Origin of the sequence: Loktanella sp. PT4BL (genome assembly GCF_003201935.1) — a bacterium.
Classification (GTDB): domain Bacteria; phylum Pseudomonadota; class Alphaproteobacteria; order Rhodobacterales; family Rhodobacteraceae; genus Yoonia.
Genome location: NZ_QJJL01000001.1, coordinates 913,088 through 1,014,271, shown reverse-complemented (window position 1 = coordinate 1,014,271; position 101,184 = coordinate 913,088). Strand labels below are relative to the sequence as shown.

At 58.2% G+C, this 101,184-nt stretch carries 107 protein-coding genes (1 of these 107 running past the window's edge); 51 read left to right on the top strand and 56 right to left on the bottom strand.

Annotated elements, in window-relative coordinates; genetic code table 11:
- Positions 1–355 precede the first annotated feature (355 nt).
- From C7964_RS04890 to C7964_RS04860, 8 genes are all read right to left on the bottom strand, one after another.
- Positions 356–1,687 (bottom strand): sigma-54-dependent transcriptional regulator, encoded by a 1,332-nt coding sequence (locus C7964_RS04890; RefSeq protein ID WP_110278484.1) that lies wholly within the window; start codon positions 1,685–1,687, stop codon positions 356–358.
- A complete protein-coding gene (locus C7964_RS04885; protein WP_110278483.1) occupies positions 1,684–3,423 on the bottom strand; it encodes a sensor histidine kinase in 1,740 nt (579 codons plus the stop codon). The genes C7964_RS04890 and C7964_RS04885 overlap by 4 nt, the downstream gene beginning before the upstream one ends.
- A 4-nt stretch (positions 3,424–3,427) precedes the next feature.
- The gene (locus tag C7964_RS04880; RefSeq protein WP_110278482.1) at positions 3,428–5,437 is read right to left on the bottom strand and encodes a TRAP transporter permease; all 2,010 of its coding nucleotides are present in this window, start codon (positions 5,435–5,437) and stop codon (positions 3,428–3,430) included.
- Positions 5,434–5,919: a DUF1850 domain-containing protein gene (locus C7964_RS04875; protein WP_110278481.1), complete on the bottom strand. Its 486-nt coding sequence runs from the start codon at positions 5,917–5,919 to the stop codon at positions 5,434–5,436. Before C7964_RS04875 ends, C7964_RS04880 begins: the two co-directional genes overlap by 4 nt.
- Entirely contained in the window at positions 5,916–6,899 is a 984-nt protein-coding gene (locus tag C7964_RS04870; protein ID WP_110278480.1) for a TAXI family TRAP transporter solute-binding subunit, read from the bottom strand. The genes C7964_RS04875 and C7964_RS04870 overlap by 4 nt, the downstream gene beginning before the upstream one ends.
- Before the next feature lie 342 nt (positions 6,900–7,241).
- Complete coding sequence (locus tag C7964_RS04865; protein WP_110278479.1) at positions 7,242–8,417, bottom strand: M20 aminoacylase family protein; 1,176 nt, start codon at positions 8,415–8,417, stop codon at positions 7,242–7,244.
- A gap of 44 nt (positions 8,418–8,461) precedes the next feature.
- The gene (locus tag C7964_RS19880; RefSeq protein ID WP_181417105.1) at positions 8,462–8,632 is read right to left on the bottom strand and encodes a hypothetical protein; all 171 of its coding nucleotides are present in this window, start codon (positions 8,630–8,632) and stop codon (positions 8,462–8,464) included.
- Between the two features lie 115 nt (positions 8,633–8,747).
- Positions 8,748–9,911: a mandelate racemase/muconate lactonizing enzyme family protein gene (locus tag C7964_RS04860; protein WP_110278478.1), complete on the bottom strand. Its 1,164-nt coding sequence runs from the start codon at positions 9,909–9,911 to the stop codon at positions 8,748–8,750.
- Positions 9,912–10,095: 184 nt separating this feature from the next.
- Between C7964_RS04860 and C7964_RS04855 the strand changes: the two genes are divergently transcribed.
- The 3 genes from C7964_RS04855 to C7964_RS04845 all read left to right on the top strand — a co-directional run bounded on the left by C7964_RS04855 (position 10,096) and on the right by C7964_RS04845 (position 13,550).
- Positions 10,096–11,598: a malonate--CoA ligase gene (locus tag C7964_RS04855; protein WP_110278477.1), complete on the top strand. Its 1,503-nt coding sequence runs from the start codon at positions 10,096–10,098 to the stop codon at positions 11,596–11,598.
- A gap of 87 nt (positions 11,599–11,685) precedes the next feature.
- Complete coding sequence (locus C7964_RS04850; RefSeq protein WP_110278476.1) at positions 11,686–12,606, top strand: MBL fold metallo-hydrolase; 921 nt, start codon at positions 11,686–11,688, stop codon at positions 12,604–12,606.
- Entirely contained in the window at positions 12,603–13,550 is a 948-nt protein-coding gene (locus C7964_RS04845; protein ID WP_181417104.1) for an MBL fold metallo-hydrolase, read from the top strand. The genes C7964_RS04850 and C7964_RS04845 overlap by 4 nt, the downstream gene beginning before the upstream one ends.
- 1 nt (position 13,551) lies before the next feature.
- On the opposite strand, the gene C7964_RS04840 is transcribed toward C7964_RS04845, so the two are convergent.
- The 14 genes from C7964_RS04840 to C7964_RS04775 form a co-directional block, all read right to left on the bottom strand.
- Entirely contained in the window at positions 13,552–14,610 is a 1,059-nt protein-coding gene (locus C7964_RS04840; RefSeq protein WP_110278475.1) for a YeeE/YedE family protein, read from the bottom strand.
- Between the two features lie 69 nt (positions 14,611–14,679).
- A complete protein-coding gene (hemA, locus tag C7964_RS04835) occupies positions 14,680–15,900 on the bottom strand; it encodes a 5-aminolevulinate synthase (protein WP_110278474.1) in 1,221 nt (406 codons plus the stop codon).
- An 8-nt stretch (positions 15,901–15,908) separates the two neighbouring features.
- On the bottom strand, positions 15,909–16,340 hold the full coding sequence (locus tag C7964_RS04830; RefSeq protein WP_502693552.1) for a DUF302 domain-containing protein: 432 nt from the start codon (positions 16,338–16,340) through the stop codon (positions 15,909–15,911).
- A 75-nt stretch (positions 16,341–16,415) separates the two neighbouring features.
- Complete coding sequence (locus C7964_RS04825; RefSeq protein ID WP_110278472.1) at positions 16,416–17,678, bottom strand: NAD(P)/FAD-dependent oxidoreductase; 1,263 nt, start codon at positions 17,676–17,678, stop codon at positions 16,416–16,418.
- A gap of 25 nt (positions 17,679–17,703) precedes the next feature.
- The gene (locus tag C7964_RS04820; RefSeq protein ID WP_110278471.1) at positions 17,704–18,399 is read right to left on the bottom strand and encodes a c-type cytochrome; all 696 of its coding nucleotides are present in this window, start codon (positions 18,397–18,399) and stop codon (positions 17,704–17,706) included.
- A complete protein-coding gene (locus C7964_RS04815; RefSeq protein ID WP_110278470.1) occupies positions 18,399–19,637 on the bottom strand; it encodes a c-type cytochrome in 1,239 nt (412 codons plus the stop codon). Before C7964_RS04815 ends, C7964_RS04820 begins: the two co-directional genes overlap by 1 nt.
- Positions 19,621–20,895, bottom strand: a complete 1,275-nt coding sequence (gene soxC / locus C7964_RS04810) for a sulfite dehydrogenase (protein ID WP_076661149.1) — start codon at positions 20,893–20,895, stop codon at positions 19,621–19,623. Before soxC ends, C7964_RS04815 begins: the two co-directional genes overlap by 17 nt.
- Before the next feature lie 13 nt (positions 20,896–20,908).
- On the bottom strand, positions 20,909–22,612 hold the full coding sequence (soxB, locus tag C7964_RS04805) for a thiosulfohydrolase SoxB (RefSeq protein WP_110278469.1): 1,704 nt from the start codon (positions 22,610–22,612) through the stop codon (positions 20,909–20,911).
- 102 nt (positions 22,613–22,714) lie between these two features.
- A complete protein-coding gene (gene soxA / locus C7964_RS04800) occupies positions 22,715–23,560 on the bottom strand; it encodes a sulfur oxidation c-type cytochrome SoxA (protein WP_110278468.1) in 846 nt (281 codons plus the stop codon).
- A gap of 33 nt (positions 23,561–23,593) precedes the next feature.
- Positions 23,594–23,923, bottom strand: coding sequence for a thiosulfate oxidation carrier complex protein SoxZ (soxZ, locus tag C7964_RS04795; RefSeq protein WP_055295993.1), 330 nt, complete (start codon positions 23,921–23,923; stop codon positions 23,594–23,596).
- Between the two features lie 16 nt (positions 23,924–23,939).
- Positions 23,940–24,356 carry a thiosulfate oxidation carrier protein SoxY gene (gene soxY, locus C7964_RS04790; RefSeq protein WP_055295994.1) on the bottom strand — a complete coding sequence of 139 codons (417 nt, stop codon included), beginning with the start codon at positions 24,354–24,356 and terminating at the stop codon, positions 23,940–23,942.
- Between the two features lie 30 nt (positions 24,357–24,386).
- Entirely contained in the window at positions 24,387–24,860 is a 474-nt protein-coding gene (soxX, locus tag C7964_RS04785) for a sulfur oxidation c-type cytochrome SoxX (protein WP_110278467.1), read from the bottom strand.
- A 107-nt stretch (positions 24,861–24,967) separates the two neighbouring features.
- On the bottom strand, positions 24,968–25,537 hold the full coding sequence (locus tag C7964_RS04780) for a thioredoxin family protein (protein ID WP_110278466.1): 570 nt from the start codon (positions 25,535–25,537) through the stop codon (positions 24,968–24,970).
- A gap of 11 nt (positions 25,538–25,548) precedes the next feature.
- A complete protein-coding gene (locus tag C7964_RS04775; RefSeq protein ID WP_110278465.1) occupies positions 25,549–26,286 on the bottom strand; it encodes a cytochrome c biogenesis CcdA family protein in 738 nt (245 codons plus the stop codon).
- A gap of 56 nt (positions 26,287–26,342) precedes the next feature.
- Here C7964_RS04775 and C7964_RS04770 point away from each other — a divergent pair, with 56 nt between their 5' ends.
- The 3 genes from C7964_RS04770 (at position 26,343) to C7964_RS04760 (ending at position 28,290) form a co-directional block, all read left to right on the top strand.
- Positions 26,343–26,732: a hypothetical protein gene (locus tag C7964_RS04770; RefSeq protein ID WP_286163769.1), complete on the top strand. Its 390-nt coding sequence runs from the start codon at positions 26,343–26,345 to the stop codon at positions 26,730–26,732.
- A gap of 115 nt (positions 26,733–26,847) precedes the next feature.
- Positions 26,848–27,183, top strand: coding sequence for an ArsR/SmtB family transcription factor (locus tag C7964_RS04765; RefSeq protein WP_110278464.1), 336 nt, complete (start codon positions 26,848–26,850; stop codon positions 27,181–27,183).
- Between the two features lie 51 nt (positions 27,184–27,234).
- The gene (locus C7964_RS04760) at positions 27,235–28,290 is read left to right on the top strand and encodes a YeeE/YedE family protein (RefSeq protein WP_110278463.1); all 1,056 of its coding nucleotides are present in this window, start codon (positions 27,235–27,237) and stop codon (positions 28,288–28,290) included.
- Positions 28,291–28,307: 17 nt separating this feature from the next.
- On the opposite strand, the gene C7964_RS04755 is transcribed toward C7964_RS04760, so the two are convergent.
- The 4 genes from C7964_RS04755 to C7964_RS04740 all read right to left on the bottom strand — a co-directional run bounded on the left by C7964_RS04755 (position 28,308) and on the right by C7964_RS04740 (position 33,355).
- On the bottom strand, positions 28,308–29,489 hold the full coding sequence (locus C7964_RS04755) for an acyl-CoA dehydrogenase family protein (protein WP_110278462.1): 1,182 nt from the start codon (positions 29,487–29,489) through the stop codon (positions 28,308–28,310).
- Positions 29,490–29,674: 185 nt separating this feature from the next.
- Positions 29,675–30,694, bottom strand: coding sequence for an AraC family transcriptional regulator (locus C7964_RS04750; RefSeq protein ID WP_110278461.1), 1,020 nt, complete (start codon positions 30,692–30,694; stop codon positions 29,675–29,677).
- An 85-nt stretch (positions 30,695–30,779) separates the two neighbouring features.
- A complete protein-coding gene (locus C7964_RS04745) occupies positions 30,780–31,694 on the bottom strand; it encodes an AEC family transporter (protein WP_110278460.1) in 915 nt (304 codons plus the stop codon).
- Between the two features lie 131 nt (positions 31,695–31,825).
- The gene (locus tag C7964_RS04740) at positions 31,826–33,355 is read right to left on the bottom strand and encodes a fused MFS/spermidine synthase (RefSeq protein WP_286163768.1); all 1,530 of its coding nucleotides are present in this window, start codon (positions 33,353–33,355) and stop codon (positions 31,826–31,828) included.
- A 196-nt stretch (positions 33,356–33,551) separates the two neighbouring features.
- On the opposite strand from C7964_RS04740, the gene C7964_RS04735 reads away from it, so the two are divergent.
- Together C7964_RS04735 and C7964_RS04730 are read left to right on the top strand one after the other, a co-directional pair.
- The gene (locus C7964_RS04735) at positions 33,552–33,911 is read left to right on the top strand and encodes a hypothetical protein (RefSeq protein ID WP_110278459.1); all 360 of its coding nucleotides are present in this window, start codon (positions 33,552–33,554) and stop codon (positions 33,909–33,911) included.
- A 1-nt stretch (position 33,912) separates the two neighbouring features.
- Positions 33,913–34,869, top strand: a complete 957-nt coding sequence (locus tag C7964_RS04730; protein ID WP_110278458.1) for a 1-phosphofructokinase family hexose kinase — start codon at positions 33,913–33,915, stop codon at positions 34,867–34,869.
- Here C7964_RS04730 and ppsA read toward each other — a convergent pair.
- The 3 genes from ppsA to C7964_RS04715 all read right to left on the bottom strand — a co-directional run bounded on the left by ppsA (position 34,866) and on the right by C7964_RS04715 (position 38,264).
- Positions 34,866–37,244, bottom strand: a complete 2,379-nt coding sequence (gene ppsA / locus C7964_RS04725; protein ID WP_110278585.1) for a phosphoenolpyruvate synthase — start codon at positions 37,242–37,244, stop codon at positions 34,866–34,868. The two genes, C7964_RS04730 and ppsA, sit on opposite strands and share 4 nt — an antisense overlap.
- Positions 37,245–37,386: 142 nt before the next feature.
- On the bottom strand, positions 37,387–37,773 hold the full coding sequence (locus tag C7964_RS04720) for a hypothetical protein (protein ID WP_110278457.1): 387 nt from the start codon (positions 37,771–37,773) through the stop codon (positions 37,387–37,389).
- A 236-nt stretch (positions 37,774–38,009) separates the two neighbouring features.
- Positions 38,010–38,264 carry a GlsB/YeaQ/YmgE family stress response membrane protein gene (locus C7964_RS04715; RefSeq protein ID WP_110278456.1) on the bottom strand — a complete coding sequence of 85 codons (255 nt, stop codon included), beginning with the start codon at positions 38,262–38,264 and terminating at the stop codon, positions 38,010–38,012.
- Between the two features lie 372 nt (positions 38,265–38,636).
- Between C7964_RS04715 and C7964_RS04710 the strand changes: the two genes are divergently transcribed.
- From C7964_RS04710 to C7964_RS04700, 3 genes are all read left to right on the top strand, one after another.
- Positions 38,637–38,867, top strand: coding sequence for a hypothetical protein (locus tag C7964_RS04710; protein ID WP_110278455.1), 231 nt, complete (start codon positions 38,637–38,639; stop codon positions 38,865–38,867).
- Between the two features lie 130 nt (positions 38,868–38,997).
- Positions 38,998–40,398, top strand: coding sequence for a sensor histidine kinase (locus C7964_RS04705; protein WP_110278454.1), 1,401 nt, complete (start codon positions 38,998–39,000; stop codon positions 40,396–40,398).
- Positions 40,395–41,039: a response regulator gene (locus C7964_RS04700; protein WP_110278453.1), complete on the top strand. Its 645-nt coding sequence runs from the start codon at positions 40,395–40,397 to the stop codon at positions 41,037–41,039. Before C7964_RS04705 ends, C7964_RS04700 begins: the two co-directional genes overlap by 4 nt.
- A 10-nt stretch (positions 41,040–41,049) precedes the next feature.
- Here the strand turns inward: C7964_RS04700 and C7964_RS19875 are convergent, their stop codons facing one another.
- The 5 genes from C7964_RS19875 to C7964_RS04675 all read right to left on the bottom strand — a co-directional run bounded on the left by C7964_RS19875 (position 41,050) and on the right by C7964_RS04675 (position 44,663).
- Positions 41,050–41,574 (bottom strand): hypothetical protein, encoded by a 525-nt coding sequence (locus C7964_RS19875; protein ID WP_110278452.1) that lies wholly within the window; start codon positions 41,572–41,574, stop codon positions 41,050–41,052.
- A 79-nt stretch (positions 41,575–41,653) separates the two neighbouring features.
- Complete coding sequence (locus tag C7964_RS04690; protein WP_110278451.1) at positions 41,654–42,259, bottom strand: hypothetical protein; 606 nt, start codon at positions 42,257–42,259, stop codon at positions 41,654–41,656.
- A 26-nt stretch (positions 42,260–42,285) separates the two neighbouring features.
- Positions 42,286–43,140, bottom strand: a complete 855-nt coding sequence (locus tag C7964_RS04685) for a polyphosphate polymerase domain-containing protein (RefSeq protein ID WP_110278450.1) — start codon at positions 43,138–43,140, stop codon at positions 42,286–42,288.
- Positions 43,140–43,724: a DUF4956 domain-containing protein gene (locus C7964_RS04680; RefSeq protein ID WP_220000158.1), complete on the bottom strand. Its 585-nt coding sequence runs from the start codon at positions 43,722–43,724 to the stop codon at positions 43,140–43,142. Before C7964_RS04680 ends, C7964_RS04685 begins: the two co-directional genes overlap by 1 nt.
- A gap of 672 nt (positions 43,725–44,396) precedes the next feature.
- Positions 44,397–44,663: a hypothetical protein gene (locus C7964_RS04675; RefSeq protein WP_110278449.1), complete on the bottom strand. Its 267-nt coding sequence runs from the start codon at positions 44,661–44,663 to the stop codon at positions 44,397–44,399.
- A gap of 362 nt (positions 44,664–45,025) precedes the next feature.
- Here C7964_RS04675 and C7964_RS04670 point away from each other — a divergent pair, with 362 nt between their 5' ends.
- The 3 genes from C7964_RS04670 to C7964_RS04660 all read left to right on the top strand — a co-directional run bounded on the left by C7964_RS04670 (position 45,026) and on the right by C7964_RS04660 (position 49,677).
- Positions 45,026–45,925: a LysR family transcriptional regulator gene (locus C7964_RS04670; protein ID WP_286163777.1), complete on the top strand. Its 900-nt coding sequence runs from the start codon at positions 45,026–45,028 to the stop codon at positions 45,923–45,925.
- 84 nt (positions 45,926–46,009) lie between these two features.
- Positions 46,010–46,768, top strand: a complete 759-nt coding sequence (locus C7964_RS04665; RefSeq protein ID WP_110278447.1) for a hypothetical protein — start codon at positions 46,010–46,012, stop codon at positions 46,766–46,768.
- A gap of 680 nt (positions 46,769–47,448) precedes the next feature.
- Positions 47,449–49,677 carry a hypothetical protein gene (locus tag C7964_RS04660; protein ID WP_110278446.1) on the top strand — a complete coding sequence of 743 codons (2,229 nt, stop codon included), beginning with the start codon at positions 47,449–47,451 and terminating at the stop codon, positions 49,675–49,677.
- 56 nt (positions 49,678–49,733) lie between these two features.
- Here C7964_RS04660 and cynS read toward each other — a convergent pair whose 3' ends face one another.
- The 4 genes from cynS to C7964_RS04640 are packed head-to-tail and all read right to left on the bottom strand — an operon-like array spanning position 49,734 to position 53,349.
- Complete coding sequence (cynS, locus tag C7964_RS04655) at positions 49,734–50,201, bottom strand: cyanase (protein WP_286163766.1); 468 nt, start codon at positions 50,199–50,201, stop codon at positions 49,734–49,736.
- A gap of 17 nt (positions 50,202–50,218) precedes the next feature.
- Complete coding sequence (locus tag C7964_RS04650) at positions 50,219–51,118, bottom strand: ABC transporter ATP-binding protein (RefSeq protein WP_110278445.1); 900 nt, start codon at positions 51,116–51,118, stop codon at positions 50,219–50,221.
- 9 nt (positions 51,119–51,127) lie between these two features.
- Positions 51,128–51,961, bottom strand: coding sequence for a nitrate ABC transporter permease (ntrB, locus tag C7964_RS04645; RefSeq protein ID WP_110278444.1), 834 nt, complete (start codon positions 51,959–51,961; stop codon positions 51,128–51,130).
- A gap of 5 nt (positions 51,962–51,966) precedes the next feature.
- Positions 51,967–53,349 (bottom strand): CmpA/NrtA family ABC transporter substrate-binding protein, encoded by a 1,383-nt coding sequence (locus C7964_RS04640; protein WP_110278443.1) that lies wholly within the window; start codon positions 53,347–53,349, stop codon positions 51,967–51,969.
- A gap of 203 nt (positions 53,350–53,552) precedes the next feature.
- On the opposite strand from C7964_RS04640, the gene C7964_RS04635 reads away from it, so the two are divergent.
- The 3 genes from C7964_RS04635 to C7964_RS04625 all read left to right on the top strand — a co-directional run bounded on the left by C7964_RS04635 (position 53,553) and on the right by C7964_RS04625 (position 56,550).
- On the top strand, positions 53,553–55,400 hold the full coding sequence (locus tag C7964_RS04635; RefSeq protein ID WP_110278442.1) for a sigma-54 interaction domain-containing protein: 1,848 nt from the start codon (positions 53,553–53,555) through the stop codon (positions 55,398–55,400).
- A 66-nt stretch (positions 55,401–55,466) separates the two neighbouring features.
- Entirely contained in the window at positions 55,467–56,069 is a 603-nt protein-coding gene (locus C7964_RS04630) for a hypothetical protein (protein ID WP_286163765.1), read from the top strand.
- A 157-nt stretch (positions 56,070–56,226) separates the two neighbouring features.
- Complete coding sequence (locus C7964_RS04625) at positions 56,227–56,550, top strand: arginine transporter (protein ID WP_181417102.1); 324 nt, start codon at positions 56,227–56,229, stop codon at positions 56,548–56,550.
- Here C7964_RS04625 and C7964_RS04620 read toward each other — a convergent pair.
- Complete coding sequence (locus C7964_RS04620) at positions 56,507–56,935, bottom strand: low molecular weight protein-tyrosine-phosphatase (RefSeq protein WP_110278441.1); 429 nt, start codon at positions 56,933–56,935, stop codon at positions 56,507–56,509. The two genes, C7964_RS04625 and C7964_RS04620, sit on opposite strands and share 44 nt — an antisense overlap.
- Positions 56,936–57,041: 106 nt before the next feature.
- Between C7964_RS04620 and C7964_RS04615 the strand changes: the two genes are divergently transcribed.
- The 3 genes from C7964_RS04615 (at position 57,042) to rpmB (ending at position 59,216) form a co-directional block, all read left to right on the top strand.
- Entirely contained in the window at positions 57,042–57,713 is a 672-nt protein-coding gene (locus C7964_RS04615) for an NAD-dependent deacylase (protein ID WP_110278440.1), read from the top strand.
- Positions 57,714–57,752: 39 nt separating this feature from the next.
- Positions 57,753–58,778 (top strand): methylmalonyl Co-A mutase-associated GTPase MeaB, encoded by a 1,026-nt coding sequence (meaB, locus tag C7964_RS04610; protein ID WP_110278439.1) that lies wholly within the window; start codon positions 57,753–57,755, stop codon positions 58,776–58,778.
- A gap of 153 nt (positions 58,779–58,931) precedes the next feature.
- On the top strand, positions 58,932–59,216 hold the full coding sequence (gene rpmB / locus C7964_RS04605; protein ID WP_110278438.1) for a 50S ribosomal protein L28: 285 nt from the start codon (positions 58,932–58,934) through the stop codon (positions 59,214–59,216).
- Between the two features lie 77 nt (positions 59,217–59,293).
- On the opposite strand, the gene C7964_RS04600 is transcribed toward rpmB, so the two are convergent.
- Positions 59,294–59,863, bottom strand: coding sequence for a Crp/Fnr family transcriptional regulator (locus C7964_RS04600; protein ID WP_110278437.1), 570 nt, complete (start codon positions 59,861–59,863; stop codon positions 59,294–59,296).
- 80 nt (positions 59,864–59,943) lie between these two features.
- Between C7964_RS04600 and C7964_RS04595 the strand changes: the two genes are divergently transcribed.
- The 3 genes from C7964_RS04595 to C7964_RS04585 all read left to right on the top strand — a co-directional run bounded on the left by C7964_RS04595 (position 59,944) and on the right by C7964_RS04585 (position 63,466).
- Complete coding sequence (locus C7964_RS04595; RefSeq protein WP_110278436.1) at positions 59,944–60,483, top strand: hypothetical protein; 540 nt, start codon at positions 59,944–59,946, stop codon at positions 60,481–60,483.
- Between the two features lie 51 nt (positions 60,484–60,534).
- The gene (gene hrpB, locus C7964_RS04590; protein WP_110278435.1) at positions 60,535–62,940 is read left to right on the top strand and encodes an ATP-dependent helicase HrpB; all 2,406 of its coding nucleotides are present in this window, start codon (positions 60,535–60,537) and stop codon (positions 62,938–62,940) included.
- Between the two features lie 67 nt (positions 62,941–63,007).
- A complete protein-coding gene (locus C7964_RS04585) occupies positions 63,008–63,466 on the top strand; it encodes an NUDIX hydrolase (RefSeq protein WP_110278434.1) in 459 nt (152 codons plus the stop codon).
- Between the two features lie 154 nt (positions 63,467–63,620).
- On the opposite strand, the gene C7964_RS04580 is transcribed toward C7964_RS04585, so the two are convergent.
- The gene (locus tag C7964_RS04580; RefSeq protein WP_110278433.1) at positions 63,621–64,226 is read right to left on the bottom strand and encodes a GcrA family cell cycle regulator; all 606 of its coding nucleotides are present in this window, start codon (positions 64,224–64,226) and stop codon (positions 63,621–63,623) included.
- A 211-nt stretch (positions 64,227–64,437) separates the two neighbouring features.
- On the opposite strand from C7964_RS04580, the gene C7964_RS04575 reads away from it, so the two are divergent.
- Positions 64,438–65,232: an ABC transporter permease gene (locus C7964_RS04575; protein WP_110278580.1), complete on the top strand. Its 795-nt coding sequence runs from the start codon at positions 64,438–64,440 to the stop codon at positions 65,230–65,232.
- Here the strand turns inward: C7964_RS04575 and C7964_RS04570 are convergent.
- Together C7964_RS04570 and C7964_RS04565 are read right to left on the bottom strand one after the other, a co-directional pair.
- Positions 65,229–65,642: a hypothetical protein gene (locus C7964_RS04570; RefSeq protein ID WP_110278432.1), complete on the bottom strand. Its 414-nt coding sequence runs from the start codon at positions 65,640–65,642 to the stop codon at positions 65,229–65,231. The genes C7964_RS04575 and C7964_RS04570 overlap by 4 nt on opposite strands.
- A 61-nt stretch (positions 65,643–65,703) precedes the next feature.
- Positions 65,704–66,588 (bottom strand): DMT family transporter, encoded by an 885-nt coding sequence (locus tag C7964_RS04565; RefSeq protein WP_110278431.1) that lies wholly within the window; start codon positions 66,586–66,588, stop codon positions 65,704–65,706.
- A gap of 255 nt (positions 66,589–66,843) precedes the next feature.
- Here C7964_RS04565 and C7964_RS04560 point away from each other — a divergent pair, with 255 nt between their 5' ends.
- The 9 genes from C7964_RS04560 (at position 66,844) to C7964_RS04520 (ending at position 75,891) form a co-directional block, all read left to right on the top strand.
- Positions 66,844–68,025, top strand: a complete 1,182-nt coding sequence (locus C7964_RS04560; protein ID WP_110278430.1) for an aspartate aminotransferase family protein — start codon at positions 66,844–66,846, stop codon at positions 68,023–68,025.
- Complete coding sequence (locus C7964_RS04555; RefSeq protein ID WP_110278429.1) at positions 68,018–68,500, top strand: GNAT family N-acetyltransferase; 483 nt, start codon at positions 68,018–68,020, stop codon at positions 68,498–68,500. Before C7964_RS04560 ends, C7964_RS04555 begins: the two co-directional genes overlap by 8 nt.
- Positions 68,501–68,538: 38 nt before the next feature.
- Positions 68,539–69,444, top strand: a complete 906-nt coding sequence (argF, locus tag C7964_RS04550; RefSeq protein ID WP_110278428.1) for an ornithine carbamoyltransferase — start codon at positions 68,539–68,541, stop codon at positions 69,442–69,444.
- Positions 69,445–69,675: 231 nt separating this feature from the next.
- A complete protein-coding gene (locus C7964_RS04545; RefSeq protein WP_286163762.1) occupies positions 69,676–72,390 on the top strand; it encodes a cation-translocating P-type ATPase in 2,715 nt (904 codons plus the stop codon).
- A gap of 84 nt (positions 72,391–72,474) precedes the next feature.
- Positions 72,475–73,473, top strand: coding sequence for an AraC family transcriptional regulator (locus tag C7964_RS04540; protein ID WP_110278426.1), 999 nt, complete (start codon positions 72,475–72,477; stop codon positions 73,471–73,473).
- A 117-nt stretch (positions 73,474–73,590) separates the two neighbouring features.
- Positions 73,591–73,878, top strand: a complete 288-nt coding sequence (locus C7964_RS04535) for a DUF1330 domain-containing protein (RefSeq protein WP_181417101.1) — start codon at positions 73,591–73,593, stop codon at positions 73,876–73,878.
- Positions 73,879–74,065: 187 nt separating this feature from the next.
- Entirely contained in the window at positions 74,066–74,893 is an 828-nt protein-coding gene (locus tag C7964_RS04530; RefSeq protein WP_110278424.1) for an NAD(P)H-binding protein, read from the top strand.
- Between the two features lie 67 nt (positions 74,894–74,960).
- Positions 74,961–75,470, top strand: a complete 510-nt coding sequence (locus C7964_RS04525) for an anthrone oxygenase family protein (protein ID WP_110278423.1) — start codon at positions 74,961–74,963, stop codon at positions 75,468–75,470.
- Between the two features lie 64 nt (positions 75,471–75,534).
- Positions 75,535–75,891 (top strand): hypothetical protein, encoded by a 357-nt coding sequence (locus C7964_RS04520; protein ID WP_286163761.1) that lies wholly within the window; start codon positions 75,535–75,537, stop codon positions 75,889–75,891.
- A gap of 12 nt (positions 75,892–75,903) precedes the next feature.
- Here C7964_RS04520 and C7964_RS04515 read toward each other — a convergent pair whose 3' ends face one another.
- Positions 75,904–76,788 (bottom strand): LysR family transcriptional regulator, encoded by an 885-nt coding sequence (locus C7964_RS04515; protein WP_110278421.1) that lies wholly within the window; start codon positions 76,786–76,788, stop codon positions 75,904–75,906.
- Positions 76,789–76,885: 97 nt separating this feature from the next.
- Between C7964_RS04515 and C7964_RS04510 the strand changes: the two genes are divergently transcribed.
- Together C7964_RS04510 and C7964_RS04505 are read left to right on the top strand one after the other, a co-directional pair.
- The gene (locus C7964_RS04510) at positions 76,886–77,866 is read left to right on the top strand and encodes an NAD(P)-dependent alcohol dehydrogenase (RefSeq protein WP_110278420.1); all 981 of its coding nucleotides are present in this window, start codon (positions 76,886–76,888) and stop codon (positions 77,864–77,866) included.
- An 11-nt stretch (positions 77,867–77,877) separates the two neighbouring features.
- Positions 77,878–78,540 carry a DUF4386 domain-containing protein gene (locus C7964_RS04505; RefSeq protein WP_110278419.1) on the top strand — a complete coding sequence of 221 codons (663 nt, stop codon included), beginning with the start codon at positions 77,878–77,880 and terminating at the stop codon, positions 78,538–78,540.
- Between the two features lie 119 nt (positions 78,541–78,659).
- Here C7964_RS04505 and C7964_RS04500 read toward each other — a convergent pair whose 3' ends face one another.
- Positions 78,660–79,625: an alpha/beta fold hydrolase gene (locus C7964_RS04500; protein WP_110278418.1), complete on the bottom strand. Its 966-nt coding sequence runs from the start codon at positions 79,623–79,625 to the stop codon at positions 78,660–78,662.
- 86 nt (positions 79,626–79,711) lie between these two features.
- On the opposite strand from C7964_RS04500, the gene C7964_RS04495 reads away from it, so the two are divergent.
- The 8 genes from C7964_RS04495 to rimO all read left to right on the top strand — a co-directional run bounded on the left by C7964_RS04495 (position 79,712) and on the right by rimO (position 87,464).
- A complete protein-coding gene (locus tag C7964_RS04495; protein WP_110278417.1) occupies positions 79,712–80,425 on the top strand; it encodes a helix-turn-helix transcriptional regulator in 714 nt (237 codons plus the stop codon).
- Positions 80,426–80,584: 159 nt separating this feature from the next.
- A complete protein-coding gene (locus C7964_RS04490; RefSeq protein WP_110278579.1) occupies positions 80,585–81,610 on the top strand; it encodes an AraC family transcriptional regulator in 1,026 nt (341 codons plus the stop codon).
- A 105-nt stretch (positions 81,611–81,715) separates the two neighbouring features.
- A complete protein-coding gene (locus C7964_RS04485; protein ID WP_110278416.1) occupies positions 81,716–82,078 on the top strand; it encodes a glycine zipper family protein in 363 nt (120 codons plus the stop codon).
- 221 nt (positions 82,079–82,299) lie between these two features.
- Positions 82,300–83,193 carry an SDR family oxidoreductase gene (locus tag C7964_RS04480; protein ID WP_110278415.1) on the top strand — a complete coding sequence of 298 codons (894 nt, stop codon included), beginning with the start codon at positions 82,300–82,302 and terminating at the stop codon, positions 83,191–83,193.
- Positions 83,190–83,873, top strand: coding sequence for a DUF4386 family protein (locus C7964_RS04475; RefSeq protein WP_110278414.1), 684 nt, complete (start codon positions 83,190–83,192; stop codon positions 83,871–83,873). The genes C7964_RS04480 and C7964_RS04475 overlap by 4 nt, the downstream gene beginning before the upstream one ends.
- Before the next feature lie 26 nt (positions 83,874–83,899).
- Positions 83,900–84,934, top strand: a complete 1,035-nt coding sequence (locus tag C7964_RS04470; protein ID WP_110278413.1) for a serine hydrolase domain-containing protein — start codon at positions 83,900–83,902, stop codon at positions 84,932–84,934.
- Positions 84,931–85,914, top strand: a complete 984-nt coding sequence (locus tag C7964_RS04465; RefSeq protein WP_110278412.1) for an alpha/beta fold hydrolase — start codon at positions 84,931–84,933, stop codon at positions 85,912–85,914. The genes C7964_RS04470 and C7964_RS04465 overlap by 4 nt, the downstream gene beginning before the upstream one ends.
- Before the next feature lie 155 nt (positions 85,915–86,069).
- A complete protein-coding gene (gene rimO, locus C7964_RS04460; RefSeq protein ID WP_110278578.1) occupies positions 86,070–87,464 on the top strand; it encodes a 30S ribosomal protein S12 methylthiotransferase RimO in 1,395 nt (464 codons plus the stop codon).
- 1 nt (position 87,465) lies between these two features.
- Here the strand turns inward: rimO and C7964_RS04455 are convergent, their stop codons facing one another.
- The 3 genes from C7964_RS04455 to C7964_RS04445 all read right to left on the bottom strand — a co-directional run bounded on the left by C7964_RS04455 (position 87,466) and on the right by C7964_RS04445 (position 89,676).
- Entirely contained in the window at positions 87,466–88,824 is a 1,359-nt protein-coding gene (locus tag C7964_RS04455; protein ID WP_110278411.1) for a hypothetical protein, read from the bottom strand.
- Positions 88,825–89,082: 258 nt separating this feature from the next.
- Positions 89,083–89,418, bottom strand: a complete 336-nt coding sequence (locus tag C7964_RS04450) for a YigZ family protein (RefSeq protein ID WP_502693551.1) — start codon at positions 89,416–89,418, stop codon at positions 89,083–89,085.
- 36 nt (positions 89,419–89,454) lie between these two features.
- Entirely contained in the window at positions 89,455–89,676 is a 222-nt protein-coding gene (locus C7964_RS04445; protein WP_110278409.1) for a hypothetical protein, read from the bottom strand.
- Positions 89,677–89,821: 145 nt separating this feature from the next.
- Here C7964_RS04445 and ppk2 point away from each other — a divergent pair, with 145 nt between their 5' ends.
- A complete protein-coding gene (gene ppk2, locus C7964_RS04440; protein WP_286163759.1) occupies positions 89,822–90,688 on the top strand; it encodes a polyphosphate kinase 2 in 867 nt (288 codons plus the stop codon).
- A 127-nt stretch (positions 90,689–90,815) separates the two neighbouring features.
- On the opposite strand, the gene C7964_RS04435 is transcribed toward ppk2, so the two are convergent.
- The 3 genes from C7964_RS04435 to C7964_RS04425 form a co-directional block, all read right to left on the bottom strand.
- On the bottom strand, positions 90,816–91,070 hold the full coding sequence (locus tag C7964_RS04435) for a DUF6455 family protein (RefSeq protein WP_110278408.1): 255 nt from the start codon (positions 91,068–91,070) through the stop codon (positions 90,816–90,818).
- Between the two features lie 71 nt (positions 91,071–91,141).
- Positions 91,142–91,672: a hypothetical protein gene (locus C7964_RS04430; RefSeq protein ID WP_110278576.1), complete on the bottom strand. Its 531-nt coding sequence runs from the start codon at positions 91,670–91,672 to the stop codon at positions 91,142–91,144.
- Positions 91,673–91,754: 82 nt separating this feature from the next.
- Positions 91,755–92,114, bottom strand: coding sequence for a diacylglycerol kinase (locus C7964_RS04425; protein WP_110278407.1), 360 nt, complete (start codon positions 92,112–92,114; stop codon positions 91,755–91,757).
- Positions 92,115–92,250: 136 nt separating this feature from the next.
- Here C7964_RS04425 and trhA point away from each other — a divergent pair, with 136 nt between their 5' ends.
- Positions 92,251–92,889: a PAQR family membrane homeostasis protein TrhA gene (trhA, locus tag C7964_RS04420; RefSeq protein ID WP_110278406.1), complete on the top strand. Its 639-nt coding sequence runs from the start codon at positions 92,251–92,253 to the stop codon at positions 92,887–92,889.
- Here trhA and C7964_RS04415 read toward each other — a convergent pair.
- Together C7964_RS04415 and C7964_RS04410 are read right to left on the bottom strand one after the other, a co-directional pair.
- Positions 92,886–93,239 (bottom strand): GFA family protein, encoded by a 354-nt coding sequence (locus C7964_RS04415; RefSeq protein ID WP_110278405.1) that lies wholly within the window; start codon positions 93,237–93,239, stop codon positions 92,886–92,888. The two genes, trhA and C7964_RS04415, sit on opposite strands and share 4 nt — an antisense overlap.
- A gap of 34 nt (positions 93,240–93,273) precedes the next feature.
- Positions 93,274–93,981 (bottom strand): M48 family metallopeptidase, encoded by a 708-nt coding sequence (locus C7964_RS04410; RefSeq protein WP_110278404.1) that lies wholly within the window; start codon positions 93,979–93,981, stop codon positions 93,274–93,276.
- 147 nt (positions 93,982–94,128) lie between these two features.
- Here C7964_RS04410 and C7964_RS04405 point away from each other — a divergent pair, with 147 nt between their 5' ends.
- From C7964_RS04405 to C7964_RS04385, 5 genes are all read left to right on the top strand, one after another.
- Complete coding sequence (locus tag C7964_RS04405; protein WP_110278403.1) at positions 94,129–94,362, top strand: DUF8831 family protein; 234 nt, start codon at positions 94,129–94,131, stop codon at positions 94,360–94,362.
- Between the two features lie 6 nt (positions 94,363–94,368).
- Positions 94,369–95,466, top strand: a complete 1,098-nt coding sequence (locus tag C7964_RS04400) for a histone deacetylase-like amidohydrolase (RefSeq protein WP_110278402.1) — start codon at positions 94,369–94,371, stop codon at positions 95,464–95,466.
- Between the two features lie 328 nt (positions 95,467–95,794).
- Entirely contained in the window at positions 95,795–96,193 is a 399-nt protein-coding gene (locus C7964_RS04395; protein ID WP_181417100.1) for a c-type cytochrome, read from the top strand.
- A gap of 431 nt (positions 96,194–96,624) precedes the next feature.
- Entirely contained in the window at positions 96,625–97,203 is a 579-nt protein-coding gene (locus C7964_RS04390; protein WP_110278401.1) for a nitroreductase family protein, read from the top strand.
- Positions 97,200–97,889, top strand: coding sequence for an EI24 domain-containing protein (locus C7964_RS04385; RefSeq protein ID WP_110278400.1), 690 nt, complete (start codon positions 97,200–97,202; stop codon positions 97,887–97,889). Before C7964_RS04390 ends, C7964_RS04385 begins: the two co-directional genes overlap by 4 nt.
- On the opposite strand, the gene C7964_RS04380 is transcribed toward C7964_RS04385, so the two are convergent.
- Both C7964_RS04380 and mce read right to left on the bottom strand, forming a co-directional pair.
- The gene (locus C7964_RS04380; RefSeq protein WP_110278399.1) at positions 97,876–98,163 is read right to left on the bottom strand and encodes a DUF1467 family protein; all 288 of its coding nucleotides are present in this window, start codon (positions 98,161–98,163) and stop codon (positions 97,876–97,878) included. The two genes, C7964_RS04385 and C7964_RS04380, sit on opposite strands and share 14 nt — an antisense overlap.
- A gap of 64 nt (positions 98,164–98,227) precedes the next feature.
- Positions 98,228–98,632 (bottom strand): methylmalonyl-CoA epimerase, encoded by a 405-nt coding sequence (gene mce, locus C7964_RS04375; protein ID WP_110278398.1) that lies wholly within the window; start codon positions 98,630–98,632, stop codon positions 98,228–98,230.
- A 125-nt stretch (positions 98,633–98,757) separates the two neighbouring features.
- On the opposite strand from mce, the gene C7964_RS04370 reads away from it, so the two are divergent.
- On the top strand, positions 98,758–99,471 hold the full coding sequence (locus tag C7964_RS04370) for a response regulator (protein WP_110278397.1): 714 nt from the start codon (positions 98,758–98,760) through the stop codon (positions 99,469–99,471).
- Between the two features lie 10 nt (positions 99,472–99,481).
- Here C7964_RS04370 and aspS read toward each other — a convergent pair whose 3' ends face one another.
- Positions 99,482–101,184: the 3' portion of an aspartate--tRNA ligase gene (gene aspS / locus C7964_RS04365; protein WP_110278396.1), read on the bottom strand. The gene runs 151 nt beyond the window's last position; only the last 1,703 of its 1,854 coding nucleotides appear in the window; its start codon lies beyond the right edge, outside the window; it ends in the stop codon at positions 99,482–99,484.

Below are 101,184 nucleotides of genomic sequence, written 5' to 3'. Positions count from 1 at the left end.
CCCGTAAGCCCGTCTGGCGCCCCGCCGCCGCATCTCTGCGCCGCCGGTGAAGGGGGTTCTACGGTTACTCGAAGATACCCGCAACCCCTTTTTTCAAAAAAATGAAAACATCTGTTCTGTCATCAAAAACTGCCCTGATCGGAGCGGTTTTTTTGAGAAAATCTGCCGTTTCCCGCCCATTGGCCCTGTGTTGCGTGCTGGAATCAGCTTGGACACCCGCAGGATGCCACCTCAAACCGGCGTTGTTTCCACAATCTTGATTCCCCGCTTACGGTAGAAAGGTGGTCTCTTCCGGCTCGGGCTTGCGATTTGCCAGAATCGATCAAGCAGAGTTTTCAGAGAAAGATGCAGAACCTTAACCACCGTCCTCGGACTTGCGTTCTTGATCAGAGGAAATTCCGTAGCGCCGCATTTTGTCGTTCAGGGTACGGCGCGGAAGGCCCAGTGTCTCCGCCGCACGCAATGTGTTTCCTGCATGTGCTTCCAGCACCGCCGCTATCTCGCGGGCTTCGAACTCCGAGACACGATCGGCCAAGGTCATGGGGCCGGAGGTCGGGGTGCCTGCCCCTTCAACCTCATAAAGCCCCAGCGCAAAAGCCTCGGCGCTTGTTTTCAGTTCGCGGACATTCCCGCTCCAGGCCTGCCGCTTGAGCTTTTGTGACAGCACCCAAGGGACCTCCGGGTCAGCCCGCCCGTAACGCCGCGCGGCGAGCTGGGCGTAATGTGCAAAGATCAGGGGAATATCCTCGCCTGCCTCGTGCAGGGTTGGCGTGGACAACTCGGCACCGGCCAGACGGAAAAAGAAATCTGGGCGGAATGTATCCAGCAATCGCAGATTGGTCTTGGTCGTGGCAATCACCCTGACATCAAGGTGCCGCGCATCTGTCTCGCCCATCCTCTCGAAGCTGCGTTCCTGTAATACGCGCAGCAGCTTGGCCTGAATGGCCATTGGCATTGTCTCGACCTCATCCAGCATCAGCGTGCCGCCATGGGCTGCCTCCAGTTTGCCTGCCCGCCCCGCACTGTCATGTGCAAAAACGCCCTCGCCATGCCCGAACAGGATCGTCTCGGCCATGGCTTCGGGAAGAACGGCACAATTGAGTGCAACAAAGGGGCCGTCCGCACGGGTGCTTGCCGCATGGATTGCCCGCGCGGCAAGCTCTTTGCCCGTCCCTGTCTCACCGGTAATGACGACATCAAGATCGACAGAGGCCAGTGCGGCAATGCGCTTGCGAAAGTCCCGCATGGCGCGTGATTTCCCCAGGATGCTGACATCGGCGCGTTCCGCCAGCACCGTTTGCAGCCGCACTACCTCACGGCGGGCAGATTGCGCCTCAAGGGTCCGGCGCATGACCGCAAGAAGATGGGCGGATTCGTAAGGCTTCTCGAGAAAGTCTTCGGCGCCCGCGCGCATCGCCTCGACCGCATGACCGACATCGCCGTGGCCGGTCAAAAGCACGACGGGCACGCCCTGCTCTTGTGCCCGCAATGCTTTGACAAAGGCGATCCCGTCCATGCCCGGCATCCGCAGGTCGCTGATCACAAGATCCGGTTGCGCGGCCATCGCCTCAAGCGCTGCGGTCGCAGAAGCGAACGCCTGCACCGCATAGCCAGAAGTTTCGACCAGATCAGCCAGTGCTGACAAATGGTCGGCATCGTCATCGACAATGAAGATCGTGGCACTCATGCCGCCTCGGCGCTTTTCTGGACGGCCAAAGGCAAGGTCACGGTCACCCGCGTGCCTTGGTCCTGATGTGAGCGGATATCAAGCGTGCCGTTGAAGTCGGAGAGGATTGCTTTGCAAATCGCCAGACCAAGACCCAAGCCCGCACCGGTCAGCTTTGTCGAAAAGAAGGGTTCGCCCACTTTTGCCAAATCCGCGTCGGCGATGCCTTTTCCATTGTCCTGAACGCAGAGTTCGGCCTGACCGGCATGAGCCGTCACGGTCACGGTAATCTGCGCATCCGGCATATCCGCGACCGCATCAAGCGCGTTGAGCAAGAGATTTGCGACGACCTGTTCAATCCGGATCGCGCCGGCCATCACGTCGACCCTGCACTCTGGCGCGTGAAACACAGGCACAACACCAATTGCCCGTGCGCGCGGCGCAACAAGATCGAGCGCCGAAGCCACCGGCGCACAAAGGTCGATCAGCATCAGTTGCGGCACCTCTTTGCGGGCAAAGCTCTTGAGATGTTTTGTCGTGCGCTGCATCCGGCGGATCAGGCCACGGGCTTTGTCCAAACGCCTGGCCGTTGCTGTATCCTGCTGGTCTAGCCCGAGTTCAGCCGCCGACAGCGTTGCCTCCATGGCCGCGAGCGGCTGACTGATTTCATGGACGATCGCCGTAGACATCCGCCCGAGAGCGGCCATCTTTTCGGTGTGCACCAGCGCTTCCTGCGTGGCACGCAGGTCAATCTCGGCCTGCACCCGCGCATCCACCTCGCGCGCCAGATCGCTGGTACGCGCAATCACCATGGCTTCCAGTTTTTCGGATTGTGACAGGCGGAGCGCAATAATCTGCCTGCGCTGTTCCCATGCCTTGAAAGCCGCAGCAATCGCGAGCGTTGCAAGGGCCGCCAAGGCCGCCGCCGCCAATGACAAGAGCTGCATTCCCGCTGTGGCGCGCGCAGCGATCACCTGCCAGCCGGTGGATGGCATCGGGGTCAGGCGTGCGATCCAGCCATCCCCCACGGCGTCACTGCCTTCAATCGCCGTGCGGACAAGTGGCGCAGAGGTCGCGAAAGACACGCCCTCATAGGCGCGGGTGGCGGCGATCTGGTCCATGGCCTCCTGACTGAGCGTGGATAATGCGCGGTATTGCCAGTCCGGCCGCGCCGAAAGAAACACCACGCCATTGGCATCGGCAAGGGCCACATCTGCATTGGCGCTGCGCCAGATATTCTCAAGCGGCCGCAGGTCCAGCTTGACGACCAGAACACCGCTGCTGTCGCCGGCGTCAATCCGCGTCGACAGAAAGTACCCCGGCACACCGGTCGTGACACCGATAGCATAGAATTGCCCTTGGCCTGTCGCCATTGCCTCCTGAAAATAGGGGCGAAACCCGTAGTTCTCGCCCACAAAACTGCCCGCGCGGTTCCAGTTCGAGGCCGCAATGGTTTCGCCCTCAGCGTCGATCAGGAACAGCTCGCCCGCCTGCGCATGCACCGCCACCGTTTCCAGATAGCTGTTGGCCGCCTGTAACGACCCGGTGCCAGCCAGCGCATCGCGCACGCGCACATCCTCGGCAGCGACGGCAGGCAAGGAGCGCAACCGCTCGACTTCGGCCTCGACGGCACGTTTGGTCAAGAGCAGCGTCTGGTCAAGTTCGGTTCGCGCGGCGCCAAGAACAAGGTTCTGCGCGACCATCCAGACCAGCACAGCGGCAAGCCCCGCAAGCAGAAGCGGACGGACCAGTGCCATGGTGCTAGCCGTCCGTGGCGCTTTGCGTGACTGCCGTATTGTCTGAACGGGCTTTGTCACGGCGCGCCTCGGACCAGTTCATGCCGAGCAACAGAACAATCAGCACCGCCGCTGCAATCTCGACCGTCAAGGACGGCCAGAACAGACCCACCACACCCGGCAGCAGCAGAACCCGCATCCAGACCGGCATCGGGCGCCACAGGAACCCCTCCAAGAGTGCCGCAAAGGCCGTCAGGCCAAGGATCGCGATAGCGCCGCTCCAGAGCACAAGCGGCAGCGGCCCGCCAAGGATGATTTCCTCGTTGAACACCATGAACAGCGGGATCAGGTAAAGGCCCTTGGCGTATTTCCATGCCTGTATGCTCGTCTCCATCGGCTTTGACCCCGCAATCGCGGCACCGGCAAATCCGGCCAATGCCACGGGCGGCGTCACATTACTGTCTTGCGAATACCAGAAAACCACAAGATGCGCGATCAGGAGCGGGATGCCGAATTGTTCGGTCAGCGCCGGACCCACAAGGATGATCAGCACGATATAGGCCGCCGTCACCGGCAGCCCCATGCCCAGCACGAGGCTTGCCAGCAGGACAAGGATCAGCGCCAGCACGATATTGCCGCCCGAGAAGGCGATCATCATGGCAGAGAACTTGAGCCCCAGACCAGTGAGGCCCACAACACCCACGATAATACCGGCCACAGCACAAGCGACGGACACAGCCACCGCATTGCGCGCGCCCAGATCAAGCGCATCAAGTGTCAGCTTCAAACCGCGCGTACACAGCCCTAAAAAGCCCTGCATTGTCGGACCGGACCGCGCAAACTCCCAAAGCGCCCGCGCCGAAGCCGCCGCCATGATCGACAGGATCGCATAGAAACCGACGCGCATCGGCGAATACCCTGCCACAAGCAACATCACCAAAGCGACAAGCGGCAACAGAAAGTGCCAGCCTTCGGCCAGAACCTTGCGCACGCTTGGCAGTTCTTCTGCTGTCAGGCCGGTCATGCCCTGTTTGACAGCGGCAATATGCACCAGCAGGTAGACCGTGCCGAAATAGAGGACCGCGGGGAAAATCGAGACCAGCACGATATCCACGTAAGGCACGCGGGTAAATTCGCTCATCAGGAAGGCGCCTGCGCCCATCAGCGGCGGCATGATCTGCCCGCCGGTAGAGGCCGCGGCCTCGATTCCGCCAGCCTGTGCGGGGCGGTAGCCCAGCTTCTTCATCAGCGGGATCGTGAAGGCACCTGTTGTCACCACGTTTGCAATGGCCGAGCCCGAGATCGAGCCCATGCCGGCACTCGCAATCACGGCGGCTTTGGCGGGGCCGCCACGCTGTTTGCCCGCGGCAGCATAGGCCAGATCAATAAAGAATTTCCCTGCGCCTGTGACTTCAAGAAAGGCCCCGAAAAGGACGAAGATGAACACGAACGTCGCCGCAACGCCCAAGGGAATACCGAAAATCCCCTCGGCCCCGAGTGTCATCTGGCTGGCGACACGGTCCAGCGAATAGCCGCGGTGGTTCAGGATGCCAGGCATCCAGTCGGCAAGGAACGGCAGTTCGCCACGACTGCCAGCAAAGGCATAAGCAATAAAGAAGACACCGATCAGCGTCATGCCAAGGCCCACAGCGCGGCGGGCGGCTTCCAGCACAACGATAATCGTGACAACACCCATCCACACGTCGATGTCGCGCGGGAAAATCTGGTTGGCGATAATGTCGATATTCATGGGCACCCAAGCACCCGCAGCAATGCTGAGCACGATCAGCGTGCCATCAATGGCCCATCCCAATGGACCACGCGCCTTGGCGCGACCAAAGGCGGGATAGATCAGGAAACACAAGACAAGCACGAACCCGAGGTGGATCGGACGTTGGAAGAACAATCCCAATGGCTGCACGCCTGCGGTATAAAGCTGGAACAGCGAGAGCGTGATCCCGATCACGGTGATCGCACGGATCACAAACCATGGCTGCGGCGCGTGGATCGGGCTGTCTTCAGTTGTCGTCGTCATTGTTCAATACTTCCCAAAAGAGCGATCCGCACACGTTCGCGCGGGGCGACGGCAGAGAGTGACACAACGGCCTCTCCGACCTGCAAGCGATGATCGACCGAGCCTTCCCCGGGACGCAGCACATAGGCGTTCCCCGGTACAGGTTCGTTGATATCGAGAATAAAATACCCGCCCTGCCCGTCCGTGACCTGCCGCCCGCGCCCCGGAATGTGATCCAGCCCTGCGGCGAAATCAGGCAGATGCGCATGCATCAACACCATCCGGCCAGCCCGATTTACATAGCAATCGGACACGGGAAATCCTTTGACCGAGTGGTTCCAGAGTACGCACCATTCCGTGCCTTGCGGCACATCAAAACGGGCGATCTCTGTGCCATCTTCACGGGTCGCAACAAGCACTTCGGCCCCGGCCGAAACCGGCAGCAGCAGTAGAATGAGAAGGGGGAGGACTTTGCCTCCCCCTTCCCAAATCGGTCTAATCATGGACGCAGGCCATCCGGAATGGTCACACCGACTTCTTCATAGTAGCGGATCGCACCGGGATGCAGCGGCACTGGTGTCGCAGCAATTGTGAAATCAATTGTGGTCTCATTCGCAGCAGGGTGTACGGCCTGCAATTCAGCGATGTTTTCAAACATTGCCTTGGTGATGCTGTAGGCAAGGTCGTCGGACATCTCGGACGATACGGTCAGCACGTTCGGAATACCCAGCACGCTGATATCTGCGTCAACGCCGTTGTAGCTGCCACCTGCAAGCGTTGTCATTGCAAAGGTCGCGTTTGCGTCCATCGCCGCGGCCATCTCGGCCTCGGTCAGCTCAATGATCACGATGTCCTGTGTTGTGGCAAGGTTGAGGATCGAGGATGTCGGCGCACCCACAGACCAGAAACCAGCGTCGATATCGCCGTTGCTTAGCGCATCAGCGGTTTCGTTGAAGTTCAAACGCTGCTCGTCAATGTCGTCATAGCTGATGCCATTGGCCTCAAGGATCGCATTTGTGTTGACTTCGGTACCAGAGCCCGGTGCACCGATCGACACGCGCTTGCCGCGCAAGTCTTCCAGTGACGTAATGCCCGAACCTTCCAGTGCCACGATCTGCACCATGTTGGCATAGAGCGATGCAAGGCCGCGGATCATCGGCAATTGCTGGCCCTCAAAGCGGCCTGTCCCTGTGTAGGCTTGGGACACCGTATCAGCCAGACCAATGGCCAGATCCGCGTCGCCTGTCGCGATCAGACCCATATTCTCGACCGATGCGCCTGTGACTTCAGCCGCAGCAGCATAGCCGTCGATGTGGTTGTTGATGATCTCGGCAAGTCCGCCACCCATCGGGTAATAGACGCCACCGGTGCCACCGGTCGCGATTGAAAGCTGCTCCTGCGCCACCGCAGGTGCACCAAAGCTCAATGCAACAACAGCTGCGCCAAGCAGGCCAACAGGCCTGCGCAATACTTCTTTAAACATGTAATCCTCCCAGATCGGGCTTCACGCCCATAAGTTTGGCCCGGATGGTTTCGGGTCCGCTCAAGGGTGGCGCAATTGCGCGGGAAATGGGACTCCTTTTTCTGCAAACCGCAAATTTTTGTGGCAAGAGATTGCCAGCGCTCTCGCAAATTCTCGCCAGACCGCGCGCAAGTTGTCCAAGGATCAATCCTGCAACGGAGCCGTCTGAGTTTCAGAACCTTCGGCGCGTCATCTTGCAGGGCAACGGTATGCGCAATCCTGACACCCGATGCGCGACGCCCTACTCTCGACTATCGCGGCGGGTCCAATGTCTGCGTCGAAAAACGCCAGTATTCCTCGTTGTCAGGCACCTTGCGCAGGCAACCTTTGCTCGGCAAGCGTCACCCAATAAGAGGCACCGATCGGAATGATTTCGTCGTTGAAGTCATATTCGGGGTGGTGCAGCCCCTTGCTCGGACCATTGCCGATCTGGATATAGGCGCCGGGGCAAGCTTGCAGCATATAGGCAAAGTCCTCGCCGCCTGTCGTCCGCGGGGCCTGTGTGTCACACGCACCGGCGACCGCTTGCGCCGCCATTGCCGCGAAACCTGTCTCTTTCTCATGGTTCGCCATGACCGGGTAGGAAACCTCCGGCCAATCAAGCGCTGCCGTCGCGCCATAGGTCTGTGCCGTCAAGGTGGCCACGGATCCAATACGTGCCAAAATATCGCCGCGCACTTTCTCGTCAAAACTACGGACTGTTCCACGCAGCGTCACTGTTTCGGGGATCACGTTGAAAGCCTCGCTTTCGGTCCGGAAAGATGTAACCGAGACCACGGCCGCCTGCTGCGGGTCCGTGTTGCGCGACACGATGGACTGTAGGTTCATCACCAGCGCCGAAGCCGCGAGCGTGGTGTCCACAACGTTGTTGGGGCGCGCCGCATGGCCACCTTTCCCCGTGACGATGATTTCAAACGTATCCACAGCCGCATAAAATGGCCCCGACCTGATCGCAAATTCCCCTTCCGGCAAGAGGGGCGAATTATGCATTCCGTAGATTTCGGAAATGCCAAAGCGGTCAATCATGCCGTCTTCAACCATGGCAAGCGCACCTGCCCCACCCTCTTCTGCCGGTTGGAAAATAACCGCGACCGTGCCGTCGAACTGCCGTGTCTCTGCAAGATATTGGGCGGCACCCAACAGCATGGCCGTATGCCCGTCATGACCGCAGGCATGCATCTTGCCGTGGACGGTTGAGGCATATTCAGCGCCGGTTGCCTCTATAATCGGCAAGGCGTCCATGTCGGCCCGAAGGCCGATGGTACGTCCTGATGCCGTCGTTCTGCCATGGATCAGGCCGACAACACCCGTCTGTCCAATGCCCGTGACGACCTCGTCACATCCAAAGGCCCGCAGTTTGTCTGCCACAATTCCTGCCGTGCGTGCGGTGTCATAAAGCAGCTCGGGGTGCATATGGAAATCGCGGCGCCATGCGGTGATTTGCGGATGCATTTCGGCAAGTCTGTTACGAATGGGCATGTTGTATCCTCGTGTCGGCGATGAATTTCATTTCGGTTTTCTCACTATCGTCCATCGGTACAGGCTTGCATCAAGCGCGGCATCGCAGTGACCCGCAGAAGACCGTCAGCATCACGGCTCGCCACCTTCAAACTGCCGACATTTGAGCCCATCCAGCGGGACGAAGTGGCAACCCCGAACATGCCAAGGGTTTCAGGCAGCAATGTAAACTGCAAGAGCATATCCGTTCGCCCAAAACGTGACGAATAAACGTAACGCATCTGTCGCGTGACATCTAGGCGTTACGGAAAGTTGAGGTTCAATCCAGTGCGAACGCATGGAGCGATCCCTCTATTCGGCCAGTTCGCGCATAACCTTGATCAAGTCGGATTTCCCTTCAAAACCGATACCCGGTAGTTCGGGCATGATGATATGGCCGTCTTCAACGCTGACGGAATCCGGAAACCCGCCATAGGGCTGGAACAGGTCGGGGTAGCTTTCGTTGCCACCCAGCCCGAGACCCGCCGCGATGTTGAGTGACATCTGGTGCCCTCCGTGCGGAATACAACGTGACGGCGACCACCCTGCCGTTTCCAGCACATCAAGCGTCCGCAGGTATTCCACCAACCCGTATGACAGCGCGCAATCGAACTGCAGCCAATCGCGGTCAGGGCGCATTCCACCATAGCGGATCAGATTTCGCGCGTCCTGATGCGAGAACAGGTTTTCACCCGTCGCCATCGGACCGGGGTAGAACTCGGCCATCGCGGCCTGAAGCTGATAATCCAGGGGATCGCCGATCTCCTCGTACCAGAACAGCGGATAGTTGCGCAGCATCTTGGCGTAGGCGATGGCAGTCTCGAGATCGAAGCGGCCATTTGCGTCGACGGCCAGTTGCGCTTCCGAGCCGATTTCGGCCAACACAGCCTCAATGCGCCGCTGGTCTTCGTCAATCGTGGCGCCACCGATCTTCATCTTGACCACGTTATAGCCGCGATCCAGATAGCCCCGCATCTCTTGGCGCAGTGCCGTGTCGTCTTTGCCCGGATAGTAATACCCACCTGCCGCATAAACAAAGACGCGGCGGTTTGCTGCGACGCTCTTGCCCTCGGCGAGCAGTTGGTAAAGCGGCTTTTCCGCGATCTTCGCAATGGCATCCCAGACAGCCATATCAATCGTACCGACTGCAACCGAACGCTCGCCATGTCCGCCCGGTTTCTCGTTCTGCATCATCGCAGCCCAGATTTTATGTCCATCCAGATTGTCACCCGCCTCATTGATCAGCGATGCTGGGTCCGCTTCAAGGATACGGTCCCTGAAACGTTCACGGATCAGACCGCCCTGACCATAGCGACCATTGGAATTGAAGCCGTAACCGACAACGCGGCGGCCGTCCCTGACGACATCGGTGACCACGGCCACCAGACTCGCTGTCATTTTGCTGAAATCAATATATGCGTTCCGGATCGGAGACGCGATCGGCTTGGTCACTTCGCAGATATCGACGATGCGCATTGGCTTTTCCTTTTCAACAATTTGTCGCCCTGTGGCCGTCAACGCGTATCTTGGCGGATCACACCTGACAATATCCAACACCAGAACAGGTACAACAAGGCGCGGGCAGCAATATATCTTGCACAGACGCCCTGCAGCGCCCAACAAGGACCCGTGACAAAAACGACAAGACGGGAACCTGATCGTGACCAATACGCTCTATGATGCGCTCTTCGCACGCCATGCAGAAAACGACGCCACATTTCTGACGCTGGATGACGGGACAAAGGTCAGTTACCGCAGCTTTGTGCGACGCGTCGGACAGTTGGCGCAGGTGCTGGCGGATGCAGGCGTAAACCCGGGTGACCGGATTGTTGTACAGGCCCCCAAGATCATGGACACGATCGCCCTTTACGGTGCCGCTGTCCAAACAGGGGCGGTCTATTTGCCGCTCAACACAGCATATACGCAAAGCGAGGTCGCGTATTTCATCACCGATGCGGCCCCGCGCATGGTCATGTGCGATGCAGAAAACGCAGCCGCGGTTTCCACAGTCTGCAGCGGTGACACGCAGGTGCTGACCTTCGCTACAGACGGCACAGGATCGCTTTCCACTGAGGCCAATACCTGCGTGGGAACCTTTGCAGCGGTGCCGCGCGGCCCCGACGATCTGGCCGCACTCCTTTACACATCGGGCACCACAGGCCGGTCAAAGGGTGCGATGATGTCGCACAAAAACCTGCTATCGAACGCCCAAACCCTGACCGAGCTTTGGCGGATTACCAGTGAGGACCGGTTGATCCATGCGCTGCCGATCTTTCACACCCACGGGCTTTTTGTGGCGCTGAACACCGCGTTATTGGCCGGCGCGCAGGTCCGGTTCATGGCCGGCTTTGATATCGACGCAATCATTGGCGAACTGCCCGCATCCACGCTTCTGATGGGTGTGCCTACCTTTTACACCCGCCTGCTGGCGGACACACGGCTGACCCGCGATCTGGTCGCGAATATGCGGCTTTTCATATCAGGGTCTGCGCCGCTGCTGGCAGAAACCCATACCGCGTTTGAAAGCAGAACCGGCCACCGTATTCTTGAACGCTACGGGATGACCGAAACCAACATGATTACCTCCAACCCCTATGATGGCGCGCGGCTGGCAGGCACAGTCGGCTACGCCCTGCCCGGGACAGAAGTTGAAATCACCAGTGACGGTCAGCCGGTTGGACCGGATGAAATCGGGATGATCGAGGTGCGCGGCGACAATGTGTTTCAGGGCTATTGGAACATGCCCGAAAAAACCGCCGAAGAGCTGCGCAAGAACGGTTTTTTCATAACAGGCGATCTGGGTGTGAAATCGGAAGACGGGCGCATCACGATCGTTGGACGGCAGAAGGATCTGATCATCTCAGGGGGCTACAACATCTATCCCAAAGAAATCGAAGACGTGCTCAATGATATTGACGGCGTTGTCGAAAGCGCTGTTTTCGGCGTGGCCCATCCCGACTTTGGGGAAACCGTGCTGGCAGCAATCGTGTTGGACAATCACACCCTGACGACTGATGACATCGCCGCAGCGGCCACGCCGCAACTTGCACGTTTCAAGCACCCGAAGCGATACATCATCACCGACGCCCTGCCCCGCAACACGATGGGCAAAGTCCAGAAAAACATCCTGCGCGAGATGTACCGCGATCTTGGGACGGCATGATATTGTAGTCACGCCACGCGCAAGAAAAATATTTCAATCACGTCCCTCATGCCCTACCATTCAAATATACGAATATGTAGGTGAGCCATGAAACTGACACGCAGAAAAGTCATCCAAGGCGGGGCAAGTGCAACCTTGTCGGCTGCTTTGACACAGCCCGTTTGGGCACAAACAACATTGCAGGCGGATGACCGCACGCTGAACACGCTCAGCGACGGCAATCTTGTTTTGCCCAAGAGCTTTGCTTTCGGGGGTACACCGCCAGAAGGTGCCGATGAGCTGCTCGCGCGCTACGGCATCACAGGCGACAGCATGACACCTGATTGCAACGTCACACTCTTGCGCAGCGGTGACCGCACGATCCTGTTTGATGTGGGTGCTGGGCAGGAATTCATGCCCAGCGCCGGTAAGTTGCTGGATGCCTTCGATACCTTGGGCGTTGATATTTTCGATGTCACCGATGTGGTCTTTACCCATGCCCACCCCGACCATCTTTGGGGCGTGCGCGATGATTTCGGCGATCTGATGTTCCCTGATGCGACCTATCACATGGGCCGCGCCGAATGGGATTACTGGACCGATCCCGACACTGTCTCAACCATCGACGAGGGCCGTGTTACCTTTGCTGTAGGGGCCCAAAGCCGCCTTGAGCTGCTGGCCGAGCAGATCAACCTCTTTGAGGATGATCAGGAAATCCTGCCCGGCGTTCTGTCGCGCATGACCCCGGGCCACACCCCCGGTCATATGGCGTTCGAGGTGCAGATGGGCAGTGAAAGCATCATGATCCTTGGCGATAGCATCGTGAACCATCATATCGCCTTCGAGAAACCGGCGTGGCTTTCGGGGTCGGATCAGGATCCTGAACTGGGCGTCCAGACGCGCCTTGGCTTGCTTGACCAGCTCAGCACATCGCAAATGCGCCTGATCGGCTTCCACCTGCCGGGTGGCGGTTTGGGCCGAGCGGAACGGCGCGGCGACGGCTTTGTCTTTGTCGGTGAAGAGACATGATCCGTTACGTTCTTCCAGTAATGGCCGTTCTTGCGACAACCGTGCAGGCCAACGAAAACATTGCGGACCAGTATCCCGGTTCCGCTCTCTACAGCGCACCGGTTGAATTTATCCCCGGTGTCTTCAGCGCCATCGGGGCCACCGCACCGCCAACATACGAAAACAGCGGCCACAACAACAACCTCAGCTTTATTGTCACAGGCGAAGGTGTCGTCGTGATCAACGGCGGCGGCGCCTATGTGCTGGCTGCGGCCTTGCATGACGAAATCAAGGCGCGCACAGATGAGCCTGTGGTTCTGGTGGTCAATGAAAACGGCCAGGGCCATGCGATGCTGGGCAATTCCTATTGGGCCGAACAGGGCGTGCCGATCATTGCCCATGAGGACGCCGCTGCCGAATTCGAAGACCGCGGCTTTCAGATTCTCGAAGCCATGCAAGCCCTGAACAAGGACAAGGCCGAAGGCACTTATCTGCAAGGTCCGACCGAAACCTTCAGCGATGAATATATCGTCGAACTTGGCGATTTCCGCATGGAAGTGCGCTATCTTGGGCCTTCACACAGCGCAGGGGATGTTGTCGTCTGGCTCCCGAACCAAGAGCTTGTGATCGCAGGCGACATCGCCTTCCACGAACGGATGCTGCCGCTCTTTGACGACACAAATACGCTGGACTGGCTGGACACATGGGACACCGCGTTCGAGCCCCTGAATGCGACCTATGTGATCCCCGGGCACGGGCATCCGACCAACATGGATCAGGTGCGCCTTTATACCAAAGGCTATCTGGAATATCTGCGCGGCAAGATTGCCGAACATCTTGAGGCTGGTGGCGGGCTTGCCGAGGCTTACTATGTCGATCAATCGCCCTATGCCCATCTGGACACATTCGAGGAACTGGCGACCAAGAATGCCGGACGCGTCTATGAGCAGATGGAATTCGAGTAGATCAGGCGATCACCAGTGAGGGGCGGTGCAGCACGCGCTGTGTGACCATCGCCCCCACCCACATGGCCCCCACCGCAACCCAGGCTGTCAGCGCGAAAATGGCCCCGCCAGACATGCCTGCACCAACAGCACAGCCGCCCGCCAGCATACTGCCAAACCCCATCAGGGCGGCGCCGACCAGATAGACCTCCATCGGGCTATCAGGACCAAAGCGCTGGATACGTGCCTCTTTCGTGGCCAAAGCCATGGCCCCCGCGCCGACAAAAACACCCGGCACAAGCCCGATACCAAAGCCAAGCGGCAGTTCGGTACTGTTTACCAATCCCATAAGTGTATCTGTCGAGGGCCCCGTAAACGTGACCGAGGAGATGGCCACCACCTCGAATGAATTCATCGCAACCGCATAGGTGCCAAGCCACCCCAGTGCCACCGCAAGCCCGACGCCGACAGCGGCTACTGCATGACTGGTTTTCACATTCTGGCGGTGGCTGAGCACCAGCGCCGCACCCAAAGCCGCCGCAGCGATCAATGCTGCCAGTGATGACGTCAAACCTGTCTGCCAAAGCAGACTGCGCGTCGCCCCGCCCGGCACCACCCAAAGCGATGCAAGCTGTTCCCGCGCGGGTGCCAGCGCGCCGCGCAGCGCGGATTGCGCCACCAGCGTCAGCACCAGTCCGGTCACAATGGCCCGCAGGTTTCCCGTGGCCGACAACACCAGCAACCGGCTGGCGCAGCCGCGCGCTAGGATCATGCCGACGCCAAACATCAGCCCGCCGATGATGGCACCTGACATGCTGCCTGTCGTGGCCAGTTGACGGCTTTGCGACACATCAAGCCAGCCAAGTACAATCAGGGTCTGGACCACCAAAACTCCGGCAGAAAACGCAATCAGCCAGATGGAAAGCCGCGGGCCCAGTTTGCCTTCGGCCACTTCAACCGTGGCCGCGCGCAGGCAAAACCGCGAATGCTGTGCTGTGGCACCAAACAGCACCCCCACCAAGCCGCCCAAGGCCATCAGGATGGCCCCTTCACCGTAAGTTTCGATCAGATTTTCAAGCATACCTTGGCCCCGTCCATATATCTTGGCTGTACCAACGCAGGGCGCGGGGCGCTTTGATGCAAGTCAAACCTACTGCGCGGCCATTGGCAGGCGTGCAAGCTGGCATTGGGTCCAAAGGGTTTCCAATGCACCGACGAGGTGGTCAATATCAGCGTCCGAATGCACCGGTGACGGGGTGATCCGCAAACGCTCGGTCCCTTTGGGCACGGTCGGATAATTGATCGGCTGGATGTAGATGCCATAATCGCGCATCAGAATATCGGACAGGTATTTGCATTTCACCGGATCGCCTACCATCACCGGAATGATGTGGCTGGGGTTGTCGATATGCGGAATGCCAATCGCATCGAGCCGCGCGCGGACTTCGGCGACTTTCTCCTTTTGGGCCGCACGTTCCGCAGCACTGGATTTCAGATGCCGGATCGAGGCTGCGGCACCCGCGGCAACAGCAGGCGGAAGGGCTGTGGTAAAGATGAACCCGCTGGCAAAAGAGCGGACAAAGTCGCACAGATCAGCCGAGGCCGCGATGTAGCCGCCCATCACACCAAAGGCTTTGCCCAGCGTTCCCTCAATGACCGTGATACGGTCCATCAGACCCTCACGTTCGGCGATCCCGCCACCGCGCGGGCCATAGAGGCCCACGGCATGGACCTCATCAAGATAGGTCATTGCGTTGTATTTCTCGGCCAGATCACAAATCTCGGCGATGGGTGCGATATCGCCATCCATCGAATAGACGCTTTCAAAGGCGATCAGTTTCGCCCGCTCAAGCGGCTGGGCGGCGAGCAATTGCTCAAGGTGCTCCAGATCATTGTGCCGCCAAATCTGGCGCTCTGCCTTCGAGTGACGGATACCTTCAATCATGCTGGCATGGTTGAGCGCATCCGACAGCACCAGACAATCGGGAATTTTCGCAGCCAGCGTGCCAAGTGCCGCCCAGTTGGACACATATCCGCTGGTAAAGAGCAGGGCTGCTTCCTTGTTGTGCAGATCGGCCAGTTCGGCCTCCAGCAATACATGGTTATGTGTCGTGCCTGAGATATTCCGCGTCCCGCCTGCCCCTGCACCAACCGTATCCAACGCCTCATGCATGGCGGACAGCACATCAGGGTGCTGCCCCATGCCCAGATAGTCATTCGAGCACCAGATCGTCACATCGCGGGTCTGCGCACCGTGGTTGGTTGCCTGCGGAAATTTCCCGCAATGGCGTTCAAGATCCGCAAAAACACGGTAGTTGCCCTCATCTTGCAGTTGCGCAAGTGCGGTCGCGAAATATCCGTCGTAATTCATCTTTATCCTTATCCGCCTACCGCTTCCTGTACGATCTCATCCAAGAGCACCTGCACCTTTTGCATTTCACCTTCAGGGTAGGTGCGATGCCCCACGAGGACTTCGCCCTCCAGTGCCGCGACAAAGATGCCATAGGGGCAATGCGCGATATTCATCGGGTCCGCTTCCATCACCTCGCGCGAGAGTTGGGCAGAGCAGAACAAGAAGATATCCGCCCCCTCAAAGAGCATCTTGTCACTGCCGACATCCTCGGCTGTCCGTGCCAGCATTTCGCCGGTGTGACTGACGTAATCAATCACAAGGCCTTTGCCGATGATGGCGTTCTCGACTGCAAAAGTCGCATCATCAAAGCTTCCATTGAAAGGGTAAGTGACCGCGTCCTGTGCGGCAACTTGTGTCGCGGCAAGGATCAAAAATGCGCCGATAAGTCTATTTTTCATCATACGTCCTCCATGTCCCCAGCCTAGCAGTGTCGTTTTGGCGGGCCCTGACATACATCAAGGCCCGACAGGTGATTATCCGAACATGTCGGCGACGATCCCGTCGTACCAGCCGATCGATTCCTGATAGGTGGCCGCACGCAGTTCATCGCTTTCGCCGGTTGCGCTGACAAAGCCGTCGACCTTCGCGATCTTTTCGTCGGTTGCTTCATATGTCGCACCAACCTTCACGCCGTCATTGGTATCAATCAAAGACCAGCAGGTGTTTGCAAAACGGGCCGGAAACACGGTTGATCCGGTCAAAGCGCCGCGCACCGCATTGGCGCAGACCTTGGCCTGGCTGTTGGCCGAGAAGCCGGATTTCGGCATATCGCCCTGTGCGGCAGCATCACCCAAGACATGAATGTTCGGGTCCATCTTAGAAGACATATCGGCAGCATTGACCGGTGCCCAGTTGCCATCGGTGATACCTGCGATTTCGGCAATCCGGCCCGCTTTCATCGCGGGGATCACGTTGCAGACATCAACGTCATTGACGTCACCATCAATCGTCAGGGTCATCGCCTGCGGATCAACCGACACATTCGCCCCGCCAAAGTCCGGCCCGATCCGCTCGACCATGCCGGCATAGTGCCGGTTCCAGCCTTCCTCGAACAAGCCTTGTTTGGAGAAACTCTCTTTCGGGTCGGCAATCAGGATTTTGGCCGTCGGGTTTACTTCTTTGAGCGCGTGCGCCACCATCGAGATCCGCTCATAGGGGCCGGGCGGGCAGCGGTAAGGGTTTGGCGGTGCGACCATTGCAAAGGTACCGCCCTGCGGCATTGCCATGATCTGCGCCTTGAGCAGTTCGGTTTGCGAACCACCCTTATAGGCATGTGGCATCGCGTTTTGCGCAGACACATCCCAGCCCTCGACGGCACCGTCCACGAAATCAATGCCGGGTGACAGGATCAGACGGTCGTACGGCAGACTGCTACCACCAGCGAGGGTGACAGTCTTGGCGTCACGGTCCACTCCGACGGCCCAGTCGTGAATGACGTTGATGCCGTAATCAGAGGCCAGCGTGCCATAGCTATGGCCAAGCGAGCCCATGTCGCGGAAACCACCCAAGTAGAGGTTGGAAAAGAAACAGGTGTAATAGGTGCGTGTCGGTTCGACCAGTGTGACGTCAAGCGCGCCCTGACTGTCCTTGGCCAGATAGCGTGCCGCGGTCGCACCGCCCGCACCGCCGCCAATCACGACAACGCGGGGTTTACCCTGTGCGCGCACCATCGGTGCGGCCAGCAATCCCGTTGTCGCAGCCGCTGATCCAATAAACGTCCTTCTATCAAATTTCATTGTCTTTCCTCCCAATGATGCATCCTTACCGGATGCTTTCGAAATAGGCCGCAAGGGCCGCAATCTCTTCGTTAGATAACCGGCCCGCCATCATCTGCATGACAGGATGGGCGCGCACGCCTTCCTTGTAGGCATGCATCGCGACAACAAAGTCCTCGGTCGGCCAGTTTGTAATGGATGGAATACCGGTCGCCGCACCGCTCGCCTGATGGCAGGCCGTGCATTCGCCGGACAGGTATTCGCCATATGCCGGATCTCCGACAATCGCGAGAACCTCGGGGGCAACCGCGTGATCCACTGCGGCCGCTGTCGGTGCGGCCTCTGGAATGTTTGCGGGGCTGGATGAGAACAACCGCAGATAGGCCAACAGATCATCACGGTCCTGCTGTTCAGCGATACCGCGAAAGCTCATCCGTGTGTTGGACACCAGCACCCGGGGGTTCTCGATGAAACTATCGAGCGTATCATAGGTCCAGACCAGCCCGCCTGCGGCGGCACGTTCAAATCCCGCCGAATACCGGAAGCCCTCGGCCTCGCCCGCGGCACGGTCAAAGATATGGTTCAGTTGGGGACCAATCCGGTCAACAGCCCCCTGCCCGACCTGATGGCAACTGCTGCATTGGCGAAAGAGTTCTTCGCCCCGTTCGGGATCACCGCCAACTTCGGCAAAGCCGTGGCTGGCGGCGCCCATAAAGGCAAGTAGCAGAAGGTGGCGACGCATTAGTCCGCAAAGCTCTGCAAATAGGCGATCAGTGCCGCAACCTCGGCTTCGTCCCCGACGCCGCGGAACGCCATCTTTGTGCCGGCCATTGTACCGCGTGGATCCGTGAGGAACGCGGCAAGGCTTTCCGCAGTCCACACCTCTCCGGCGGCATTTGCCTGTTCGAAGACACCCGAGTAGCGGAACCCGTCAACGGACCCGATTGTCTGCCCGATCATGCCATTCAAGACAGGACCCGTGCGGTTGCGCGCGCCGTCGCCAACCTGATGGCAGGTCTGGCACTGGCGGAATGCACCTTCACCGGCGGCGATCAGGGCCGGATCAATCCCGCCCGCATCTTCGGCAACAGCAACCGCCGGAGTGGCCTCAGGTGCGGGCGCGCTGACTGCGGCTTCCACTTCTTCGTCCGGGGTAACATCAAGGAACGTCGCTCGCATCGTGATCTCGACGCTCTCCTTGCAGTTTTCCATGCAAGGTTCCGTGCGCCATTCGGCATACTCAAGCTCAGGCCGGTCATCGACGACAAAGCCGTCGGCGTTGTACATCTCGACTTCCGTGAAGTTCTCATGGCTCAGCTCGAAATCGTCATCAACCATGTTGTTGGAATACAAAAGATACGCCACGATCGCGTAGGTCTCATCCGGCGTCAGCGTACCCGCTTCACCAAAAGGCATTGACCGGTTGATGTAGTCCCATGCGGTCGAAAGATAGGGCCAGTAGGACCCCACAGTCTTCACCGGATCCCGATTTGCCAATGTGTCAAAACCACCGGCAAGCACAGGCCAGTTGCCAACACCTTCCGCAAAATCACCGTGACAAGAGGCACATTTGTCAACAAAGACCTCTTCTCCGGTAAAGACATCACCACGGCCTTCCGGCAGGCCCCGCCCGTCTGGCAGGACATCGACATCCCATGCGGCAATTTCTTCATCAAAGGCCACACGGCCCAAACCGTAGGTGCCTTCGATCACGGGCGCCGGTGCGGTCAGGCTTGCGCCGCTGACAGCGGCCAGAGCCGCAAGTTCTTCACGCTCTTGCAGCAGGCGCGCCGCTTCCGCGGCTGCAGCCTGCGCTTCGGCGGTTGCTTGTGCGGCGTTTGCCTCGATCTGCTGCACCCGTGCTTCGAGCGAGTCGATCGTCGCAGCCCCGTATTCACGCGAGGAAATGCCATAGGCAAGCCCCAGCAACAGCGCGGTGCCACCAATCGCGGGGACGAAAAGATTAAGAGACTTCGACATTCTCGGCGACCCCTTCTTCGTTAACAAACCAGGTTTGAATACAGTTGTTGTGATAGACCGCGTTCTCGCCACGCTTTTCGCGCAACTGGTCTTTTGTCGGCTGGACATAGCCGGTCTCGTCGATGGCACGCGATTGCAAGAGCATCGGGCTGCCGTCCCAGTCGGTGTCCAGATAGAAACGGGTCAAGGCTTTGGTATCGCCCTGCTTGCCAAGCCGTGCTGTTTCCCACGTGATGCCACCGTCCTTGGAGACATCAACACGGGTGATCTGCCCATGGCCGGACCACGCCAGACCAGAGATCACAAGCGGGCCCTGCCCGTGCGTGATCGGCATTTGCGGGCTGGGTGAGGTGATGACGGATTTCGCATCCATGACCCACGTCCATTTGCGGGCGATGCCGTTCTCGTAGACATCGGTATATTTGGATGTTTCCTCGCGGCTGCCGACGGCCATGTCCGTCACCTGCACGCGGCGCAGCCATTTGACCCACATATTGCCTTCCCAACCGGGAACGACCAAGCGCACAGGATAACCATGCTCCATGCGCAGTGCTTCGCCATTGGCCTTGAACGCTACCAGCACGTCATCCAGCGCCTTTTCCATCGGGATCGAACGGCCATTGGATGAGGCATCAGCGCCTTCAACATAGACCCATTTATCTGCCAGATCACCAGCCGCATCGAGGCCCGCTTCACGCAGCAAGGTCCGCAGCGGCACGCCGGTGTATTCCATGTTATGGATCATACCGTGGGTGAACTGGGCACCGTTCAACTGCGCGCCCGCCCATTCCATACCGGTGTTCGCGGCACATTCGCAGAAATAGACGTGGTTTTCACGCGGCAGACGCTCAAGATCGGCGTAGGTGAAAATCAGGGGTCGGTCGACCAGACCGTTGATCATCAGGCGGTAGTCGTCCTTGGACAGCTCGATCGCGCCCGAGTGGTGGCGCTCGAACGCGCAACCTTGCGGCGTGATTGTCCCGTCCAATGCATGGATCGGCGTAAAGTTGATCGAGGAAATCGGTGACGCGGTCAGCCACTCTACATTCCGCCGCACCACATCGCTTTCAAAGCTGATCGGCAGGCCGTAGGGCGTTTCGTCAACGCCGACACCTGTATAGGACGCCCAGTCCTGCAATTCCGTGATTTTAGGGTCGGGGCCATCCTGAGCCACTGCCTGACCTGCGACAGTCCCAGCCGCAATCGCAGCACTTCCACGCAAAAATGTGCGTCTGGACGGTTTGAAGATCTCATCCATTTCCTGTTTCTCCTTATGCGCCAGAGACTTTGACGCTTGTGTTCGGTTTCACCTGCACGGTGCCCAAATTGCGAATATGGTTTTCAACGACATCCCAGATCGGTGGTCCTTCGGTGCCTTCATTGACCGAGGCCCAGCCTGCGACCACATAGGTTTTAGCGGGATCAATCGCCTCACCGGTTTTCAACAGTGTCATGTCCGTAACGCGCTGTCCGATGGGTTTGCTGACATCAATGCTGTAGCCCATGCCGCCCACGCGGACCATGTCACCGCCTTGCTGATAGTAAGGGTCGGTGTTGAACAGGTTGTCGGCCACGTCCTCCATGATGGTATGAATAAATTCACCCGTCATTTCCGTGCGATAGGCGTTCGGATAGGTCATCGAGGTGACGTTCCAGATATCCTCGCGGGTAATGTCCTGTCCGGGCATGATTGAAGGACCCCAGCGCACGCCGGGTGACATCGAGATATCGGCGTCACGCTCCTGGATCAGCGCGTCGCAGATCAGATCATCCCACGAGCCATTGAAGTTACCGCGACGGTAGAGCAGCGTGTCATCCGCTGTCTTGCCGATAACTTCGGTCAGTTCATTCAGGAAAGGCGCGCGTTCCGCATCAATGGCGGCGGCAACCTCTGCATCCGGCTCAATCACATCCGCGAAGATCGGGATCAGCTTGTGGCGGAAGCCCATCATCCGGCCATCGCGCACATCAAGATCAACGCGGCTGACGAACTTCCCGTTGGAGCCGGAGGCCACAACAATCGTTTCGCCAACCAAAACAGGTTCCGGCAGCGCGTCATGGGTGTGTCCGGCGAGGATCACATCAATTCCTGTGACGCGCTCTGCCATCTTCTTGTCCACGTCAAAACCGTTGTGGGACAGGCAGACAACCAGTTCGGCACCCTGCCCGCGGACCTCATCGACCATTTCCTGCATGCGCTGGTCGCGGATGCCGAACGAATACTCGGGGAACATCCAACCGGGGTTAGCGATCGGCATATAGGGGAAAGCTTGCCCGATCACCGCAATTTTCACACCGCCACGTTCAAAGAACTGGTAAGGCTGGAAATCCTCTGCGGGTTCGTCCCACTCGGCGTCAAAAATGTTCTGTCCCAGCGCGGCAAAGGGCAGATCGCCTACAATATCGCGCACACGGTCAGACCCCAGCGTGAATTCCCAGTGGAAGGTCATCGCATCGGGTTTCAGCAGGTTCATGATGTTCACGACATCCTGCCCTTCGGTTTTGTAGCAGGTGTACGAGCCGTGCCATGTATCGCCGCCATCCAGCAACAACGCATCGGGACGGTCCGCGCGGATGCTGTTCACGACAGTCGCGACACGGTCCATCCCGCCCATCTTGCCATAGGCCTGACCAAGCGCAGTAAAATCGTCATAGCTGAGCGCGTAATGCGACGCGCTGCCATCTTCGATACCATAAAGCTTGCGGAAGTCTGCGCCCGTGATGTGTGGCACTGCCCCCTTGTTGGATCCAACGCCAAGATTGATTTCAGGCTCGCGGAACCAGATCGGTTTCAGCTGGGCGTGAATATCGGTGATATGGATAAGGGAAACATTCCCGAAGGTGTCAAACTGAAGCAGATCGCTTTGGCTCAACGCTTGCTGCGCTGCCAGCCTGCCCCAATTGCCAAAGCCCGACGCTCCGACAATCGCCGAAGCCGCCATGCTGGCCTGCAGAAAATCGCGACGTGAGATCATGTGAGTTATCGAGCCTCTTGTGCTATCATATTCTAATTTGTGAATATATTGAGGTTGAAAATGCCCGCCTCAAACTGGTTGAAGCGGGCAGTTCAGGGAGGATTAGTTTCTGACGGACGGGCCTTCGACCGAGAGGCCGTTGCCGCGTGAGGCGACATAAAGCTCGAGCGCGATGAATTCCTCGGAACCGACGGCAAATGTTTCCGCACGGGTGTCACGAATACACCCACGGAAGCGTCCCTGCACACCGTTCAGCTTGGCGTTCTTCAGGCGATAGGTCGGAAACGCGTTGATCTGGCCTTGGCTCAGGTGATCGGCGCGGATGTTATTGCCATAGTTGTCTTCGTGGCAATTGGCGCAAGACAGATCAAGCTGGCCGAACCGTGTATAGTACAGCTCACGGCCCTTTTCCCACATGGCCTGAACGGGGCCGTCGATGGCCACATTCACAGGGATGCCGCGTGACACGGACGCCAAGAGCGCTTCCATATTCAGCATCTCGTTGCCATCGTACTTCCACTCGTCGGCACCCATCTGTTCTGTCCGGCAACCGTTGACCTGCATCGCGATTGTACGCACTTCTTCGGCTTCGTCGTTCCATTTGGGGTAAACAGCACGCACACCGGCCATTTCTTCCGGCGCACCGTGACAGGCCGCACAGGATTGACCCTCTGTGCCCTCAACTGTGTTCCATGCTGCGATCGCATCGTCGACAAAGATCATGCCGGGGTTTTCGAAATCATCCATCTGCAAGGCTTGTGTTTCCGTCGAACGAAACACCCAACCCGAGTAGATCGTGCTCAGGTTTTCAACATGCGCTGGCGCATCGGTCCGGACTGTGATCTCGATCTCTTCGTTGATGACGAGATCTGCCTCTTCGTCCGCGTTTGCCGCAAAAGCGGAAAGAATTGCTACGGCGGCAATACCGCCCTTAAACAGTGATTTCATAGACATCGGCCCTCCCTGGCGTGTGTTCCGCGGTTACCCGACGGTAATATCTTTGCTGTCGGTGTAGACGGCGCCGTCATCATCATACCAAGTGAATTCGAACGTCCCGCTCTCTGGCACGATGGCCTGGAACTCGAAATACGGGTTCGTTGAAATCGCCGGCTCCAGCGTGACGTCAATGACTGTCTCGCCGTTAAACGTGCATGTGAAACGGTTGATGATCGAGCGCGGGATCACATTGCCGTCGCCATCTTTGCGCTGACCGGACTCCATCGGGTGGCTGATCAGTGTCTTGATGGTGATTTCTTCGCCGGCGGTGGCATCACGGGGGACGCGAACGCGGGGTGTTACATTATCTGCCATTTGTTTTCTTCCTCACTCAGCCGCCGCAGCCGCCAATGGTCACTTTTACTTCCTGACTGGCCTGCACAAAGCTGCCGTCAGGCATGCGGGCGATCGCGACGACATCCTGCGTGCCTGCAAGACGGATACGTGTCGCCGCAGATTGGGATGCGGCCATCGGACCGAAATTGAATGTCGCAACCGATGGTGTCGGATTGCCTGCTGCAAAGACGATAATCGCCTCGGCACCCGGCGCATTCACTTCGATCGGCACAGTGTTGCCGTTCTCCGCGATTTCAGGGGCAATCAATGTAATGCCCTCACTTCCGACAGCGGCACCACCGGTAAACGCTGCAATATTATCCTCGACTGCAGCGAATGCACGAAACGGCATAACAGCTGCGAGCGCGGAGCCGAACGCCATCATAAGCGTATGTCTACGTGTAAGTTTCATAGGGTCTCCTATAAGTCTGCCAGTTGCAGATCAGTCTTTGAGTGTTTGAAGATATGCGACCACATCTTCGATTTCCTGAGCGGTCAGCAGCGGGGACAGTTCGCCCTCTGCGGCTTTTCCGGTGAAAGCGTTCCCCGGGCGGTTGAACCCGCTTGCGCGGTAGAACGCCGGCATGATTGTCCCCTCATAGGTCATCTTCGCATTTGCTATGATGCCACGAAGCTCGGCTGCGGTACGGTATTCACCCACACCGTCAAGCGATGGGCCAACTTCGCCGTGAAACGGATACTCTTCCAGAGCGGTCACCTGATGACAGGCAATGCAATTGCCCTTGCCACGTGAAACCATGATTTCAAGGCCTGCCGCCGCATCGCCCGGTTGGCCGGACAGGGACGCCTCGACTTCACCATACTCGCTGTAAACGACATCATCAGGCATCATGCCTTCAGCAAAGCCAACGGTCGCTATGGCGATCGCGACACCTGCGCTAAGAATCTGCTTCATGGTCCCTCCCTGGATCACAAATGTGTTTCGTATACCGTAGACTACAGATCGCGAGAGTCGCAACAACAAAATCATTTATTTGAATGTTTGTACTCAGGCATCTGATTTTACTCGGTTATTCCCTGCTCCTGGATGATCCTTGCATGATATTTCTGGAAGGGTTCATCACCAAGATAGCCTTCTTCATTGATCCAGTTGAGCAGGTTCAACGTAGTCGCGCGACCAAAGGCGCCGGGCATGACAGCAACAGCCGCCTGTGTCGCAATCTGCCCCTCTTCCACCTCTTGAGGGAAAAACATCATGGTCGGCGTGAACAGTGCATTCCAGCGGCGCACCATGTCTTTTTCAGCCAAAGTGGTCCCGTCAAAATCCGTCACTTCGACATCTCCGAACATATTGATCTGGATGACGAAGAATTCCTCATTCAGCATCGCAGAAATTTCGGGTGTTGGGAAAACCTCTTCATGCATTTTGGTGCAATAGATGCAACCGCGCTGCTCGATAATGACCAGCAGGCGTTTGCCTTCGGCATTCGCCTCGGCAAGGTCCTCGCGCAGATCCTTGAAGGTGTCATGCATCCAGTCGGCCTTGTGCAGACCGTCGTCACCCAAAGGCGTGGCGAAAGCCGGGAGAGCCAGAACAAGCGCTGCAAGAGCGAGAAAACGGCGAAAAATCATGATCACTTCCTTTATCCTAGGTTGGTAAATGCAGGCATTACTTCGATCATCCATTGGGCGATGTAATTGACCGAATTGGTTCCGATCAGCACAGCAAAGATGATCAGCATCACACCCATGACCCGTTCAACATGGGCAAGATATTTGCGGTTGCGCTGAAGCCAGCTCAGGAACGGGCGGGCGAAAAAGGCCGCGACAACGAAGGGCGCAGTCATTGCAAGGCCGTAAACCAGCAAGAGCAGGCCACCGCGCCAGATGTCACCCATCCCGCTGGCCACCATCAGGATTGCTGCAAGTGCAGGGCCGACGCAGGGCGTCCAGCCAAAGCCGAAAGCCAAACCCATAACGTAGGCACCAATGATCGTTGTCGGTTCGGCCGTGCTTTCAATCTTGGCTTCGCGGTAAAGCAGCGGGACGCGGATAACGCCCAGAAAATGCAAGCCAAAGACCAACAACACCCCGGCCGCCACATAGCGCAAGGTGTCGCGCCACATGCCAAAGGCCTGCCCCACCGCTGTAGCGCCCATGCCCAAGAGCACAAAGATGGTTGTGACACCAAAAGCAAAGAACACAGCAGACACAATCAGCCTGCGCTGCACAGACGGGCTAATTGCATCGTCAGAACGCAACTCGGACATTGATGTACCGGCCATATAGCAGAGGTAGAACGGCACCATCGGCAAAACGCATGGCGTAAAGAATGACAAAAGCCCTGCCACCGCAGCACCAAAAAAGCTTACGTCCAGCATGTGTTGTTTTCCTTGATTGCACGCATGATTCATATTAGAATTATTGAATGTTTAAGATGAAAGCTAGTTTTATTATCCGCCTCGCAGTTGCTGCTTTTGCAGTGACCCTGATGTCTGCGGCCTCTGCACGGGCAGAGTTGCAACTGATGATGGCCGAAGAACCCGGCTGTCTTTGGTGCGCGCGCTGGAACGAAGAAATCGGCCCCATATACCCCAAAACAGACGAAGGTGCCGCCGCCCCGCTGCGCCGTGTCAATCTGCTTGATCCGATGCCTTCCGACATCGTGCTTGCCCGGCGGATCAATTACACCCCGACGTTTATCCTGCTTGTCGAAGGTATCGAAACAAACCGGATCGAGGGCTATCCGGGCGATGATTTTTTCTGGGGACTTTTGGGGCAAATGCTCGAGCAAGAGGGTGTATTTCTTGCAAAATCAGAAAAATAGGCGAAAAAACCGCGTTTTGCCCGCGCTCAGAGGTAGCAATTTGGCGGCAAAAGCCCGATTACAGGCGCAGACGATTTGACCTGAACAGAAAGATTCTCGTGAGGCTCCAAGGCTTATGACACTTCCGGTTTTTGATACTGACGTTGATGATGCTCGCTTGGACGAGATGATGGACAACGCGACAATCGCGACGAATTATCTCAAAGCGATCAGTCACGAAGGCCGCCTGATGATCCTGTGCCACCTCGCAACTGGTGAAAAATCAGTCACAGAACTCGAAGAACTGCTCTCGGCACGCCAGGCCGCCGTATCCCAGCAACTGGGTCGGTTGCGGCTCGAAGGGCTGGTCACGCCCCGCCGTGAAGGCAAAACAATTTACTATAGCTTGACGGATGACAAATCTCGCAGGATCATTGGTCTTGTCTACGAATTGTTCTGCAAAACGGACTGAGGCTTAGCCACCTCCCGTTCAATTCGACTGACGAACAGGGAGGAACGGCCATTGCTCGATGCATTGGGAGAGGCGAACGTCGCGGCAGCCGTGGGGCTGTTCGGTGGCGTATTACTTGGACTTGCTGCAAGACTGGGCCGGTTCTGCACACTGGGCGCGATCGAAGACTATCTTTACGGCAACAATGACAAACGCCTGAGAATGTGGATTCTGGCCATCGGAACTGCCGTCGTCGGCAGTTTCGGCCTGATGGCCTTTGGTCTTTTCGACCCCGCCAAGTCTTTTTATCTGTCACAACAATGGTCACCCGTTGCCAGCATCATTGGGGGTGGTCTCTTCGGCTACGGGATGGCGATGGCCGGAAACTGCGGCTACGGCGCGCTTGCACGGCTCGGCGGAGGTGATCTGCGGTCTTTTGTGATCGTTCTGGTGATGGGCATCAGCGCCTATGTCACACTTTCTGGCCCGCTGGCATGGATCCGTGTCGAAATCTTCCCCCCGACCCCGCCTGCCGCGATCCCGAGCGGTATAGCCCATACATTAGGTGCAGCGACCGGCATATCAGTGGCCTTTATCGGCCTTGTGATCGGCGCATTGCTGGTTGCTTTTGCACTGCGCGCCCGCACCCTGCGGCAGGACCGGTCAGCCATCTTCTGGGGCATCGCGGTCGGCATTGCTGTCGTCAGCGCATGGGGCGGCATGCAGTATATCAACGCGCATGGTTTCGATGACCTGCCGCTTGTCTCCCACACGTTCTCGGCCCCAGTCGGCGAAGCCATCCTTTACGGGATGACCGCATCTGGTCAGTCACTCTCATTCGGGATCGGCTCTGTCGCGGGGGTCTGGATCGGCGCTTTCCTGGGCAGTCTGATCAAAGGTCATTTCCGCTGGGAAGCCTGCGAGGACCCGCGCGAGTTGCGCCGCCAGATCATCGGTGCAGGCCTGATGGGTGTGGGTGCCGTGATCGCCATCGGGTGCAGTATCGGCCAAGGTCTGACTGCGTTTTCCCTGCTGGCCTTCAGCGCGCCTGTCACGCTCACAGCGATCTTCGCAGGCGCGGCACTCGGACTGCACCAGTTGATCGTGGGCTTTACAGCAACTGAATAGCTCGGGTGCGTAGCGATTTAGCGCCCAGCCTCACCAAACCCCTTGGGCACCGGCAAATCAGGCAAGGCCGCCGCGCGTTTTTGCAGGGCGCGCCCGATGACGACGCGGCTGATCTCGGTCGTGCCATCCACGATCCGCAGCATCTGGGCAAGACGCGACAAACGGTCCAGACCATAAGGCGCGAGCAATCCCATGCCACCCAAAACCTGCGTGGAGGTATTTGCAGCCTTAAGCGCGGCATCCGGCACGAAACGCTTGGCATGGGCCGCCATCAAGGGGCCCTCGGGCGTGCCCAGCGCTTCTGCGGCTTTGCGATAGAGAAGACGCGAGACTTCAAGGTCCGTCGCGACCTCTCCCAGCATCCACTGAATACCGTCAAGTTCAAGGTTCTTGCCGCCAAACATCTTGCGGTTCTTGGAATAGGACAAGGCCGTATCAAGTGCCGCTTGCATCAACCCGCAGCATCCTGACGCGATCGAGACACGCGCGATATCGATCGCCATGAGCGAGCCTTGCAAGCCCTGCCCGATAGGCAGGATGATGTTGTCCTCACTCACCACAACCTTGTCCATATACATCTCGGACATTGGCAGGAAATTGTAGGATGGTGTCTCGTACATCGGCCCGAAACGCAGGCCCGGCGCATCCGCAGGGATGGCGATCATCGCCATGTCCTTGTGGCCGGGCGCATCACTGGTTTTGACGACCGTGAAATAGATGTCAGCCTCTGTCGCAAGACTGACCCAGGCCTTCGCACCGCTGATTGTCCATGTCCCGTCACCATTGATGGTCGCACGGGTGTACATCTGCATGGGGTCCGACCCGGACTGGGGTTCGGTCAGTGCAAAATTCGCCAGCTTGCGCCCAGATGTCAGATCCCGCGCCCAATTCTGCTTGAAGGCGTCCGTGCCATAGCCACAGCCTGCAAAGGTACAGATATTGTGCATCGAAAGCGCAAAGGCATAGGCCCCGTCACCAAGCCCCAATTGTTCATAAACCTGAATGCCCTCGGACAGCGGCAAACCCTGCCCGCCAAACTCTTCGGGCGCATAAAGCCCCGTCAGGCCCGCAGCCCCCGCCTTGTCCGAGGCATCACGCGGCCATTTCTTTGCGGCGTTCCATGCATCAACATTGGGCAGGATCACCTGTTCAGCGTGGTCCTTGGCAGCTTGCAGAATAGCGGCGAGTTTCTCTGTCATGTGAGCGTCCTTCAAGGGCAGGGTTATCTGAAATCGCCATGTCATACGGTTTGGCAAACCAATGCCCGCATGTGCTGCGTTACTTCAGAATACTTATCTATAAAGGTTTGTATCGCGCCCTGTGGGCCACCTCCATCTCATGAGATGACATGTGATTATCAAAAACTGACAAAAAGGCCTGCGTGTCAGACTTGCGTACGGCGATAGGCACTCGGCGTGCTGCCTGTCCACCGCAGAAAGGCCCGATGGAAATTTGCTGCCGATGAAAAACCGACATCCTGCGCGATTGCCTGAATGCTTTTGCGGCCCGCCTGCAAATGACGGATCGCGATATCGCGGCGCAAGGCGTCCTTGATCGACTGGAAAGAGGTCCCATCCGCGTCCAGCCTGCGCATCAGGGTGCGCGGCGTCATGTGCATCGCGCGGGCCGCATCGCTCAATGTGGCATTGGCCCAGTCTGTCTGGCTCAGATAGGTGCGGACACGCAGCGATTGCGTATGTTCCCGCGAACTGGTGAAAATCCAGTCGCGCGGGGCATTCTGAAGAAAGCGGTCCAGATCGGAAGTGCTGCGTGGTTCAACCGCCCCCAGCAAATGCAGATCGAAAGCGATGGATGTGGCTGGTTGTGCAAACCGCAGCGGGGCCGGAAAGATAATGGCGTAATCCTGATCGTACTCCGGCCGCGCAAAGGCGAAATCCACGCGCTTGACCGGCACCTCATGTCCCGCGAGCCAGGATAAAAGACCATGGGCAAGCTTGAGGATCAGCATATGACCAAAGGGTTGCGGCGGCACCTGTTTTTGCGGGGTCAGCCTGAGCAGCAATGTGCCATCCTTTTCGGTCAGATCCCATTGGTAATCATCCAAAAGCAGGTTCCAGAACGTCGCAAACCGGTAGAGCGCCGACGGAATGCTGGTGGCCTCACGCACCGATGTCAGCAGATGTTGCAACGCTCTGGGGCGGATCGGCCTGCTCCAGAGCCCCATCATTTCATCACCTGTCTCAACCGCGGCAAGCTGGTAAAGCCGGACAATCTGATCCAGCGTCACACGGCCATAGGGCAGCGTATCATCGGCAACCAACCCCGCACGCTGCATCAAAGACTGCATCTGCGCATCCGTACAGAGCGACCGCAATGCCAGCAGCCAATCCTGGATGAACTGGCGTGACACAGTCGAAAGGGGCGTGGGTGCTGCGGTCGTCATGGCCAGACCGTATATGTTACTGAATGTTCCCGCAAAGAAAGGATCACGTCATTTCATCACGCAGCCTTTGACCGGTTCTTGCGGCTCAATTGAGCGACATCACAGCCTGCCCGATCATCAGCGTCACAGGCAAGGTCAGGAAACTCAGCAAGGTTTGCGTGGTAATCATGGCCGCCATCAAGGACGCATCACCGCGCATTTCGCGCGCCAGCGTGTAGCTGGCAACGCCGACAGGCAGGGCCGCAAAAATCAGGGCGACCTGAAAGACCAAGGGATCAGGCGCAAGCACCCAAGCCGCAAGAATGACGGCCAAAGGGTTGATCAGCAACTTGCCCGCCATCGACAGCCCGATGATTACGACAGACCCGCTCAATCCGCGCAGTTTCAGATTGGCCCCGACACACAGCAACATGATCGGCAACGCAGCGTTACCCAGAATACGGGCAATCTCGTGCAGGACCGGCACCTCGTTCAGACCGGCAAAGTTGAAGAGCGCCCCTGCGACGATGCTCAGGATCAGCGGGTTTTTCACCAGCCCCAGAACGATTGACTTGCCTCCGCCGCCCAGTTGCCGCGCCATGATGGTCACGACAGTCACGTTGACGACAGGCACCAAGAGCGCGGACCCCAGAACGGCAATCTGCAAACCCGGCGTGCCGAAAAGCGCCTCGGCGATGGCGAGGCCGATAAAGGTGTTGAAACGCGCACTACCCTGCAGAAGGGAACTGGCTTGCGGCGGCGCGAACCTGCGCCCGAACAGCCATCCACAAAAGATCGCGGAAAAGAAGCCTGCATAAAGCAGAACCGCATAGTCACCCAAACCACCACTCAGATCAGCCGCCGAGATTTTCGCAAAGAACAGCGCAGGCATCAAAACCCAATAGACCAGACGGTCGTTGAGGTTCCAGAACTCGGTCGAGGGGATACCGCCACGCCGCAGGCCATAGCCCATCAGGATCAGGGCAAAAACCGGCGCAATGGCCAAAAATGTGATCAGCATGTCATGGAACCTTTATCGGGCGTACCCCTGTGTTAGGTAACAGTGTCCGGCGATGCAACACAGGCCACCGCATGCTGGCGTTTTTGGTGGAAACTGCACTTCGGCACTAGCCGCAGTTTTTGCGCAGGCACTCAGTCCACGGCAGGGTCAAAGCCCATCAGAAAAGCAAGCGGCGCATGGTCGTCCGTCAGGATTTTCGGGTTCCGCTGCCCCAGAATATTGTCCACGAAGGCGCTATCCAGCACCTGAAAACGCCTTAAATCCGGGGCCAGCGCATCCACGGTAGCAAAGGCGCTGTCCTGTGCACTGGCCAGCAGGATAAACACACGGCGCTGACCCGGCTCCGGGGCGACGGCTTCGGTCCAGATCTCGACGCTTGGAAAGACACTGCGCAACGTCGCGTGGACGGCGGCAAGCGCGTTCATCCGGTCCACATTGTCGATCATATTCATCGCAAAAACACCACCCGGCGCGAGACGGCTTGCGACAAGCGCGAAAAACTCCTGTGTGACCAGATGCTCGGGTGCTGCAATATCGGTGAACGCATCACCGACAATAACGTCGAACTGTTGGGAGCTTCTGTTGAGCGCAACGCGTGCGTCACCATGCAAAATGGTGGCCGTTGACGAATCAAACCAGAAATTCTCGACCGCGATTGCTGTCACCTCGGGATCGACTTCAGCGATGGTAATATCCCCGATCCCCCGCGCAGCCCAAGCACGCGGGACAGAATAGGTGCCACCACCGATATGAAACGATGAAAAATCCGTCCGGCCCATCCGCATCCGCGGCAAAGCATCCAGCATGGCCGCATGTTCCGTGAACATAACCCACGGCTCTGCCCTGCCACTGATACCATGCGCCAGGTGATCCACGACCATCAGGTTCACCGGATCGTCAGGGTTGTCCGACAAGGCAACAGTCCTGATACAGTAATAGCTGCTTTCACGATCGCAGACGGCGGGCAAGGTCAGTGCGCCATATCCGGTTGCAAAGGCGACGACGATCCCGCCAAGGGCCCCTGCCTGCCCGCGCGGCAAAAGATTGCCCAGCCTGAAACAGATTAGCGCCGCAACCACATAGACCACAGTGATCACACCAAGGGTCATCACCGATCCGATCCACGGAACAAACAAAAAGCCCGCAAGAAGTGTCCCCGCAATCGCACCAACCGCACCCGAGGCGAACATGGCCCCCAAGGCCTGTTCGGCCTGCGCACGCCCGCGCATCGCGGCGACCGTCAGGATCGGCGCAGGCACGCCCGCAAAAAGTGACGGAAGAAAGAATGCCAAGGCACTCAACGCGGTAATCGCCGCCATGGGATGCGCGAATGTCGCAATCACAGGTCCCGCAAAGGCGCGCAGGAGCAGTGTTGCCCCTGCGGTGGTACAGGCCGCGGCAAGCATGATCCACCCCGCCATGCGCAACGCCTGGGCAGTGTCACGCGCGGCAATCCGGCCACCCCACCAATGGCCGACAGAAAACCCCGCCAGCACGACGGCAATGATGGCTGTCCACGTATAAAGACTCATCCCGACGTAAGGCGCAATCATGCGCCCCGCGACAATCTCGACCACGAGACTGGATGCAGAAATTCCGGCTTGCAGAAAGATGAGAAGCCAAAGCGATAGCAGCTTTGGGGGGTCTTGGGTCTTGATCAATTTGACAGGGTCCTTTGGTTACCAAACCATCGCTGGCCGATGCATATCGCGCAAGAGCAAATCATTTGCGGCGACCTGCCTTTTCACTGCCCTTTGTCATCCAGATCGGCTGTGCGCAATTGACCAAGATCAAATGCGGTCGTCGCAAGCGTTGGTAGAGATAGTTAACACGCCGACCCACCGAGGAGGACACGCGATGAAAGACCCTGAACTGGACATCCTGATCAAGGAACTCGAAACAACGCGCGACATGAGTATTGCCGAGTTTGACGGGGTTCTTCATGCCCTGGCATACCTGCTGCCACAAGCCACTCTGCCCAGCGCCGAAAACCTGAGCAAGACCGATGCAACAATGCTGATTGCGGATGAGGCCTATCCGAACTGGTCCATTCATATCCGTGGGCGTACCAATGACCGTGACGGCCACTGGCACTGCACCCTGCGCGAAAACGACAGCCGCGACAGCGATGCCGCCATCGGTATCGGGCGCTCACCGGTTCTTGCGCAGGCCGTTCTGGCGGCTGTAATGAGGTTGGCCATGGCGCAAAAAGCCTAGCATGCTTCCACAGGCCGACATTCTCACAATCACACTCAACCCCGCGGTGGATGTGGCAACGCATGTGCCAGCGGTCATTGCAGGGCCCAAGCTGCGTTGTGCGGCTCCGCGCTACGATCCGGGCGGCGGGGGTGTCAATGTGGCCCGCGCCGTGCAGAAACTGGGCGGCGCGGCCCAGGCGCTTGTCGCCGTCGGTGGCCCGATGGGGCAGCGGCTTGTCAATCTTTTAGCCGCCGAAGGGGTCCCTGCCCTGCCTATCGTGGTCAGCGGCGAAACGCGGCAGAGCTTTGCTGTCACTGACGACGCAACGGGCGCGCAGTATCGCTTTGGCGTTCCGGGAGAGCACCTGACCGCACAGGATGCCGACCGCCTGCTGACCGAAATCGCAGCCCACACCACCCACAACAGCTATGTTGTGATCAGCGGCAGTGTCGCGCCCGGTCTGCCAGAAGATATGCAAAGCCGGATCATTGCGATCGCTGCGGAAAAAAACGCCCGCGTTGTGGTCGATACCTCGAGCCGGGCACTGGACAGGCTTATTGGCGCCCCCACAACGCCCGTCTATCTGCTGCGCGTCGACCAATCAGAAGCAGCCGAGGCAGCCAACCATCCGATGGATACGGTTGCCGACAGCGTGGCCCTTGCCACCGATCTGGTTGCGCGGGGTGTGGCTGAAATCATTGTCACAGGGCGTGGCGCCGAAGGCTCGGTTCTCGTGTCCCGCGACCAGCGCTTCTTTTGTCATGCACCCAAGGTCACCGTGCGCAGCAAAATCGGCGCGGGCGATGCGTTCGTGGGGGCGATGACACTGACGCTCGCGCGCGGCGGCACCGCAGACGCGGCGCTGAAATGGGGTGTTGCGGCAGCCAGCGCCACAGTCAGCACCGAGGCCACAGCACTTTGCGACCTGGCCCAGGCACAGGCCTGTCATGACCAATGCCAGATTGAAGTGCTTTAGCCCTTCTCGGCTTCGGCCACATTGCGCAGAACCTGCACAAAACTGTCCGGCGTCACCGAAATACTGTCGATCCCGAACCCGACCAGACGCTGGGCATAAGCCGGATCATTGCTCGGCGCCTGTCCGCAGAACCCCACTTTCCTGCCTGCTTTATGCGCCTCGCGGATCACGGTTTCGATCATCCACAGCACTGCCGGATCATCCTCGCGAAACAGGTTTGCCAGCGCGTCTGAATCGCGATCAATCCCCAGTGTCAATTGTGTCAGGTCGTTCGACCCGATCGAGAACCCGTCAAAGCGTTCCGCAAATTCCGCCGCGCGCACCACATTGGCGGGGATTTCGCACATCACGTAAACCTGCAAGCCGTCCTTGCCCCTCGCCAGACCGTTTTCCTGCATCACAGCCAGCACGTTGTCGGCCTCTTGCGGGGTGCGGCAGAAGGGAATCATCACGATCACATTGTCAAAACCCATCTGCCCGCGCAGCCGCGCAATCGCCTGACATTCCAGCGCGAAACCGGCGCGGTAGTGCTCGGAGTAATAGCGCGAAGCCCCCCGAAACCCGATCATCGGGTTCTCTTCATGCGGTTCGAAATCACGCCCGCCCAGAAGGTCAGCATATTCGTTGGTCTTGAAATCGCTCATCCGCACGATCACCGGCTTGGGATAGCAAAACGCCGCGATCCGCGACAATCCGCGTGAAAGTTGATCGACAAAATACGCAGGCTTGCTGTCATATCCTTTGGTCAGCGCATCAATCTTGTCGCGGGCCTGTGCATCCCTGACCGCATCAAACTCTAGCAAGGCCATCGGATGCACCTTGACTGCGCTATTGATGACAAACTCCATCCGCGCGAGCCCCACCCCATCGACAGGCAATCGCCACCAGCGCAAGGCCGCTGCGGGATTGGCAAGGTTCAGCATAACTTTGGTTTTGACATCAGGCAGCGCGTCCAGCGTTTCCTCGGTCACAGTGATCTTGGACAAACCCGCTGTGACAACGCCCTCCTCGCCCCCTGCACAGGACACGGTCACATCCTGCCCGTCGTGCAACAGATGCGTGGCATCGCCACAGCCCACGACCGCCGGCAGCCCGAGTTCACGGCTGACAATCGCCGCATGCGAGGTGCGCCCGCCATGGTCCGTCACGATCGCAGCGGCGCGTTTCATGATGGGCACCCAGTCGGGATCCGTGGTGGAGGTGACCAACACAGAGCCCTCCACGAAATTCGCGATATCAGCGGCACTTTCGATCATGCACACGCGGCCGTTCACTGCGGCATTCCCGACACTCAGCCCGGTGACGAGCGTTTCACCCGCATCCGCCACCGTATAGGCTTTCAGTGTCCCGACATCCGCCCGTGACTGCACTGTCTCGGGCCGCGCCTGCACGATATAAAGCGTGCCGGTCTTGCCGTCGCGCGCCCACTCCATATCCATCGGGCAACCGTAGTGCTCCTCGATGATCTTCGCCTGCCGCGCGAGGGTCAGAATCTCGGGATCACTCAGCACGAACCGACCGCGTTCCGCCTTTGAGGTGGGCACATTGCGGGGGGTGCCATCGCGGTCATGGATCATTTTGATCTCTTTGGCACCAAGGGTCTTTTCCAGAATGGGCACTTTGGTTTCATCGTCCAGAAACGGCTTGTACACCTCGTACTCATCGGGATCGACAGCCCCTTGCACGACGTTCTCGCCAAGACCCCAGGCGGCATTGATCAGCACGGCGTCGGGAAAGCCTGATTCCGTATCAATCGAAAACATCACGCCGGATCCGCCGGTGTCCGCGCGCACCATCTGCTGCACGCCCACAGACAGTGCCACCTGCGTGTGCGAAAAGCCCTGTATCTGGCGATAGGAAATTGCACGATCTGTAAAGAGGGACGCATAGCATTTACGACACGCCTCAAGCAGAGCCGCAGCGCCGGTCACATTCAGGAAGGTTTCCTGCTGGCCTGCGAAACTCGCATCCGGTAGGTCCTCGGCCGTGGCGCTGGAACGCACAGCAACGGGGATATCGGGTTCGCCAGCGGTGTCGGAGAGCGCGCGATAGGCGTCCACGATCTGCGTTGCTGTTTCTTCGGGCCAGGCACCATGCAGTATCATGTCGCGAACCTGTTGACCTGTCTTTTGCAAGGTCGCCTTGCCGCTGGCCAGCGCGTCCAGCGCCACCGCGATCCGCGAATCCAGATCATTGGCCGTCAGATAGGCCCGAAACGCATCCGCCGTCGTCGCAAACCCTGGTGGCACAAGGATACCTTTCGCACCGAGGGTCTGGATCATCTCACCCAAAGACGCGTTCTTGCCACCGACAATATCCACATCGCCGCGCCGCAGTTGCGCGAAATTCACAACAAGGGGTTTTCCTTCGGCCATCACGTCGTCCTCCATATGCTTTGGAAAGACTGTGACGCGGCAAATCCCTCAGGCTATGACATAGGTCAATTCAGGCGGCACCTATCGCAGGAACGATTGTAAGCGAATGCGCTGGGTGCCGCGCCAAAGAACGCGACCGTGTTCAAGTGCCAGATTGGTTCTGGTTTTCATTCTGGTTCTGGTTCTCGTTTTGGTTCTGGTTCTGGTTCTGGTTCTGATTGCCGCCACTAGGATCGATCGGATCAACCGGATCGACAATGACCGTCCCATCAACACCATCATCAAGTTCGACAATGCGCGGGGCAACAACCACAGCCTGGCCGCTGTTGATCACATCACACAAAGGCAGGTCTGCCGTGTAAACGCCACCAATCGGAACGTTGCCCGGACGGCAGGACGGATTGCCCAGTTTGTCGAAAGTCGGCTCGGCATAGATCACCATCGCCACGGGTTCCGGTTTCGGCGCGCAGGCAGCCAGCAGGATCATTGCGCCGACACTCACACCGGTGAACAGATTTGATTTCGTCATGTGTTTTCCTTTTCACGCATCATTCGCCTTTGGTTACAGCGCGAAACATCCACCTTCGCTGTCTGCAAGGGCGTGCTGTTTTCGACCTGTCGAGAGGTCGCTGCAAGAGCAAGATAACACCGTGACTTCGCGCCGGATTGACATCTATCAACGTCAAAATGCCACAAAACCAAGGCTGGCGCGTGTCGATGTCGCCGCCATCAAGCCGACACGAAACCACCTTTTATGGCTGGCGCTTAGGCGCGCTTTACCAGCCGAATGAGGAACAAAAGAATGACGGCCCCAAGCGTTGCATGGATGATGTTTCCGATCAAACCGCCCCCCATGCCGAGGCCGATCACAGGAAAAATCAGCCCAGCAACAAAAGCACCCAGAATACCCACAACGATATTGCCCAGCAAACCAAAGCCGAACCCCCGGATGACCTGCCCCGCCAGCCAGCCGGCGATTGCGCCGATGATAATGATCACAAGAATGCTTTGAATACCCATGGTTCTGTGCTCCCAATTCCAACCGCAGGATCGCGGTAAAACCCATGATACCATCAGTCATCACAGAAGTCCTTGCGTTCACGCAAATTGACACAAACGTTGTAATCCTGCCGCCAAGTGACTACGTCGCACTTACAAGAGTTGCGGTTTTCTCCGGTCCGGATGAGTCGGTCGCCAGAGCGGACCAAGATTCTCCTATCAAAACAATTTGTCTGTCAGACCCTGTTTAGGGTTCTGATGTCTGGGAATGCTACCGATTTCATCGCATTGGCGTACGCTCTTGCGAAGTATGCCGCCATCCCAGACACCCTGAGCTGCGCAATAAACGAGCCCGCCCGGACAGAGGTGGATGACCCTATAAGGAGAGACCCAATGGCGAAACTAACGAAGACCTCTGTATTCAAAGAACACACCACCAGACCTGAAACTACGATGGACAAGACAACACGCGTTGTGCGCAAAATGGTGGATGATGAAGCTGAAGAACGGCTTGCCAAACTCACCCGACTTCGGAACGCGCGGCTTGAACGGGAAGCAAATACGCCACCAAAAGAAGTTGCGGTGAAGCGGACTGCGCGCGCCAAGGCCGCACCTAAGGGATAGGACACACCGCAAGGTACGCTTCGCGATCAAGGCACAGGGCCTCGTGGGTTCCGCCTGCCTTGTGAAAAAGGTACCGCCCTTCGGACCTAAGTCCATGTTCACGCGAAAAATTCCGTCCTAAGGTCCTCGCATGAGTATCGTGCGAAATACGTGGCGTTGGCAGAGTCTGACGTTGCCTGGCCAATTTCTATTGGCCGGAGCGGCTGTCATGGTCATTGCGACCTTCTTTGTCGAGATGTGGGTTTCGCGACAGATCGAGAATGCGGTGGTTCAGAATTCCGCAATCTCTGCAGCTTTGTACATGGAAAGCTTTATCTCGCCCCTCAGTCAGGAATTGGCGGAAACCGATACTCTGTCGCCACCCGCAAGGCAGGCGCTGGCAGAAATATTTGAAGGCACTGCGCTGGGGGAGCGTGTTGTGTCTTTCAAAATCTGGGCCGAGGACGGACGGATCATCCATGCCTCGGACCCTGCGCTGATTGGACAGGTCTTTGAACCCTCAGAAGACCTGCGGCGCGCATGGCAAGGCGAGATCGCAGCCGCGTTTTCGGACCTCAATAGTCTGGAAGATGCCGCCGAGGCCGCATTGGGGGTCCCCTTGCTGGAGTATTACAGTCCGATCCGTCAAAGCTGGTCGGGGGACGTCATCGCTGTGGCCGAGTTCTATGAAGACGCGACGGTGCTCAACAGTGATATCACGCAGGCGCATCGGACCAGCTGGCTCATCGTTGGCGGCGCCTTTTTGGCAAGTGGTGTGCTGTTGTTCGGGATCGTCCAAACCGGGGGGCGGACTATTCGCAGGCAACGGGCCGAATTGCGCGAACAACTGGATAAGACACAGCGAATGTCTGCCCAAAACGCCGATCTTCGCCGCAAGGCTGTTGCCGCATCAGCGCGTGCCACCGCCCAGACAGAGCGCGCCATCCGCAGGATCGGCTCCGACCTGCATGACGGCCCCGCCCAATATCTGTCCTTGGCATCACTGCGACTGGATAGTGCATTGGGCAATCAAAGTACGCCCACAACTGATGCTCCGCTGGTACGCAAATCCCTTGATATGGCCCTCGATGAGTTGCGGATCATTTCGCGGGGGCTCGCTTTGCCGGATCTTGACAACCTTGAGATTGACGCGCTGATCAACCGGGCCGTCAAAGACCACACCCGCCAGACCGATTTGAAGATCACCGTCGCGCGGCATGACGACCAGATCGTACGACTGAACTACGCGCAAAAGCTTTGCGTCTTTCGTTTTCTGCAAGAAACACTCTCGAACATCAGCCGACACGCGGGTGTAAACAACGCGATGATCACGGTTGATGCCACAGATCATTCACTATCGATTACTGTCGCTGACGCTGGTCAGGGATTTGACACCGCAAAAACCCGCCAAATCCGGGATGATGGCGGTCAAGGCCTTTTCAGCCTGACCGACCGTGCCGAGAGCATCGGCGGGCAGTTGGAAATTTCTTCGACGCCTGCGGGCGGCACGAACCTGATACTCACACTGCCATTTGAAGAGAACATATTATGACTATTCGCATTATTCTCGCAGATGATCACCCGATCTTTCGTGAGGGGTTGGTCAACAGCATCGAAGAAACCGGTGAATTCGAGGTGGTTGGCGTAGGTGGTTCCGCAGATGAAGCTGTGGCGCTGGCTTTTCAGTACAAACCGGACATTGCCTTGCTGGACCTTTCAATGCCGGGCAACGGCATCACGGCGGCACAGCGGATCAGCGATGCGGGCTCCGCCGGGGCGATCGCAATGCTGACAGTGTCAGAAGACAGCAATGATGTAACAGCCGCAATGCAAGCAGGTGCGATGGGATATCTTCTGAAAGGTGTTTCTGCCAGTGAACTGCGCGAGGTATTGGGCAAGATCGCGCGCGGCGAGGCCCATGTCTCGCCCGGGTTGGCGGCGCAAATGCTGCGGGTGATGCAAAATGAGACCAAACCTCCGCGGCAACCCATCGACGAACTGACAAAGCGCGAAGAAGATATCCTGCGCGGCGTTGCTGTCGGGAAGAGCAACAAGGAAATAGGTTCAGAGCTCAATATACAGGAAAAGACCGTCAAACATTATATGACGATCATCCTTGGCAAACTTCAGGCCCGAAATCGCGTGGAAGCGGCGCTCATTGCACAAGAGGCCTGGGGCAAGAGCCAGTCTTAGGGTCCTGAGCCTAAAGTCCCGCTGCGTCGCGCATGCGGTCGAGATCGTCAAAAGTGGCCCGACGGTTGACGACTGTTGCGCCATTGGGGTCCGTCAAAATGTAGCGCCCATCCCTGATCTTTTCGTCCCACCCATTTGGATAGCGCAAGTGCAGGTTCTCAGGTGTCGCCCGGCCGCGATCTGAAGCACCGTTTTCCGAACTGCCGCTATTCGTGCCAAAGCCGTTTCCTTCATCGTCTTCATCGCCGCGACTGCCACCGCGGTCATCGTCATCGTCGTCGTCATCATCTTCGTCGTCGTCTTCGTCATCAGCATCGTCGTCTTCGTCATCATCATCATCGTCGTCATCGTCATCGTCGTCATCGTCATCGTCGTCGTCATCGTCGTCATCGTCGTCGTCATCATCGCCATCGTCGTCACTTGCACGCGCGTAATCGACAGCAAAAACCCATTTGCCGTCTTGCTGCTGCACACTCACAATCGGAAACGGCATCAAAAGAAGGGCCGCCAGAAATATCTTGATGATCTTCAACATCGCCCTTGTCTGTTCCGCCTTGAATATTGTGGAAAACTTGCTCCGGCCCCTTTTATAGCCTTGCTTGGATGGTGAGGCATCAGACGTAGGTCTGACAATCATCGACACATCGCACCGGCGCAATCGGTCTTGTCAATCGACGGGGGCGAGATGTCAAAGCGTGCTCGCGTGTCGTCAGCAGCCCCTCGGGCATGTCACGCAGGTTTGTTCCGTCAAAATCAATCGACCGGTAGACGCCATCGGTGATGTAGACAACGTTCAGGGCGCGTCCGCCGTTCTTTTTGTTTCGCACCAAAACAAATCCATGCGTTGCTTGCGCCGCAGCATTCAGAAACGCCTGCGGATCAAAGCCAGCGGGGTTGGTGATCGGCGCAAAGCGAAAGCGCCCAGCGCGCGCACCCCAGTAAGCCGCCGCTTCAAGATGGCGTGTGGTCAAAGGCTCAACGGCATCATAGCTCCGGCTGCGCGCACGGTCTTTGAAAACAAAGCTGATGTCACCTGTCCGCGTATTGATGCGGCAGTTCGAAATTTCATCAGTGCGAAACCCGTTGCGCCCGTCATTCGAGGCGATCACACAATCGACTGTTCCAGTACTTTGGGCCTGCAGTGGCGCCGCATGAAGCGTCAACATCACCGTCATCACAAGGCCTGCCATCTTGCCGGCTATTGGCGAAAAAATTGTCATGGTCTCTCTCCTGTTTGGATCTTGCATCAGGCGGCAACCACCTGTCCGGCACCCACCCAATGCGTGGGCAGGTCGGTCCGGATTTCGGACCAATTTCCTATTGTGGGGTTTGGCGCTGTCAGCCCCAATTTGCGCAGCGTTGGTAAAAAGCGATTATAGCGTGAAACCTGGCCGGTCGCGGCCATGCCGATACAGTATTTTGAACAGCGCTTGGTCGGGCGTTCACCCGCCATGCGAAGCAACCGATCGGCGAGGCCACGCCCATTTGCAGATTTCGTTTCAACAATGAATACCGCCGTGCCTGTCGCACAGCGCTGGCGCTTGGACTGAAACCGCAGATCGGTATCGATCGTCATCCGCTCGCCGCCAGATTTCGCCACCAGCGTCATACGCTGGTACCGGATATCAAGCGCAGGGTGCAGGTCATATTCAAACGCCTTGTCGTATTGCCGGCTGTAGGTCCCTTTGGCAAACTCCGATGCATCCGGCGTCAAGGCTGCGCGCTGGTTGATATCGTAAGGCATCCGGTATTTTTCGGTCATGCCGCGCTGGCCTTTGACCTTCACTTCCAAAAAGCACAGGCCCGCATCGACATAGTTGCGCACCCGCACCTTAAAGCCGCGCCGTCTGCCCTGATGGTGTTCGAAATAGGCGCTGCGTCCGGCGTCATCGAAATAGCGCGTGTCATATTCAAAGGCGCGCCGGGTATTGATATCCAGTACATCAAAGGCCTCACGCAGTTGTGGGACAAGGCCAAAGAGCTGCTCGGCACGCACCACATATTTGTTGTCGATGCGGGCCATCATCTCGGCTTTGGTATTTAATTCCTCCAACGAGATCGGGCGAAAAGATTGCGTGAATTGGGACATATGCGCGGTCATCAGACGTTTCCTTCTGTGCGGTAAAAAACATTGAGACGGGCAAGATCGTTGACATAGTTCAACTCGATCACTTCGAAATTCATCACCTCGACGCCCAGCCGCTCGGACAGGTCGTGGCGCATTTTGACGGGGTCGGCCAGCACATGCGCTTCAATCCGGTCCAATGTCAGCCTGGCACTATCCGCGCTTTGCAAAATCCGCGGGTGATCCAGCAGCCACGCCGCGGTCAACACAAAAACAACGATCAAAGCGACAAGTCCCAGCCCCGTACCAAGTACCGAACAGATGACCGCGATGGCGATTGACCCGAAAAAGTAGCTGATCTCGACCTTGGAAATGGTCTCGGACCGCAGGCTGAATAGCGCAAGGATTGCAAACAGACCAAACCCGGCCGCGATGCTGAACGCGACGCTCGACAAAATGGTCAGGACCGAGAAAGCAAAGATGTTGAACATCCCTGCGGTGGTGGCCAATTCCTTGTTGCGATAGCGGCGGTAGAACATGCCGAACATCAGGCAGAGCATCGCTGTCGCGTTGATCATGAACCTGATGGCTAGCTCAACAAGGGGGTCAGTGGGGGTCATCTCAGTTTCCTTCACAGTTTCCGAGCACGCTTCGGGGTGCCATAAATCTGTTACAAAACTGTCATGTTCGGAGTTTACGCGGCACGGCCATCGGTCCAGCCATGTTTCAGACCTTTGGCTGAGACAGGTTCAGACCATGTGCCATGAAGTCCGCAGTGCGGCAGGGGCACTTCAAAAAACCAAGGATTTCAATTGCCTATGCTGTCGCCGTATACGCGCCCGCGTCGCTCACACCAGCGCCATCTCGTTGATGTATGATTTATCATCCATCAATGTATGAAAAATACACCTATGACGTTAGAAATTTAGAGAATTGTGCAAAAGTTGTAGAAATTAGTAAAAGTAACACATCGAGCACGTGTTGTTTGTGTTCGGTGGGTAGTGAGTGGGTGTAGTGAGTAGTCGCATCCAATCGATGTGTTTAACGAGTGTCTGTTTGTGCCTTCGGGCATATGTTTGATTTGACGGTGCCTTATGGTGTGTGAGGCCATTGGCACCGCCAAACATCAAGCGACAGTTGTGCGTATATGGTTGCTGGTTGGTTTGGCGATAGCCGCTAATCTGATTTTTTAGAACAGTGCTCGTTCAGGGCGCTGTTCTTTTTTTGGCCTATAGCCAAGCGGGATTCGTCCGTCAGCGGGCATGTAAACCAGCAAAAACTCTGGGATGGGATTAGGCGGCAGCAGAAGACGCCAGATCAATCGCCCGCGAGAGCGCCTCGTTCGGACAGTGGAATGAAACGCTGGCCGCGCAAACCTGCCGTTGGCCGGGCCCGACCTGGAACAGCCCCGAACAGTATGCACCATCGGCAATCTTCGTCGCGCAGGGAACCCATTTACCACCGGGACCTTCAACCTTCTTCCCGACCAGCACGTTGACAGATCCGGGTGGCGGGCTCGAAAGCGTAATCGTATAATCAATCAAATTGGCGACGTGCATGACAGCTCCTTTAGCTGCCTCGATTTTTCAAACCAAAATGGCCAAAGGATGGCGACACTTGGGATTCTGATCGCCATCGCGTCGTATTCCATCTTGCAGCAATGGGCATACGCGCTTTGGTTTATAAGGGGGTTCACTCCACACCTTTAGGGCGTGCAGACCAGGAACATGTGTTCTACAAACAAGGCGTCTAGCAAGAGATTCTTCTCGAAAAAGCTATATTTTGGTCCTCATTTGTACACCGTTGCGATTCATACCGTGTCTCGATTGCGCGTATTGATTGATCTGTTTCGTTTAAATCTAGAAAGACATCCGGAGGCACCTTGTACCAGTCGAAGAACAACACTGGCGTCACAGTTGACATGCTACGTGCATTCGTTTGCTTAAGCAGACACTTGAATCTGTCCAAAGCAAGCGACGAGCTTGGCACGACGCGTCAGACTGTCCGGCGACACATCACTGATCTTGAGGTGATACTGGAGCAGAAACTCTTCGAGGTGGTTGATCGTCAGTACGAGCTGACGCCGGAAGGGTCTGAAAGAATCGAGGAAGCCCAAAAACTGATTTTGCAGTTGGACTCATGGGCAGGACAGTCTGCCTTGACAAAGAAGACTAAGGCCGGACTTGAAAAACTAGAATATACTGACAAGGAAGGCAGGTCTTTTCATTCGCAACAGCATCCAGTTTCACAGATAGCCATAAATGGCCTGCCTCTGATGAAGAGTGCTCTGATGGCTTGGGGAAATGCAAAAACACAGATCGAACATGAAGCGATGGACGAAATTCGGCCCTATATGGTACTCTTTCGAAAGGTGCCAGCGGGATGGGTCTTTGTCCACGTCGGGAAGGAATCGGCCTATGCACGCTGGTTTGGTTGGACCTGGGCGAGCAGCGCCATCGGAAAACTCATAAATGAAGACAATGTTGGCGACGAATATAACGAATTCATCGGTGGTGCATACTCAAGGATCTACGAAGAGGGTGGCGTGCGCCTTGATCACATCTTCGCACATCTGCCAAAGGACGGCGGCCAACCTCATCCTGGAACATTCCAAAGACTACTTCTGGGGGGGGTGTTCCCCGACGGTACACCCGGACTGATATTGATGGCATCTATCACTGAGCAGGTTGAGATTGACGCTTTGTCCGAAGCTGATCGCCCGAAAATTGATGCAGATATGATCATGGATACCCTGCCTGCGCTTTCCAACTCAGTGACTCAATTGCCACAACCACGGAAAGCATCACACTCGATATTGTGACGTCGCACCAAAAAAGACTAAACAGTATTAGGCCGAAAAGGCACTGTGTTGCGAAAAGCGCAACGATAGATCGAGGGGCAGGACATGTCGGCGCGCAGTATTTTTGGCATGATAATGAATGTGTCGCGCATTATCCAAGAGCTTGAAAGCCTGGGAATGCGCATTGAAGTCGGTGATGATTTTTCACTCTACCGATATTATCGGAACTCATGTTCAGGTCGCGGCGGTTTGTATCCAATCTTCGACACAGCGAGTTCGTTCATCGATGAAACAAACGGTTTTTGGATTTGTGGTTTCAATGATGATGATGAACTGGTGCACACGCAGGCCGTGCGGTTGCTGGACCTTACCAAGATGTCACTTGGCAAGCATTTGGATATACACCGCCATAAATATATCACCCCTGATACGACCCCGGATCCTGATCTAACATTTTACCAAGGACCTGAAGCGCTCAAGATGGTGACTGGTAAGGTCGGCTATTGCGGTGATTTCTGGCTCCCCTCGCGCGGGCTAGGCGGGCCGCGCAGCCAAGGTGCGACCGGGCTATTGTCGCGTTTGCTGTTTGAAGTTTTGCAACGAACATGGCAGCCCGACTTCGTTTTTGCACTGGTTCCCAAACAACTCGCAGCCAAGGGCGCACACTTACGATATGGTTATAGCCATTGCGAGCCCGGAAGATGGATTGGACCGGACCGACAAGTGACCGATGAAGATTATCTGATCTGGATGAATGCAAACGATATCAAGAACATACTTGCGCGAGACGTCCGTTCATTGTGTAGAACTGATCAGGTTTCTTCAGTCCATATGTCTGTCACATCAATCAATTCAACCGGATAATCTGGCGACGCGCGCCAACTCGGAATTGGCCGCATCATTCATCGCGCTCATTTACGCTACAAAACAAGCATTTCCACACAGCAAAAGACGCTGCCTCGTCCGGGGCAGCGTCTCGCTGTGAGTAGTAAACAAGTGGGTGTAACCGTGGTGAGGTACGATTGGTTTTAAGTTGCTGTTCGATTGCGGCAAAAATTGGATGAAACGGTGTCCTTTTTAGCCGCCACACGCAAAAAGCGATTTTCACATATTCTCTTGCACCTCGAAAGCAGACCTTTGCCCCGCAAAGCGGCAAGATATAAGTAATTGATATTGATAAGATAATAGAAATATAAGCTGCTCCTGATAATGTTGTCGCCTTGCTCCGTCATCCCCTCGCACCGAGATATTTACGTCAACAGCAATGACATAAAACAGATCGCAGAATCGTCATAATGACGAAAGCATCACCAGAATTGGTCTGATAAGCCGAGGGACGACCAAGAGAATCGCGTCTTTGGTGTACTTTGTTTGCATGGCCCGCGCAGAGCATCCCAAAATCAACCCTTGCGATTCGGCTATCATATCGCCGGACAAGGCAATCTGGCATCGCCCGCGACCTGCGGATTACTACACTGCCAGCTATCCGCGCGACCCGATTGGCGCTAGTCTCGAAGCGACTGCGGCAAAGAGAAGGCTCAGCCATGAAACGACAATGCATCGCGCTGCTTGCAGGGCTGCTTTGGGCCCCTGCTGTCGCAGACACCCCCGCAACATGGGATTTCCAACCGGGACAAGACGGATTCTCCGACGCGGCACTGCTTGATCTTTCTTATCTGAACGAAGCGATCGCAGGTGAAACCGGCTTCATCCGGCGTTCGGACGATGGGGCCGCTTTTGTGCGGGGTGACGGGGCGCCGATCCGGTTCTGGGCGCTGAATAGCTATGCCGCCCGTAATGGTATGGCAGCACTCGAAGACCACGCCCGCTTTCTGGCCAAACGCGGCGTCAACATGGTGCGCCTGCACGGGCAAATCCCGCAAGCCGGACAATCAGGTGGCACGCTTGAAGAAATAGACACAACCGAACGCGACCAGCTCTGGCAGCTGGTCGCCGCGATGAAACAGGAAGGTATCTACGTCACCTTCAGCCCCTACTATCCGCACCTTGTGCATCCAGAGGCCGCCTGGCGCTGGCAAGTCCCCGTCGACAGTGAGGGGCTGACGGGGATGATCTATTTTGATCCGGTCTTGCAAGAGGCCTACAAGGGGTGGCTCCGCGAGACACTGCTGCCCGTAAACCCGTACACCGGTCTGGCACTCAAGGACGATCCTGCGCTCGCAATCATCCAGATGCAGAACGAGGATTCGCTTCTTTTCTGGACCTTCAACAACATCAAGGGCCGCGAGGCCGCACTGCTTGGCGCCCGTTTTGGCCAATTCCTTGTCGAAAAATACGGTTCGCTGGCCGCAGCGCGGGATGCGTGGGGCAATGCTGCGGTGCCCGGTCCGATTGCCGACATGCGCGACGATTGGGACAGTGGCGTGATCGCACTTTCCAATATCTGGCACCTGACACGCGATGCAGACCCGGGCGAAGCAGTAGCGCGACTGGCCGATCAAACAGAATTCCTGACCATGATCATGCGCGACTGGCACGCCGAGATTGCCCGCTTCCTGCGCGAAGACATTGGCGCACCGCAACTTTTCAACGCAGGCAACTGGCGCACGGCGGATGACGTTCTCCTCGATGATCTTGAGCGGTACGCCTACACGGCGGGCGATGTGATCGGCGTGAACCGCTATGTCACCGGCCTCCACGAAGGCGAATATGAAGGCTGGGCCATTGTGGCAGGTGACAAATACCGCGAAGACGGTTTGCTGCGCCGGCCTTTGGATCTGCCCATCACACTGCGCCAGCCAGTCGGTTATCCCTACATTATCGGCGAAACGCTTTGGGTGCCGCCGATGTGGGAACAATCAGAGGGGCCTGTTCTGATGGCGGCCTATCAGGCCCTGACCGGCATCGACGTCAGCTATTGGTTTGCCACAGGTGAAACACAATGGCGCGCACCGCAAAGTGCGAACGGCTATTTGCCAAGTATCGGCAAATGGCAGCTCGCAACCCCGCAACAGATGGGCGCTTTTCCCGCGGCTGCACTGATCTTTCGCCTTGGGCTCATTGACGAGGCCCCTCCGGTCGTGATCGAACGCCGCCCGCGCGACACGCTCTGGGCCCGCGCGGCCCCTCTTGTTGCGGCGCAACAAGGCTATGACCCGAACCGCGATACAGGCATTTTTGGTGCATTGCTTGGAAGTAGCGGCGCGCGACAACCCGACATCAGCCCCTATAGCTTCCTTGCCGGCCCCGTTCAGGTCGATTTTGACAGCGAGACTGGAAATTTCGTGCACCCTGATCTTGCATCGCTGATCGACGAAGACAGGCAGGTTGTCACCAGTCTGACGCGCGAGCTGTCCTGGGATTGGGGTGCGGGTGTCGTCACACTTGATGCGCCCCGCGCGCAAGGCGTTGTCGGCGCTTTGTCATCGGCCACGACCTTTGCCTTGCAGGACATCACGATTGAAAGCGATGCAGACTATGCCAGTATCATCGCGGTGCCGCTCGATGGCCAGCCGATTGCTGATGCGGCACGGCTATTGGTGCAGATCAACAGCATCGCACGCCCGACAGGCTGGAGCGCGGAGCCTGCGCAACACGAAAGCGGGCCCGCTTTGGCAGTGACTGCCTTTGGCGAGGCGCCATGGCAGATTGACCGGGTTCAGGCTCAGGTGAGTATTCGAAACGAGAGGCTCTCACGTGCGACAGCCTTGGATGCCAATGGCATGGCGACCCGTGACATCACAGTTTCAAGAAGCAACGGGATACTGAGTTTGTTCCTGCCCGACGACGCACTCTACGTCATCTTGGAGTGACGTTTCCCGCAACAGGCGGATTGGCGCGGCAGGTAACACCCGCCGCGCCTTGTGTTCTACCAGCTGTTATAGCCCAGATACTTGCCAGACATTTCAACCTTCACGCGGTCGCCTTTGGGGTTCTCGACGCGGGTGACGGTCATATCAAAGTCAATCGCGGACATGATGCCGTCACCGAATTTTTCCTGGATCAGCGCCTTGAGCGTAGGGCCATAAACGCCCACGATTTCATAGAAACGGTAGATGCAAGGATCGGTCGGCACCGCCTGTTCCCAGATCTTTGTCGGGCTCTCTGCCAGCACAGATTCCGCCTCTTGCGGCAATCCCATCACGCTGACCATCAGCTTGGCCTTCTCGGGCGGAAAAGCATTCATGCCCATCGCTGCGGAGTGGGTCCAGACAGGCGACATCCCGATCTTTTCGGCGATTTGTTCCCATGTCAGACCGGCCGTTTTCTTGGCCGACAGGATCATGGCGGTGACGTCTTCTTTGGTCATCATCTCGGTCATTATGAGGTCTTTCATTGTTGCTCCTCCGGTGGTTATTCGTTGACAGCCCGCAACGCAGGCGGCGCTTGCTCAGGTTCTTCAGGTTCGGTCTTGTCGATCCGCACCGGCGTTGGACGGTTGCTGCCCTCTCCGGTTTGTTGGCCCGCCATCTCTTTGGACCGCTTGCCAAGGAAGGTGACCAGATGGTTGCGGATCGCATAGTAGTTGGGATGCTCGATAATCTCGGTCCGGTTGCGCGGACGCGGGATCGTGATCTCGACGCTCTCGGCCACCCGTGCGTAAGGCCCGTTCGTCATCAGCAAAATACGGTCGGCCAGCAGGATCGCCTCGTCGATATCATGGGTAATCATAAAGACGGTCTGCTCGGTCCCGCCCCAGATTTTCAATAGCTCATCCTGGATCGTGCCCCGTGTCAGCGCATCAAGCGCGCCGAAAGGTTCGTCCAGCAACAACAGCTTGGGATGGTTGGCAAAAGCGCGCGCAATCGACACACGCTGGCGCATCCCCCCCGAAAGCTGGCTGGGCTTGCGATGGATCACATCCCCCTCAAGTCCCACCATCGCAAGGTACTTGGTCGAATGTTCAATCACCTGTGCCTTCGACCACTCAGGGTGCCGCGCAGAGACGCCAAAGGTGACGTTCTTCAATGTCGAAAGCCACGGCAACAATGAGTAGTTCTGGAACACAACACCACGGTCAAGGCTGGGGCCTTTCACCTCGGTGCCGTCCATGATGACCACACCGGATGTCGGGTCGGACAATCCTGCAAGGATATTCATGATCGTGGATTTGCCACAGCCAGAGTGGCCAAGGATCACGACAAACTCGCCCTTCTCGACACCAAAGGTGGCATCCTCAAAGACTGTCAGTTCGCCGCCCGCGCCGTCAGGGTAGCGCTGGGTCAAGTTCTCGACGCTTAGAAACGGTTTCATGTCTTGGTCCTATTCAGCGTAAGAAACGGCGCGCTGGACAAAGCCGAGGGCTGCATCAAGCCCCATGCCCACGACGCCAATCATCAGGATGGAAAAGATCACAGAGGTCAGATCGAGGTTGTTCCACTCGTTCCAGACGTAGTAACCAATGCCGGTTCCGCCCACGAGCATCTCTGCGGCAACAATCACCAGCCATGCGATACCGATGGAAATGCGCATCCCTGTCAGGATCGTCGGCGCTGCGGCAGGCAGGATCACGGTGAAGGCGGTCTTGAGCGGGTTCAACTCATGCGTCCGGGCCACATTGACCCAATCCTCACGCACTCCGGCCACACCAAAAGCTGTGTTGATCAGCATGGGCCAGATCGAGCAGATGAAGATCACAAAGATCGCGCTTGCCTCACTGTCCTGGATCACGAAAAGCGCAAGCGGCATCCACGCGAGGGGCGAAATCGGGCGCAATACCTGAATGAAGGGGTTCAATGCTTTGTATGCCAGCGGCGACATCCCGATCAGAAAGCCCAGCGGAATGGCAATAATAGCGGCAAGTGCATAGCCCACCAGCACGCGGTAGATCGAATAGCCGATCTGGATACCGATCCCTTTGTCATTCGGGCCTGCATCATAAAAAGGATCACTGAGCTGTTCCCAGGCCTTGGCGATCACCTGGCTGGGTGGCGGCACACCGGCTTTGGGCTGGCCACCCCCTGTCAGAAGTTCATATTCCGTCAATTCGCCTACCGCCTTTTGTGCGGGAATGGCGGCCTCCCAGATCAGGAGGCCGACAATGAGCAGAGTTAGCGACAGAATAGCTGCACGAAAGTTCAGTGAGCTGATGGGCATTTGCCTTAGCCTTTCTTGATCGCAAAGCTGTCGATATAGGCTTCGGGTTCGTTGTAATCGAACGTCTTGCCCATGATGGTGTGCGACTTGTAGGTGACATCCGGCGCCTCATAGCCCAGATCTTCCATCACCTTCTTGCAGTCAGCGGCCAGATAGACCTGCTCGGCCACTGCCTTATAGTCGACATCACCTTCGATATAGCCCCAGCGCTTCATCTGGGTCAGGATCCAGACGCCCATCGAATGCCATGGGAACGGATCGAAATCGATCCGGTCAGGCACGCGCTGCACCTGCCCCAAACCGTCTGCATAAGTGCCTGTCAGCACCTGCTCGATCACGGTCACGGGCTGGTTGAGATAGTTCGTCGGTGCAATCGCCTCGGAAATCTCTTTGCGGTTCTCGGCGGCCGAGGCGTATTGCGTCGCGTCGATGATCGACTTGAGCAGCGCGCCATAGGTGTTAGGCAATTCCTGCGCAAACGAGAGCGGCGCGGCAAAGGCACAGCACGGGTGGCCTTCCCAGATTTCCTTGGTCAGCAGGTGGATAAAGCCGATGCCTTCGAAGACAGCACGCTGGTTGAACGGATCAGGTGACAGATAGCCGTCAAGGTTACCGGCACGCAGGTTCGCAACCATTTCAGGCGGCGGCACCACGCGGATCTGGATGTCGACATCAGGGTCCAGACCGAATTCGGCAACGTAGTAGCGCAGCAGGAAGTTGTGCATCGAATATTCAAACGGCACACCGAAGGTAAAGCCCTTCCACTGCGACGGATCACGCTTATCAAGGTGTTCGTTGGACAGAACAATCGCCTGCCCGTTGATGTTTTCAACGGCGGGCATGATGTAGGGCTCTGCAATCGACCCTGCACCCAGCGTCATCGCCAGCGGCATTGGTGTCAGCATGTGGCTGGCGTCATATTCGCCGTTCAGCGATTTGTCGCGGGCAACGGCCCAGCCCGCGGTCTTGATGACTTGCGCGTTCAGACCATAGCGTTCGTAAAAGCCCAAAGGCTGCGCCATGATGATCGGCGTCGCACAGGTGATCGGCACAAAGCCGATGTTGAGGTCTGTCTTCTCGGGTGGCTCGAGATTGTCCATGATGGCTGCCTTCGCCTGATCCATCGGGAACACCGACGCCAGCGCCGCTGCCATCGTTGTGCCGCCCATCATGCCCATAAAGGACCGGCGGCCGATATCGCTTTGACCAAAGACCGACCGCACGATCGCGCTTTCAACGGCACGTTCCAGCATGCCTTCGCTTGTGGTCAGGTCAGGGCCGCCCTGTTTCTCGACCGCAGATGTAACACATCCGGCGCAACCGCAGTCGGCACCGTGCCGCAGGTCGGTTTCGGATGAATAGGGATTTCCAAGGCTTTTCACTGTCATTCTCGTCACTCCTGTCAAACTTTGGAATGATACTGACGCAGAAAAGGGGGACACTGAAAGCGAGAGGGCGGAAAAAATAAATTCTATAATTTCATTTTATAACAATATGTTAAGGCAGCTTCCTACAATCACAATATTACGATTTTTCGTAAATTACGATTTTTCGTATTGCCACACACCCCAATGTCCGCTTCGATTGGAAAATGAACATTCAAGACCGCACCCCTGATTCCCGTCTTGCCGGCGCATTCGGCGCAACGCTGATCCTTGATCTCGACACAGACGAGATTCTGGCCGCCACCCCGCAGGCCCATGCGCTGCTCAAAGACCCGTCTTTGGTCGGCTCACGCTTTTCCAATCTCGTGGCAGATGATGTGCCGCACATGATCCTGTTTGTTGATGAAGTCATCTACCGCGGAGAGGCATGGACACGGCGCATTATTTTACGCACTCGCGAAAATGACCGCATAAATTGCGAAATCAACGGCCGCTCTGACGGCAAGACACTCACGCTGAAGATCACCGATCTTGCAGCCCTCGAGCGCCGCGCCGAGGCGGTACAGGCGGCAAGCATGTATAACGGTGGTATTCTGGAATGGCAGCGCGCACAGGCGTTCTTTTCCGAGCTTGAACGCCAGAACCAGCTGATCCTGAATGCGGCGGGCGAAGGGATCTACGGGGTCAACGCCGACGGCAAGACAACCTTTGTGAATCGTGCCGCACAGGAAATGCTGGGCTGGACGGATGAAGACCTTCTTGGCGAAGACATCCACACCAAGATCCACCACCACCATCTGGATGGTGAGGTCTACCCGTCGCACGAATGCCCGATCTATCAATCCTTCCGCTATGAGCAGGTCAACCGGATCGAGGACGAGGTGTTCTGGCGCAAGGACGGCAAACCCATCCGTGTCGAATACGTCTCGACCCCGATTTACGAGGGCCAGCGGCTGGCCGGTGCGGTGGTCATCTTCCGCGACATTACCGAACGTTGGGAAAACGAACGCAAGCTGCGCGAAGCGATGGATCAGGTCGCGGCACTGCGTGACCGGCTCGAACAGGAAAACGCCTACCTGCAAGAAGCGATCAGTATCGAGCGTGCGCACCATGATGTTGTCGGCCAATCGCCCGCGATCCAGCAAATCCTGCAACGGGTGGAAATGGTGTCGCGCACGCAGGCCAATGTGCTGATCACCGGCGAAAGCGGTACCGGGAAAGCCATGGTCGCCTCGGCAATCCATAACGACAGCGACAGGCGGCGGCGGCCCCTGATCCACTTCAAATGCGGCTCGGTCACGCCCGATATGTTCGAAAGTGAACTCTTCGGCCATGTGCGCGGTGCCTTCACAGGCGCATTACGCGACAAACCCGGCAAGCTCGAACTGGCCCATGGCGGCACGCTATTTCTTGATGAAGTGGCCGATATCCCGCTGGAGCAACAAGGCCAACTGCTCGACGCGCTGCAAAACCGCAGGGTTACGCGATTGGGCGATGACCGCGCGCGCAGTCTCGAATTGCGGGTCGTCGCCTCCACCAGCCGGAACCTTGACCGCGAGGTGCAGGCCGGACGAATGCGGCCGGAACTCGTGTTCTTTCTCAACGTCTTTCCGATCCACTGCACGCCCCTGCGCGAACGCCCCGACGACATTCCGCTGCTGGCCGCGCATTTCCTCAATCTTGTGTGCAAACGGCTGAGCCGCACGCCGCCCATTATCACCGAAGGGACAATCCGCACACTGCAACAATACGACTGGCCCGGAAACGTGCGCGAACTGGCCAATGTGATCGAGCGCGGCGCGATCGTATCGCAGGGCGAAAAGCTCGTGGTCGATATCCACCCCGACGCGGCACCCGCCACGCGCAAGATCACGACACTGCTGAGCGAGGCGGATATCGAACAAATCCGAGTCGCCAACACAATTGCCTGCCTGCAGGAAACCAACGGTCGCGTGTCAGGTCCCAACGGGGCGGCAGCACTTTTGGGCGTCAAACCAACAACGCTCTATTCGCGGATCAAGACGCTTGGTCTGTCACCCGACGATTGGGCCTAGAAAAACACACCCGCCACGAAATTCGTGATAGGGGTCAGGGCAGCGCGCAAACATATCGGAACCCAGATGACATCCCCACTCATGAAATTCGGCCAGCCCCGTATGGTCATTGCACTCACAGTCGTACTGGCTGTCGCGGTCGGCGGCCTCGCTTTGTGGTGTACAAATACCTTCTACTTCCTGTCACACCACATGGCTGGCGGCGGGCACATGCACGGTGCCGACGGGACGGGACATGATGAGGTGAACATGCCGGGCCTGCAGGGCCGAAACGCGACACAAGAAGAAAGCAACGAACTTGCGGTCATGTTCCGCAATTTTGAAACCATCACGCGCGAAGTCACCAATCTGCCGAACGGGATCACAACAGTGACACGCTCTTCGGATCCGGAAGTGATGGATCAGCTGGTAAGCCATGTCATTGGTATGATCGCCCGCGTCGAAAACAAGGACGACCCCGAGATCCTGATCCAAAGCGGCACGCTGGATATCTTTTTTGCGCGCGGCGACGAAATCGACACCGATATAGCCGTCACTGAAGATGGCATTGTAGTGACGCAGACAGCACTGGACCCCATCCTTGTCGCCGCCCTGCATGAACACGCAGCCGAGGTGACCGCAATGTCCGACCGCGGCATGGCTGCAGTCCATGAGATGATGATGCAGTAGCCCCCCCTTTGGCCCAATTGCATCTCCAGAAGACGCGGTGCTGTGCCGCATAGCGAAAATGGATCGTTGCTTTGCACCCTGCATCGGCTAAATTACACCCCAGACGCGAATATGGATCATCCGGGGCAAACCCGGGGACCGGGCAGAGGATAGGCAAATGCGGTATTTGTTGATGGCAGGTGCTTTGGCATCAGTAGCAGCTTGTGGTGGCGGCAGCCGTGGCGCAACCGGCGATATCTCGCGCGCATGCCTTGACGCAGACCGTCGCGCGGCTTCACCCGCCTTGTGTTCCTGCATACAACAGGTCGCCAACCAATCCCTCTCGGGCAGCGACCAGGCCCGCGTGGTCGGCTTTTTCGCAGACCCGCAACTGGCACAGGACACACGTCAATCCGACCGCCCCGGTGATGAACGTTTCTGGGACCGCTACCGCGCCTTTACCGATCTCGCCGCCGAGATATGTCAGCCAATAGACGCTTAGCCGCACGTTCGATCATGACCAACGCGCCATCAAAATCCCGCGTGTAATAGGGATCGGGCACATCTTTCTCTGCCAGACACTGGACAGGTGTCGCGTTGCCCTTGGGTCTGAGACGTTCGATATCGGCCTTGTTTTGGCGGTCCATCGCAACGATCAGATCAAAGTCCTGAAAATCCGCGCGTGTGAACTGCCGCGCCCGTAGTCCGCTCAAGTCAAACCCCCGCGTGCGTGCGGCCTCTTGCATCGGGCCATAAGGCGGATCGCCCACATGCCACCCTCCGGTACCCGCGCTATCCAGCGTCAAATCCGGCGCGAGCTTGCGCATCACCCCTTCAGCAGCGGGTGAGCGGCAGATATTGCCAAGACAAACAAAAACGATCCGCATTCCTAACCCCTTGTGATGCATCAAACCTAGCAAACCGAAAACGCCGCGACCACAAAGTTGGGTAAAACACTTGCCGCACCGGCCAATTCGCGCCCACACTGCGGGCATGAAAATTGCAATTCTGACAGGTGCCGGTGTTTCGGCAGAAAGCGGGCTTGGCACGTTCCGCGATGCAGGCGGGCTTTGGACGCAATACGATCTGAACGACGTCGCAACTCCCGAAGGTTTCGCCCGCAATCCCGCGTTGGTCCATGATTTCTACAATGCAAGGCGTGCCAATTGCGCCGAGGCGTCACCCAATGCAGCGCATGAGGCGCTTGCCGCCCTTGCAGCAGGCGCGCATGACGTCACGCTGATTACCCAGAACATTGATGATCTGCACCACCGTGCAGGTTCGCCGGATTTGATCCACATGCACGGGGAACTGATGCGCGCGCTTTGTGCACAATGCGATGCACGCTGGGACGCGCCCCTTGTCATGTCCCCGCATGACCCCTGCCCCGCCTGCGCCGCAAAAGCCACACGCCCCGATGTCGTCTGGTTCGGCGAAATCCCCTATCATATGGATGCAATCGCCCAAACGGTCGCGACCGCCGATCTTTTTGTAGCCATCGGCACCTCGGCCGAAGTTTATCCCGCCGCAGGTCTGGTGGAACTGGCACAGGGGCAGACGCTGGAGATCAATCTGGAACCCTCGGCGCGGGCAAACGCATTTGACGCGCATCGCTTCGGGCCTGCCACACAGGTCGTGCCTGCATGGGTGGCAGAGCTGCGCTGAGGGCTGGACCTTTGGCCCCTACCGGATAAGAAAGGTGCCATGAGCAGGACCACAGATATCAAGGCCTTGGCCCAAGGCGTGCAGAGCGGTGACAGACGGGCGCTGGCCCGTGCCATTACGCTGGTGGAAAGCGGACGTGCGGACCACCGCGACGATGCGTTAGCGCTACTCGAGACGCTGGGCACCGGAAAACAGGCCCTGCGGATCGGCCTCTCAGGCACCCCGGGCGTCGGCAAATCCACATTCATCGAAAGTTTCGGGCTCATGCTGACCGGCATGGGCAAACGCGTGGCGGTGCTGGCGGTTGACCCGTCATCTGCACGTTCCGGCGGGTCAATCTTGGGCGACAAGACCCGGATGGACCATCTGGCCCGCGATCCAAACGCTTTCATCCGTCCCTCGCCCAGCCAGACCCAGTTGGGCGGTGTCGCGCGGCGTTCACGCGAAGCGGTGGCGCTCTGTGAAGCGGCAGGGTTCGACGTTGTGCTGATCGAAACCGTGGGCGTCGGGCAGTCAGAGACTGTCGTGGCACAGATGGCCGATCTCTTTGTGCTGCTGCTCGCCCCTGCGGGCGGGGACGAGCTCCAAGGCGTCAAGCGCGGCATCATGGAAATGGCTGACCTGATCCTCGTCAACAAAGCCGATGGCGATCTCAAGCCGCAAGCAATGCGCACCTGCGCCGACTATGCGGGCGCGTTGCGCCTGTTGCGCAAACGCGCACAGGATCCTGACGGCTTCCCCAAAGCGCTCACGATCTCCGCGCTTGAGGTCCAGGGACTTGAGGCCGCGTGGAAGGAAATGGAAACGCTGATCCGGTGGCGGCGGGACAACAGCATCTGGACGGCCACGCGCGAGGCACAGGCGGCCTATTGGTTCGGCGAAGACGTGCGGCAGGGCCTACTGGATATGTTGCAGAACGACCACCAAACCGCCGCGCGGATGAAGGCCGCCGAAGCGGATGTGAAAGCCGGCCGCACCCCGCCCACAGCCGCTGCGGAACAGGTCTTGGGGCCATTGCGTTTGCGGCTTGGTGGTGAGGCGGGCAAAACGGGGTCAGAAACCTGACCCTTCACGCGGCAAAGCGGTTGACGGGATCAAGGAATCCGCCTATCTCGCGCTAATCTTATTCACGACCCTGCCGATGCGGGGTCCATAACCCGTATCACAGGATACCCCACCACCCGGGTGGCGGATGTCCAAAGAACAAGGATAACGCTCATGTCGCGCCGTTGCGAACTGACTGGAAAAGGCCCGATGTCTGGCAACAATGTCAGCCACGCCAAGAACCGTACCCGCCGCCGTTTTTTGCCAAACCTGCAGGACGTAACTTTGATGTCCGATGTGCTGGGCCGGTCTTTCAAGCTGAAAATCTCCAACGCGGCACTGCGTACTGTTGATCACCGCGGTGGTCTGGACGCATTCATGGCGAAAGCCAAAGACGCTGAGCTTTCCGCTGAGGCGCTGAAAATCAAGAAAGAGATCGTCAAGGCAACTGCTGCCTAAGCCGTTCTTGCTTGAGACAGATTCGAACCCGGTCGTGCAAGCGGCCGGGTTTTTCTATTTTGTGCGACAGGCCGCTGTTATCGCTGTTGTCCCCGCAACCTGCTGAGCGTCACAGGCGTCACGCCCAGGAACGATGCAATCGACGTGTGGACAAACAGGGCCTCATATCCCGGGTAATTATCGCGAAACCAAGCCAGTCGATCAGCCCCACGCAGCGCGGCAAGACACCATTCACGATCTGCTTTACGCGCCAGCGCATCCTGCAAAATGGCATTTGCCCAGTTGCGCACTGGTTCGGCCCTGATCATCTCTTCCACAAGGCGTTCGGCATCCATCTGCGCAACCAGTAGATCAGTCGCCGCTTCTATTGCGACCCGCGAAAGCTGCGCCTTGGTGCGGGCGATATGTGGCGTTATGACCGATGGGCCATGATAAAGACCGACGCAAACAGTGGTTCCATCAGACGCATGGATCTGGCTGGTCGCACACCCGTCCAAAAGGATGTATTCCTGCGTTTCTTTCTCGCCTTGCTGGGTCAGAAAGGCACCCTTCCTGATCAAACGCGTCTTCCACAACGCGGCGAACTCTGCACCTGCCGCGGACAGTGTCATCGCCGGGGATTGCGAAAGGAACGTCATCAAATCCATTTCGTCGAAATCCTTATCAAAAGATAATGCCCGCAAGTTTCGATGCTGCCAGTTCTGGCACATCGCAAGGAGTATTGGAAATGCAGTCAGCAAGAAAAGCGCGTCAACATGGGATCAATGCCCTGGTCTTTGGGGTAACTGGATTGATTGTGTATGCCGTCATGATCTTCGGCACTCTCGCCCATCTCGAAGCTGTTTCAGGCGATCTGCCATTCGACATGCGCCCACTGGGGTATACCTATTCCGAGGCAAACCAATTCTTGGCAGGTCTGGGTCTGGAGGGCCGCGCCTACTATCTGACCCGCCAAATTCCACTTGATCTGTTCTATCCGGCGCTACTTGCGCTGACACTGGTTTCAACCCTGCGCTGGCTGGAACAACGTCTGTCCTACAGGCGGTGGGTCCGGCTAGGTGTCGTGACTGCCATTGGTGCTGCAGCCTGTGACTATGCCGAGAACTTGGGCGTCATCGCGATGATCCTGACCTGGCCGGAGCTCTCCTCGTATCTGGTCGGCAGTGCCAGCATTGCCACGACCGTAAAATCGGCTCTGACGACACTGGCGGCAGCATTCGTTCTGGTGCTTGGCGTTATGACCATTCGGCGGCCCGCCCCGTCATAGGGTCAGCATGTATGGTGGCGTCTTGACCCACCTTATGGCAAAGCTTGCGCCATGACTGCCCTGCCGATTGATCCTGTCCTGCCTAAGCTGATGGATGCGCTCGCATCCTCTGGCCGCGCCGTCCTACAAGCCCCGCCGGGTGCGGGCAAAACCACCCGCGTGCCGCTTGCGATGCTGGACGCGGGCCTGACAACGGGCAAGATCATCATGCTCGAACCCCGCCGCCTTGCCGCCCGCGCCGCAGCCGAGCGTCTGGCCGAGGGGTTGGGTGAGACACCGGGCCAAACCGTCGGTTACCGTATGCGCGGCGATAGCAAAGCCGGCAGCCGGATCGAAGTGGTCACCGAAGGCATCCTGACGCGGATGATCCAGTCCGATCCTGAACTGACAGGCATCGGCGCCGTCATCTTCGACGAATTCCACGAACGCTCGCTCAACGCCGACCTTGGCCTCGCGCTGGCATGGGAAAGCCGCAGCGTGCTGCGCCCTGACCTGCTCATCTTTGTCATGTCCGCAACGCTCGACGCAGCCCCCGTCGCCGCAATGCTCGACGACGCCCCCGTGATCACCTCCGAAGGCCGCTCATTTCCTGTAACAACCCGTTTTCTTGACCGTGCTGTGCCCAAAACCCAAAGACTGGAAGACGCGACCGCCGATCTGGTCGCATCCGCCGTGGCCGAAACCCAAGGTGGCATCCTTGTCTTTTTGCCCGGCGAAGGCGAAATCCGCCGGACTGCCGCCCTGCTGGCTGGCCGCCTGCCCGCCGGCTGCACCATTCGCCCGCTCTATGGCGCCCTGCCCTTTGCCGAGCAACGCAAAGCCATAGCCCCCCTCAAAGAGGGCCGCAAAATCGTGCTGTCCACCTCTATCGCGGAAACCTCGCTCACCATCGAAGATATCCGCGTGGTCGTCGATGCCGGCCGTGCCCGCCGCGCGCGGTTTGATCCAAGCTCTGGCATGTCGCGGTTGGTCACAGAAAAAGTCAGCAAAGCCGAAGCCACCCAGCGCGCAGGCCGCGCAGGCCGCGTGGCCCCCGGCGACGCTTATTGCCTTTGGACCAAAGGCGAGCACGGGGCGCTCCCCGCCTTCGCGCCTGCCGAAATCGAGGCCGCTGATCTGGCGGGCCTCGCATTGGAAATGGCCGTCTGGGGGAGCGATGATCTTGCATTTCTGACCCCTCCGCCGCCAGGCGCCTTGGCCGAAGCACGGACACTCTTGCACGGCTTGGGCGCACTCGACAGCGCCTTTCGGATCACGCCACATGGCCGCGCACTTGCTGCCCTGCCGCTGCACCCGCGTTTGGCCCATATACTGCAAATCGCTGGCAAAGCTGCAGCCCCGCTCGCCGCCCTGCTGGCCGCGCGCGATCCGTTGCGCGGCGCGCCGGTTGATCTGGCGCTGCGCATCGCGGCACTGAAGGGGCGCTACGACGGGCCCGGCACCGCGCACCCTGTGGCACTGGCGCAAATCAAATCCGAAATCCCCCGCCTGACCAAAGGCCTGCCCGACAAAGCCCCGCTCAGCCTTGGCCAGCAAGCCGCCCTCGCCTACCCTGACCGCATAGGCCTGCGGCGCAAAGGCGATGACCCGCGCTATGTGCTCTCAGGCGGCAAAGGGGCCGTGCTTGATGCCGCCGACCCGATAGCGGGGGCGCGGCTGATCGTGGCCACCGATCTTGACGGCGACACCCGCGAGGCGCGCATCAGGCAGGCTGTCACGCTCACGGAACGCGAATTGCGCGACCTTTTTGCCGACCAGATCGCGTGGGCCGATATCTGTGAATGGTCCAAACGCGACCGCAAGGTCCTCACCCGCCAGCAGGAACGGTTTGGCGCGTTGGCACTGGATGACCGGCAATGGTCGGATGCGCCGGATGAGGCCATAGCACAAGCCATGCTCGAAGGTGTGCGCCAGTTGGGCCTGCGCCCCTCGCCCGCCGCGGACCGGTTCCGCGCAAGGGTGGCATTGGTTGATGACCTGCCCGCAATGGACGATGCAACGCTACTGGACACGCTGGAAGACTGGCTGCTCCCGCACGTGACCGGTGTGCGCAGCGCTGAGGACTGGAAACGCTTTGATATCCTGCCAGCCCTGCGTGCCATGCTGGACTGGGACCAGATGCAGCGCCTTGACCGTGCCGCGCCCGCACATTTCGAAACACCGCTGGGGCGCAAGATCCCAATTGATTACGATGGCGACGCCCCAGGCATCACCCTGCGCCTGCAGGAAATGTTCGGTGTGACCACCCATCCTATGGTGGGGCGAACACCTTTGAGGGTCACACTCCTGTCACCGGGGCAAAAGCCCGTGCAGGTCACGCAGGACATCGTTGGCTTCTGGGCCAGCTCCTATGCGGATGTCCGCCGTGATATGCGTGGCCGCTACCCCCGCCATCCTTGGCCCGAAGACCCGACACAGGCAGACCCCACCCTGCGTGCCAAACCGCGCGGCACCTGACACCATTTGCGCATCGATTCGCTTTGTGTTAGTTAGAACCTAATAAAAACACGCCATTGGCAGGTATATGAGTAATCTAGACCGCTCTTTTTGGACGGGCCGTGAGGTCTGTGTCGTCGACCCGACTGCGATCACGCAGGTCGGTGCGCTTTGCTTGCGCGACGGAAAGGACGGAAAAGAGGTACTCTTGGTGAAATCCTCGCGTGGTCGCTGGATCGTGCCCAAGGGCTGGCCAATGGACGGTCACACCGATGCCGAAACCGCCAAAATCGAAGCCTGGGAAGAAGCGGGTTTGCGCAAAGGCAAGGTCAGCAAGGCCCCGATTGGCGGCTATGTCACCGAGAAACGCTTTGAAGACGGGCGGGTCGTGCCCTGCCATGTCAGCGTGTACCGGATCGACGTGAAACAGATGACGAAAACCTACCCCGAAGCGGGCCTGCGTAAACGCAAATGGGTGCCACTGAAAAAGGCGGTCAAAAAGGTCGATGATGTGGGCTTGCGGGCGTTTTTGGGCGCGCTGAAGTAGGCTTTGCCTGATGCCTCGCAAGTGGTCGCAATCGCTTCGCAGCATCGACCATCTTTTCCGACATTCAGACGCGTCCTGCAGAACGCAAAAAGCCGCCCCTGAGGGCGGCCTTTGCGACGAGGGCAGATCATAATCTACCTTACCTTACATCACCTTAGCGGCGGCGGTCGCGGCGCGAGGACATGGGCTGGAACGCGACGCCAACATGGGCTTCGCAATAGGGCTTGCCCTGTTGCACAGCCAATCCGCAGAACCAGAAATCATCAGTGGCGGGATCGCCCACCGGCCATTTGCAGGTTTTTTCCGTCAATTCCATCAAGGTCAACCGCTTGGCTGTCTTTTCGACTTCACTGACTTTGGCGAGTGCCTCGGGGCTGATCTCATTGGCCGAAGGCTGCGGCGGCAAAGGTTGCCCTGCCGGAATGATCGCGCGGCGCGCAGCCGAAATCGGGATGCCGTTCTCGTCAAGCTCGGGCTCTTCTTTGGGCGGTGTCGAGGCGGGTGCCGCCTTGGGTTTGGGTGCTGCAGGCTTGGCCGCCGGTTTCGCCGCAGCAGCGGGTGCCGCCGCCGGTTTTTCTTTTGGTGCTACTTTGGCCGCAGCCCCGGCGGAACCTGCCCTATTGGACAATCCCAAGCGGTGTACCTTACCGATTACGGCATTGCGGGTCACCCCGCCAAGTTCTTTGGCGATCTGGCTTGCGGACTGGCCTTCGCCCCACATCTTCTTGAGCGTCTCAACGCGCTCGTCTGTCCAGGACATATCTGTTCCTTTGGTTTTTCGGCGAAGATCCGTCATATACGGATCGGGCCTTCTTCATCAAGTTGTCCCTATATTAAACACTGCTGCGGGTGATGTGAAGGCAGTGACGCGGCTTTTCGTGATCTTGTCGTGCAGCGCACACTGCAGGGCTGGCCATTGCGGTGAAATCCACTATGTCAGGGTGCTGCAAAGGATGGCTGTGATGCAAGATATGAACCAGATGGGTGTGCGGCGCTTCGGGCGCGTGAATTGGTTGGGAACCTGGACATTGGTCCGGCGCGAGATCAGCCGCTTTATGAATGTCTGGTCACAGACTGTGATGGCCCCTTTGATCAATGCGGGGCTTTTCTTGCTGATTTTCACCATCGCGATAGGGTCACAGCGCGGCGATGTGATGGGCGTGCCCTTCATGGTGTTTCTGGCACCCGGCATTCTGACCATGACGGTCATCCAGAACGCTTTTGCCAATACCTCCTCCAGCCTTGCCTCCGCCAAGGTGCAGGGCAATATCGTCGATACGCTCATGCCACCCCTGTCAGCCGGAGAGTTGGTGACAGGCTATATCGGCGGGGCGGTGGCACGCGGTGGCTTGGTCGCGATTGTGATTGCTGCGGGATCGGCTCTGTTTTTGGGCGTAGGGATGCAGTCACCGATCTGGGTCGTTGTCTTTGTGGTGCTTGGGTCGGTCCTGATGGGCGGCTTGGGCATGATTGCAGGAATTTTTGCCAATAAATTCGACCAGCTCTCTGCGATTTCGAACTTTCTTGTTACACCTTTGGCGTTCCTGTCAGGCACCTTCTATTCGATCGAGGCGCTACCTGCCTTCATGCAAACGCTCAGCCACGCCAATCCGTTCTTTTACATCATCGACGGGGTGCGGTTTGGGATGATCGGCGTCAGCGACAGTAGCCCTTGGGTGGGGCTTGTCGTGGTTTCGGCGGCCTGTGTCGTGGTCTTGGGGATTTGTTTGCGCTGGATGCACACAGGCTATCGGCTCAAGGCCTAAGAGACGTCGCGCACCGGTATGCCGCGCTCTGCCAGTACGGCAATCAAGGTGTCGATATCAGGCAGGTCGCCCGAGAAGATATCCTCGACGGTGCCATCGCGGTAAACAATCGCCACTTCGGTATCCAGCCCCGCTTCGCTGACGCGTAAATGCGCGATATTATCAAGCGGGATCGGCCTGGGGTCGCGCCATGCGGCAAGGGTCAGATAGTCTGCGTCGATCCGCACACCGGAGACAGGTTGCGGCAGCAGCATCCACGCAATCAAAACGGCACCGAACACCCATGCAAGGGCCTGAAATTGCGTGGCTTCAAAGTAGATGATGGCGACAAGCAGCAAAACCACGCCAAAAAAAGCGAGCCAGATTGGCCCCTTGTTCGGCGCGCGACGGTACTCGTAAACATCACTCATGTTTTTCATCTATTAACAGAAGATGGCGTTAATTTGTCCAAGGTAAAGGGGTATTGCACGCTTAGCGCACCAAGCGGGCCCGCCGTTCACGCCAGGCCAAGAGCGATGCGCCACCGAGGATAATAAGCGCGCCGAGGATGCTGATCCAGTCCGGCCAGACATCGAAAAGCAGCAAATCATAAAGACCGGCAAAAATCAGCGTGACATAGCTGAAGGGCGTGATGAAGCTCGCATCCGCACGCGCCATGGCGTTCACAAAGCACGCCTGCGCGGTGGCCATCAACACCCCCAACGCCGCCAGCGCGCCCCATTGTGCACCCGTCGGTGGCACCCAGACGGGCAGGACTGCCAGTGTTGCGATGCTCAGCCCGATGGCATTGTTGATCAGCAAGATCTGGAACCCAGGTTCGCGGTTGGCGAGTTTCTTGATGAATATCAACTCCATCCCCATCAAAAGCGCAGCCCCCAGTGCCAGCAAACCGGCCAGTTGAAAGCTTTCGGGTCCGGGCCTCAGCAAGATCAGCGCGCCAAGCAAGGCAGTGCCCGCTGCAAACCAGCGCCACGGCCCGACACGTTCACCCAGCAGCGGAATAGCAAGAAGCATGCCGAACACAGGATTGAGAAAGCTGATCGCCGTAGCATCTGACAGCGGAATAAAGGCCACGGCTGAAAACATGAAGGTCACGCCACCCCAGCCAAAGAGCGTCCTGCCAAAGTGCAGCTTCAGGTTCGGCTGTGCAATCCTGGGCCGCAGCACTGCGGCCGCTGTAGCGATGGCCGCAAAGGCGAAGAGAAAGCGGCCATGGCTGATTTGCAAAGGGTGCAAGGGCGGGCCAAGCGTATCAGTGCCCAGGGATTTTGCCATAACCATCGTCGCCGCAATAAATGCGGTTGCCGTCAGCATGAAGGCAAGAGCAAGAGGCGGGTTGGCGGCACGCAGGGTCATGCCCGCTCATTGAACCTGTTCGGTGAACCGCGCAAGACAGATCGTGATGCCGCAGCAGCAAACAGCGGTTTTTGCGGCTTCCCTCGTAATGAAGACTACGCTATCAGCGCCGCATGATGACCTGTGCAACATTCGAGAGCCGACGCCGACGCTAACCTGCGCCGCCCTTTGCCACGTCCATCGTAAACCCCTAACATTATTGACAGCTCTCGCTTGGTCCTGCACCAATCGGGCTTACCTTTGAGGAAGATCGCCATGATCCCATCTATTCTGCCAACCTATTCACGCGCACCGCTGACTTTCGTTTCCGGCGAAGGCTCTTGGTTGACGGAAGCTGATGGACGACGCTTTCTGGATTTGGGCGCTGGGATTGCGGTGAATGCGCTGGGGCATGCCAACCCTGCTCTGGTCGCGGCACTGACCGCGCAAGCGCAGGCGCTGTGGCATGTCTCGAACCTGTATAATATTCCCGCCCAGCAACAGCTGGCCGATGCGCTGGTGGCACAGACCTTTGCCGATACAGTATTTTTCACCAACTCCGGCACCGAGGCCTGCGAGCTGGCCGTCAAAATGGCCCGCAAATACTGGTACGACAAAGGCCAGCCCGAGCGGACCGAAATCATCACCTTTTCGGGGTCGTTCCATGGCCGCTCGAGTGCAGGGATTGCGGCGGCCGGATCCGAGAAGATGACAAAGGGCTTTGGCCCGTTGTTGCCCGGTTTCACCCATCTGGAATTTGGTGACCACGATGCGCTGAAGGCCGCGGTCTCGGACAAGATCGCGGCGATCATGGTCGAGCCGGTGCAGGGCGAGGGCGGCATCCGCCCTTTGCCCGATGTCTGTCTGAAAGGGTTGCGCGATCTGTGCGACCAACACGGCATCCTGTTGATCCTGGATGAAGTGCAGTGCGGCATGGGCCGGACCGGTAAACTTTTTGCCCATGAATGGGCGGGCATCGCACCTGATATCATGATGGTCGCCAAGGGCATTGGCGGGGGCTTTCCGCTGGGCGCTGTACTGGCCACGGAGAATGCGGCATCCGGCATGACGGCGGGCACGCATGGGTCCACCTACGGCGGCAACCCTCTGGCCTGTGCCGTGGGCGCTAAGGTGATGGAGATCGTGGGCGATCCCGCGTTTCTGGCCGAGGTCAACCGCAAGGCGGGCATCATGCGCCAGAAGCTCGAAGGGCTGGTGGCCGCACATCCGGATGTGTTCGAAGCCGTGCGCGGATCGGGGCTCATGCTGGGCCTGAAATGCAAGGCTGTAAACAGCGATGTGGTCGCTGCGGGATTTGCCCAAGGGGTGCTGACGGTGCCTGCGGCGGACAATGTCGTGCGCTTGTTGCCTGCACTGAATATCACCGACGCTGATATCGCGCTGGCGGTAGAAAAGCTTGATGCTGCGGCATCCCATGTAAAGGAGGCCAATGCGTAATTACACGTTCCGCCCCCTGACTGAGGCAGACCTGCCTTTGATGCGCCGCTGGTTACAGACGGCGCATGTCAAAGTCTGGTGGCCCGATGCGGACAAGCAAATTGCGCTGATGGAAAGAGACATGGACAATGCCGCGATTGACATGCGGGTGGTGAGCCTGATCGACCACCCCTTTGCCTATATCCACGATCACGACGCCCGCGCCTTTGAGATGCCGCAATATGCGGACCTGCCGTTTGGCGCCCGGGTCATGGCCACCTTTGTCGGCGATAGCGATTTCATGGGACAGGGCCATTCTGTCGGCTATATCGAAGCGTATATCCGCAGCCTGCGCCTGAAATACCCCATGGTGGCCGTGGCACCAGGGACGACTGACACCCGCACCATCACAATCTATAAACAGGCCGGTTTCATGAACCGACGTCTGACCACGACAGCCGAAGGACGCCTTGTCCAGGTAATGACCCATCTCTGAACTGACTGGTCGGAAACGGCCCAACAAAAGCGAAACACATGACCCATTTTCTTGATATCCATACGACCCCCACCGATGCGCTGCGCAACATCATCGACAATGCCAAAGCGATGAAAACCGCCCGCGCCGGTCTGCCCAAGGGCACGCCGGACGCCGAACAGCCGCTCGCGGGGCATATGGTGGCGCTAATTTTTGAAAAGCCCTCAACACGGACCCGCGTGTCTTTCGATGTGGGTGTGCGCCAGATGGGTGGGCAGACCATGGTGCTGTCCGGCGCTGACATGCAATTGGGCCATGGCGAGACAATTGCCGATACCGCACGGGTCCTGTCGCGCTATGTCGATCTGATCATGATCCGCACATTCGAGGAACAGACCCTGCTCGATATGGCCGAATATGCCACGGTGCCGGTCATCAACGGGCTGACAAACCGCACGCACCCTTGCCAGATCATGGCCGATATCATGACGTTTGAGGAACATAACGGCCCGATCAAGGGCAAAAAGGTTGTCTGGTCAGGCGACGGCAACAACGTCTTTGCAAGCTTCGCCCATGCCGCCAAACAGTTTGAGTTCGATCTGGTCTTTACCGGCCCGCCGCCGCTTGATCCTGAACCAGCGCTGGACGGGCTATATACGACCGTGCGCGACCCCAACGAGGCGGTGCAGGGCGCTGATCTGGTGGTGACCGATACGTGGGTCAGCATGCACGACCCGCAATCCGCCCGCGAGCGGCGGCACAACCAGCTGCGCGGCTATCAGGTGAATGACGCGCTGATGGCCAAGGCCAAGGACAACGCGCTCTTCATGCACTGCCTGCCTGCGCACCGCGATGACGAGGCGACAAGCAGCGTGATGGATGGCCCCCATTCGGTGATCTTTGACGAGGCCGAAAACCGGCTGCATGCGCAAAAGGCGATCATGCGGCATTGTCTGGGGGTGTAAGGCCCCAAACAATCACCAGATGATCATGGCAGCACGCAACACCGCTGCTGCCGTGCAGACCTGCACCGGTTGACACCTTTTCGAACGCGGCCGGTTTTGTGCCGTGCCATTGGTCAATCCGGACGGCTGATTGATCAGGGTCAAAGCGACATCAAACACAGTGTGGCAGTTTCCGACGGAACCGCGTCGCAGGCACACTGGCGCAACCTTGCCAGATAAAGCAGGAACATGATGTCCAAACCCCTGGTCGAAAACCCGCATGCGCAATCGGTGGAAGAAATAGGCGCCCGACTGGAGGTCGATACCGCGCAGGGGCTTCACCAATCCCACGCACGCGCGAGACTGGACGCACACGGGCCAAACCGTCTGCGCCAACAGAAAAAGAAAAGTACCCTGTCGATCCTCCTGCACCAGTTCAAGGGCATGATCGTCTGGCTGCTTGCCGCTGCGGCGTTGATGTCTTTCGTTCTGGGTGACTTTGCAGAAGGTATCGCAATTGTCGTTGTGCTGCTGATCAACGGGGCAATCGGCTTTTTCACCGAACTCAGGGCCGCCCGCGCGATGGAGGCACTGATGCAGATTGCACAGGTGCAGACGCGGGTGCGGCGCGGCGGCGATGTGCGGAAGATCAACGCACATGAGCTCGTGCCCGGCGATGTCGTGATCCTCGAGGCCGGCGATATGGTGACTGCAGACCTGCGCTTGACCGAAGTCGCAAGTCTCATGGCCGATGAATCCGTACTCACCGGTGAGTCTGTGCCGGTAATGAAATCACGAAACCCTTCAGAGCTGGACGCCGCTTTGGGTGATCGCGCCAGCATGGCCTTCAAAGGCACAGCGATCACGCTCGGTACGGGTGAGGGTGTAGTTGTCGCGACGGGCATGGACACGGAAATCGGCCAGATCAGCGACCTTGCGCAATCAGCGCAAAGCGACACGGCCCCGCTGGAACGCCGGCTGGACAAGTTGGGGCATCGGCTCGTCTGGCTGACAATGTCACTGGCAGTCTTGACGATCGTGGTGGGTATCTTGCGCGGCTATGACGTAACAGAGATGGTGCAGACCGGCGTCGCCTTGGCCGTTGCCGCCATTCCCGAAGGCTTGCCGGTGGTCGCGACGCTCAGTCTTGCGCACGGGATGTGGCGGATGAGCCAGCGCAACGCATTGATCCGGCAGCTTTCGTCCGTCGAAACACTCGGGGCCACTACAGTTATTCTGACAGACAAGACCGGAACACTCACCGAAAACCGCATGAGTGCGGCGCGCTTTTTGCTGGCTGATGCTGAGGTGCGTGTCGAAAGCGACGGCGATGTTCGCAGGTTTTTTATTGCCGGGGATACAATTGATCCTGTCAGCGATGACCGTCTGGCTTGGGCGATCCGGATCGGGGCGCTGTGCAACAATGCAGACTTGGGCGACGGCGCAAAGCACCATCCCTCGGGCGACCCGATGGAAATCGCGCTTCTGTCGCTTGCCCAGAAAGCCGGGCTCGGGCGGGATGGATTGCTGGCGGCAAATGAAAAAGTCCACCAACACGCCTTTGACCCTGACACCAAGATGATGGCCACGGTCCATCGCGCGGCCAATGCCTATCTGGTGGCCGTCAAAGGCGCACCCGAGGCCGTGATCGACGTCTGCAAGCAAGTACAGACGGCAGATGGCGCGCGCGCCATGGACGATCACGCGCGACAGGACTGGAAAGACCGCAGTGCTGCGGCGGCGGGCGAAGGCCTGCGCCTGCTGGCGCTGGCGATGAAGCACGCCGACAGTGAAGATGCGCCACATTATGAAGGGCTCACGCTGGTCGGTCTTGTGTGTTTGGTTGACCCTGTGCGCGCAGATGTACCCGATGCAATCGCTGCAAGTCGCGCGGCCGGCGTCCGCGTCATTATGTTGACCGGCGATCACGCCAGCACAGCCGAAACAATTGCACGCGAAGCAGGCCTTGGGCATGGTGATCTGACCGTGGTTGAAGGTCGCGAACTGGCCGATCTGGATGTCGACCAGATCAGTGATCAGGATCGCGCACGGCTTCTGTCTGCGGACGTTTTTGCCCGGGTCGCACCCGACACAAAACTGAAGCTTGTATCACTCTTTCAGAATGCAGGGCATATCGTGGCGATGACCGGTGACGGCGTCAATGACGCACCGGCGCTCAAGAAGGCCGATATCGGCATTGCCATGGGGCAACGTGGCACGCAGGTGGCACAAGAGGCCGCACATATGGTTTTGCAGGACGATGCCTTTGCCACCATCATCGCAGCGATGCGTCAGGGCCGCGTGATTTTCGATAACATTCGCAAGTTTGTCGTCTATCTGATGTCATGCAACGTCAGCGAGGTTCTGGTGGTCGGCATTGCCGTGAGCGCCGGTTTGCCGGCACCACTCCTCCCTTTGCAGATCCTGTTTCTAAACCTCGTCACGGATGTGTTTCCGGCCTTCGCACTAGGTCTGGGGCGCGGCGACGAGACCATTATGCAAAAACCGCCACGCGATCCTGCACAAGAGATCGTCGACCGCCCACGTTGGATGCTGATTGCCATTCTCGGCGCTGCCATCACGGTGGCAACTCTCGGGGCCTTTGTGCTGGCGCTCTTTTGGCTGCACCTTGCAAGCGGACCGGCCATCACAGTTGCCTTTCTTACGCTGGCGCTGGCGCAACTGTGGAATGTGTTCAACGTGCGTGACCCCGATGCAGGGATTCTCAGGAATGAGGTCACAGGCAACCTCTATGTCTGGGGTGCGATCTTCCTGTGCCTCGCGCTGATCGGAATAGCGTTGTGGACGCCGTGGCTCTCGGTCCTTCTGGGTCTGCCGGATCCCGGCTGGAACGGACTGGCGCTTGCAGCATGTGCCAGCCTCGTGCCGCTTGCTTTGGGACAATGCTGGCATGTCATCCGTGGTCCGGACTGGTTGAACCGCCATGACCGTGCAAGCGGGGAATGAGCGTTCCGAGCGGCGCACCTGACCCGCGCAGCGGGCGCATGACTGCCACTTGGCGCGTTCTTTCGATCAGGCTAACCTGCGAACATGGGTCAGATCACTTCGCTCTTTGCCAGAAAGGTAGCGCACGCCGCAGGCGACGCGATTGATACCAAGGCTGTGCTTGCCTCGGTTGGTCTGGATGCGGACGGCCCCGCGGACCCGACCCACATGCTGGATGAGGACGACTACTACAGCATGATCGAGATGATGGCACAGCAGATGGATATCACCCCACTGCCCGTGATCGTCGGCAAAGCGATGCGTCCGGACGAATATGGCGCCCTCGGTCTTGCGTGGAAGGCCGCGCCCAATCTGCTGGGGTCATTTTCCCGCGTCGAAAGATACTGGCGTCTGTGGACCAGCGTGGCGCGATACGAATTGCGTAACACCGATGAAGGTTACCTCTTCATCGAGCACCGCGACGGGGCGCGGCGGCTTGGCATGCGCATCTCGATCGAGGCGGACCTCGTCAGTGGTGTGTCACTTGGCAGGCAGGTGTCGCCCCGACCATTTGCCCCGCTGGCGGTCTATTTCAGGCACAGCGCGCCCAAGACACCCGAGCATCACGAAGCCTATTTCGGCTGTCAGGTTCATTTCGGGGCGGATATGGATGCGATGCTGATGTCCCATGACGCGGTTTCTGCGCCCAATCTGCTTGGCGATGAAGGGATCACACAGTTTCTGGTGTCACATCTGGACCAAGAGCTTGCCCGCATTGATGACACCCCCGCATTGCAAACCCGGACCAAAAGCGAAATCGCGCGCGCACTGAGCGAAGGCTTGCCCAAAATGGCGCAGATCGCCCGCGCGCTCGGCATGAGCGCCCGCTCCTTTCACCGGCGGCTCGCAGAACAAGGGCTCAGCTTTCAAACCCTGACAGAAGAGACCCGCCGCGAGATCGCAACAGCCATGCTGCGCGAAGAACGCTACGCACTGTCCGAGATCGCCTTCCTGACCGGTTATTCCGAGCAAAGCGCCTTTAACCGCGCGTTCAAGCGGTGGATGGGCGTAACACCCGCAACCTACCGGAAATCGCTCAAGTAAGGCGCGGCACCCTGCAGTATTGGCCGCAGATGTCAAAGCAGTGGCAGGCGCGGTCAATACCGGCACCCGTCAGTCTTTCTAAACCTTGGCCATCAAACTGAACCAAGGAGAATGAAAATGACCGCACTTATCGTTGCACGTTTCGACGTGAAGAATGCCGCAAAAATGGACGCCTATGCCACTGCGGCAGGCCCGACCGTGCTGGCCCACGGTGGCGAGTTTGTCGCCATGGGCGAGAAAGTAGCCGCACTGGTTGGAGAAGAAGAAAAACAATCCGTTGCCATGGTGCGTTTCCCCGATGTCGCATCGGCCAAGACATGGTTTACCTCGCCTGAATACACGGCCTGCAAGCCGCTTCGCGAAGAAGCCGCAGAGATGCAATTCACGCTCTACGAAACAGAGTAACCACACCAGAACACTGCACCTGAAGAAAGCGGCGTCGGGCATCCCGGCGCCGCTTTTCGTTTTGCGGTATGATCGAATGCGAAACCGCCTTGGCAGCAAATGTCAAAATCTTGGCAATGGTGGTCAATACCGGCACCCGTCAATCTTTCTAAACCTTGGCCATCAACTTGAACCAAGGAGAATAAACATGACTGACCAACCAATCCTCGTTATCGGCGCAACCGGCAAGACCGGCTCCCGCGTCGCCAGCAAACTCGAAGCCAAAGGCATCGCTGTCCGCCGCGGCGCGCGACGTTCCGAAACCCCTTTCGACTGGGAAGACCCTTCTACTTGGGCCCCTGCCCTGCGCGGCGTCTCCAAAGCCTACGTCACCTATTTCCCCGACCTCGCCTTCCCGGGTGCTGTGGAACAGCTGGCGGCCTTTACCAAAGTCGCACAGGAAACCGGCCTCCAGCATATCGTCCTGCTGTCCGGTCGGGGCGAGCATTTCGCCAGCATGGGCGAAGATATCGTCCGCAACTCCGGCCTGCCCTTTACCATCGTACGGGCCGCATGGTTCGCGCAGAACTTCAGCGAAGGGTATCTGCGAGATCCGATCATGGGTGGTGTACTCCCCATGCCGGGCGGTGACGTTGTCGAGCCGATCATCGACATTGATGACATCGCCGATGTTGTCGTCGCGGCCCTGACCGAAGACGGGCATCTGGGCGAACGCTATGAGGTGACCGGCCCGCGCCTGATGACCTTCGCCGAGATGGCCGGGGAACTGACCAAAGCGCTTGGGCGCCACATCCAATACGTGCCGATCAGCTATGACGATTTCCACGCCAATGTAGCGGCAGCTGGCGGTGAGTTTGTGGCGGATGTTTTCACACAGATCGCCCGCGAAACGCTGGATGGCCGGAATGCCAATACCACCGACGGCGTTGAACGTGCCCTAGGCCGCAAGCCCCGCGATTTCGCTGAATTTGCCGAAACCGCAATGGCCGCAGGCGCATGGTCTGCTGCCGCATAACCCACCCCACACCATCAGGCAGGAGACCCCGTTCTCCTGCCGCCTCACGCAATCAGGAGTCCCGACAATGTCGACCACTTTCTTCTTTCTCATCCAATTCGCAATTCTCGCATACGCCCTTGTGGGCGGCGTCTTTCTTGCCTTTTCCGACTTCATCATGCGGTCTCTGGCACAGACGGGCGGCCATGGCGGCGTCGAAGCCATGCAGGTCATCAACCGCGAGGTCTTTCGCTGGGTTTTCATGGCGCTGTTTCTGGGCATGGCAGCAATGTCGCTGATCATCGCAGGCTATGGCGCGCTTGGCCTTACCGGACCAGCCGGAACGCTGATAATGCTGGCCGGACTTGTCTATCTTGTCGGCTGTTTCGGCGTCACAGTCTTCTTCAACGTCCCGATGAACGAGGCGCTGGCGGGCATGGAGATGTCATCAGACATGACACGCGATTACTGGCTGCAGACCTACGTTCCGCGCTGGACCTTCTGGAACTCTGTCCGCACAATTGCCTGCACTGTGTCCGCCGCACTGCTTCTCTTCGGGCTATTGTGGGTGACACAAAACCAGACACAGCCGGTGTGATGCAGGTTTCCCGGCGTCAAGCGCCGATTGATGCGGCCGCCTTCACATGGGTAAGATGGTGTCCATGATCTATCTCATTTGTCTTATGATCGTCGGCATCATCGGCTTTCAGGTGGCGCTTATCGCCGGAGCACCATGGGGGCGGCTGACCCAGGGCGGTCAGGTCGATGGACCTTTACCGCTGGCGGGGCGGATCATTGCAGCCGTGTCAATCCTACTGCTGGGGGCGATCGCTTTGGCGCTCCTTTCAGCAGAGGGACATTGGCCACACTGGCCGCGCTGGACAACTTGGGCTGCGGTGGCTGTCATTGGCATTTCAACCATCCTGAACTGGATTACACCATCTTCAGCAGAACGCAGGCTCTGGGGCCCGATCATGACAGTGCTGTTGTGCCTCACACTTGCGGTCGTTTGGGCCTAGCCGCCAGAGGTTTTACTGACCGATGAACGCAGCCCGCCGCTCCAGAAGTGCCGCACTCAGATAATCCACCAAAAGGCGCGCGCGCTGAACGCGGCGCAATCCACCATGCAAAAGAATCCATGTCGCGCGCCTTTGATCCAACTGCGTTCCGGGTACACGCTGGAGTTCCGGAAACACCGTTGATGCCCAATGCGAAAGGAACGTCATACCAGCCCCCGCACGGGCGAGATGCAGATGCATTTGCGGATCGCCCACGATATGCCGGACACGTGCCTGCGAAAAAGGTGTGGCCGCAATCATCGTTTGCATCTCGGGCACGTCCCCGTAGCCGATCCAGTTCAGGCCTTTGCCCTTCGCGCCCGCCTTTGGCAGCCTGGCGTCAATATAGCTGCGGGACGCAAAAACCCCCAGCGAGAGCGGAAACAGCTTTCGGCCGACGGCATCTTCGTCAACCGAAAGCACGTGACGGATGGACACATCCGTTTCGTCCTTTTCAATCGAGTCGAGAAAGTAGGAAAGCTTCAGTTCGATCTCGATCTCGGGATAGAGCGCGGCAAAATCCGCGAGAACAGGGGCAAGCAGATAATGCGCCGTCATCGGATCAGCAGAAAGCCGGATCCGTCCCGATGCTTCGCGATCCAGCCCTTTCACAGCACTAAACCCCTTAAGCAGCGCGGCCTCTGCCTCAATCGCCTGCGGCAGCAAACGCCGCCCTGCCGCCGTAAGTGTCAGCCCGCCAGCGTTTCGGCGAAACAGTGTCGTGCCCAATTGCGCCTCCAGACCTTCAATCTGGCGGCGAACTGTGGCGTGCGTCCCGTTCACCTGCTCGGCCCCCGCGCGCAGTGACCCTGACCGCGCGACGGCAAGAAAGGCAGGCAGTGATTTCCAATCCAACATGACAGTGTAACGTTTATGATCCGTTATGGTTCATCTTAGACAATTATTGGATCAATTTAAATCCGGTATTTCTTCTTTCATGCAAAAGGAGAATATCATGAAAGCCACATTCGATGCATGGGACGTCACCCGTTACGGTGGTCCCGACGTACTCAAACCTGTCTCGCGGCCCGCCCCGCAACCCACAGCCGGCCAAGTCTTGATCCGCATTCGCGCCTCTGCCGTTTCCCGCGCCGATGGTTTGATGCGGGCCGGCCAGCCGAAATTTGCGCGCCTTTTTCTGGGCTTAAAGCGGCCACGGGCCGGACTGTCCGGAACATGTTTTTCCGGTGAGATCATCGCGGTCGGTGATGAGGTAACAAAATACCGTGTTGGCGATGCCGTTTTCGGCGAAGCGGGGCTGCAGTTCGGCGCCAACGCCACACACATCTGTCTGGACCAGAACGGCAGCCTTCTGAAAAAGCCGGACACCGTGTCCCACGAAGAGGCCGCCACGCTTTTCGACGGGGCCATGACATCATGGCATTTCCTGACCCGCATCGCAGGCGTCCAGCCGGGTCAAAAGGTCCTCATACTGGGCGGCTCAGGCAGTCTCGGCACCGCTGCAGTCCAGTTTGCCAAGGCCTTGGGCGCACAGGTCACCGCCAGCGCCAGCGGACGCAACGCAGACTTGCTTCGGTCGCTCGGGGCCGATCATGTGGTGGACTACAAAGCGCAAGACCCGCTCACGCGCGGCACCACATACGATGTCATTTTCGACACGCTCGGTGTCGCATCCTTCGGCGCCGCCAAAGCCGCATTGACCAAAGACGGGACCTACATGTGTCCGGTGTTGGGGCTGGCGCTGCTGCGCGACATGATCCTCACAGGATTGTTCGGACACAAAAAGGCAAGGTTCGCGGCAGCAGGCATGTCAAAACCTGCCGTCCATCGTGCAGAACTCGCAGAGATCCTCGCGCTCATGGCCAAAAACGCGTTCGCGCCGGTGATGGACCGCACCTATCCGCTCGCTGATCTGGTCGAGGCCCACCGTTACGTCGAGACAGGCCGCAAGCGCGGCAATGTCGTCGTGGTCTAGGGGGTGCTGAAATGAAAACGCTTCCCATCCCCCCTCGGCAGGCACGCCTTGCTGGCCTGTTCTACCTGATCATTATTCTCTGCGGCGTCGGATCAGAGGTTGCCTTGCGCGGACCGCTGATCGACTTGGGATCAGCAGAACGGACAATGCAGGCGATCGGCGCCGAAACAATGCGGTTCCGCCTTTCGATTTTGGCAGACGTCGTGATGGCCTTGGCCGACGCGGCACTGGCTGTTCTGCTCTTCTTGATGTTGCGTCAAGTGTCAGCAGGGCTGGCACTCGGCGCGCTGGTCTTCCGGCTGCTCCAGTCGGGCTTGATCGCGGCGGGCCTGCTCAACCTACAGGCGGCGCTCGTCGTCGGTGATGCCGGTCTGGCGCTGAGCTTCATCAGCTTGCACGCCTATGGCTACGATCTGGGTCTGATCTTCTTTGGTGTGAACTGTCTGCTGACGGCTGTGCTGATTATCAACTCCGGCTTTGTTCCGCGCATTCTGGGTTTTGGTATCGGCCTGTCGGGGCTGGTGTACCTGACCGGCAGCATCCTGCGCTTTGCTGCACCGGAATTTCATGGGCTCATTGCACCGGCCTATGTCGTGCCGCTCATCGCCGAAACGGCATTCTGTCTTTGGTTGCTTGTCTTGCCGGGGATCGGCAGACAGGCCACCGCCGGCTGACAACAGGTGGCACAACACCTGTCGGGCAGCAATAGATCAGGCTCTTTCACGCAACTGCCAACCTGAGTTGGCAGTTGCGAAAGCCCTTTGCAGGGTCCAGCACGCGATTGGCTTTACCGCTATGATCTGACAGAAACGGAAGTTCTTGCAGTCTGCTCTGTCAACCACTGCAAGATCAGCAGGTTCGTTTCTTCGGGCATCTCCTGCTGAATCCAATGGCCACAATCAAGGCGCGCCACCTCAACGTTGGGTACAAAATCCGCAAGATTGTCAGATTCGGGGATCATGTCACGCTCTCCGTAAATCATCAGCGCGGGTCGTGCGATGACCGGATCAACATCCGCCAGAATATGCCAGTTGCGATCCATGTTCCTGTACCAGTTGATGCTCGGTGTGAACCCTGTCGCGTCAAAGGATGCCGCGAAGACAGCAAGATCACGGTCACTCAGTACGGCCTCACCAAGGGCAGACGCCGCCTGTGCCAGATTGATCATCATCATGCCGGGATCGGGCTGAACCGATGGCAGATTCTTGCGAAACAGGTTCCGAAGGAATTGATGCGTATTGGCATGCAAAATGGCATCTGCCACGCCGGGCTTGCGGTTGAAGTGAACGAAATAGTTGTCCTCGCCAAACACGGCCTCCATGAAGTCGATCCAGGGCATCGGCGTGCGGGGCTGATAGGGCAACGCGAGGTTGATGATGCTTTTCACGCGCTCCGGATACAAAAGCGCCATGCTCCAGACCACGTTTGCCCCCCAATCGTGGCCCACAAAAACAGCATCGTGATAGCCATAGTGATCAAGAAGCGCTGCAAGATCTCCGGTCAGATGGGCGATATCATAATCTGTGACTTCCGGCGGGCACGATGAGTTTCCGTATCCGCGCTGGTTCGGAACGATCACGTGATAGCCCTGCGCCGCAAGTGCGGGCATCTGATACCGCCAGGAATAGGCATGCGCTGGCCATCCATGACATAAAACAATCGGATTTCCTCTGTTCTCTTGTCCTGCTTCAAAGACTTCGAGCCGAATGCCGTTCAATGTGACAACGGTCGGTGACGGAAAGTTTGTGGTCGTTTGCATGGTCGCTTCTCCTGATTGATGAACCGAGAAACGGCTACTTCGAAAACATTCCAGAAATTGACACCTTTGTGTGGTAAACGATCATAATGAAGAGCCGTATCCGACAAGATGCCATTGTCCGCAGCCTGCGCCGAAGCGCCACGAGCAGCATTGAGGCCTTGTGCGTTGAGGTCGGTGCATCGCGCAGCACAATCATCCGCGACCTCTCGGCCCTGCGGGACGAGGGTTATGTCATTCACGCAGAACAGGGACGCGGGGGTGGATTGTATCTGGACCCGAGTTCAGTGCAGACGAGAGCCCAACTGTCGGTTCCCGAGGTTTTCGCATTGATCATCAGCGTGGCAAGCATGCGCGCTGCGGCAATGCTGCCTTTCTCCAGTCTGGCCGATGCGGGGCTTGCCAAGATCGAAAAGGCGCTGCCACCTGACAAGCTGCGCGATCTGCGCAGGTTACTCGAGTGTCTCTATGTTGGGCCACTCGCCGCTGCGGTTGATACTTCAGGGGTGCAAGAGATGGTCCCTGATCTCTTGCCCGCGTTTGAACAGGCTTTTCTTTGCCGACAATGCCTTCGGTTCCAATATTCGGATGCAAAAGGGGTCAAAACCGAGCGGCAGGTTGAGCCACAAGCCATGCTTATCCTGCCACCTCTTTGGTATCTGGTCGCGTGGGATCCTTTGCGCCAGGATTTCCGGCACTTCAGGATGGACCGCATCTCTCAACCGGTCGCCGTCGAAGGCGCACCGTTCCGGTCCAGACACGTCACGTTTGATGATGGCGTAGAGCCTGTGCGCTATGCATAGACAACGGTACGGCACTGCGCTTGTCTGCCTCAATCGCGGTACCGCAACGCTGAAAGGCCATCGTTTCGGGCTGGAATCCTTGCCGCCAAACCGTGTCGGTTGATTGAAACCTCAAACCAGACATATTGTGTGCCGCGAAACACGCGTGAGGTGATGATTGTGGCAGAACAGACTATGGCAGCGGGTTTTGCCGCAGCCTTCGCAGAGTACGCATGCGACAAAGGCGCAAACCGGACCACGCTGCTTGCAGAAAGCGGATTGACCGAGGACGATCTGTCGGATCAGGACAATCGTATTCCTGTTGGAGCCTATCAGGCGCTGATCGGTACCGCGATACAGCAAACCGGCGATACGGCTTTGCTGCTGAGGCACACGTTGGAATCGCGACTTGAGACCATGTCGGTTGTCGGGCAGATCGTCCACTCCTCGGCGTCGCTTGCGCATTCCATTGACCGGTTGAACCGCTATTTGCACTTGATGGCCGACGTGAACCTGCCTGCCGGTGCACCCCGCTTCGAACTTCAGCACACACAAGACGGGCTCTGGATTGTTGACCATCTGATTGTCCCGCCGGACCAGTATCTGGGCATCGAAGCATCGTTTGCGCGCTTTATCAGCGAATTCCGTCGGTCCTTCCCTGACGCGACATTCGAAATCGGGTTGGAGGTCACCTATCCCCCGCCCCCGCATGTCGACCAATATCCAGAGCTCTTCCGCGTTCCGGTGCAGTTTCATGCCAACCGCAATGCACTCCGGATTGATCCCGTCTGGGACAGCCCCGAAACACTGTTCGAACCGGGAAACGCATACGCCTTTGGTGTCTTTACGCGCCATGCCGACGCCATGCTCAAGGAACTGCAGGCCGACACATCCATCCGCGCACAGATTGAAACACAGATCCTGCCCAAACTGCATGAAGGTACAATCTCGATGGACAGGGTCGCAAAAGATACCGGCATGAGCCGCCAGACACTTTATCGCAGGCTCAAGGATGAAGGGATCACTTTCGCCGAAATCCATGATGACCTGCGCAGGCGCATGGCGATAGAGTATCTCGACGCGCAGAAAGTGACCGTCAACGAAACGGCTTATCTGCTGGGGTTCTCCGAAGCCTCATCATTTGTCCGTGCCTTCAAGCGCTGGACGGGCCTGAGCCCAACTGCCTACTTCAATCAGGCGGCTTGATCGGGTCTGTTACCAAGTGTCAATTCATTGATGCCTGCGGTCATGCCATGACAGGCGGCGACCGGCTATCTGCTTTCTCGAAACACAAAAGAGAAAGTACACACAATGAAACACACATTCTTTATCGCCCTTGCCGGTTTTGGTTTGGTCGCAGCCTGCGCCGACAGCGGTGCCAATTACACACCCATTCTGGATGGCACACCGACACCGGCCTATCAGGCCGATCTTGAGGCCTGTCAGGCCCTCGCGCGCAACCAAAAACAGTTCGATCAGGAAACGATGGCGGCGACTGTCCTTGGTGCCGGTGCCGGTGCCGCACTTGGTGAAGCCGACAGTGGCGATGCCATGGGCGGCGCCATTGCAGGCGCGCTGGCCGGCGGCATCGCAAGTGCCGTGGACGTCAGCGAAAGGCGCGAATCCATCGTGGTGGAATGCCTGCGCGGACGCGGCCACCGCGTCGTCGGTTGAGGCCGGGACGTTGGCTGGAAATTCCCGTCATCGCACCGACCCGCTCTTGGGGACGGGCTATCAAGTGCGGTGTGGGCGGCACGACATCCCGGAACGTCTTTTTCAGGACGTTGGCCTCGGGGATCAGCCGCGCAGAACGCGGCTGATCCCTGGAATACGGTCTTTCCTGAAAAGTCTGTTCCGCCCCAGCCCACGCGCCGGATAAACGAAAGGAACACGCCATGAAACGCGTCTTTATTGCGGGGGCAACGGGCTATCTTGGCCGCTATCTCTGCGCAGAATACCAACGCCGCGGATGGTACGTTATCGCCCTTGTCCGCAAAGCAACCACTGCCGCACCGATCGCAGCCGACCAACTGGTCGAGGCGCAGGCAACCGACCCTGCCAGTCTTAAAGGTGCAATGGCCGGTGCCGAACTGGTGGTGTCATGCCTAGGCATCACGCGGCAGACAGACGGGCTTGGCTATTGGGACGTGGACTTTCAGGCGAACCTCAATCTTCTACGTGAAGCCGAGAATGCAGGGGCAAGCCGGTTTGCCTACATCCACGTCCTGCGTGCGGCCGATCTGGGACACGTCCCGATGGTGGCCGCAAAATCCGCCTTCGTTGCCGAACTGCAGCAAAGCACGGTCGCTGCCACAATTGTCGCACCGACAGGCTATTTCTCGGACATGGGCGACTTTCTGGCGATGGCGCAATCCGGCCGGGTCTGGCTGTTCGGGACCGGCGAAAAGCGGATCAACCCGATCCACGGCGCCGATCTCGCGGTCGCGACCGCAGACGCCGTCGCGGCAGGGCTGGATTGGATTGATGTCGGTGGCCCTGACGTATTCACCCAAAAGGAACTGGCCGAACTGGCCTTTGCCTGTCTGCAAAAACCAAGCCGGATCACCTTCTTGCCAGATGTGCTCCGACGGCTGGCACTCTGCCTGTTGCCGTGGATGACGCCGCGCCGGATCAACGGGCCCGCGCGCTTCTTTCTGAGCGCATTGGCTCTCGATATGGTCGGCACACCACACGGCACCCACCACCTCAAAGAGCACTTTCAAAACACGCTTACCCCCATCAAGACGGTCAGCCCATTGCGGCGACCAACCGAAAGGAAGAAATCATGAACATGCAACGCACCGGCGGCATCGCTGCCCTGACTTGTGCAGCCACCTATATCTTCGGCTTTGTCCTGCTTGTCACTTTGCTGGCCGAACTGGGCTACGGCACAAACGACATTAACGCAGAGGCCGTCGTCCGCTTCAGCGCGGAAAATCAAACCGTCTTGATCGTGTGGAACACGGTGATCTACGTCATCAACGCGCTGGCACTCGCGCTTCTGGTCGTTGCTTTGGCGCGGCGTTTCAAGACGGTCTCTCCGGAATGGAGCACAATCACACTGGCCTTTGGACTGGTCTGGACAACCCTCGTTCTGGGGGCCGGAATGATCGCAAATGTCGCCACCGAACGTGCGGTCGCACTGCTGGCCCAAGGCGACACTGCGGCGGCTGTGCAACTCTGGGAAACCCTGCATGCGGTTGAACTCGGCCTAGGCGGCGGGAATGAAATCGCGGGCGGCGTCTGGATCTTCTGTGTGAGCCTCGCCGGATTGCTTCACCACAGCTTTGGGAAAACTGTCGTTGGTCTTGGCATTCTGACCGGACTTGGCGGGCTCCTGACGATCCTGCCACCACTGGGCGACATTGCGGGCGCGGTATTCGGGCTTGGCGCAATCGCATGGTTCATCGCGGTTGGCCTCACACTCGTGTTTGAGCGCCAAACGCCTTCTGCAACGACGCTTGCATAATCTTCTACGACCCGAGGACTTGACCGATGACGCTTTCCCAAGACCTACAAGCCCTGATCAATGCCGAAAGCGCAAAGCCCTATTCGCACAATGTCATGCTGCGGGTTCTATCCGGCGACAAGCGCGTCGATTTCAAAGGCAGCGCCGGCACCACTGCAACGGATACCCGCTTTGCCATCGCCAGCATCTCCAAGATGTTCACCGCCACACTGATCCTGCAACTTGCTGACGCAGGCCTGATCCGTCTCGATCAGACCGTGCAAAGCATCCTGCCCGATGTTGATCTGTCAGGTCTGCATATCGTCGAAGGTGTCGATTACAGCGCAGAACTGACCGTCCGGCATTTGCTGCACCAGACCTCGGGCCTTGCTGATTACTATGAAAGCGATCTGGCAGCGGATCTCAAACAAGGCAAGGATCGCCACTACGACCTGGATGATGTCCTGCAAATGACGAGGGCGCTGCCGCCGCAGGCCGCGCCGGACAGCGGTAAGTCTTTCTATTCCGATACAAACTACCAACTTCTCGGAGCAGTGATCGAAAAGGTTACGGGGCAGAGTTTTGATCAGGCGCTGCAAGCCCGCATCTGCCAGCCAACCGGTCTCACAGATACCAAGGTCCTGCAAGGGTCCGACGTTGGGCTCCCTCTCCACCACCACAATACACTTCTGACCATTCCCCGAATACTGGCCAGTATGGCGCCGGACGGTGGTATTATCTCGACCCTTGACGAGATGCTCTTGTTCCTGCGCGCCTACATGCAAAACCGGCTTTTCAAGCCAGAGAACGCGACGCAGGCGCGACAATGGAACCGGCTCTTCTTGCCTGTCCAGTATGGATATGGGCTGATGCGGATCAAGCTGCCCCGCTGGATGACGCTCTTTCGCGCCACACCGGAACTGATCGGCCATTCCGGCGCAAGCGGGTCCTTCGCCTATTATGCGCCAGAGCAGGATATCTATCTGATCGGGTCCTTCAATCAGACCGACGCGCCGCAACGCCCGATCGGTTTCATGCTGCAGGTTCTCCGGCTGGTGGCCAATCACAAGGCATTGAAATGAAACGCGCTCTTAAGTGGATCGCCGCTGTCGTCCTTTGCCTGATAGCCGGTATCGCAGGGCTGTTTATAGGCTCGCAGGGCGATGACACGGTCGCGCAACTGGTGACCGATGATCCGTCCTTGCCTGCCATGAACATCAACGGGATCAGGTTGCACATGCGGATCGTGAACGGCCCTGCAAATGCCCCGACCATCATCGTTCTGCACGGTGGCCCGGGGGGCGACTTCCGCTCGTTGCAGGCACTCGAGGCTTTGTCCGACCGCTTCCAACTCGTCTTCTACGATCAGAGAGGAGCAGGGTTATCAGAACGTGTGCCCCAAGACCTTCTGACGCTGGATGGCCATCTGAAAGAACTCAAAGCTGTCATTGACATCGTTTCACCAGAACAGCCGCCCATCCTGATCGGCCATTCCTGGGGGGCCATGCTGGCAGCCGCATTTATCGGCCAGAACCCCGACGACGTACAAAGCGCAATTCTCATCGAACCCGGATATCTGGATGCAAAAGGTCGCACGGCATGGGCGGCCACCGGCAGCACCTATATGTCAGGCCCAACATACTGGTGGCAGGCTGTGATTGCCGGATTTCGCACACAGCATATCACAGGTCCGGACAGCGCGGCGCAGGATGATTTTCTGATCGGCCACATGGTCGGCGTCTTTGCCAACCACCCCGATAATCCGTACCACTGTGGCAGCGGCTACACGGCACCCAACTGGCGCTTCGGCGCGCTGACAAGCAACGTCTGGCGCGGGGCGCCTGATGCAACTGTTGATCGGCTGGGGGCGCAGGTGCGGGCGTTTACCGGCCCGGTCCTGCTTGTCACAGGGTCCTGCAACAGCTGGCTTGGTCCACTGCAAAGCCAATTTGCAGCGCGGTTTGCGGATGCCGGTCTTGCCATCATACCGGATGCCGGACATGACGTGGTCTGGGATCAACCGCAGGCGACGCTCTCTGTGATCCGGCGCTTTCTGAACTGATCCGGCGTCAGCACGCGTGTCCGGCACAAGCGGCGGTCATGGCAGCCTTGCCGCACCGCACCAGAACAACGCACTGCACCCTGATCTATCGCCGGGCAAAGCAGTACCCCAATACGCCCATTCCCAACACCTCCGCCCCGCGCTATATGCGGTCCATGACACAGAACCCGCCAAACCTCCGCCCTGACCTCGCCCCCAAGGCGCGCCTCACCGACACCCCCCGTGCGGGCCAGCCGACGATCGGCATGGTCAGCCTTGGCTGTCCCAAAGCCTTGGTCGATAGCGAACGCATCCTCACCCGCCTGCGCGCGGAAGGTTACGCCATCAGCCCCGATTATGCGGGGGCCGAGGCCGTGATCGTCAACACCTGCGGGTTCCTCGACAGCGCCAAGGCCGAAAGCCTTGATGCAATCGGCGAGGCGCTCAAGGAAAACGGCAAGGTCATCGTTACCGGCTGTCTGGGGGCCGAACCCGATTACATCCGCGAACACCACCCGCAAATTCTGGCGGTCACAGGCCCGCATCAATACGAACAGGTGCTCGACGCGGTGCATGGCGTGGTGCCGCCCGCGCCCGATCCGTTTATCGACCTGCTGCCTGCAAGCGGCGTCAGCCTGACCCCCCGCCACTACAGCTATCTGAAGATATCCGAAGGCTGTAACCACAAGTGCAAATTCTGCATCATCCCCGATATGCGCGGGCGGCTGGCATCGCGCCCGGCCCACGCGGTGCTGCGCGAGGCGGAAAAGCTGGTCGAGGCGGGCGTCAAAGAACTGCTGGTCATCTCACAGGATACATCCGCCTACGGGCTGGACCGCAAATACGATCTGAACCCGTGGAAAACCGGCGAAGTGCGCAGCCATATCACCGACCTGACCCGCGAATTGGGGCAACTCGGGGCATGGGTGCGCCCGCACTACGTCTACCCCTACCCCCATGTGCGCGACCTGATCCCCATTATGGCCGACCCGTCCAACGGCGTGCTGCCTTATCTGGATATCCCGTTCCAGCACAGCCACCCTGACGTGCTGCGGCGCATGGCACGGCCCGCGGCGGGGGCCAAAACGCTGGACGAGATCGCCGCATGGCGCAGCATTTGCCCCGATATCACCCTGCGCTCGACCTTTATCGTGGGCTATCCGGGTGAGACCGAGGCAGAATTCCAGCACCTGCTGGACTGGCTGGATGAGGCGCAGTTGGACCGTGTCGGCTGCTTCCAATACGAAAACGTGGCAGGTGCGCGCTCCAACGCCCTGCCCGACCACGTGGCAGCGGACGTCAAACAAGACCGCTGGGACAGGTTCATGGAAAAGGCGCAGGCGATCTCTGCGTCGAAACTGGAAGCCAAAGTCGGCCGCACGCTCGAAGTGATCGTCGACGACATCGACGAAGACGGGATCGCGACGTGCCGGACATGGGCGGATGCGCCGGAGATCGACGGGAACCTGTTTATTGATGAAGGGGCCGAGGGGTTGGCCGTGGGGGATGTGGTCAAGGTCGCGGTTGAGGAAGCGGGGGAGTATGATTTGTGGGGGGCTCTAGGCGAATAGCCTATAACTCCCCTGCCTCCTCTGTTGATTGCTCTTCAAGTGCCTCTACCGACACATCCGATGCGTCTTGTCTATCAGCTTTAATCTTCGGCGCCGAAGGTCGCCATTCGGTCAAGGATTGGCCGACATCTTGATAGAATTGTGGAACCACTGTTTCGAGATCAGTGATGAAGTTAGCTTGCTGGGTAAATCGGGCGCCTAACCTCTTTGCGTTGAAAATAAAGAAGGAAAGAACCTGCAAGTTTTCCTTTCCGGCTTCGCATATGCTTACATCGTCGCGCAATTCTTTAACTGTGAACTGCGTGTCTTCGCTACGCCCGGGCCATGTCATTCGTACGTGAAGATCATCTATCTGATCCGTGCCAATCTGACGAAGCAGCCAATTGGCGCGCGCTTTCGATGATTTCCGATCACGGGGCGCGCTTAAGGTCATGCCAATATCAATCGTGCGTCTTTTCATGTCAGCACAGATTTCCAAAGGTGCTGCCGCATTAGGAATATCGAAGATCGCCTTCAGACACTGAGTATCTCGCAAGATCTCGAGCGCCTCTTTGTCTCGCAAGACCATATTGCTCTGATGCGCTCGCTTTATGCGTTCACTCACAGCGGTTTCTGTTTGTCGCGAAAGAATAAGCGATAGGTCTTTGGTTTCCTGATGCCAAGCACCAACGACTGCATGCGCTTCTTCTGACCTTTGTGTTATCTTGCCACCAGCGGATACGAGTCTATTCAGCTCAGGCCATTCCGCAGGCATACGCGTGAATCCACGAACACCTGCACTTTCATGCGTCAGGAAACGCCGCAATTCTCGCAACAGCAAAAGCTGATCCTCATCAGCCACTGACCGATTGTTTATCAATAGATCGGCTTCGGTCAAAATGAACATCCAAGACCAGTGATAGACTGGTATTTTCGACTTACTAATCTGCACCTCGCGCATCGGGTGGTTAGTTGGCAAAGAAGTAAACTGATTTGAAATTGTAATGACACAATCAATATCGTGCGCTTTGGCAATACTGCGGTACTTTTCGATCTGATCCGCTCGAAGTTCTGCTGTACCAACCTTAGTTTCTACCAAGGCCCGCCATTCTTTGTTACCGTTTTTCAGTACAATTAAGCCATCTGGTCGATCACTCTTTGAATCCTTCTCTCCCTTGAAAACTACCTCTGTGAAACAAGTTAGGGATGATCGTTTTCCAACCTTAGCGCCGACTGATTTCAGCATCTGGCTTGAAAGCTCATCAATACCCGAAAGGCAGGAAAGGAAAATTGAAGTTGTCCGACCTTCCTTTGATGTGTCCGCCAGAACCGGAAATAAACGCGCAACTTCACCTTGCTGCAGATAATCAGGTAAGTTCATAAGGACTCCAATGCTCGACTACACCCACTCCAATACTCTCTTGAAACAATCCAAGGTTGTCAATTTTTAGCTAAGCCCCGCCCGGCCGCGCCGGGCAGCGGCCGACCTCCCCCCGGAGGCCGCTTTTGCAACGTCGCCCGCATCATCAGCGTTGGATATGTGGCAAATGACTTACCTCAAAATTCCGTTCCCAAGCGTCCTCCAGGTCGGCCGCTGCCCTATTGTTTCGCTTGATATGATGGATCCGAAACGTGGGTTTCACCCACCCCACATCGCATCCAGATAAACCCGCACCGCGTCTTGTACGCGGCGGAAGCGGTCGCCGCCCAGCTTCACGCCGCCGAACCACCGTGTCACCACGATGATGTGGCCTTCCAGCCCTTCACGCTCCAGCATCCGCAGGATCACCATCCCCGCGCCGCTTTCACCGTCGTCATTTTTCAAAGGGCCGTCGGGCAGCAGAACCGCCCATGTGTTATGCGTCGCTTTGGCGTATTTCTTGCGGCGGCACAGTGCCTTCACAAAGGCCCGCGCCTCGTCCGCTGACGCAACAAGGCCACCTGCGACCGCGTATTTCGAGCCGCGGTCGCTCACTGCATTTTCAATGATCTTCAGGACCTTGTCCTCAGATCAGGAAGTGACCTCACGCGCGGCGCCATGGCTGCAGCCGCTGCTCTCGACAGGCATAGGCGACTGCGATGTAGGCGCACAAGCGCCAGCGCCAGCATTCCACGTGGAGCCTGCGGGGCAGGTCTGGGATTGCGCGACGGGCTCTGTCGGGGTCGGAATGGTGGTATCTTGGGCAAAAGCTGCTGCTGGCAGCATCGCGAAGGCAAGTACTGTGAGACGCATAATGTCCTCCTACGGTGACAACGTGAAAGAATGTTAGCCCATCCCGGCACTTAATCAACCGGCGCAATGTCACAGGCTTGACCCACATCAAGGCGAACGGAGCCTTACTTTGCTACATTCCGGCCATGCAAAGAAGGAGAAGCGCATGCAAGATGCCGTTGTGGCCGACAAGCCCAAACCGCCCAGAACCCGCAAGCCAGCAGGCCTGCCACGCATGGCCCGCCGCCCTTATGAGGCCGAAAAGGCGGAACTGCAGGCCGAGCTTTTGAAGGTCCAGCTTTGGGCGCAAGAGACCGGTCAGCGCTTTGTGCTGCTGTTCGAAGGGCGTGACGCCGCAGGTAAGGGCGGCACGATCAAGCGCTTCACCGAGCACCTCAACCCCCGCGCCGCCCGCGTGGTGGCCCTGAACAAACCCACAGACGAAGAACGCGGCCAGTGGTATTTCCAGCGCTACATCGAACACCTGCCCACCTCCGGCGAAATGGTGCTTTATGACCGCAGCTGGTACAATCGCGCCGGTGTTGAGAGGGTGATGGGGTTCTGCAAACCCGAAGAATACCTCGAATTCATGCGCCAGACGCCCGAGCTGGAACGGATGCTGACCCGTTCGGGTATCCGCCTTTACAAATACTGGTTCTCGGTCACGCAGACCGAACAGAAACGCCGCTTTGACGCGCGCGAAACCGACCCGCTCAAGCAATGGAAGCTTTCACCGATCGACAAGGCAAGCCTTGATAAATGGGCGGACTATACCGAAGCGAAAGAGGCGATGTTCTTTTACACCGACACCGCCGACGCCCCTTGGACCGTCGTGAAATCCAATGACAAGAAACGCGCGCGCCTCAATTGCATGCGGCATTTTCTGTCAACGCTGGATTACCCCGGCAAGGATCACGCAATCGCCCAAGCCCCCCAACCCGAGATTGTCGGCAGTGCGCAAAAGGTGATCCATCGGGCAGAGCATATTTTGGGCACCGCGCTGCATCCGGACACGCGCAAGGCCAAGGCCTGACGGCCAACTGCGGGCGTAGGATATTTGCCAGTCCTACGCCCGCGCGCAGCATTTCATCCTCTGGAATGACAAAGAGATCGCACAACGCCTTGTGCGATCATCTGTTCAAGATCTTGCCTTGTGCCGCTTAATCCTGCCGCAGCACTGCAAACGTGTCGCGATTTTCGCAATAGTCGGGGGCATGCTCCAGCTTTGGGGCATCCGACAGCAGGCGGTCGCATTTTCCGACCTGTGTGCAACCACGGCAACTGGTGATCATATCGGCGTATTCGTCGATATTTATCCTGTTTTCATCCAGCGCGGTCGACAGATCGACCTCACAGGCATCGGCCATTTTGATGACACGCCAGAAATGTTCGCGAGCGTCGCCCAAGGTTTGCATCGTTGATCCTCCGGTTGCGGGTAGGTTCAGGATAGCACCCCGCCACGCCCCGCACCTTGCGCTAGATCAAGTCAGTAGGATGCGCCCTTTCCAGTGGTAATCGCCTGCACCAGCGATGCCTCGGCCCATGTATCACGCCCGCCGCGCATCCGGATTGCGGTCAGTTGCGCCTGCGCCAGCACCATATCGCCAGAGGCAACATGACCCTGCCCCATATAGGACCGCGCCAGAAGGTTGTTCGGGTCGGCGGCAAGAGCCGCATCATAATAGGCCATGCCAAGATCGACGCGGCCTGCCTTGCGATGGTTGAAACCGTAATAGGTCAACGCCAGCGGGGCCTCAGGGTTTTCAAGCGTATCCAGCACATCAAGGGCCGCCTGATAATAGCCCGCATAGGCCAGCTCACGCACATCATCCAGTCGGGCGCTGTCGTCATTGGTACTCTCGGCTGGGTCCATGCAGCTTTGTGTCGCCAGATCAAAGACCTGTCCTTCGGCACATTCTGTCGTTGTCTCTGATGGTGTCGGCGGCGTTTCGCTCCCGCCGCCTGCGGCAACGGCAGCCATAGGGAACAGGGCGAGGGTCAGTGTCGTCAGGCGCATCGGTTTCTCCATCGTTGCTAATCGAAAACCTAGCCCGCGACCCGCCTTTGAAAAGAGCGCACCCAAAATGTCGCACAGACCGCTACCACAGAAGGCCCACAATCACACAGACCCACGCAACACCAACCCCGACAGCCGTCACCGCCACAGCCGCCGATCCGCAGTCCTTCGCATGCCTTGCAGCATCGCGTTTTTCTGTGCTGATATCATCCACAACACGTTCAATTGCAGTGTTCATACATTCAGCGGCCAGTACGATAATACCGCCCATCAACAGCATTCCCCGTTCGCCCGCCGAAAGCGGCAACACGAATGCCAGCACGCCAAAAACCACATTCGCCACGAGCCATTGCGACAATGACCCTTCTGTTTTGTAAACATGGGCAAACCCGTCCCAAGACCAGATTGCCCTTTGCCGAACCCGCAAAACCTGTTGCCACATAATTTTAACCTTTCGCGATCTAGACTGAGACTGCGCCATCAGGCTGCGGCTGCCAAGACCTGCTCTGACCCAACGGAACATTTGACCGAACAGGCGAACCGACTAATTTTGTTATGTCACCAAAAAGGTATCTTCTATGTATCCCACCTATGCCCGCTCGGAACGTATCGCTGATGGCACAATGCATGCGGTGGGCGTGTTGGGTGCGATCACAGGGGCCATTGTGCTGATCATCTGGTCGCTGGGCACGGCAACGCCCGGACAGATTGCCGCGATTTGCGTCTACGGCGCCACGCTTATCGCGACATTCGTCGCCTCGGCCTTTTATCACATGACCCCGTGGGAAGGGATCCGCCCGCTCCTGCGCCGCTTTGATCACGCCGCCATCTATCTCAAGATTGCCGGCACCTATACGCCGCTTGTGGTGATGATCGGCAGCGGCTTTGCCTATGCGGTGCTGGCAATCGTCTGGGGACTGGCTGTGATCGGCATGACACTCAAACTCTTCTTCTGGCAGACACCCGGGCGGTTTGGGCCGGCACTCTATCTGATCATGGGCTGGCTCAGCCTTGCCCTTGTCTGGTCGCTCTGGCCGGTTGTGCCCGTCGCGGCGATGGTGCTGATTGCCGTGGGCGGGCTGCTCTATACGGCAGGCGTACCATTCTACGCGAGCGAGACGCTAAAGTTCTCTATCGCGATCTGGCATGGCTTCGTTGTCGCCGCATCGGCCTGCTTTTTTGCTGCTATCGCGATTGCCACAGCGGCGCTGACCTAATCAAGAAACGTCCATGTATCGGCCCCGTCAAAATGGCGGACGGGGATGGAGGCGACAACCTCGGGTGCGGCCAACCGCAGATTCACTGCCATATAGGCATCGGCGCCGTCAGGCTTGAGGTTTTCCCAATGGGTCGTGCAACCGCATATGGTGCAGCTGTGAAACGCCAGTGACCTCTCACCCCATGCATAGGCCGTCGTTGGTCCTGTGATCGTGATTTTCGGCACCTTTGCATAAATCCATAAAGCCCCCAAACGCCGACAGATCGAGCAATTGCATGACGTTGTCCGTTTGGGCACATGGTTGAACGTGTAACCCACAGCACCGCAATGACAGCTTCCTTTGATCATGCTTCGTCCTTACCTCTGCTGCGGTTTACACCCATCAAAGCCCCGCCGCGACCCTTTGCACAGTGCGCACGCGGTCTGCGTTGGGCGGATGCGTGCCCAGAAAACGATCCCCCGGATCAGGAATGCGGAAAAAGAATTCCGCGCCCCGCAGCGGATCAAATCCGGCTGCCGCCGCGATCCGTGTGCCCAGCGCATCAGCCTCCAACTCGAACTCCTTCGAATAGGTCCGCGCGCCCACAGTGGCCCCGATCCGTTGTGCGCTCTCAATATCCGCAGCCCCCAGCGCACCGGCCAAAGCCCCCACCAAAAGTCCGCCCATGGCCGCGTTCTGCTGCTGGCGCCCGATGTGGCCAAGAATATGATGCGCCGCCTCATGCGCCATGACAAAGGCCAGCTCATCGCGGTTGCGCGCCTCGGCAATCAAGGGCACCGTAAAGCCGATCACCGGACGCCCCGCGCGGTCGAGGGTCTGGAACGCATTCACGCCACGTTCGGAACGGGTATCAATCACGATCTGAAAATCACAGTTGGATTGCTGCCGGCTGCTCCGGCAGAATTGTTCTGCCACCGGTTTGACACGGCGCACGACAAACTCGAAATTATCGACCGCCTGCCGCTGGGACAGGCGCGGCGACACCGGTGCGGCCGCTTGCATCACCGGCTGTGGCGTCGGTGCTTCGACCACCACAGGGGAACAGGCGCTGATGACCGCGCAAAGAAGAAGGGGCAAAAAACGGATCATGGGGCCTTCGCTGACAACTTACGCTCCGCGTGAAACTAGCATTTGCCCGCGTCACGGCAACTGTGCAAACAAACGCACGGCACAAGAACGCGCAGGACAGGGCATTGCGCAATTGTAAGCCCGCAAATCCCAAGCTAGGCTGGCCCCATGTTTACAATCGAACACGACTATGATGCCACCGTTGTCACCTTGGTTGATGAAGGTGCCGCCCCCCTGAAAGAAGACGTCATCATCAACGCCTTTGATGATTGCGTCACGATCTCCCAGTTTGATCCACGCACCGACGAGATGGTCCGCATCACGCTGTCGCTCACGCAACTGCGCGATCTTGAGGCGGCACTGGATCTGCCGGAAGGCATCTATCAACTGCGCAAAGGGTAGCAGCACATGACAACAGGTTTCTTCTGGGACGAACGGTGCTTCTGGCACGGTGGCGGCAATTACGCAGGCATGTTGCCGGTGGGTGGGCTGGTGCAACCGCTCGACGGCGGCCTGCCCGAAAGCCCCGAAACCAAACGCCGCCTGAAGAACCTAATTGAAGTGACGGGCCTTGCCCAAGACCTCGCCATGCAAGGTGCCGCCCCTGCCACGCGCGAAGACCTGTTGCGCGTCCACCCTGCGCATTATCTGGATGAATTCAAAGCACTGTCCGACGCAGGCGGCGGCGAACTCGGGCGGCGCACCCCTTTCGGTCCTGGCGGGTATGAACTCGCAGCCCTCTCCGCAGGCCTTGCCAAGGCCGCCCTCGCGGCGGTCCTGCGCGGTGAGCTGACCAACGCCTATTCCCTCTCGCGCCCGCCCGGCCACCATTGTCTGCCGGACTATCCCAACGGGTTCTGCCTGCTCAACAACATCGGCATTGCGATTGAGGCCGCCAAAGCCGCCGGGCTGGCAAACCGCTTTGCCGTGCTCGACTGGGACGTGCACCACGGCAACGGCACAGAGGCTGTATTCTACGACCGCGCCGATGTGCTGACCGTCTCGCTCCACCAGGAACGCAATTACCCCATGGACACCGGCGCCTTTACCGACCGCGGCACCGGTGCAGGCAAAGGCTATAACCTCAACATCCCCCTCCCCCCCGGCACAGGGCATGCGGGCTATCTGGCCGCGATGGAACGTCTCGCCCTGCCCGCCATCCGCGATTTCGCGCCGGATGTGCTGATCATCGCCTGCGGTTTTGATGCCGCCGCCAACGACCCGCTGGGCCGGATGCTGGCCACCGCCGAAACCTTCCAGATGATGACAGCGCAAGTCATGGCGCTGGCCCGCGACGTCTGCGAAGGCAAACTGGTGATGGTCCACGAGGGCGGCTATTCGGAAACCTATGTCCCGTTCTGCGGCCACAACGTGTTGCAGGAAATGTCCGGCAGCAAAATCACCGCGCCCGACCCCTTCGCCGAGGTCTTCCCCCTGCGCCAGCCGGATGCGCGGTTTGATGCGTTCGTGGACAATTGGCTGGCCGAGATGAAAGCAGCACTCTAGGGAATTGCCTTAAAACTGTTGCGTGCCCAGCGCTACGCAGGCGAAATCAAGTCAAGAGCCAAGCACCTGTCACACGAACCCGACCCTTGCGCAGTTTGCGCAAAGGTCCGCTCTGCGGGACGAAACGGCCCTTCGCTTAGCTCCGTAAATTATCCGGACATCTTAGCTTATGATCCGTTTTCCTTTGGCGCGATGGAATGCGGGGTGCGAAGAACCTATTCACCCCGTTCGTGAACGTTTGACTTTAGTCAATCCTCACAATCGCAAATGGCCTGATACTCCCCTCGGGGCCAAGAGGGACCGGCCTCTATGAATGGAGGATACTACAATGAAGAAGATTGGTCTTGTAGCGGCTATTCTTGCCAGTTTTTTTGGAGCGCAGCCCGTTGCAGCGGATGAAGTCGGTGAAAATGAATATATGGTCGCCTGCTCTGGGTGCCATGGTGAGTCGGGGAAAGGCGACGGGCCACTGGCGGCGCTGTTGAAAATCGAAACTCCTGATCTTACGGGTCTTGCCGCCCGACACGACGGAGAGTTTCCGTTTGAATACACGGTTTTCATGGTCGACAGGCGAAATGTGATACCTATGCACGGAAACGAGATGCCGCTCTGGGGGGATCGCTACATAGCCGCAGCGTCCAGCGAACGTGGGGAGACCGCAGAAATGGTCGCACGTGGACGAATCCTCTCTCTTGTTTACTATCTGCAATCAATTCAGGAAGAGTAATCGCGAGAAGGCTCCGGTTCCAAAAGACTACAGAGCCCGCTTCCCTTCAAAAGATTGCGCCTTTTTTTTCGGCCATGACGGCGGGGGGCTTTCTTTGCTGTTCCGGCGCATGGTCCCTAGTTCGGACTAAACCCACAGGTTCTTGATGGGAAAGATGTGCTGTTTCAATTCCGCTACGAGGTCATCCTGCGACAGGTTTCCACAACTGCCGAGAGACGTTGGTTTAAGGGCAGACGACGGTTAACATGGGCGCAAAGCCGCCATTCTCTGAAATTTACGTCAAAGTCCAGCCTGCCGGATCGGACCCTTTCAGAGCGCTGGCCACAGAGCCATCCAATGTCTGAAGCGCGCGAATTGCTATCAACCGCCCCCCTGTTGCCACGCGGCCCCTGCCTTCATATCTGTAGCACACAGAAAATACAGGAACACCGATGCCAGACCGCAACCAAGCCGCTCTCGAATTTCTTCTCACCCGCAGGTCGCGCCCAGCCAAGACGCTGACAACGCCGGTGCCGGACCGTGCCACGCTGGAAACCCTGCTGACGGCTGCCGCGCGCACACCCGATCATGGGAAACTGGAACCCTGGCGCTTTATCGTTCTGGCCAAACCGGCCCTTGCGCGACTGGCCGCTTTGGTGCCCACGCGCGGCACAGCACTTGGCATCGACCCTGAAAAGATCACCAAGGCGCAGGACCAGTTCGCCAATGCCGACCTTGCAGTTGCGGTGATCTGCAGCCCCAAACCCAGCGAGAAAATCCCCCATATCGAACAGGTCTATTCCGCCGGTGCCGTCTGCCTCGCACTGGTCAACGCGGGCCTTGCGGCGGGTTGGGGCGCGAACTGGCTCTCGGGCTGGGCGAGCCATGATGAAACCTTCGTGACCGAAGGCCTCGGGCTTGCACCCCATGAAACCGTGGCCGGTTTCATCCACCTTGGCACCGAAACCAGCGCCCCGCCGGAACGCCCCCGCCCCGACCTCACGGCCATTACCACATGGGCCGATACATGATCCTTGCGTCTTTCCTCAAGGCCCTTGCCCAACTGCCCGACCCCCGCTTTCGCAGCGTCCTGTGGCGCGGGATCGGCCTAACAATCGCTTTGCTGGTGGGCCTTTACGCGGGCCTTCTGTGGCTGATCGAATGGCTGACCGCAGCCCCGATCACCCTGCCCGGCGTTGGCGAAGTCACATGGATCGGCGATCTGCTCAGCTGGGGGGCGCTCGGGCTGATCATCGTGATGTCGATCTTCCTGATGGTGCCGGTGGCTTCTGCCATCACGTCACTCTTTCTGGATGAGGTCGCGCAGGCAGTCGAGGACAAACACTTCCCCACACTTCCCGCGGTCCCCCATGTCACCTTCTGGGACGGGCTGCGCGACAGCGTGAATTTCATGGGTGTGCTGATCGTGGCAAACCTCTTTGCCTTCATCCTCTACGGGCTGTTTCCCTTTGCCGCGCTCTTTATCTTCTACGCGCTGAACGGGTTCCTCTTGGGCCGCGAATATTTCACACTCGCTGCCATGCGCCGTGTCGGACGGGTCCGCGCCAAAGCGTTGCGCAAGGAACACCAAGCGAAAATCTGGCTCGCAGGCTGCCTGATGGCCGTCCCGCTCTCATTTCCGCTGATCAATCTGGTGATTCCGATATTGGGTGCCGCGACCTTCACCCACCTCTATCACGCCGTCAGTCGCGACTGACCTCGGGGGTCGACATCCGCTCGAACCAGTCGATGTCGCGGACCGACACAGCCCCCGACAGGATCGTGCCCGCGATCACAATCCAGATCGGTACAGCCCACATCGTGGTGATCCGCGCCTTGCGCTTGAAACTGAAATTCGCAGGTGACGACGCATGCGTCCCCGGCACGATCTCACCGGCCTCGCCTTGGGTTTCAAGACGCAGCGGCAGGACGATAAAGAAAACAACCGTCCAAATGACTGCAAGCAAAACAAGACCGGATACGGGACCCAAAACGATATTCCTTATGTAGCGTGGCTATCCTTCAGATACGCCGATTGCGCGTCAGGACAAGGGGCTAAACCTGCTCAAGCTCGATCAGACAGCCATTGAAATCCTTGGGGTGCAAGAAAAGCACCGGCTTGCCATGCGCCCCGATCTTGGGTTCACCGCCACCCAGCACGCGCGCACCTTCGGCCAGCAGATGATCACGGGCCGCAAGAATATCGTCCACCTCATAGCAGACATGGTGAATGCCGCCCGAGGGGTTCTTGTCGAGAAAGCCCTGAATGGGCGAGCCTTCACCAAGCGGATAGAGCAGCTCGATCTTGGTATTGGGCAGGTTGATGAAAACAACTGTCACACCGTGATCCGGCTCATCCTGCGGCGCGCCCACGTCAGCCCCCAGCATGGTGCGGTACTGCGCGCTTGCGGCCTCCAGATCAGGCACGGCTATTGCAACATGGTTCAGACGGCCAATCATGCGGGTCTCTCCTCTTTTGCACTTTATGGCGCGTGCAAACGTCGTGTGCAACGGACGATGCGGTTAATCACCTCTTCACCTTGTGCTGCTTTGAATGTGGGAGCTGCAACGAAGGGAAGAATCAGATGGCAACGCTTGATGAACTGATGTTTACCCGTGCGCCCACCGCACGCCGCCCGCTGCTGGGGCTGACCGTTCTTGTGGTCGAAGACAGTCGCTTCGCAAGCGAGGCGATCCGCCTGATGTGCCTGCGTTCGGGCGCGCGGCTCAGGCGCGCTGACAGTCTGGAAAATGCGCGGCGCCATCTGGCGATCTACCGGCCCAACGTGCTTTTGGTCGATGTGGGCCTGCCCGACGGGTCGGGGCTGTCACTGCTGCGGATGCTGGCCGCAGCAACCCCGCGGATCGAGGTGCTCTTGGGGATGAGCGGTGATGATCACGCGCATGATGTGATCGCCGCAGGTGCCGACGGCTTTGTCGCCAAACCGGTCGACAGCCTGCTGGGATTTCAGACCGCAATTCTGGAAAACCTGCCCAAGGAACGGCAACCCGCAACCCCCCGCGCGGTATCCGATGAAACGATCCGGCCCGATCTGGTCGCCTATCGCGACGACCTGCATCATATCGCGCAGGTGCTTGACGACACGGACGAAGATGACACGCTGGATTATATCACACAGTTTCTTGGCGGCGTGGCACGCAGCGCCAAGGATCATGACCTCGACGCTGCTGTCACAAACCTGATCCGGCTGCGACGCGCCGGCCAGAACGCGGGGCCCGGCGTCATAGCCCTGTCACAGCTGGTGCAGACACGGCTCGCCGCAGGCGGGCCGCTCTAGCGACAGTAGTCTAGCTTTCGGGTGGCAGAACACGCAGACGCAATTCGCGCAACTGCTCGTTCTGTGGCTCGCTCGGCGCGCCCATCATCAGGTCTTCGGCGCGCTGGTTCATCGGGAACATGATCACTTCACGGATGTTCGACGCATTCGCCAGCAACATCACGATCCGGTCGATCCCCGCGGCACAGCCCCCGTGGGGCGGCGCGCCATATTGGAAAGCGTTGACCATGCCGCCAAAGCGCTTTTCAACTTCGTCCTTGCCATATCCGGCCAGTTCAAACGCCTTGAACATGATCTCGGGGCGGTGGTTCCGGATCGCACCGGACACCAGCTCATAACCGTTGCAGGCCAGATCATACTGGTATCCGAGCACCTTGAGCGGATCACCCTCGAGCGCCTCCATCCCGCCTTGCGGCATCGAGAAGGGGTTATGTTCGAAATCAATCTTGCCGGTCTCTTCGTCCTGCTCGTAGATCGGGAAATCCACGATCCATGCGAATGCAAAACGGTCCTGATCCGTCAGGCCCAGCTCATCACCGATAACAGTGCGCGCCTTGCCTGCTACGCCTTCAAACGCTTTCGGCTTGCCACCAAGGAAGAACGCCGCATCACCAAGCCCAAGGCCCAACTGCTGGCGGATCGCCTCGGTCCGCTCCGGCCCGATGTTCTTGGCCAAAGGTCCAGCCGCTTCCATGCCACCTTCAATCTCGCCGGAATTCAGCTTGGCCTGCGCCTCTTTCACAGAAATCCCCAGCTCTTGCGCCACCGCATCAGCGGTCTTTTCGCGCCAGAAGATATAGCCCATCCCGGGCAAACCCTCTTTCTGGGCAAAGGCATTCATGCGGTCACAGAATTTGCGCGAGCCACCTGTCGGTGCAGGAATAGCACGCACCTCGGTGCCTTCCTGCTCCAGCAGTTTGGCAAAGATCGCAAAACCGGATCCTGCAAAATGCTCGGAGACCACCTGCATCTTGATCGGGTTACGCAGGTCAGGCTTGTCGGTGCCATACCACAGGGCGGCATCACGATAGCTGATCTGCTCCCACGTCTGGTCAACCTTCCGGCCCCCGCCGAATTCCTCAAAAATGCCCGTCAGCACAGGCTGGATCGTGTCAAAGACATCCTGCTGCTCGACAAAGGACATCTCCAGATCAAGCTGGTAAAAATCCGTGGGCGACCGGTCTGCGCGCGGGTCTTCGTCGCGGAAACACGGCGCAATCTGGAAATACTTGTCATAGCCCGACACCATGATCAGCTGCTTGAACTGCTGGGGAGCCTGCGGCAGGGCATAGAATTTACCGGGGTGCAGGCGCGACGGGACCAGAAAATCGCGCGCACCCTCAGGGGACGACGCGGTGATGATCGGTGTCTGGTACTCGCGGAACCCACTATCCCACATCCGGCGCCGCATCGACGCCACAACGTCGGTCCGCAGCTTCATGTTGTGCTGCATCGCCTCGCGGCGCAGGTCCAGATAGCGGTACTTCAGGCGGGTTTCCTCAGGATATTCCTGATCGCCAAACACCATCAGCGGCAATTCCTTGGCCGCACCCAGCACCTCAATCGCGCGGATAAACACCTCGACCTCGCCGGTGGGCAGCTTGGGGTTCACCAGCTCGGGATCACGCGCCTTTACCTCGCCATCAATGCGGATACACCACTCGGACCGCACCTTTTCCACATCGGCAAAAGCCGCCGAATCCGGATCACAAA

Bases quoted from the DNA above. Each gene is read 5' to 3' on its own strand.
- C7964_RS04750 (WP_110278461.1), bottom strand. From the start codon at position 30,694: ATGACGACCGCAGCACCCACGCCCCTTTCGACTGTGTCACGCCAGTTC.
- soxZ (WP_055295993.1), bottom strand. From the start codon at position 23,923: ATGGCAGATAATGTAACACCCCGCGTTCGCGTCCCCCGTGATGCCACC.
- C7964_RS04635 (WP_110278442.1), top strand. From the start codon at position 53,553: ATGAACATTCAAGACCGCACCCCTGATTCCCGTCTTGCCGGCGCATTC.
- C7964_RS19875 (WP_110278452.1), bottom strand. From the start codon at position 41,574: ATGTTGAAGATCATCAAGATATTTCTGGCGGCCCTTCTTTTGATGCCG.
- C7964_RS04545 (WP_286163762.1), top strand. From the start codon at position 69,676: ATGTCCAAACCCCTGGTCGAAAACCCGCATGCGCAATCGGTGGAAGAA.
- C7964_RS04705 (WP_110278454.1), top strand. From the start codon at position 38,998: ATGAGTATCGTGCGAAATACGTGGCGTTGGCAGAGTCTGACGTTGCCT.
- C7964_RS04520 (WP_286163761.1), top strand. From the start codon at position 75,535: ATGATCTATCTCATTTGTCTTATGATCGTCGGCATCATCGGCTTTCAG.
- C7964_RS04430 (WP_110278576.1), bottom strand. From the start codon at position 91,672: ATGCGCCTGACGACACTGACCCTCGCCCTGTTCCCTATGGCTGCCGTT.
- C7964_RS04475 (WP_110278414.1), top strand. From the start codon at position 83,190: ATGAACATGCAACGCACCGGCGGCATCGCTGCCCTGACTTGTGCAGCC.
- C7964_RS04685 (WP_110278450.1), bottom strand. From the start codon at position 43,140: ATGACCGCGCATATGTCCCAATTCACGCAATCTTTTCGCCCGATCTCG.
- C7964_RS04615 (WP_110278440.1), top strand. From the start codon at position 57,042: ATGAAAATTGCAATTCTGACAGGTGCCGGTGTTTCGGCAGAAAGCGGG.
- C7964_RS04765 (WP_110278464.1), top strand. From the start codon at position 26,848: ATGACACTTCCGGTTTTTGATACTGACGTTGATGATGCTCGCTTGGAC.
- C7964_RS04565 (WP_110278431.1), bottom strand. From the start codon at position 66,588: ATGACCCTGCGTGCCGCCAACCCGCCTCTTGCTCTTGCCTTCATGCTG.
- C7964_RS04385 (WP_110278400.1), top strand. From the start codon at position 97,200: ATGATCCTTGCGTCTTTCCTCAAGGCCCTTGCCCAACTGCCCGACCCC.
- meaB (WP_110278439.1), top strand. From the start codon at position 57,753: ATGAGCAGGACCACAGATATCAAGGCCTTGGCCCAAGGCGTGCAGAGC.
- C7964_RS04455 (WP_110278411.1), bottom strand. From the start codon at position 88,824: ATGAACTTACCTGATTATCTGCAGCAAGGTGAAGTTGCGCGTTTATTT.
- C7964_RS04500 (WP_110278418.1), bottom strand. From the start codon at position 79,625: ATGCAAACGACCACAAACTTTCCGTCACCGACCGTTGTCACATTGAAC.
- C7964_RS04710 (WP_110278455.1), top strand. From the start codon at position 38,637: ATGGCGAAACTAACGAAGACCTCTGTATTCAAAGAACACACCACCAGA.
- C7964_RS04735 (WP_110278459.1), top strand. From the start codon at position 33,552: ATGAAAGACCCTGAACTGGACATCCTGATCAAGGAACTCGAAACAACG.
- C7964_RS04495 (WP_110278417.1), top strand. From the start codon at position 79,712: ATGAAGAGCCGTATCCGACAAGATGCCATTGTCCGCAGCCTGCGCCGA.
- C7964_RS04445 (WP_110278409.1), bottom strand. From the start codon at position 89,676: ATGCGTCTCACAGTACTTGCCTTCGCGATGCTGCCAGCAGCAGCTTTT.
- C7964_RS04555 (WP_110278429.1), top strand. From the start codon at position 68,018: ATGCGTAATTACACGTTCCGCCCCCTGACTGAGGCAGACCTGCCTTTG.
- C7964_RS04850 (WP_110278476.1), top strand. From the start codon at position 11,686: ATGAAACTGACACGCAGAAAAGTCATCCAAGGCGGGGCAAGTGCAACC.
- C7964_RS04390 (WP_110278401.1), top strand. From the start codon at position 96,625: ATGCCAGACCGCAACCAAGCCGCTCTCGAATTTCTTCTCACCCGCAGG.
- C7964_RS04525 (WP_110278423.1), top strand. From the start codon at position 74,961: ATGTCGACCACTTTCTTCTTTCTCATCCAATTCGCAATTCTCGCATAC.
- soxC (WP_076661149.1), bottom strand. From the start codon at position 20,895: ATGGATGAGATCTTCAAACCGTCCAGACGCACATTTTTGCGTGGAAGT.
- C7964_RS04470 (WP_110278413.1), top strand. From the start codon at position 83,900: ATGACGCTTTCCCAAGACCTACAAGCCCTGATCAATGCCGAAAGCGCA.
- C7964_RS04640 (WP_110278443.1), bottom strand. From the start codon at position 53,349: ATGACAGTGAAAAGCCTTGGAAATCCCTATTCATCCGAAACCGACCTG.
- soxA (WP_110278468.1), bottom strand. From the start codon at position 23,560: ATGAAATCACTGTTTAAGGGCGGTATTGCCGCCGTAGCAATTCTTTCC.
- C7964_RS04825 (WP_110278472.1), bottom strand. From the start codon at position 17,678: ATGAAATTTGATAGAAGGACGTTTATTGGATCAGCGGCTGCGACAACG.
- rpmB (WP_110278438.1), top strand. From the start codon at position 58,932: ATGTCGCGCCGTTGCGAACTGACTGGAAAAGGCCCGATGTCTGGCAAC.
- C7964_RS04425 (WP_110278407.1), bottom strand. From the start codon at position 92,114: ATGTGGCAACAGGTTTTGCGGGTTCGGCAAAGGGCAATCTGGTCTTGG.
- C7964_RS04745 (WP_110278460.1), bottom strand. From the start codon at position 31,694: ATGCTGATCACATTTTTGGCCATTGCGCCGGTTTTTGCCCTGATCCTG.
- C7964_RS04730 (WP_110278458.1), top strand. From the start codon at position 33,913: ATGCTTCCACAGGCCGACATTCTCACAATCACACTCAACCCCGCGGTG.
- C7964_RS04395 (WP_181417100.1), top strand. From the start codon at position 95,795: ATGAAGAAGATTGGTCTTGTAGCGGCTATTCTTGCCAGTTTTTTTGGA.
- C7964_RS04720 (WP_110278457.1), bottom strand. From the start codon at position 37,773: ATGACGAAATCAAATCTGTTCACCGGTGTGAGTGTCGGCGCAATGATC.
- C7964_RS04405 (WP_110278403.1), top strand. From the start codon at position 94,129: ATGTTTACAATCGAACACGACTATGATGCCACCGTTGTCACCTTGGTT.
- C7964_RS04510 (WP_110278420.1), top strand. From the start codon at position 76,886: ATGAAAGCCACATTCGATGCATGGGACGTCACCCGTTACGGTGGTCCC.
- C7964_RS04530 (WP_110278424.1), top strand. From the start codon at position 74,066: ATGACTGACCAACCAATCCTCGTTATCGGCGCAACCGGCAAGACCGGC.
- C7964_RS04885 (WP_110278483.1), bottom strand. From the start codon at position 3,423: ATGGCACTGGTCCGTCCGCTTCTGCTTGCGGGGCTTGCCGCTGTGCTG.
- trhA (WP_110278406.1), top strand. From the start codon at position 92,251: ATGTATCCCACCTATGCCCGCTCGGAACGTATCGCTGATGGCACAATG.
- C7964_RS04435 (WP_110278408.1), bottom strand. From the start codon at position 91,070: ATGCAAACCTTGGGCGACGCTCGCGAACATTTCTGGCGTGTCATCAAA.
- C7964_RS04880 (WP_110278482.1), bottom strand. From the start codon at position 5,437: ATGACGACGACAACTGAAGACAGCCCGATCCACGCGCCGCAGCCATGG.
- C7964_RS04575 (WP_110278580.1), top strand. From the start codon at position 64,438: ATGAACCAGATGGGTGTGCGGCGCTTCGGGCGCGTGAATTGGTTGGGA.
- C7964_RS04840 (WP_110278475.1), bottom strand. From the start codon at position 14,610: ATGCTTGAAAATCTGATCGAAACTTACGGTGAAGGGGCCATCCTGATG.
- C7964_RS04670 (WP_286163777.1), top strand. From the start codon at position 45,026: ATGCTACGTGCATTCGTTTGCTTAAGCAGACACTTGAATCTGTCCAAA.
- C7964_RS04535 (WP_181417101.1), top strand. From the start codon at position 73,591: ATGACCGCACTTATCGTTGCACGTTTCGACGTGAAGAATGCCGCAAAA.
- ppk2 (WP_286163759.1), top strand. From the start codon at position 89,822: ATGCAAGATGCCGTTGTGGCCGACAAGCCCAAACCGCCCAGAACCCGC.
- C7964_RS04865 (WP_110278479.1), bottom strand. From the start codon at position 8,417: ATGCCCATTCGTAACAGACTTGCCGAAATGCATCCGCAAATCACCGCA.
- hrpB (WP_110278435.1), top strand. From the start codon at position 60,535: ATGACTGCCCTGCCGATTGATCCTGTCCTGCCTAAGCTGATGGATGCG.
- hemA (WP_110278474.1), bottom strand. From the start codon at position 15,900: ATGAATTACGACGGATATTTCGCGACCGCACTTGCGCAACTGCAAGAT.
- C7964_RS04570 (WP_110278432.1), bottom strand. From the start codon at position 65,642: ATGAGTGATGTTTACGAGTACCGTCGCGCGCCGAACAAGGGGCCAATC.
- C7964_RS04600 (WP_110278437.1), bottom strand. From the start codon at position 59,863: ATGGATTTGATGACGTTCCTTTCGCAATCCCCGGCGATGACACTGTCC.
- C7964_RS04680 (WP_220000158.1), bottom strand. From the start codon at position 43,724: ATGACCCCCACTGACCCCCTTGTTGAGCTAGCCATCAGGTTCATGATC.
- C7964_RS04630 (WP_286163765.1), top strand. From the start codon at position 55,467: ATGACATCCCCACTCATGAAATTCGGCCAGCCCCGTATGGTCATTGCA.
- C7964_RS04370 (WP_110278397.1), top strand. From the start codon at position 98,758: ATGGCAACGCTTGATGAACTGATGTTTACCCGTGCGCCCACCGCACGC.
- C7964_RS04770 (WP_286163769.1), top strand. From the start codon at position 26,343: ATGAAAGCTAGTTTTATTATCCGCCTCGCAGTTGCTGCTTTTGCAGTG.
- C7964_RS04480 (WP_110278415.1), top strand. From the start codon at position 82,300: ATGAAACGCGTCTTTATTGCGGGGGCAACGGGCTATCTTGGCCGCTAT.
- C7964_RS04755 (WP_110278462.1), bottom strand. From the start codon at position 29,489: ATGACAGAGAAACTCGCCGCTATTCTGCAAGCTGCCAAGGACCACGCT.
- C7964_RS04675 (WP_110278449.1), bottom strand. From the start codon at position 44,663: ATGCACGTCGCCAATTTGATTGATTATACGATTACGCTTTCGAGCCCG.
- C7964_RS04585 (WP_110278434.1), top strand. From the start codon at position 63,008: ATGAGTAATCTAGACCGCTCTTTTTGGACGGGCCGTGAGGTCTGTGTC.
- C7964_RS04775 (WP_110278465.1), bottom strand. From the start codon at position 26,286: ATGCTGGACGTAAGCTTTTTTGGTGCTGCGGTGGCAGGGCTTTTGTCA.
- rimO (WP_110278578.1), top strand. From the start codon at position 86,070: ATGACACAGAACCCGCCAAACCTCCGCCCTGACCTCGCCCCCAAGGCG.
- mce (WP_110278398.1), bottom strand. From the start codon at position 98,632: ATGATTGGCCGTCTGAACCATGTTGCAATAGCCGTGCCTGATCTGGAG.
- C7964_RS04595 (WP_110278436.1), top strand. From the start codon at position 59,944: ATGCAGTCAGCAAGAAAAGCGCGTCAACATGGGATCAATGCCCTGGTC.
- C7964_RS04660 (WP_110278446.1), top strand. From the start codon at position 47,449: ATGAAACGACAATGCATCGCGCTGCTTGCAGGGCTGCTTTGGGCCCCT.
- C7964_RS04870 (WP_110278480.1), bottom strand. From the start codon at position 6,899: ATGTTTAAAGAAGTATTGCGCAGGCCTGTTGGCCTGCTTGGCGCAGCT.
- C7964_RS04505 (WP_110278419.1), top strand. From the start codon at position 77,878: ATGAAAACGCTTCCCATCCCCCCTCGGCAGGCACGCCTTGCTGGCCTG.
- C7964_RS04625 (WP_181417102.1), top strand. From the start codon at position 56,227: ATGCGGTATTTGTTGATGGCAGGTGCTTTGGCATCAGTAGCAGCTTGT.
- soxY (WP_055295994.1), bottom strand. From the start codon at position 24,356: ATGAAACTTACACGTAGACATACGCTTATGATGGCGTTCGGCTCCGCG.
- ppsA (WP_110278585.1), bottom strand. From the start codon at position 37,244: ATGGCCGAAGGAAAACCCCTTGTTGTGAATTTCGCGCAACTGCGGCGC.
- C7964_RS04700 (WP_110278453.1), top strand. From the start codon at position 40,395: ATGACTATTCGCATTATTCTCGCAGATGATCACCCGATCTTTCGTGAG.
- C7964_RS04820 (WP_110278471.1), bottom strand. From the start codon at position 18,399: ATGCGTCGCCACCTTCTGCTACTTGCCTTTATGGGCGCCGCCAGCCAC.
- C7964_RS04860 (WP_110278478.1), bottom strand. From the start codon at position 9,911: ATGCGCATCGTCGATATCTGCGAAGTGACCAAGCCGATCGCGTCTCCG.
- C7964_RS04485 (WP_110278416.1), top strand. From the start codon at position 81,716: ATGAAACACACATTCTTTATCGCCCTTGCCGGTTTTGGTTTGGTCGCA.
- C7964_RS04665 (WP_110278447.1), top strand. From the start codon at position 46,010: ATGTCGGCGCGCAGTATTTTTGGCATGATAATGAATGTGTCGCGCATT.
- C7964_RS04715 (WP_110278456.1), bottom strand. From the start codon at position 38,264: ATGGGTATTCAAAGCATTCTTGTGATCATTATCATCGGCGCAATCGCC.
- C7964_RS04620 (WP_110278441.1), bottom strand. From the start codon at position 56,935: ATGCGGATCGTTTTTGTTTGTCTTGGCAATATCTGCCGCTCACCCGCT.
- C7964_RS04560 (WP_110278430.1), top strand. From the start codon at position 66,844: ATGATCCCATCTATTCTGCCAACCTATTCACGCGCACCGCTGACTTTC.
- C7964_RS04540 (WP_110278426.1), top strand. From the start codon at position 72,475: ATGGGTCAGATCACTTCGCTCTTTGCCAGAAAGGTAGCGCACGCCGCA.
- soxX (WP_110278467.1), bottom strand. From the start codon at position 24,860: ATGAAGCAGATTCTTAGCGCAGGTGTCGCGATCGCCATAGCGACCGTT.
- C7964_RS04650 (WP_110278445.1), bottom strand. From the start codon at position 51,118: ATGAAACCGTTTCTAAGCGTCGAGAACTTGACCCAGCGCTACCCTGAC.
- C7964_RS04415 (WP_110278405.1), bottom strand. From the start codon at position 93,239: ATGATCAAAGGAAGCTGTCATTGCGGTGCTGTGGGTTACACGTTCAAC.
- C7964_RS04845 (WP_181417104.1), top strand. From the start codon at position 12,603: ATGATCCGTTACGTTCTTCCAGTAATGGCCGTTCTTGCGACAACCGTG.
- argF (WP_110278428.1), top strand. From the start codon at position 68,539: ATGACCCATTTTCTTGATATCCATACGACCCCCACCGATGCGCTGCGC.
- C7964_RS04780 (WP_110278466.1), bottom strand. From the start codon at position 25,537: ATGATTTTTCGCCGTTTTCTCGCTCTTGCAGCGCTTGTTCTGGCTCTC.
- C7964_RS04875 (WP_110278481.1), bottom strand. From the start codon at position 5,919: ATGATTAGACCGATTTGGGAAGGGGGAGGCAAAGTCCTCCCCCTTCTC.
- C7964_RS04830 (WP_502693552.1), bottom strand. From the start codon at position 16,340: ATGAAAAATAGACTTATCGGCGCATTTTTGATCCTTGCCGCGACACAA.
- C7964_RS04815 (WP_110278470.1), bottom strand. From the start codon at position 19,637: ATGTCGAAGTCTCTTAATCTTTTCGTCCCCGCGATTGGTGGCACCGCG.
- C7964_RS04465 (WP_110278412.1), top strand. From the start codon at position 84,931: ATGAAACGCGCTCTTAAGTGGATCGCCGCTGTCGTCCTTTGCCTGATA.
- C7964_RS04400 (WP_110278402.1), top strand. From the start codon at position 94,369: ATGACAACAGGTTTCTTCTGGGACGAACGGTGCTTCTGGCACGGTGGC.
- C7964_RS04690 (WP_110278451.1), bottom strand. From the start codon at position 42,259: ATGACAATTTTTTCGCCAATAGCCGGCAAGATGGCAGGCCTTGTGATG.
- C7964_RS04515 (WP_110278421.1), bottom strand. From the start codon at position 76,788: ATGTTGGATTGGAAATCACTGCCTGCCTTTCTTGCCGTCGCGCGGTCA.
- C7964_RS04890 (WP_110278484.1), bottom strand. From the start codon at position 1,687: ATGAGTGCCACGATCTTCATTGTCGATGACGATGCCGACCATTTGTCA.
- C7964_RS04410 (WP_110278404.1), bottom strand. From the start codon at position 93,981: ATGATCCGTTTTTTGCCCCTTCTTCTTTGCGCGGTCATCAGCGCCTGT.
- cynS (WP_286163766.1), bottom strand. From the start codon at position 50,201: ATGAAAGACCTCATAATGACCGAGATGATGACCAAAGAAGACGTCACC.
- C7964_RS04580 (WP_110278433.1), bottom strand. From the start codon at position 64,226: ATGTCCTGGACAGACGAGCGCGTTGAGACGCTCAAGAAGATGTGGGGC.
- soxB (WP_110278469.1), bottom strand. From the start codon at position 22,612: ATGATCTCACGTCGCGATTTTCTGCAGGCCAGCATGGCGGCTTCGGCG.
- ntrB (WP_110278444.1), bottom strand. From the start codon at position 51,961: ATGCCCATCAGCTCACTGAACTTTCGTGCAGCTATTCTGTCGCTAACT.